The 112,000-nt window shown below is 69.0% G+C and carries 117 protein-coding genes and 1 tRNA gene (2 of these 118 cut by a window edge); 74 read left to right on the forward strand and 44 right to left on the reverse strand.

Annotation, left to right across the window (positions count from 1 at the left end):
- A protein-coding gene (locus tag ACLBW1_RS14600; protein ID WP_447812535.1) for an alpha/beta hydrolase crosses the window boundary here: on the reverse strand, positions 1-380 show its 5' portion. 241 nt of this gene lie to the left of the window's left edge; the window shows 380 of its 621 coding nt (coding positions 1-380); the start codon lies at positions 378-380; the stop codon falls past the left edge of the window.
- 170 nt (positions 381-550) lie between these two features.
- Here ACLBW1_RS14600 and pgm point away from each other — a divergent pair, with 170 nt between their 5' ends.
- The 3 genes from pgm (at position 551) to ACLBW1_RS14615 (ending at position 3,212) form a co-directional block, all read left to right on the forward strand.
- The gene (gene pgm / locus ACLBW1_RS14605; protein ID WP_447812536.1) at positions 551-2,191 is read left to right on the forward strand and encodes a phosphoglucomutase (alpha-D-glucose-1,6-bisphosphate-dependent); all 1,641 of its coding nucleotides are present in this window, start codon (positions 551-553) and stop codon (positions 2,189-2,191) included.
- Between the two features lie 92 nt (positions 2,192-2,283).
- Positions 2,284-3,030: a DsbA family protein gene (locus ACLBW1_RS14610; RefSeq protein WP_447812537.1), complete on the forward strand. Its 747-nt coding sequence runs from the start codon at positions 2,284-2,286 to the stop codon at positions 3,028-3,030.
- A gap of 109 nt (positions 3,031-3,139) precedes the next feature.
- Positions 3,140-3,212, forward strand: a tRNA-Ala gene (locus ACLBW1_RS14615).
- 295 nt (positions 3,213-3,507) lie between these two features.
- Here ACLBW1_RS14615 and ACLBW1_RS14620 read toward each other — a convergent pair.
- A complete protein-coding gene (locus ACLBW1_RS14620; RefSeq protein ID WP_447812538.1) occupies positions 3,508-3,849 on the reverse strand; it encodes a histone-like nucleoid-structuring protein Lsr2 in 342 nt (113 codons plus the stop codon).
- A gap of 385 nt (positions 3,850-4,234) precedes the next feature.
- On the opposite strand from ACLBW1_RS14620, the gene ACLBW1_RS14625 reads away from it, so the two are divergent.
- Positions 4,235-5,725: a DEAD/DEAH box helicase gene (locus ACLBW1_RS14625; protein WP_447812539.1), complete on the forward strand. Its 1,491-nt coding sequence runs from the start codon at positions 4,235-4,237 to the stop codon at positions 5,723-5,725.
- 74 nt (positions 5,726-5,799) lie between these two features.
- Here the strand turns inward: ACLBW1_RS14625 and ACLBW1_RS14630 are convergent, their stop codons facing one another.
- Positions 5,800-6,375 (reverse strand): DUF4190 domain-containing protein, encoded by a 576-nt coding sequence (locus ACLBW1_RS14630; RefSeq protein WP_447812540.1) that lies wholly within the window; start codon positions 6,373-6,375, stop codon positions 5,800-5,802.
- An 80-nt stretch (positions 6,376-6,455) separates the two neighbouring features.
- Between ACLBW1_RS14630 and ACLBW1_RS14635 the strand changes: the two genes are divergently transcribed.
- From ACLBW1_RS14635 to ACLBW1_RS14650, 4 genes are all read left to right on the forward strand, one after another.
- Positions 6,456-7,526 carry a CobW family GTP-binding protein gene (locus ACLBW1_RS14635; protein WP_447812541.1) on the forward strand — a complete coding sequence of 357 codons (1,071 nt, stop codon included), beginning with the start codon at positions 6,456-6,458 and terminating at the stop codon, positions 7,524-7,526.
- Positions 7,523-7,783: a DUF3253 domain-containing protein gene (locus ACLBW1_RS14640; protein ID WP_447812542.1), complete on the forward strand. Its 261-nt coding sequence runs from the start codon at positions 7,523-7,525 to the stop codon at positions 7,781-7,783. The genes ACLBW1_RS14635 and ACLBW1_RS14640 overlap by 4 nt, the downstream gene beginning before the upstream one ends.
- Positions 7,784-7,995: 212 nt before the next feature.
- Positions 7,996-9,129 (forward strand): N-acetylmuramoyl-L-alanine amidase, encoded by a 1,134-nt coding sequence (locus ACLBW1_RS14645; RefSeq protein WP_447812543.1) that lies wholly within the window; start codon positions 7,996-7,998, stop codon positions 9,127-9,129.
- A 28-nt stretch (positions 9,130-9,157) separates the two neighbouring features.
- Positions 9,158-10,075, forward strand: a complete 918-nt coding sequence (locus ACLBW1_RS14650) for an SDR family oxidoreductase (protein WP_447812544.1) — start codon at positions 9,158-9,160, stop codon at positions 10,073-10,075.
- On the opposite strand, the gene nadE is transcribed toward ACLBW1_RS14650, so the two are convergent.
- Complete coding sequence (gene nadE / locus ACLBW1_RS14655) at positions 10,061-10,891, reverse strand: ammonia-dependent NAD(+) synthetase (protein WP_447812545.1); 831 nt, start codon at positions 10,889-10,891, stop codon at positions 10,061-10,063. The genes ACLBW1_RS14650 and nadE overlap by 15 nt on opposite strands.
- 40 nt (positions 10,892-10,931) lie before the next feature.
- Between nadE and ACLBW1_RS14660 the strand changes: the two genes are divergently transcribed.
- On the forward strand, positions 10,932-11,705 hold the full coding sequence (locus tag ACLBW1_RS14660; RefSeq protein ID WP_447812546.1) for a fructosamine kinase family protein: 774 nt from the start codon (positions 10,932-10,934) through the stop codon (positions 11,703-11,705).
- A 6-nt stretch (positions 11,706-11,711) separates the two neighbouring features.
- On the opposite strand, the gene ACLBW1_RS14665 is transcribed toward ACLBW1_RS14660, so the two are convergent.
- From ACLBW1_RS14665 to ACLBW1_RS14690, 6 genes are all read right to left on the reverse strand, one after another.
- On the reverse strand, positions 11,712-12,788 hold the full coding sequence (locus ACLBW1_RS14665) for a DUF6542 domain-containing protein (protein WP_447812547.1): 1,077 nt from the start codon (positions 12,786-12,788) through the stop codon (positions 11,712-11,714).
- A gap of 87 nt (positions 12,789-12,875) precedes the next feature.
- Complete coding sequence (locus ACLBW1_RS14670) at positions 12,876-13,991, reverse strand: DNA recombination protein RmuC (RefSeq protein WP_447812548.1); 1,116 nt, start codon at positions 13,989-13,991, stop codon at positions 12,876-12,878.
- 41 nt (positions 13,992-14,032) lie between these two features.
- The gene (locus ACLBW1_RS14675; RefSeq protein WP_447812975.1) at positions 14,033-14,545 is read right to left on the reverse strand and encodes a methylated-DNA--[protein]-cysteine S-methyltransferase; all 513 of its coding nucleotides are present in this window, start codon (positions 14,543-14,545) and stop codon (positions 14,033-14,035) included.
- A 2-nt stretch (positions 14,546-14,547) separates the two neighbouring features.
- Positions 14,548-16,095, reverse strand: a complete 1,548-nt coding sequence (locus ACLBW1_RS14680; protein WP_447812549.1) for an AlkA N-terminal domain-containing protein — start codon at positions 16,093-16,095, stop codon at positions 14,548-14,550.
- A gap of 81 nt (positions 16,096-16,176) precedes the next feature.
- Complete coding sequence (locus ACLBW1_RS14685; RefSeq protein ID WP_447812550.1) at positions 16,177-16,419, reverse strand: YbdD/YjiX family protein; 243 nt, start codon at positions 16,417-16,419, stop codon at positions 16,177-16,179.
- The gene (locus ACLBW1_RS14690; protein ID WP_447812551.1) at positions 16,416-18,692 is read right to left on the reverse strand and encodes a carbon starvation CstA family protein; all 2,277 of its coding nucleotides are present in this window, start codon (positions 18,690-18,692) and stop codon (positions 16,416-16,418) included. The genes ACLBW1_RS14685 and ACLBW1_RS14690 overlap by 4 nt, the downstream gene beginning before the upstream one ends.
- 168 nt (positions 18,693-18,860) lie before the next feature.
- Here ACLBW1_RS14690 and ACLBW1_RS14695 point away from each other — a divergent pair, with 168 nt between their 5' ends.
- Positions 18,861-19,136 carry a hypothetical protein gene (locus ACLBW1_RS14695; protein ID WP_447812552.1) on the forward strand — a complete coding sequence of 92 codons (276 nt, stop codon included), beginning with the start codon at positions 18,861-18,863 and terminating at the stop codon, positions 19,134-19,136.
- 3 nt (positions 19,137-19,139) lie between these two features.
- Here the strand turns inward: ACLBW1_RS14695 and ACLBW1_RS14700 are convergent, their stop codons facing one another.
- Positions 19,140-20,285, reverse strand: a complete 1,146-nt coding sequence (locus tag ACLBW1_RS14700) for a PQQ-dependent sugar dehydrogenase (RefSeq protein ID WP_447812553.1) — start codon at positions 20,283-20,285, stop codon at positions 19,140-19,142.
- 239 nt (positions 20,286-20,524) lie between these two features.
- On the opposite strand from ACLBW1_RS14700, the gene ACLBW1_RS14705 reads away from it, so the two are divergent.
- From ACLBW1_RS14705 to ACLBW1_RS14740, 8 genes are all read left to right on the forward strand, one after another.
- Positions 20,525-20,803 carry a DUF7218 family protein gene (locus ACLBW1_RS14705; protein ID WP_447812554.1) on the forward strand — a complete coding sequence of 93 codons (279 nt, stop codon included), beginning with the start codon at positions 20,525-20,527 and terminating at the stop codon, positions 20,801-20,803.
- Positions 20,804-20,815: 12 nt separating this feature from the next.
- The gene (locus tag ACLBW1_RS14710) at positions 20,816-21,373 is read left to right on the forward strand and encodes a type 1 glutamine amidotransferase domain-containing protein (RefSeq protein ID WP_447812555.1); all 558 of its coding nucleotides are present in this window, start codon (positions 20,816-20,818) and stop codon (positions 21,371-21,373) included.
- Between the two features lie 5 nt (positions 21,374-21,378).
- Positions 21,379-22,347, forward strand: a complete 969-nt coding sequence (locus ACLBW1_RS14715; RefSeq protein ID WP_447812556.1) for a TIGR03557 family F420-dependent LLM class oxidoreductase — start codon at positions 21,379-21,381, stop codon at positions 22,345-22,347.
- A 21-nt stretch (positions 22,348-22,368) separates the two neighbouring features.
- Entirely contained in the window at positions 22,369-23,679 is a 1,311-nt protein-coding gene (locus tag ACLBW1_RS14720; protein WP_447812557.1) for an AI-2E family transporter, read from the forward strand.
- 11 nt (positions 23,680-23,690) lie between these two features.
- A complete protein-coding gene (ychF, locus tag ACLBW1_RS14725; protein ID WP_447812558.1) occupies positions 23,691-24,770 on the forward strand; it encodes a redox-regulated ATPase YchF in 1,080 nt (359 codons plus the stop codon).
- A 15-nt stretch (positions 24,771-24,785) separates the two neighbouring features.
- Positions 24,786-24,956: a hypothetical protein gene (locus ACLBW1_RS14730; protein ID WP_447812559.1), complete on the forward strand. Its 171-nt coding sequence runs from the start codon at positions 24,786-24,788 to the stop codon at positions 24,954-24,956.
- 65 nt (positions 24,957-25,021) lie between these two features.
- Positions 25,022-25,672: a class I SAM-dependent DNA methyltransferase gene (locus ACLBW1_RS14735; RefSeq protein ID WP_447812560.1), complete on the forward strand. Its 651-nt coding sequence runs from the start codon at positions 25,022-25,024 to the stop codon at positions 25,670-25,672.
- The gene (locus ACLBW1_RS14740; RefSeq protein WP_447812561.1) at positions 25,669-26,205 is read left to right on the forward strand and encodes an AAA family ATPase; all 537 of its coding nucleotides are present in this window, start codon (positions 25,669-25,671) and stop codon (positions 26,203-26,205) included. The genes ACLBW1_RS14735 and ACLBW1_RS14740 overlap by 4 nt, the downstream gene beginning before the upstream one ends.
- 26 nt (positions 26,206-26,231) lie before the next feature.
- Here the strand turns inward: ACLBW1_RS14740 and ACLBW1_RS14745 are convergent, their stop codons facing one another.
- Positions 26,232-26,720: a hypothetical protein gene (locus ACLBW1_RS14745; protein WP_447812562.1), complete on the reverse strand. Its 489-nt coding sequence runs from the start codon at positions 26,718-26,720 to the stop codon at positions 26,232-26,234.
- Positions 26,721-26,790: 70 nt separating this feature from the next.
- On the opposite strand from ACLBW1_RS14745, the gene ACLBW1_RS14750 reads away from it, so the two are divergent.
- Genes ACLBW1_RS14750 through ACLBW1_RS14770 form a run of 5 tightly spaced genes read left to right on the forward strand, consistent with a single transcriptional unit; the run spans position 26,791 to position 29,901 of the window.
- Positions 26,791-27,327 (forward strand): putative immunity protein, encoded by a 537-nt coding sequence (locus ACLBW1_RS14750; protein ID WP_447812563.1) that lies wholly within the window; start codon positions 26,791-26,793, stop codon positions 27,325-27,327.
- 55 nt (positions 27,328-27,382) lie between these two features.
- Positions 27,383-27,907, forward strand: coding sequence for an AAA family ATPase (locus ACLBW1_RS14755; RefSeq protein ID WP_447812564.1), 525 nt, complete (start codon positions 27,383-27,385; stop codon positions 27,905-27,907).
- Entirely contained in the window at positions 27,904-28,203 is a 300-nt protein-coding gene (locus tag ACLBW1_RS14760) for an MGMT family protein (RefSeq protein WP_447812565.1), read from the forward strand. Before ACLBW1_RS14755 ends, ACLBW1_RS14760 begins: the two co-directional genes overlap by 4 nt.
- Entirely contained in the window at positions 28,200-29,477 is a 1,278-nt protein-coding gene (locus tag ACLBW1_RS14765; RefSeq protein ID WP_447812566.1) for an MFS transporter, read from the forward strand. Before ACLBW1_RS14760 ends, ACLBW1_RS14765 begins: the two co-directional genes overlap by 4 nt.
- A gap of 7 nt (positions 29,478-29,484) precedes the next feature.
- The gene (locus tag ACLBW1_RS14770; RefSeq protein WP_447812567.1) at positions 29,485-29,901 is read left to right on the forward strand and encodes a DUF6992 family protein; all 417 of its coding nucleotides are present in this window, start codon (positions 29,485-29,487) and stop codon (positions 29,899-29,901) included.
- A gap of 24 nt (positions 29,902-29,925) precedes the next feature.
- Here the strand turns inward: ACLBW1_RS14770 and ACLBW1_RS14775 are convergent, their stop codons facing one another.
- Together ACLBW1_RS14775 and ACLBW1_RS14780 are read right to left on the reverse strand one after the other, a co-directional pair.
- The gene (locus ACLBW1_RS14775) at positions 29,926-30,048 is read right to left on the reverse strand and encodes a hypothetical protein (protein ID WP_447812568.1); all 123 of its coding nucleotides are present in this window, start codon (positions 30,046-30,048) and stop codon (positions 29,926-29,928) included.
- Between the two features lie 190 nt (positions 30,049-30,238).
- A complete protein-coding gene (locus ACLBW1_RS14780; RefSeq protein ID WP_447812569.1) occupies positions 30,239-31,195 on the reverse strand; it encodes an SDR family NAD(P)-dependent oxidoreductase in 957 nt (318 codons plus the stop codon).
- 117 nt (positions 31,196-31,312) lie between these two features.
- Here ACLBW1_RS14780 and ACLBW1_RS14785 point away from each other — a divergent pair, with 117 nt between their 5' ends.
- A complete protein-coding gene (locus ACLBW1_RS14785) occupies positions 31,313-31,987 on the forward strand; it encodes a hypothetical protein (protein WP_447812570.1) in 675 nt (224 codons plus the stop codon).
- Here the strand turns inward: ACLBW1_RS14785 and ACLBW1_RS14790 are convergent.
- The 3 genes from ACLBW1_RS14790 to ACLBW1_RS14800 all read right to left on the reverse strand — a co-directional run bounded on the left by ACLBW1_RS14790 (position 31,978) and on the right by ACLBW1_RS14800 (position 34,456).
- Positions 31,978-32,949 carry a homocysteine S-methyltransferase family protein gene (locus ACLBW1_RS14790; RefSeq protein WP_447812571.1) on the reverse strand — a complete coding sequence of 324 codons (972 nt, stop codon included), beginning with the start codon at positions 32,947-32,949 and terminating at the stop codon, positions 31,978-31,980. The two genes, ACLBW1_RS14785 and ACLBW1_RS14790, sit on opposite strands and share 10 nt — an antisense overlap.
- Positions 32,950-33,022: 73 nt before the next feature.
- A complete protein-coding gene (locus ACLBW1_RS14795; RefSeq protein ID WP_447812572.1) occupies positions 33,023-33,514 on the reverse strand; it encodes a metallophosphoesterase family protein in 492 nt (163 codons plus the stop codon).
- Positions 33,515-33,547: 33 nt separating this feature from the next.
- Positions 33,548-34,456, reverse strand: a complete 909-nt coding sequence (locus tag ACLBW1_RS14800; RefSeq protein WP_447812573.1) for a hydroxymethylglutaryl-CoA lyase — start codon at positions 34,454-34,456, stop codon at positions 33,548-33,550.
- Positions 34,457-34,584: 128 nt separating this feature from the next.
- Between ACLBW1_RS14800 and ACLBW1_RS14805 the strand changes: the two genes are divergently transcribed.
- The 6 genes from ACLBW1_RS14805 (at position 34,585) to ACLBW1_RS14830 (ending at position 42,794) form a co-directional block, all read left to right on the forward strand.
- Complete coding sequence (locus tag ACLBW1_RS14805; RefSeq protein ID WP_447812574.1) at positions 34,585-35,334, forward strand: GntR family transcriptional regulator; 750 nt, start codon at positions 34,585-34,587, stop codon at positions 35,332-35,334.
- Complete coding sequence (locus ACLBW1_RS14810) at positions 35,331-36,551, forward strand: CaiB/BaiF CoA transferase family protein (RefSeq protein WP_447812575.1); 1,221 nt, start codon at positions 35,331-35,333, stop codon at positions 36,549-36,551. The genes ACLBW1_RS14805 and ACLBW1_RS14810 overlap by 4 nt, the downstream gene beginning before the upstream one ends.
- A gap of 36 nt (positions 36,552-36,587) precedes the next feature.
- Positions 36,588-38,645 (forward strand): hydantoinase/oxoprolinase family protein, encoded by a 2,058-nt coding sequence (locus ACLBW1_RS14815; protein WP_447812576.1) that lies wholly within the window; start codon positions 36,588-36,590, stop codon positions 38,643-38,645.
- Between the two features lie 45 nt (positions 38,646-38,690).
- A complete protein-coding gene (locus ACLBW1_RS14820; RefSeq protein ID WP_447812577.1) occupies positions 38,691-40,580 on the forward strand; it encodes a hydantoinase B/oxoprolinase family protein in 1,890 nt (629 codons plus the stop codon).
- A gap of 37 nt (positions 40,581-40,617) precedes the next feature.
- On the forward strand, positions 40,618-41,265 hold the full coding sequence (locus tag ACLBW1_RS14825) for an isochorismatase family protein (protein ID WP_447812578.1): 648 nt from the start codon (positions 40,618-40,620) through the stop codon (positions 41,263-41,265).
- Between the two features lie 92 nt (positions 41,266-41,357).
- Positions 41,358-42,794 carry an alpha/beta hydrolase gene (locus ACLBW1_RS14830; protein ID WP_447812579.1) on the forward strand — a complete coding sequence of 479 codons (1,437 nt, stop codon included), beginning with the start codon at positions 41,358-41,360 and terminating at the stop codon, positions 42,792-42,794.
- Positions 42,795-42,804: 10 nt separating this feature from the next.
- Here the strand turns inward: ACLBW1_RS14830 and ACLBW1_RS14835 are convergent, their stop codons facing one another.
- Positions 42,805-43,281: an NUDIX hydrolase gene (locus ACLBW1_RS14835; RefSeq protein WP_447812580.1), complete on the reverse strand. Its 477-nt coding sequence runs from the start codon at positions 43,279-43,281 to the stop codon at positions 42,805-42,807.
- A gap of 148 nt (positions 43,282-43,429) precedes the next feature.
- Between ACLBW1_RS14835 and ACLBW1_RS14840 the strand changes: the two genes are divergently transcribed.
- The 4 genes from ACLBW1_RS14840 to ACLBW1_RS14855 all read left to right on the forward strand — a co-directional run bounded on the left by ACLBW1_RS14840 (position 43,430) and on the right by ACLBW1_RS14855 (position 46,736).
- Positions 43,430-43,984: a hypothetical protein gene (locus ACLBW1_RS14840; RefSeq protein ID WP_447812581.1), complete on the forward strand. Its 555-nt coding sequence runs from the start codon at positions 43,430-43,432 to the stop codon at positions 43,982-43,984.
- Positions 43,985-44,018: 34 nt separating this feature from the next.
- Positions 44,019-45,146, forward strand: a complete 1,128-nt coding sequence (locus ACLBW1_RS14845; protein ID WP_447812582.1) for an FAD-dependent monooxygenase — start codon at positions 44,019-44,021, stop codon at positions 45,144-45,146.
- A gap of 38 nt (positions 45,147-45,184) precedes the next feature.
- A complete protein-coding gene (locus ACLBW1_RS14850; protein ID WP_447812583.1) occupies positions 45,185-45,562 on the forward strand; it encodes a cupin domain-containing protein in 378 nt (125 codons plus the stop codon).
- Positions 45,563-45,647: 85 nt separating this feature from the next.
- Entirely contained in the window at positions 45,648-46,736 is a 1,089-nt protein-coding gene (locus ACLBW1_RS14855; protein ID WP_447812584.1) for an NADH:flavin oxidoreductase/NADH oxidase, read from the forward strand.
- 11 nt (positions 46,737-46,747) lie between these two features.
- Here ACLBW1_RS14855 and ACLBW1_RS14860 read toward each other — a convergent pair whose 3' ends face one another.
- Positions 46,748-48,850 carry a RecQ family ATP-dependent DNA helicase gene (locus ACLBW1_RS14860; RefSeq protein ID WP_447812585.1) on the reverse strand — a complete coding sequence of 701 codons (2,103 nt, stop codon included), beginning with the start codon at positions 48,848-48,850 and terminating at the stop codon, positions 46,748-46,750.
- Between the two features lie 103 nt (positions 48,851-48,953).
- Here ACLBW1_RS14860 and ACLBW1_RS14865 point away from each other — a divergent pair, with 103 nt between their 5' ends.
- Positions 48,954-49,907 carry an ROK family protein gene (locus tag ACLBW1_RS14865; RefSeq protein ID WP_447812586.1) on the forward strand — a complete coding sequence of 318 codons (954 nt, stop codon included), beginning with the start codon at positions 48,954-48,956 and terminating at the stop codon, positions 49,905-49,907.
- A gap of 101 nt (positions 49,908-50,008) precedes the next feature.
- On the opposite strand, the gene ACLBW1_RS14870 is transcribed toward ACLBW1_RS14865, so the two are convergent.
- Positions 50,009-50,212 (reverse strand): cold-shock protein, encoded by a 204-nt coding sequence (locus ACLBW1_RS14870; protein WP_045823485.1) that lies wholly within the window; start codon positions 50,210-50,212, stop codon positions 50,009-50,011.
- 228 nt (positions 50,213-50,440) lie between these two features.
- Positions 50,441-51,304, reverse strand: coding sequence for an LLM class flavin-dependent oxidoreductase (locus ACLBW1_RS14875; RefSeq protein ID WP_447812587.1), 864 nt, complete (start codon positions 51,302-51,304; stop codon positions 50,441-50,443).
- 103 nt (positions 51,305-51,407) lie between these two features.
- On the opposite strand from ACLBW1_RS14875, the gene ACLBW1_RS14880 reads away from it, so the two are divergent.
- Together ACLBW1_RS14880 and ACLBW1_RS14885 are read left to right on the forward strand one after the other, a co-directional pair.
- On the forward strand, positions 51,408-52,634 hold the full coding sequence (locus ACLBW1_RS14880; RefSeq protein ID WP_447812588.1) for an acyl-CoA dehydrogenase family protein: 1,227 nt from the start codon (positions 51,408-51,410) through the stop codon (positions 52,632-52,634).
- A gap of 27 nt (positions 52,635-52,661) precedes the next feature.
- On the forward strand, positions 52,662-54,002 hold the full coding sequence (locus ACLBW1_RS14885) for a wax ester/triacylglycerol synthase domain-containing protein (protein WP_447812589.1): 1,341 nt from the start codon (positions 52,662-52,664) through the stop codon (positions 54,000-54,002).
- A gap of 267 nt (positions 54,003-54,269) precedes the next feature.
- Here ACLBW1_RS14885 and ACLBW1_RS14890 read toward each other — a convergent pair whose 3' ends face one another.
- The 4 genes from ACLBW1_RS14890 to ACLBW1_RS14905 form a co-directional block, all read right to left on the reverse strand.
- Positions 54,270-55,211 (reverse strand): hypothetical protein, encoded by a 942-nt coding sequence (locus ACLBW1_RS14890; protein WP_447812590.1) that lies wholly within the window; start codon positions 55,209-55,211, stop codon positions 54,270-54,272.
- The gene (locus tag ACLBW1_RS14895) at positions 55,208-55,894 is read right to left on the reverse strand and encodes a transketolase (RefSeq protein WP_447812591.1); all 687 of its coding nucleotides are present in this window, start codon (positions 55,892-55,894) and stop codon (positions 55,208-55,210) included. Before ACLBW1_RS14895 ends, ACLBW1_RS14890 begins: the two co-directional genes overlap by 4 nt.
- A 98-nt stretch (positions 55,895-55,992) precedes the next feature.
- Positions 55,993-56,847, reverse strand: coding sequence for a hypothetical protein (locus tag ACLBW1_RS14900; RefSeq protein ID WP_447812592.1), 855 nt, complete (start codon positions 56,845-56,847; stop codon positions 55,993-55,995).
- 79 nt (positions 56,848-56,926) lie between these two features.
- Positions 56,927-57,496: an HhH-GPD-type base excision DNA repair protein gene (locus ACLBW1_RS14905; protein ID WP_447812593.1), complete on the reverse strand. Its 570-nt coding sequence runs from the start codon at positions 57,494-57,496 to the stop codon at positions 56,927-56,929.
- A 166-nt stretch (positions 57,497-57,662) separates the two neighbouring features.
- Here ACLBW1_RS14905 and ACLBW1_RS14910 point away from each other — a divergent pair, with 166 nt between their 5' ends.
- On the forward strand, positions 57,663-59,111 hold the full coding sequence (locus tag ACLBW1_RS14910) for a sugar porter family MFS transporter (protein ID WP_447812594.1): 1,449 nt from the start codon (positions 57,663-57,665) through the stop codon (positions 59,109-59,111).
- A gap of 70 nt (positions 59,112-59,181) precedes the next feature.
- Here the strand turns inward: ACLBW1_RS14910 and ACLBW1_RS14915 are convergent, their stop codons facing one another.
- The 3 genes from ACLBW1_RS14915 to ACLBW1_RS14925 all read right to left on the reverse strand — a co-directional run bounded on the left by ACLBW1_RS14915 (position 59,182) and on the right by ACLBW1_RS14925 (position 61,602).
- Positions 59,182-60,003 carry a hypothetical protein gene (locus ACLBW1_RS14915; RefSeq protein WP_447812595.1) on the reverse strand — a complete coding sequence of 274 codons (822 nt, stop codon included), beginning with the start codon at positions 60,001-60,003 and terminating at the stop codon, positions 59,182-59,184.
- A 221-nt stretch (positions 60,004-60,224) separates the two neighbouring features.
- A complete protein-coding gene (locus tag ACLBW1_RS14920) occupies positions 60,225-61,061 on the reverse strand; it encodes an Rv1157c family protein (protein ID WP_447812596.1) in 837 nt (278 codons plus the stop codon).
- A gap of 229 nt (positions 61,062-61,290) precedes the next feature.
- The gene (locus tag ACLBW1_RS14925; protein WP_447812597.1) at positions 61,291-61,602 is read right to left on the reverse strand and encodes a 4a-hydroxytetrahydrobiopterin dehydratase; all 312 of its coding nucleotides are present in this window, start codon (positions 61,600-61,602) and stop codon (positions 61,291-61,293) included.
- 137 nt (positions 61,603-61,739) lie between these two features.
- Between ACLBW1_RS14925 and ACLBW1_RS14930 the strand changes: the two genes are divergently transcribed.
- The 5 genes from ACLBW1_RS14930 to ACLBW1_RS14950 all read left to right on the forward strand — a co-directional run bounded on the left by ACLBW1_RS14930 (position 61,740) and on the right by ACLBW1_RS14950 (position 66,465).
- Positions 61,740-62,741: a thiamine ABC transporter substrate-binding protein gene (locus ACLBW1_RS14930; protein WP_447812598.1), complete on the forward strand. Its 1,002-nt coding sequence runs from the start codon at positions 61,740-61,742 to the stop codon at positions 62,739-62,741.
- Between the two features lie 103 nt (positions 62,742-62,844).
- Positions 62,845-64,425, forward strand: a complete 1,581-nt coding sequence (locus ACLBW1_RS14935) for an ABC transporter permease (RefSeq protein ID WP_447812976.1) — start codon at positions 62,845-62,847, stop codon at positions 64,423-64,425.
- The gene (locus ACLBW1_RS14940) at positions 64,422-65,495 is read left to right on the forward strand and encodes an ABC transporter ATP-binding protein (protein ID WP_447812599.1); all 1,074 of its coding nucleotides are present in this window, start codon (positions 64,422-64,424) and stop codon (positions 65,493-65,495) included. Before ACLBW1_RS14935 ends, ACLBW1_RS14940 begins: the two co-directional genes overlap by 4 nt.
- Positions 65,492-65,902: a (deoxy)nucleoside triphosphate pyrophosphohydrolase gene (locus ACLBW1_RS14945; RefSeq protein WP_447812600.1), complete on the forward strand. Its 411-nt coding sequence runs from the start codon at positions 65,492-65,494 to the stop codon at positions 65,900-65,902. Before ACLBW1_RS14940 ends, ACLBW1_RS14945 begins: the two co-directional genes overlap by 4 nt.
- Positions 65,903-65,943: 41 nt before the next feature.
- The gene (locus ACLBW1_RS14950; RefSeq protein ID WP_447812601.1) at positions 65,944-66,465 is read left to right on the forward strand and encodes a PASTA domain-containing protein; all 522 of its coding nucleotides are present in this window, start codon (positions 65,944-65,946) and stop codon (positions 66,463-66,465) included.
- A 49-nt stretch (positions 66,466-66,514) separates the two neighbouring features.
- On the opposite strand, the gene ACLBW1_RS14955 is transcribed toward ACLBW1_RS14950, so the two are convergent.
- The 3 genes from ACLBW1_RS14955 to ACLBW1_RS14965 form a co-directional block, all read right to left on the reverse strand.
- Entirely contained in the window at positions 66,515-67,804 is a 1,290-nt protein-coding gene (locus tag ACLBW1_RS14955) for a DUF4185 domain-containing protein (protein WP_447812602.1), read from the reverse strand.
- Positions 67,805-67,984: 180 nt separating this feature from the next.
- The gene (locus ACLBW1_RS14960) at positions 67,985-69,241 is read right to left on the reverse strand and encodes a DUF4185 domain-containing protein (RefSeq protein ID WP_447812603.1); all 1,257 of its coding nucleotides are present in this window, start codon (positions 69,239-69,241) and stop codon (positions 67,985-67,987) included.
- A gap of 76 nt (positions 69,242-69,317) precedes the next feature.
- Positions 69,318-69,497 carry a hypothetical protein gene (locus ACLBW1_RS14965; RefSeq protein ID WP_447812604.1) on the reverse strand — a complete coding sequence of 60 codons (180 nt, stop codon included), beginning with the start codon at positions 69,495-69,497 and terminating at the stop codon, positions 69,318-69,320.
- Positions 69,498-69,663: 166 nt separating this feature from the next.
- Between ACLBW1_RS14965 and typA the strand changes: the two genes are divergently transcribed.
- The 6 genes from typA to ACLBW1_RS14995 are packed head-to-tail and all read left to right on the forward strand — an operon-like array spanning position 69,664 to position 78,289.
- Entirely contained in the window at positions 69,664-71,574 is a 1,911-nt protein-coding gene (gene typA, locus ACLBW1_RS14970; protein WP_447812605.1) for a translational GTPase TypA, read from the forward strand.
- Positions 71,575-71,606: 32 nt separating this feature from the next.
- The gene (locus tag ACLBW1_RS14975; RefSeq protein WP_447812606.1) at positions 71,607-73,544 is read left to right on the forward strand and encodes an ABC transporter family substrate-binding protein; all 1,938 of its coding nucleotides are present in this window, start codon (positions 71,607-71,609) and stop codon (positions 73,542-73,544) included.
- On the forward strand, positions 73,541-74,452 hold the full coding sequence (mshB, locus tag ACLBW1_RS14980) for an N-acetyl-1-D-myo-inositol-2-amino-2-deoxy-alpha-D-glucopyranoside deacetylase (RefSeq protein ID WP_447812607.1): 912 nt from the start codon (positions 73,541-73,543) through the stop codon (positions 74,450-74,452). Before ACLBW1_RS14975 ends, mshB begins: the two co-directional genes overlap by 4 nt.
- A complete protein-coding gene (locus ACLBW1_RS14985; protein ID WP_447812608.1) occupies positions 74,449-74,817 on the forward strand; it encodes a facilitated glucose transporter in 369 nt (122 codons plus the stop codon). The genes mshB and ACLBW1_RS14985 overlap by 4 nt, the downstream gene beginning before the upstream one ends.
- A gap of 31 nt (positions 74,818-74,848) precedes the next feature.
- Positions 74,849-77,479 (forward strand): bifunctional FO biosynthesis protein CofGH, encoded by a 2,631-nt coding sequence (locus tag ACLBW1_RS14990; protein ID WP_447812609.1) that lies wholly within the window; start codon positions 74,849-74,851, stop codon positions 77,477-77,479.
- A 15-nt stretch (positions 77,480-77,494) separates the two neighbouring features.
- Positions 77,495-78,289 (forward strand): hypothetical protein, encoded by a 795-nt coding sequence (locus ACLBW1_RS14995; RefSeq protein WP_447812610.1) that lies wholly within the window; start codon positions 77,495-77,497, stop codon positions 78,287-78,289.
- Positions 78,290-78,507: 218 nt separating this feature from the next.
- Here ACLBW1_RS14995 and ACLBW1_RS15000 read toward each other — a convergent pair whose 3' ends face one another.
- From ACLBW1_RS15000 to ACLBW1_RS15010, 3 genes are read right to left on the reverse strand one after another with little or no spacing between them, the layout of a single operon-like run.
- Positions 78,508-79,167, reverse strand: a complete 660-nt coding sequence (locus tag ACLBW1_RS15000) for a hypothetical protein (protein WP_447812611.1) — start codon at positions 79,165-79,167, stop codon at positions 78,508-78,510.
- The gene (locus ACLBW1_RS15005) at positions 79,164-79,526 is read right to left on the reverse strand and encodes a rhodanese-like domain-containing protein (protein ID WP_447812612.1); all 363 of its coding nucleotides are present in this window, start codon (positions 79,524-79,526) and stop codon (positions 79,164-79,166) included. The genes ACLBW1_RS15000 and ACLBW1_RS15005 overlap by 4 nt, the downstream gene beginning before the upstream one ends.
- A gap of 42 nt (positions 79,527-79,568) precedes the next feature.
- On the reverse strand, positions 79,569-80,141 hold the full coding sequence (locus ACLBW1_RS15010; RefSeq protein WP_447812613.1) for a cysteine dioxygenase: 573 nt from the start codon (positions 80,139-80,141) through the stop codon (positions 79,569-79,571).
- A 270-nt stretch (positions 80,142-80,411) separates the two neighbouring features.
- On the opposite strand from ACLBW1_RS15010, the gene fdxA reads away from it, so the two are divergent.
- Complete coding sequence (gene fdxA, locus ACLBW1_RS15015; protein WP_045823463.1) at positions 80,412-80,738, forward strand: ferredoxin; 327 nt, start codon at positions 80,412-80,414, stop codon at positions 80,736-80,738.
- On the forward strand, positions 80,735-81,853 hold the full coding sequence (gene dapC / locus ACLBW1_RS15020; protein ID WP_447812614.1) for a succinyldiaminopimelate transaminase: 1,119 nt from the start codon (positions 80,735-80,737) through the stop codon (positions 81,851-81,853). Before fdxA ends, dapC begins: the two co-directional genes overlap by 4 nt.
- A 60-nt stretch (positions 81,854-81,913) precedes the next feature.
- Here the strand turns inward: dapC and dapD are convergent, their stop codons facing one another.
- Positions 81,914-82,870 (reverse strand): 2,3,4,5-tetrahydropyridine-2,6-dicarboxylate N-succinyltransferase, encoded by a 957-nt coding sequence (gene dapD / locus ACLBW1_RS15025; protein WP_447812615.1) that lies wholly within the window; start codon positions 82,868-82,870, stop codon positions 81,914-81,916.
- A 31-nt stretch (positions 82,871-82,901) separates the two neighbouring features.
- Between dapD and ACLBW1_RS15030 the strand changes: the two genes are divergently transcribed.
- Positions 82,902-83,663 (forward strand): helix-turn-helix domain-containing protein, encoded by a 762-nt coding sequence (locus tag ACLBW1_RS15030; RefSeq protein WP_447812616.1) that lies wholly within the window; start codon positions 82,902-82,904, stop codon positions 83,661-83,663.
- Here ACLBW1_RS15030 and ACLBW1_RS15035 read toward each other — a convergent pair.
- Positions 83,597-83,995, reverse strand: coding sequence for a VOC family protein (locus ACLBW1_RS15035; protein WP_447812617.1), 399 nt, complete (start codon positions 83,993-83,995; stop codon positions 83,597-83,599). The two genes, ACLBW1_RS15030 and ACLBW1_RS15035, sit on opposite strands and share 67 nt — an antisense overlap.
- 68 nt (positions 83,996-84,063) lie before the next feature.
- Complete coding sequence (locus ACLBW1_RS15040) at positions 84,064-84,729, reverse strand: SDR family NAD(P)-dependent oxidoreductase (RefSeq protein WP_447812618.1); 666 nt, start codon at positions 84,727-84,729, stop codon at positions 84,064-84,066.
- A gap of 93 nt (positions 84,730-84,822) precedes the next feature.
- Between ACLBW1_RS15040 and dapE the strand changes: the two genes are divergently transcribed.
- The 11 genes from dapE to ACLBW1_RS15095 all read left to right on the forward strand — a co-directional run bounded on the left by dapE (position 84,823) and on the right by ACLBW1_RS15095 (position 94,271).
- Positions 84,823-85,932, forward strand: coding sequence for a succinyl-diaminopimelate desuccinylase (dapE, locus tag ACLBW1_RS15045; protein ID WP_447812619.1), 1,110 nt, complete (start codon positions 84,823-84,825; stop codon positions 85,930-85,932).
- A 111-nt stretch (positions 85,933-86,043) separates the two neighbouring features.
- Positions 86,044-86,766, forward strand: coding sequence for an LOG family protein (locus tag ACLBW1_RS15050; protein WP_447812977.1), 723 nt, complete (start codon positions 86,044-86,046; stop codon positions 86,764-86,766).
- Positions 86,763-87,299 carry an LOG family protein gene (locus ACLBW1_RS15055; protein ID WP_447812620.1) on the forward strand — a complete coding sequence of 179 codons (537 nt, stop codon included), beginning with the start codon at positions 86,763-86,765 and terminating at the stop codon, positions 87,297-87,299. The genes ACLBW1_RS15050 and ACLBW1_RS15055 overlap by 4 nt, the downstream gene beginning before the upstream one ends.
- A gap of 83 nt (positions 87,300-87,382) precedes the next feature.
- Complete coding sequence (locus ACLBW1_RS15060) at positions 87,383-89,119, forward strand: long-chain-acyl-CoA synthetase (RefSeq protein WP_447812621.1); 1,737 nt, start codon at positions 87,383-87,385, stop codon at positions 89,117-89,119.
- Positions 89,120-89,206: 87 nt separating this feature from the next.
- The gene (gene folP, locus ACLBW1_RS15065) at positions 89,207-90,019 is read left to right on the forward strand and encodes a dihydropteroate synthase (protein ID WP_447812978.1); all 813 of its coding nucleotides are present in this window, start codon (positions 89,207-89,209) and stop codon (positions 90,017-90,019) included.
- Complete coding sequence (locus tag ACLBW1_RS15070) at positions 90,016-91,029, forward strand: glucosyl-3-phosphoglycerate synthase (protein ID WP_447812622.1); 1,014 nt, start codon at positions 90,016-90,018, stop codon at positions 91,027-91,029. The genes folP and ACLBW1_RS15070 overlap by 4 nt, the downstream gene beginning before the upstream one ends.
- Positions 91,030-91,108: 79 nt before the next feature.
- Entirely contained in the window at positions 91,109-91,972 is an 864-nt protein-coding gene (locus tag ACLBW1_RS15075) for an SDR family oxidoreductase (protein WP_447812623.1), read from the forward strand.
- Between the two features lie 54 nt (positions 91,973-92,026).
- Positions 92,027-92,761: an acetoacetate decarboxylase family protein gene (locus ACLBW1_RS15080; RefSeq protein WP_447812979.1), complete on the forward strand. Its 735-nt coding sequence runs from the start codon at positions 92,027-92,029 to the stop codon at positions 92,759-92,761.
- Between the two features lie 7 nt (positions 92,762-92,768).
- Positions 92,769-93,110 (forward strand): DivIVA domain-containing protein, encoded by a 342-nt coding sequence (locus ACLBW1_RS15085; RefSeq protein ID WP_447812624.1) that lies wholly within the window; start codon positions 92,769-92,771, stop codon positions 93,108-93,110.
- Positions 93,111-93,237: 127 nt separating this feature from the next.
- Positions 93,238-93,408, forward strand: coding sequence for a DUF3117 domain-containing protein (locus ACLBW1_RS15090; protein WP_082501978.1), 171 nt, complete (start codon positions 93,238-93,240; stop codon positions 93,406-93,408).
- 38 nt (positions 93,409-93,446) lie between these two features.
- Positions 93,447-94,271, forward strand: coding sequence for a putative RNA methyltransferase (locus ACLBW1_RS15095; protein WP_447812625.1), 825 nt, complete (start codon positions 93,447-93,449; stop codon positions 94,269-94,271).
- A 25-nt stretch (positions 94,272-94,296) separates the two neighbouring features.
- Here ACLBW1_RS15095 and glgA read toward each other — a convergent pair whose 3' ends face one another.
- Positions 94,297-95,469 (reverse strand): glycogen synthase, encoded by a 1,173-nt coding sequence (glgA, locus tag ACLBW1_RS15100; RefSeq protein ID WP_447812626.1) that lies wholly within the window; start codon positions 95,467-95,469, stop codon positions 94,297-94,299.
- 128 nt (positions 95,470-95,597) lie between these two features.
- On the opposite strand from glgA, the gene glgC reads away from it, so the two are divergent.
- Positions 95,598-96,815, forward strand: a complete 1,218-nt coding sequence (gene glgC, locus ACLBW1_RS15105) for a glucose-1-phosphate adenylyltransferase (protein WP_447812627.1) — start codon at positions 95,598-95,600, stop codon at positions 96,813-96,815.
- Here the strand turns inward: glgC and ACLBW1_RS15110 are convergent.
- The 3 genes from ACLBW1_RS15110 to cofD are packed head-to-tail and all read right to left on the reverse strand — an operon-like array spanning position 96,802 to position 99,753.
- Entirely contained in the window at positions 96,802-97,383 is a 582-nt protein-coding gene (locus ACLBW1_RS15110) for an NUDIX hydrolase (RefSeq protein ID WP_447812628.1), read from the reverse strand. The two genes, glgC and ACLBW1_RS15110, sit on opposite strands and share 14 nt — an antisense overlap.
- Positions 97,380-98,759 carry a coenzyme F420-0:L-glutamate ligase gene (locus ACLBW1_RS15115; protein ID WP_447812629.1) on the reverse strand — a complete coding sequence of 460 codons (1,380 nt, stop codon included), beginning with the start codon at positions 98,757-98,759 and terminating at the stop codon, positions 97,380-97,382. The genes ACLBW1_RS15110 and ACLBW1_RS15115 overlap by 4 nt, the downstream gene beginning before the upstream one ends.
- Positions 98,749-99,753: a 2-phospho-L-lactate transferase gene (cofD, locus tag ACLBW1_RS15120; protein ID WP_447812630.1), complete on the reverse strand. Its 1,005-nt coding sequence runs from the start codon at positions 99,751-99,753 to the stop codon at positions 98,749-98,751. Before cofD ends, ACLBW1_RS15115 begins: the two co-directional genes overlap by 11 nt.
- A gap of 492 nt (positions 99,754-100,245) precedes the next feature.
- Here cofD and ACLBW1_RS15125 point away from each other — a divergent pair, with 492 nt between their 5' ends.
- On the forward strand, positions 100,246-100,527 hold the full coding sequence (locus tag ACLBW1_RS15125) for a WhiB family transcriptional regulator (RefSeq protein WP_447812980.1): 282 nt from the start codon (positions 100,246-100,248) through the stop codon (positions 100,525-100,527).
- A 58-nt stretch (positions 100,528-100,585) separates the two neighbouring features.
- Here ACLBW1_RS15125 and ACLBW1_RS15130 read toward each other — a convergent pair whose 3' ends face one another.
- The gene (locus ACLBW1_RS15130; RefSeq protein ID WP_447812631.1) at positions 100,586-101,101 is read right to left on the reverse strand and encodes a metallopeptidase family protein; all 516 of its coding nucleotides are present in this window, start codon (positions 101,099-101,101) and stop codon (positions 100,586-100,588) included.
- A 97-nt stretch (positions 101,102-101,198) separates the two neighbouring features.
- Here ACLBW1_RS15130 and ACLBW1_RS15135 point away from each other — a divergent pair, with 97 nt between their 5' ends.
- Positions 101,199-101,654, forward strand: a complete 456-nt coding sequence (locus ACLBW1_RS15135; protein WP_447812632.1) for a DUF3499 domain-containing protein — start codon at positions 101,199-101,201, stop codon at positions 101,652-101,654.
- Here ACLBW1_RS15135 and ACLBW1_RS15140 read toward each other — a convergent pair.
- Entirely contained in the window at positions 101,621-102,694 is a 1,074-nt protein-coding gene (locus ACLBW1_RS15140) for a phosphatase PAP2 family protein (protein WP_447812633.1), read from the reverse strand. The two genes, ACLBW1_RS15135 and ACLBW1_RS15140, sit on opposite strands and share 34 nt — an antisense overlap.
- A gap of 77 nt (positions 102,695-102,771) precedes the next feature.
- Here ACLBW1_RS15140 and ACLBW1_RS15145 point away from each other — a divergent pair, with 77 nt between their 5' ends.
- Genes ACLBW1_RS15145 through manA form a run of 3 tightly spaced genes read left to right on the forward strand, consistent with a single transcriptional unit; the run spans position 102,772 to position 106,600 of the window.
- The gene (locus tag ACLBW1_RS15145; RefSeq protein WP_447812634.1) at positions 102,772-104,196 is read left to right on the forward strand and encodes a phosphomannomutase/phosphoglucomutase; all 1,425 of its coding nucleotides are present in this window, start codon (positions 102,772-102,774) and stop codon (positions 104,194-104,196) included.
- Positions 104,196-105,314, forward strand: coding sequence for a hypothetical protein (locus ACLBW1_RS15150; RefSeq protein WP_447812635.1), 1,119 nt, complete (start codon positions 104,196-104,198; stop codon positions 105,312-105,314). The genes ACLBW1_RS15145 and ACLBW1_RS15150 overlap by 1 nt, the downstream gene beginning before the upstream one ends.
- Complete coding sequence (gene manA, locus ACLBW1_RS15155) at positions 105,314-106,600, forward strand: mannose-6-phosphate isomerase, class I (RefSeq protein WP_447812981.1); 1,287 nt, start codon at positions 105,314-105,316, stop codon at positions 106,598-106,600. The genes ACLBW1_RS15150 and manA overlap by 1 nt, the downstream gene beginning before the upstream one ends.
- Here the strand turns inward: manA and ACLBW1_RS15160 are convergent.
- Positions 106,584-107,168: a TetR/AcrR family transcriptional regulator gene (locus tag ACLBW1_RS15160; protein ID WP_447812982.1), complete on the reverse strand. Its 585-nt coding sequence runs from the start codon at positions 107,166-107,168 to the stop codon at positions 106,584-106,586. The two genes, manA and ACLBW1_RS15160, sit on opposite strands and share 17 nt — an antisense overlap.
- Before the next feature lie 267 nt (positions 107,169-107,435).
- Here ACLBW1_RS15160 and ACLBW1_RS15165 point away from each other — a divergent pair, with 267 nt between their 5' ends.
- The 5 genes from ACLBW1_RS15165 to nrdF all read left to right on the forward strand — a co-directional run.
- Positions 107,436-107,993 (forward strand): NAD(P)H-dependent oxidoreductase, encoded by a 558-nt coding sequence (locus ACLBW1_RS15165; RefSeq protein WP_447812983.1) that lies wholly within the window; start codon positions 107,436-107,438, stop codon positions 107,991-107,993.
- 370 nt (positions 107,994-108,363) lie between these two features.
- Positions 108,364-108,597, forward strand: a complete 234-nt coding sequence (locus ACLBW1_RS15170) for a redoxin NrdH (protein WP_045823416.1) — start codon at positions 108,364-108,366, stop codon at positions 108,595-108,597.
- A 62-nt stretch (positions 108,598-108,659) separates the two neighbouring features.
- Positions 108,660-109,178: a class Ib ribonucleoside-diphosphate reductase assembly flavoprotein NrdI gene (gene nrdI / locus ACLBW1_RS15175; RefSeq protein ID WP_447812636.1), complete on the forward strand. Its 519-nt coding sequence runs from the start codon at positions 108,660-108,662 to the stop codon at positions 109,176-109,178.
- 118 nt (positions 109,179-109,296) lie between these two features.
- Complete coding sequence (nrdE, locus tag ACLBW1_RS15180; protein WP_447812637.1) at positions 109,297-111,498, forward strand: class 1b ribonucleoside-diphosphate reductase subunit alpha; 2,202 nt, start codon at positions 109,297-109,299, stop codon at positions 111,496-111,498.
- Positions 111,499-111,568: 70 nt separating this feature from the next.
- Positions 111,569-112,000, forward strand: partial view of a class 1b ribonucleoside-diphosphate reductase subunit beta gene (gene nrdF, locus ACLBW1_RS15185; RefSeq protein ID WP_447812638.1) — the 5' portion only. It continues 573 nt past the right edge of the window; 432 of the gene's 1,005 nt are visible here — the first part of the coding sequence; its start codon is at positions 111,569-111,571; its stop codon lies off the right edge, out of view.

The following is a 112,000-nucleotide window of genomic DNA, read 5'->3' on the forward strand; positions in this document are numbered from 1 at the left end:
CCGGCGTGGATGTGGCGCCAGTCCGCGAACTGCCACCACGGCGCCAACGCCAGCAGACCGTGGACACGCTCGTCGTCGGCGAGCTGCGCCGCCACCCGGCCACCCATCGAGTGTCCGATCAGATGGACGGGCACACCCGGATGGCGCTGCGTCATCCGCTCGAGTGCGGCACGGGCGTAGGGCATGGGGCTGTTCTGCCCGCCGTTCCACCCGTAGACCCGATAACGCACCTGGTGCACCGCAACCCGCCCCGGGAATCGCGCGGCGACGGAGCCGGTGAAGGGGTACATCCGCAGCGCCGACGGCGACCGCCACGACGACGGTGCGTAACTGATGTCGGTGCCTCCCGGCAGCACCAGGACGATCGCCTCCGTCGCCATCGCCGCCCCCCTCGTGTGCACTCCGGCCGTGAACGGTCACAACCATCCCCGGTTGCCGTTGGCCGGACAGTATCCGTGTGCCGACACTACCGAGTGGCGATCTTTGGCAGAATCCTCGCCAGCGCAGCTGTGTTCGCGCGCGGACGATCAGCGAAGGAATCAGACTCCCCATGGCGCACGAGCGGGCCGGCACACCGGCACTTCCCGAAGATCTCGTCGACGTCGGCGCGCTCGAGGATGCCTACTACTCGACGGTGCCCGACCCGGACGACCCGCTGCAGCAGGTCGTGTTCGGTACCTCCGGCCATCGTGGATCGAGCTTCGACGCCGCGTTCACCGAATCGCACATCATCGCGACCACCGCGGCGATCGTCGACTACCGGCGTGGTGCCGGCATCGACGGGCCACTGTTCATCGGTCTCGACACCCACGCCCTGTCGCGCCCGGCATGGCGCACGGCGATCGAGGTCCTCGTCGCGGCCGGTGTGACGGTGATGGTCGACGACCTCGACCGCCACACCCCGACACCGGCGCTGAGCCACGCCATCATCGTGCACAACGCGGGTACCGGTCCGCGGGCCGATGGGATCGTGGTGACGCCGTCGCACAACCCGCCCCGCGACGGTGGGTTCAAGTACAACCCGCCCGACGGCGGACCGGCGGGGTCGGACATCACCGGTCCCATCGCCGCGCGGGCCAACGAGTTGTTGCGGTCGGGTGTGGGCGCGGTGCCGCGGGTCCCGTTCGAGCGGGCCGTGGCCGGCGACCTGGTCGTGAAGTACCCGTACAGCACCACCTACGTCGACAACCTCAAGAAGGTCGTCGACATGGACGCGATCCGCTCGGCCGGCGTCCGCATCGGCGCCGACCCGCTCGGCGGCGCGTCGGTGGGGTACTGGGCCGAGATCGGTTTCATGTACAGCCTGGCCGAGCTCACCGTCGTCAACCCGACCGTCGACCCGCAGTTCGGGTTCATGACGCTCGACACCGACGGCAAGATCCGGATGGACTGCTCGTCGCCGAACGCCATGGCCTCGCTCATCGCGGTGCGTGACTCCTACGACATCGCCACCGGCAACGACGCCGACGCCGACCGACACGGCATCGTCACCCCCGACGGCGGGTTGATGAACACGAACCACTTCCTGGCCGTCGCCATCGACTACCTGTTCACCCACCGGCCCGACTGGAACTCCTCGGCCGCGGTCGGCAAGACACTCGTGAGCTCGTCGATGATCGACCGCGTCGTCGCCTCGATCGGCCGTCGCCTCGTCGAGGTGCCCGTCGGGTTCAAGTGGTTCGTTCCCGGCCTCATCTCCGGCGACATCGCCTTCGGCGGCGAGGAGAGTGCCGGCGCCTCGTTCCTGCAACGCGACGGCGGTGTGTGGTCGACCGACAAGGACGGCATCATCATGGCGCTGCTGGCGTCGGAGATCCTGGCGGTGACAGGGAAGACGCCCTCGCAGCGTTATACCGAGATGGTCGAGGAGTTCGGCAATCCCTCGTACGCGCGGATCGACGCACCGGCGAGCCGGGCGCAGAAGGCGGTGCTCGCGGGGTTGTCGGCCTCCCAGGTGTCGGCGACGTCGCTGGCCGGCGAACCGATCACCGCGATCCTCACCGAAGCGCCCGGCAACGGGGCCGCGATCGGCGGACTGAAGGTCGTCACCGAGAACGCATGGTTCGCCGCACGACCCTCGGGAACCGAGGATCTCTACAAGATCTACGCCGAATCCTTCACCGGACCCGAGCATCTCGCGACCGTGCAGTCCGAGGCGCAGGCGCTCGTCGATTCGGTGCTGCAGGCCTGAGTGTCCTCGGTGACACCCCGCCGCCGCATGCCGGTCGGCGGGGCCACGGATGACTCAGATTCTTCTCAGTCGGGGTTGTCTATCGTGTGGGCATGAGCAAGCCGAACCGGCCGCCGGTCAAGCGGGGTCCGAGCTACAAGCCCAGCGCCACCTCGAGCCGCAGCACATACCTGCTGGTCGGGGTCGCGGTGGTCGTGATCGCCGTGGTCGTCGTCGGTGGGGTGATCTGGAACAGCCAGCGCGACAAGGGCAGTGCCGATCAGAACGTCCTCGCCCAGAACGCCAGTCTCATCATCGGGCGGGCCGATGCGCCGCACACCATCGACGTGTTCGAGGACTTCCAGTGCCCGTACTGCAAGCAGTTCGAGGCGTCGTCGGGGCAGACCATGGTCGATGCCGCCAAAGCGGGAACCCTGCGGGTTCGCTATCACCTGCTCACGTTCCTCAACCGCAACTCCGGGTCGGGTGACTACTCGTCGCGGGCCGCCGGCGCGGCGTTGTGCGTCGCCCGCGCAGGCGATCAGGACACGTTCCTGAAGTACCACACCAAGCTCTACGACGAGCAGCCCGCCGAGGGCGGCGACGACCCCGACAACGCCGAACTCGCCCAGAAGGCGGCCGCGGTCGGGGCCTCGACGCAGACCCAGCAGTGCATCGCGAACGGTTCGGCTGTCGCCGAGGCGAACACCTCTGCCCAGCAGTCGCTCACGCAGCTCAGCAAGGCCCTGGGCGGCCAGGCGGGTACTCCGACGGTGCTCTCCGGCGGTCAGGCCGTCTCCGGCATCCTCGACGGTCCGCAGTGGGTGCAGCAGCTCGTCGAGGGGAAGTCGCAGAGCTGAGCTCCCGACCGGTCGTGCGCGGCAGGGATTTGGTCGCTCGTCTCGCGATGGTGTAATTTCTCCACGGACGCAACGGTGATGGAAACGGTGCGTGTACACAACTCAACACGGGGCTATGGCGCAGCTGGTAGCGCACCACACTGGCAGTGTGGGGGTCAGGGGTTCGAATCCCCTTAGCTCCACTTTTCCCGACGTTCTCGTCGTCGGATCCACTCATCCGTCTCATCGGATCACCTGTAAAGGTGACATCGAGGGTTTTCCCTCTCTTCTCCTCCGCTTCTGCTTCTTCGTGTGTGGATGGAGTACGGATGCGGGTCGCGTCGCGCGACGGTCTCTTTTCGACGCATCGTTTGATCGCACTGCTCCGCCCCGACGACACGTGCACGACAAAAAGGCCACCCGGATCGTGGAACGATGCCGGATGGCCTTGTGGGCGCGACTACGGCTTTCGCCGACACATCGCGATCACGGTGTGGTTCAGTGGGCAGCTTCGAAGGCCTCGACGACCTCGATCGGGATGCGACCCCTGTTGCTGACCTCGTAGCCATTGCTGTTGGCCCAGTCGCGAATTGCCTGTGTCTGCTCCTTGGACCGTGTGGCGCCGCCGGTGGCGGTGGGACGCTTCAGGCCACGCCGACCCGCCACCGAACGTGACACCTCGGCGTACTTCTCCAGGGAATCGCGGAACTGCTGTGCATGCTTGGGTGATGTGTCGAATTCGTACTGGCGTCCATCGAGTGACCACCGCACCGTTTCGAATTCATCCAGAACCTTGCCGTCGATGTCGTCAATGAACTGAACTATCTGCTTCTTGGCCATGCTCGGGTGGATCCCTTCGAAGATCTTCGGTCTGTCAAGCAGAAGATTAGATGACAACAATCATTTCGGCAATCAATTGCTATTTATCGCGCGTCGTCGATGATCGGGATGTCACCGGAGAAGTGTGCGAGAACGATCCACAACAATTAACTTTTCTCTCGTACAAATCGCACGAAACGGATGGTGAAACCGGACCGATGCTCAGTTGTCGCGAATAGTGAAGTGCGCCGTGGTGTGTCGCACGCGACTCCCCGGCGATCACAACATGTGACGATCGTCGGCTACTGTGGTCAGGAAAGCTTCGCCCGTCACCGGGCGACTTGCGTCGTAGAACGCTTCTTCACCGCCGATTCTCGGTGAGTCGATTCCTTCGTACGGCGAACGAATGCGCACACCTGCGTGTTCGCCACCGACTTCATGTGCGCACCAGCGCACCGTAGCGCCGCCGTGGAGTCCACTGCCCGAAAGGCTTCTTGTGAGCAACACCGAATTCAGCACGCTCGGCGTGCCCGCGCCCATCCTCGCCGCACTCGCGGCCGACGGTAAGACCACGGCGTTCCCGATCCAGGTCGACACCCTCCCGGACACCCTCGCCGGCCGCGATGTCCTCGGTCGCGGCAAGACCGGTTCCGGCAAGACCCTCGCGTTCTCGATCCCGCTCGTCGCCCGCATCGCGGCCGATGGCACCGGTGGCACCCGTCGTCGGGGCCGTCCGCGTGCGCTCGTGCTCGCCCCGACACGCGAACTCGCGACCCAGATCTCGGCCGTCGTCGAGCCGCTGGCCGCCGCGTACGGCATGCGCGCCACCACGATCTTCGGCGGGATCAACCAGAAGCGGCAGGTCGACGCCCTCAACGGCGGCGTCGACATCGTCGTCGCCTGCCCGGGGCGCCTCGAGGATCTTCTCGAGCAGCGGCACCTCACCCTCGACGAGGTCGAGTTGACTGTGATCGACGAAGCCGACCACATGGCCGATCTCGGGTTCCTTCCCGCGGTCACCCGCATCCTCTCGAAGACCCCGGCCAACGGGCAGCGACTGCTGTTCTCGGCGACCCTCGACAACGGGGTCGACAAGCTGGTCAAGCGATTCATGCACAACCCGGTGATGCATTCGGTCGACGAGGCGAACTCGCCCGTCGCCGCGATGACCCACCACGTGTTCGAGGTCGCCGACACCGGCGCCAAGAACGACCTGGTGGAGGTGCTCGCATCGGGAACCGGCCGCCGGATCCTGTTCATGCGCACCAAGCACCAGGCCAAGAAGCTCGCGAAGAAGCTCACCAGCGCGGGTATCCCGGCCGTGGATCTGCACGGAAATCTCTCGCAGCCGCAGCGCGATCGGAACCTCGCCGCGTTCGGTGAGGGCTCGGTGAAGGTGCTCGTCGCGACCGACGTCGCCGCCCGTGGCGTGCACGTCGACGATGTCGAGCTCGTCATCCACGTCGATCCGCCGGCCGAGCACAAGGCCTACCTGCACCGCTCGGGCCGTACCGCGCGGGCGGGCAACGCCGGTGACGTGGTCACCATCGCGCTGCCCGAACAGCGCACCGACCTGCGTCGCCTCCTGAAGAAGGCGGCGATCGACGTCGCCCCCAGTCGCGTCACCGCGTCATCGGCCGCGGTCACCGATCTCGTGGGTGACATCGCCGAGCGCATCGCGCCGGCCCCCGAACCCATCCGCACCCAGGTCGCCGCCGGCCGCGGCCCCCGCGGTCCCCGTCAGGGTGGCGCACCGCGCACCGGTGCCCGGGGTGGCTCGGGTCGTCGCGGAGGTGGCGCAGGCGGTTCCTCCGCCGGTGGCCGCGGCCGCCGGTCGGCGTCGTCGCACGCCGGCGGATCGGGTGCGCGACGCCCCGATCACGCCCGCACCGTCTGATACGACTTTCGCGACCCGATACGACGACGAACGCCCGGACCTGCAGGGGTCCGGGCGTTCGTCGTCTGCAGACCTCAGGCGCTCGAGGACGCCGCGATCAGCGCGATCAACACGATGACGAGCACGATGATCGTCAGAGCGATGGCGACCCACCCCAGTACGCGACCGGCCACGGCCATGCCACGGCCCTCCTGCGACCCGTTGGCCGCGTCGATCTCCGCGAGGGCGATGTTGGCCAGGATGACCGCCGGGATGCCGACGAACAGCAGGCAGGTGAGGAACGACGCGATGCCGCAGACGAGTGCGGCAATCGCCTTGCCGTTGGTCGTCGCCGCGACCGGTGTCCCGTAGGGGTTCAGGTACGCCGGTGCCCCGCCACCTGCCTGCGGGTAGGGCGCTCCCGTGTACTGGGCCTGTCCGTACTGCGGCACTCCGTACTGGGGCTGCCCGTACGGGGCCTGTCCGTAGGCGGGATCGGGCTGACCGCTCGCGGTGTTCTGGGGGTATCCGTACCCGGTGTCCGCGGCTGGGGGATACCCGTAGCCGGTTCCCTGGCCCGCGGAATCGTCACGACCGGGGTCGGTTCGCTTCTCCAGCGACGGGGGCGAGGTCCCGTCCTCGGGCCCGGGATCGGAGGGCGGATATGTCATGTCGTCCTCCTCGGACGTCGTGGATGACCTGGTCTGGTGCCTGCGAGCATACGGCTGATCCCGTTTGTATCCTCGACCCTGTGAGCGCGCAGAGGAACCGGGCCGTCCCGGTCATCGTGGTCGCGGGATTCCTGGGCGCGGGCAAGACCACACTGCTCAACCACGTCCTGCGCACCGCCGCCGGTCGTCGAATCGGTGTGGTGGTCAACGACTTCGGAGCGGTGTCCATCGATGCACTACTCGTCGCCGGCGCTGTCGACGGTGCCGTCACGTTGGGCAACGGATGCATCTGCTGCACCGTCGACGCCGACTCCCTCGAGTCGGTCCTGGCCGGACTGGTGGCGCCGTCGGCCGGCCTCGACGCCGTCGTGATCGAGGCCAGCGGACTCGCCGAACCGACCACGCTCGTGCGGATGGTCACCGCCGCCGCCGGACCCCGGATCACCTACGGCGGCCTGATCTACCTCGTCGACGCCGAACACATCGAACAGACCCGATCCCGCCACCCCGAGATCGACCGGCACATCGCGATCGCCGACCTCGTGCTGGTCAACAAATCCGACCGGGTCACCCCCGAGGTGCTCGCCGATGTCACGGCGTCGCTGCGGGATCTGAACCCGACCGGGGCGCTGCACGTCACCGATCACTCCGCCGTCGACACCGCCCTGCTCTTCGACCCGGTCGAACGCGCCGCCGACACCGGTCCGCGGCAACTCGAGCTCGCCGATCTCCTCGATGAACACGCCGGTGAACACGACGGCGGGGCCGACACCCCGCACGACCACCACCATCTCCACGACGGCTACCAGTCCGTCGCGTTGACCGTCGACGATCCGCTCGATCCCCGTCGACTCGCGGTCTTCCTCGAGCGACCCCCGGCGGGTACCTACCGCGTGAAAGGGGTGACGCACTTCGACGTCGCGGGCCACCGCGGAGCGTTCTCGGTGCACGCGGTCGGAGGGCACGTCACCGTGGCCGACATGCCCGCCGACCATCCGCGCTCGACCGACCTGATCGTCATCGGGTCCGGGCTCGACGCCGAAGCCGTGCACCGCGAACTCGCGACGCTGGTCCGTGGCGACGAATCCGTCGACCGGCAATCGATGCTGGCGGTCACGCGGTACCGCACGCAGCGCAGGCGGGCGTCGTGAGTCCCGAACCCGCCGACGCGGATCTCGAGCAGGCCATCCGCGACCTGCTCGACCGCCGCGCGGTCACCTCGTCGATCTGTCCGTCCGATGTCGCCCGCGCGGTGCGACCCGACGACTGGAGGCCCCTGATGGAGCCGGTCCGGCAGGCGGCGACGCGACTGATGGCGGCCGGCGAGGTCCAGATCACCCAGCGTGGCGAGGTCGTCGACCCGACGACCGCGCGCGGTCCGATCCGCATCCGACGGCCACGCGACTGACCTCCACCGTCGGCGCGGCCAACGATCGTGCATCGTCTCGGTCACGTCCGGGCAACGAAAAGCCGCTGCCGCCGAACGGGTGAGGGCGCAACTCTCGACTACTGGTTCACTGTTACTGATGTGGCGCGTGTGACTCACGCGTGCCGACAGCAACCGTGATCGACGAGAGGAGCGCCGCAGTCGACCGTGTCCGAGTCCCTGCGCACCCGCCCATGATCTCTTCCCCCCGCCTGTCCACCACCCGCACCCGCCGCTCCGCGATCGGTGCCGCCACGGTGATGATCACCGCCAGCATGATCTGCGTTCCGTCGATCGCCTCGGCGGCCCCCGCGGTACCCGCCCCGGCGCCGTCCGTCCCCACCCCGGCACCGGCCACCCCCGCACCCGAGAAGAAGGACGCGCTCGCCGGCAAGACCGTCTTCCTCGATCCCGGCCATCAGGGCTCGGCCGTCGGACACGACCTCCGCAAGCAGGTCGCCGACGGGCGCGGCGGCAAGAAGGACTGCCAGACAACCGGTGCGACAGGTGTGAACAAGGCCGCCGAGCACACCGTCAACTGGGATGTGGTGTCACTGGTGAAGGCGGGCCTCGAGAGCCAGGGCGCGAAGGTCGTGCTCAGTCGCCCCGACGACACCGGGTGGGGCGGCTGCGTCGACGAGCGCGCCGCCGCTGCGAACGCTTCGAAGGCCGACGTCGCGGTGAGCGTGCACGCCGATTCGACGTCGGCGGCGGCCGACCCGGCCAAGAAGGGCTTCCACATCATCGTGCCGCAGCTGCCGGTACCCGACGCCGCGGTCAGCGCCGTGCAGGCGACCACCGGTCGCACCGCGGCGAACCTCATGCGCGACGCGTTCCTGAAGGCAGGCTTCCCGGGCGCCAACTACGCCGGTGTCACCAACGGCATCCAGACCCGCGCCGACATCGCCGCGGTGAACCTCACCAAGGTCCCCGCGGTGTTCATCGAGATGGGCAACCTCTCGAACCCGCAGGAGGCCGACGCCCTGGCCGCGAAATCGGGTCAGGTCAAGTACGCGGTGGCGATCATCGACGGCATCGTCAAATACCTGCTGTCGACCCCGTCGGCCAACCGGCTGAGCCCGAGTCTCCCTCAGGGCAGCCAGAACTCACCGGCCACCGGGGAGGCGCCGGCCGCGCCGAACACGAACGGCATCGACCTGAGCGGACTGCAGGCGATCGTCCCGCTCATCGGTCAGCTCATCGACAGCAAGGACCCGACGGCGATCCTGACGCTGCTGCAGGGCCAGGGGCAGGACGCGTCGTCGCAGATCCTCAAGTCGCTGCTGTCGGTGGTCTACTCGCTCTTCGGCGGAAAGCTGCCCTTCTGACCCCCACCGAGGCCGATAGGCTGGATCCATGAGCGTCCGGGAACTGCTTGTCATGCGCACCCCCGTCCCGACCCTCGCCGGACGCGCCGTCCTGGTGACCGGTGCGGCGAGCGGGATCGGCCGGGCCACCGCCATCGCGGCGGCCGACGCCGGTGCGCGGTTGGTCCTCACCGACATCGACGGCCCCCGACTGACCGAGGCGGTCACCGAGATCACCGGGCGCGGCGGGCGCGTCCTGTTCTCGCAGGCCGGCGACGTGAGCGACCACGGGTGGGTCAGCGAGTTCGCCGCGGCCGTGGAGGCCGAGCACGGGACGATGGACGTGGTGATGAACATCGCCGGGGTGTCGGCCTGGGGCACGGTGGAGAACCTCCGGCACGAGACGTGGCGCAAGATGGTCGACATCAACCTGATGGGCCCCATCCACATCATCGAATGCTTTGTGCCGCAGATGGTCCGACGCGGATCCGGGGGCCATCTGGTGAACGTGTCGTCGGCCGCGGGGCTGATGGCGCTGCCCTGGCATGCCGCCTACAGCGCCAGCAAATTCGGCATCCGCGGCGTTTCGGAGGTGCTGCGGTTCGATCTCCGGCGCCATCGGATCGGCGTCTCTCTGGTGTGTCCCGGCGCTGTCGCCACACCGTTGGTCGGCACCGTCGACATCGCGGGTGTCGACACCAGCGATCCACGGATCGTGGCCGCCGTGCGTCGTTTCGAGAAGCGTGCCGTGACCCCTGAGCGTGCGGCGCAGGCCATCATCGCCGGCGTCACCCGCAACCGATGGATGGTGTACACCTCGACCGACATCCGCCTGGGGTACTGGGTGTCGCGCAAGTTCGCGTTGCCCTACGAGATCGCCATGCGCGTCGCCAACGACCAGTTCGATCGCTTGGCCCGCGCGACCTCAGGGTCTGCCCGCGGAGACGGCCGGTCAGTTCGGCGCTGACCACCACGTGTCGAACGGCGTGACCGGAACGGTCCGCTTGTGGCGTGTGCGGACGAACAGACCCTCGATGGTCTCGGCGACCTCGTCGGGGACGTCGTGGCCCTCGAGGTAGTCGTCGATCTGGGCGTAGGTCACGCCTAGCGCCTCCTCGTCGGGCAGGGCCGGACGATCGTCCTCGAGGTCGGCGGTCGGGACCTTCGCGGTCACCGAGTCCGGCGCACCGAGGTGGCGCAGGATCTGCGCGCCCTGTCGTTTCGTGAGACCCGTCAACGGGGTGAGGTCGACGCCACCGTCGCCGTACTTGGTGAAGAACCCGCTGACGGCCTCGGCCGCGTGATCGGTTCCCACCACCAGCAGCGAGTGCTGCCCGGCCAGGGCGTACTGCGTCACCATCCGCACGCGCGCTTTGATGTTGCCGCGCACGAAGTCTCGCAACGGTTCACCCAGGGCGTCGCCCGCGACCGAACCGATCGCATCGGAGCCGGGTTTGACGTTGGTGACGACCGTGCGGTCGGGACCGATGAACTGCAACGCGATCTGTGCGTCGGATTCGTCGGCCTGCTCGCCGTAGGGGAGGCGCACCGCGACGAAGGTGGCATCGCCACCGCCGGCACGTATCTCTTCGACGGCCTGCTGGCAGAGCTTCCCGGTCAGCGAACTGTCCTGTCCGCCACTGATCCCCAGCACGAAGCCGGCCGCACCACTCGCCGCGAGGTATCCGGTGAGGAAGTCGACGCGACGTCTGATCTCGGCGTCGGGATCGATCTCGGGGAGCACCTCGAGTTCGGCGATGATGGACTTCTGGAGCGGCCGCATCACTTCATGGTAGCCAGTGTCGGCGTGGCACGCTGAGGTCGTGAACGCAGATCACGCGGCTCCCGCGCACATCAAGACCCGCGCCTGCGCCCACCCCGACTTCTTCGCCGCCGAGGCCGCGGGGTTGCGCTGGCTCGCCGCGGCCGGCGCGCCGGTGGTCGAGGTGATCGAGGTGGGGCGGGAGCGGATCGTGCTGTCCCGCCTGACGCAGGCGCGACCCGATCGCGCGGCGGCGGAGAGGTTCGGCCGCACACTGGCCGCCGTGCACGCGGCGGGTGCGGAATCGTTCGGTGCGAAGCCTGCCGACTTCGACGGGCAGGTGTTCATCGGCAACCGCCCGATGGCGTGTCGGCCCGAGGCGTCGTGGGGCCGGTTCTACGCGAGCCAGCGGGTGGGTGATTTCCTCGGCGTCGCGGTCGAGGCGGGAAATCTCACCGCGGCCGACGAACGGGACACGCGTGCGGCGTGCGACCGCATCGCCTCCGGCGAGTTCGATGACGACGAACCGCCGGCGCGGCTGCACGGCGACCTGTGGAACGGCAACGTCATGTGGACGCCCGACGGTGTGGTGCTCATCGATCCCGCGGCACACGGGGGTCATCGCGAAACCGATCTCGCGATGTTGGCGCTTTTCGGGTGTCCACAACTCGAGGCGGTCGTCGAGGGTTACCAGGCGGTGCATCCGCTGCGGACCGGTTGGCGCGAGCGGGTGGCTCTGCACCAGCTGCACCCGTTGGCGGTGCATGCGGCCGGCCACGGCCCGGGCTATGGGCGCGCGTTGGGGGAGGCGGCGCGTGCCGTGCTCACGTCGTGAGCACGATCAGGGGTTGACCCCGCGGTAACGAGCACGGGGGATCGGTGGCAGATCGCCGGGGCGCGGGGCGTCGTCGCGACTCGGCGGCGGTCGACGGCGACCGGTGCCGTCACCGCGCGGCGGGACCTCGCGTTCGTTGCGGGGGACGAGCAGATCGCGTTCGCCCCGCGGCGGCGGCCGGCGGCGGGCCGCCTCGTCGTCACGGCGGCGGGCCGCATCCTCGTCACGTCGGCGGGCTGCTTCGTCGTCACGTCGGCGGGTGGCGTCGTCGGCTGCGGATCGGCGCGGCGCGGGTGCGTCCCATCGCGACGCCGGTGTCGGGGCGATGTCTGGGCGCCGGCCGACCGGTACGGGTGCAGGTGTCGAACGACCCCGGCCCGAGGGGGAGCGTTCGGATGCGGACGGGCGATCGGCGGCCGGTGTGCGGTTGGTGACCCGGGTGGGTTCGTCGGCGACGCGACGTGAGCGCGTGCGTTCCGGCTCGGCGGTGCCGGGGACGCCGCTGCGGGCGGTGGAGCGACGGGTCGTGCGGGTTGCGGGATCGGTCTCCGACCGCCGGCCCTTCGCGGTGGCCGCGGCTCGTGTACCGGTGCGGGTGGCCGACTTCGCCGCGTGGTGACGGGCCGATCGCTTGGGGGTGGAGTCCGGGCGGCGTCGGGTGAGCACCGCGCGGCCCACCCCGAGGACGGCGACCGCGATGAAGGTCCAGGCCATCAGTGGGAAGGTCTTCGCGATGGGCAGCATCACGTTGAGGATGAGTTGCCGCATGCCCGAGCCAGAGTCGGCCTTGAGCAGGTAGAGGGTGACCAGCGCGACGCCGAAGGCGATGAGCGGGGGTTGGGAGATCGCGGTGAACAGCGATCGCCGGCGCACGGCGAGGACGGCGGCCACGCAGCCGATGAAGTACAGGATGCGGTAGGTGGTGGAGAGTCCCTCGGTGTTCGACGCGTCGATGACCGCGCCCGCGACGGTCGGCACCAGTGCGATGAGGACCGCACCCCACCAGGGCACGCCGCGGACCGTCGGCAGTACCGATTGCTGTTCGGTGGGGATCCCCGAACGCGTCTGTTGGGCAGAGAACACAGGTAGACGGTACCGGGTGGATCGTCGATCACGGCTCCGGCGACCCCGCGCGCCTCGCCGCAACGGATCACCGGGTGCGGTGCGCGGTCAGCCTGCGTCGCTGTTGCGCACCGCCCGGATGGTCGCGTCGACGGCCGGGGTGGTGTGCGGTGCGTCGTCGGCCGCGCCGTAGAACGCGTCGAGTTCGCCCAGTTTGCGCGCGGTGACCAGCACCCGCGACTCCATCGCCCCGACGGTCGCGTTGAACGATTCCACCGCTTTCCCGATCGAACCGCCCAGGCGGTCGAGGTGGCCGGTCAGGGTCCCCAACCGGTGGTACAGCTCGCGGCCGAGCGCGTGGATCTGCTCGGCGTCGCGGGCCATGGCGTCGTCGCGCCAGGTGAGCGCGACGGTCTTGAGGAGCGCGATGAGGCTCGACGGTGTCGCGATCACCACGTTGCGGCCGAAGGCGTATTCGACGAGATCCGGATCCATCCGACAGGCGGCCTCCAGGATGGGATCACCCGGTACGAACAGCACCACCATCTCCGGCGTGCGGGCCACCGCCCGCCAGTACTGTTTGCCCGCCAGGGCGGTGACGTGGGCGCGCAGTGCGCCCGCGTGATCGGTGAGCAGCCGCCGCTCGCGACTCACGTCGTCGGTGGCGACCGCGTCGAGATAGGCCTGTAGGGGGACTTTCGCATCGACGACGATGTCGCGGTCCGACGGCAGGTGCACCACGAGGTCGGGGCGCAGTCCCGACTCGGTGGTGAACTGAGGTGAGAAGTCGCAGTACCGCGTCATGCCGGACGCCTCCACCACCTTCTGCAGGTGCATCTCGCCCCAGCGTCCGCGCAGCTGCGGGGTGTGCAGCGCATTGGCCAGCCGCTGTGTGTACGACCCCAGCTGGGCCGACGCGGATCGCATGCCGCTGACCTGTTCACTCAGTCCGGCGAACGAGCTGATGCGAGAGCGTTCGGTACGGGCGAGCTCGTCGGCGAGTCGGCCGAGGGTGTCGTGCAGTGGTTCGACTATCGACGCGACCTGCGTGCCGATCGCCCCGGATTGCCGACGGGCGGCGTCCTCGCTCGCGGCGGCCAGTGCCTGTGTCAGGAGTGCGTGGCTCTCGCGGATCGCCGCCGACCGCGCGGCGTACACCCACCACCCGGCGGCGAACCCGATGGCGATGCCGATGACCGCGGCGACGACTGTGCTGACACTCATGTGTCACATGGTGCACAAGGGGTCCGACAGGGCCGACCGACTCAGGCCGCGTCGGCCTTCGCGTACCTCGCCTCGTGGGCGATGAGCGCCGCCTTGCGCTCGAGCCCGTAGCGGAAACCGCCGAGGGTGCCGTCGCGGCGTTGGACGCGATGACACGGCACGAACAGGGCCGCGGCGTTGCGCGCACACGTGGCGGCGGCCGCGCGGTGGGCCTCACCCTTGCCCGCCCGCTCGGCGAGCTCGGCGTAGGTGACCTGGCGGCCGGGGGTGACCTTGCGCAGCACGTCCCAGGCGTGGGTCACGAACGGTCCCGACTGCTGTCGGACCGGGATCTCGTCGATCGCTGCGAGATCGCCCTCGTCGTATCGGAGCAGTGCGGTGGTCACCTCGCCGAGATCGTCGACGCGGACGAGTTCGTGGGGACGGAGCTCGGCGTTGATCAGTGCGCGCAGGTACTCCGGATCCTCGGTCCAGCCCGAGGCGAGGACGGTGCCCGCGCGGACGATGGTGGTGAACGCGCCGGTGTCCAGGGTGGTGGTGGACCAGTGGGCGATGGTCATGATGTCTCCTCGTGTGTCGTGGATGTCGTACTCGGACGTTCGCCGTGCAGCAACGGTTCCGTCTCCCGTAGAGCGTCGTGCCACAGGTGCATCGACACGTACGACCGCCACGGCGACCATCGCCGCGTGTCGGTGAGATCGAGACCGAGGTGGTCGGCCCGGCGGCGCAGGATGAGGTCGGTGTCGAGCAGGACGTCGGGATCGCCGAGGACGCGCATCGCCACATAGTCGGCGGTCCACCGCCCGATACCGGGCAGGGCCATCAGGTGTTCGCGCATCTCGTCGGCCGCGACGCCGGTGTGCAGAACGATCCCGCCCTCGGCCACGGTGCGGGCCGCGGCGAGGATCGACGCGACGCGCCGCTTCGGTCCGGTCAGCACCGTGTGGCCGTTCTCGGCGATGGCGGCAGGGGTGGGGAACAGGTGCGTCACCGGGGCATTCCCCACGTCCGGGCCCAGAGGCTCGCCGAGGGCGGCGACGAGTCGTCGACCGTGGGTGCGTGCGGCGGCCAGACTGATCTGTTGGCCGAGCATGGTGCGGATCAGCGTCTCGAACCCGTCGACCGCGCCGGGTACCCGGATGCCGGGCCGGCGCGCCACCAGAGGGGCGAGTTCGGGGTCGCCGCCAAGCGCATCGTCGACCGCGACGATGTCGGCGTCGAGGTCGAGCAGTCGCCGCAACCGGTGGACGGCCGTACCGAGGTCGCGAACGCCGACGCCGCTGATGTCAGCGCTCACGTGGTCGGGGTGCATGGTCAACGAGGCGGTCGCGGCCCCGGCGGGCAGCGCCAATGACCGGTGGTAGGTGGTGCCGTCGAAATGTTCGAGGCCCTCGATCACGTGGCCCGCGAGGAACCAGGTCAGCCATTCCGGGGAGAACGGTGCCCGGACCGGCAGTCTCAGCCGCACGCGTAGTGCCGGGCGGTCGGTGTCGGGAACGCTGTCGCGGGCGGCGGTGCCCGAGCGGCGACGTCGCATCTCGCCGGGTGTGCTCGCGAAGACCTCGCGCACGGTGTCGTTGAACTGCCGCACGCTCGCGAATCCCGACGCGAAGGCGATGTCGGCCATGGGCATCGAGGTGCACTCGATGAGGATCCGCGCGTTCGTCGCCCGGTGTGCGCGGGCCAGGGCGAGCGGTCCGGCCCCGAGTTCCTCGGTGAGCACCCGGTTGAGGTGTCGCGGCGAATACCCGAGAGCTGCCGACAACCCGTCGACGCCGTCACGATCGACGAGTCCGTCGCCGATGAGGCGCATGGCCCGTGAGGCGAGGTCGCCGGAGAGGTTCCAGCGGGGCGAGCCCGGTACCGCGTCGGGCAGACATCGCCGGCAGGCGCGGAAACCGCCCTGCTGGGCCGCGGCCGCGGTCACCACGAAGTCGACGTTCTCGGCGCGCGGGGTGACGGCCGGACACGACGGACGACAGTAGATGCCGGTGGTCCGGACGGCGACGAAGAACTGACCGTCGAACCGGCTGTCGCGCGCGGACACCGCGCGATAGCAGCGGTCGAAGTCAAGGTCGGGCGACGTGGCCACCGCGGGTGTCATGACTCCACTGTGTCAGCCCGCGCAGGCGCTCACTGGCGGGTTTCGGACACGGCCATCACGACCGGGTCCAGTGGGTGCGGTTCAGCAGCACCGCCCCTGTGGATTCGCCTCCTGCTCGTCATGCCGCATGCGCCAGTAGGCGCGTTCGGAGAGCGCGGGCGTTCCTGGATGCCGGGCCGCGTGATGGGCGACGTAGCGGCGGTAGTCGTGATCGCCCATCACCGCACCGACATACGACCACACCCTGCGCACCGCCGCCGCGAAGGCCGCCTGCCCGTTACCCGATTGCCCGTCTCGCGCCTGCCTCTCCGGGTCCGCCGTCACCGCAGGGACTCCGTGGAGTGGTCGACGGCCGACGCACGGTGTTCGGCCCACTCTTTCTCGATCGCCTTCTCGGTGGGTGTCGCGATCATCCCGCTGGGCGCGAACAGCTTCGAGGGGACCGGCTCGTCCTCGGTGGTCGGCAGGCCGCCGGCGCGGAACGCCTTGATGCACACCCACAGTCCGGCGAGCGCGACGATGATGACCAGCAGCGCGAACACGATCGACAGGGTGCCCTGGATGAAGGTGTTGCGGATGACGGCATCGATCTGCTCCGGTGTCGTCGCGGTCTTGAACGTCGTCGCGCCGGAGTCTTTCGCGTTCTGGAAGGCGTCGTGGTTCGCCCAGTACCCGATGGCGGGGTTGGACGAGAAGATCTTCTGGTACGAGGCGGTCATGGTGACCGCGAGGTCCCAGACCAGGGGGAGGCCGGGGATCCAGGCCCACTTGAACAGGCCTTTCTTGACGACGACCACGAGCACCACGGTCAGGGCGACGGCGGCGAGCAGCTGGTTGGCGATGCCGAACAGCGGGAACAGGGTGTTGATGCCGCCGAGTGGATCGGTGACACCCATCAACAGGATCGAGCCCCAGCCTGCGACGACGATGAACGTACACACCCACGCACCGACCCGCCAGGACGGGTCGGCGAACCGCTTGCCGCCCTTCACGTTCGACAGCCCGTCGGAGAGCATGAACCGGGCGACGCGCGTGCCGGCGTCGACAGTGGTGAGGATGAACAGGGCCTCGAACATGATCGCGAAGTGGTACCAGAAGGCCTTGAGCGACGCCCCGCCGAACGCCTGCTGCAGCGTCTCCGACATGCCCATCGCCAGCGTCGGTGCGCCACCGGTGCGGGAGATCAGCGACGGCTCCTCCACGCCGTCGGCGAACGCCTGCAACTGTTCGGCCGAGGTCGGCGGCCCGGACAGTCCGAGCTTGGTGTTCGTGTATTGCGCTGCGGTCTCGGCGGTTCCACCGGTCACGCCCTTGGGCGCGTTCATCGCGAAGTAGAGATGCTGGTCGAGGATGCACGCGGTGATCAGCGCCATGATGGCCACGAACGACTCGACGAGCATGCCGCCGTACCCGATGATGCGGGCCTGGCTCTCCTTCTCCAACAGCTTCGGGGTGGTGCCCGAGGCGATGAGCGCATGGAAACCCGACAGTGCACCGCACGCGATGGTGATGAACAGGAACGGGAACAGGGATCCGGCGAACGCGGGACCCTGCCCGCTGGAGGCGAACTCGCTGACCGCGGGTGCGTTCATCACCGGTCGCGCGATGAGGATGCCCACCGCGAGCAGGGCGATGGTCCCGACCTTCATGAACGTGGAGAGGTAGTCGCGGGGTGCCAACACGAGCCACACCGGCAGCACGGCGGCGGCAAAGCCGTAGATGATGATGGCCCAGCTCAGGAACACCGGCGACAGCGTGAACCAGTCCTCGCCCCAACTGGTCTCGGCGACCCAGCCGCCGGAGACGATGGCCAGCATCAGCAGCACGAACCCGATGGCGGAGACCTCGGAGATCCGGCCCGGTCGCAGGTACCGCAGGTACACACCCATGAACACCGCGATCGGCAGCGTCATCGCGAGCGAGAAGACGCCCCAGGGACTCTCGGCCAACGCGTTGACGACGACGAGCCCGAGGACGGCGATCAGGATGATCATGATGACGAAGACCGCGACGATCGCGGCGATGCCGCCGACGTTGCCCAACTCGTCGCGGGCCATCTGACCGAGGCTGCGGCCGCGACGTCGCGTCGAGATCGACAACACCAGGTAGTCCTGCACGGCGCCCGCGAACACCACGCCGACGACGATCCAGATCGTGCCCGGCAGGTACCCCATCTGTGCGGCGAGCACGGGCCCCACCAGTGGGCCGGCCCCCGCGATGGCCGCGAAGTGATGACCGAACAGGACCCGCCGATCGGTCGGCATGTAGTCCTTGGCGTTGTCGAGGATCTCCGCCGGTGTCGCGTGATCGTCGCGCGGCTTGATGACCTTGGTCTCGATCAGCCGGGCGTAGAAGCGGTACGCGATGACGTAGGTGCACACCGCGGCGAGCACGAACCAGACGGCGTTGACGCTCTCGCCGCGCACGATGGCGATCACCGCCCACGACACCGCGCCGATGAGGCCGATGATCGCGAAGAGGATCCGTTTACCGACCGTCATCGGGGAGCGGTCGACGATGGCGACCGGTGGGAGCGCCGGGTCGTTGGAGACGAGTTCGATGTCGGGGTGGTGCGGGCGTTCTCGGGTGGTTGTCACCGTGGGTCCTCTCCGATGTCGCGACCGGTGCCAACGGCATCGACGCGGGCCATTGTGTGGCGCGCGTCACTATACCGACGGCCCGATGAGCACCGACGGGGGCGGGCATTCGGATCATCGGCGACGAAATCGCAGACGCCTGCCGGTCGTGCATGCCATCCTCGTAACATGCGCGTAACACGGAAGAAGAGGGACGAGCGGCCTCTCGCGGAGTTTCCCGGATGGGGCCTGGAGATCATGATGGGTCTCTACGGCGAGCAGCAGGTGCGCGACGCCCTCGCCGCAGAACACGTCGAGGACTTGTCGCGGCAGACGGCCTCCGAGACGTCGTCAGCAACGGATTCCGCGATCAGCGGCTCGGCACCGATCGGATCGACCGAGGCGACCGAGTTCGAGGCCGTCACCTCGATGCTGGCGCGGGTGCGCCGACTGCGTCGTCGCTGAGCCTCAGCTGAGGCTGACGCGCAACACCTTGTCCTGGTCGTCACCGTTGTCGGTGGTGATCAGGAGTGAGCCGTCGGGCGCGGTGGTGATCGACCGCAGCCGCCCCTGCGAACCCTGCAGGAGATCGACACGTTCGGTGGTCGAGGTCCCGGCGGCATCGAGACGGAGCAGCACCAGTCGCTGTGCCTTCAGTGCGGCGACCGCGATCATGCCGTTGTACTGCCGCCACGACGGCCCGAGGAACTCGAGATCGGCGACCGCCAGCGTGGGGTCCCCCGAAGACCACACCGCCGGAACCGATCCCGGGTGGCGGGTCTCGTCGGTCATGGGGACGTTCTCGTCGTAGGAGCCGCTGCCGGTGTTCGGATCCCACCCGTAGTTCGCCTGCGGCCGTTCGAGATTCAGCTCGTCATCGATGGTCGGGCCGTGTTCGGTGGTGTAGAGCCGATCGGTGCCCGGCGCGAACGCCAGGCCCTGCGGGTTGCGGTGTCCGAGGCTGTGCACGGGCGAGCCGGGGAAGGTGCCCGACGCCGGCCGGCCGTCGGCGGTGATGTGCAGCACCTTGCCGCCGAGATTCCGGAGATCCTGCGGGGCCGTGGGATTCGCGGTGTCGCCGGTGGAGACGTACAGGGTGCCGTCGGGTGCGGGCAGGATCCGGCAACCACTGTGTCGTCCGGACGCACCGAGCGGGATCCCGGTGAGGACGGTGCCGGTCTGCCGCATCGACGACCAGTCGGCCGCGGCGTTCCAGCGGACCACGCGGACGTCGCCAGCGTTGCTCGCGGCGCAGGTGTAGACGGTGCGGGTGGTGTCGAAGTCGGTGGCGAGTGTCAACGCCATCAACCCGCCCTCGCCGCGCGCCCGGACGTCGGAGGTGTCGGCGGTGACCTCGGCGACACGACCGTCGTTGTGCCGCACGATGATACGGCCGCCGCGTTCACCGGTGACGACGTTTCCGGCACGATCGATCGCGACATCCCAGGGATGATCGAGCCCGGTCATCAACTCGGTGACACGCACCTGGCCGTCGACCACGGGTGTCGACGACCCGGCTGCGGGCGTGCCGCCCGACGCCTGCGACGACGGCGAGGTATCGGCGTCGGAGCACGAGGCGAGGAGCAGGGCGGCGGAGAGGGCCGCGACGGCCACGGGCAGGCCTCGGCGGGAAGGGGCGGTCGGCTGTGTCCTGTGCGCGATCACCTCCTCGAAGGTACACGCGCAGGTCCGCCCCTCCGGCGGCCGAGAACCCGCCCCGGGCGTGGGGGCCGGTCGTGTAGCGTCGGCCGTGCAGCCGAGAACCCGCGCTGAGAACTGTCCGCGGACCGGCTCGCCCCGGGCGCGCAGCGATGTCTGAAGTCGATCCGCACCCGTCGTGGAGGTGGCCTGTGATGGCCGACAAGAAGTCCGAGAAGGACAACCCGTCGTTGAAAGATCCTGACCTGTACGAGGAATTGCGCGACGAGGGCAATTCGAAGGAGAAAGCCGCGCGGATCTCTAATGCCGCAGCGAAGCGGGGACGTTCGGCCGTCGGGCATTCCGGCGGCACATCACCGGCCTACGACGAGTGGACCGTGGCGCAACTGCGTGACCGAGCCAAAGAGCTGGGCCTGCACAACTATTCGGACAAGAACAAGAGCGATCTCATCGATCTGCTCCGTTCGCATTAGAGGAGACGACACATGTCGAATGACCTGACCGGTAAGACGATCGCGTTCCTGGTGGCCCCCGAGGGCATCGAGCAGGTGGAGCTGACCCAGCCCTGGGAGGCGGTGAAGCAGGCCGGCGGAACCCCGAAGTTGGTGTCGACCGACCCCGGAACCGTGCAGGGGTTCAACCACCTCGACAAGGCCGACACCTTCGACGTCGACGCAACCGTCGGCGACGTCAGCGCCGACGATTTCGATGCCCTGGTGCTGCCGGGTGGTGTCGCCAACCCCGACTACCTGCGCACCGTGGAGTCGGCGGTCGGCTTCACCTCGAAGTTCTTCGATCTCGGCAAGCCCGTCGCCGCGATCTGCCACGCACCGTGGACGTTGATCGACGCCGGCGTACTGGCCGGTCGCACGCTGACCTCGTGGCCCAGCCTGCAGACCGACATCCGCAACTCCGGCGCGACGTGGGTCGATCAGGAGGTCGTCGAGTGCACCGCAGGCCCCAACACGCTGATCACCAGCCGTAACCCCGATGACCTCCCGGCGTTCTGTGATCGCCTCACCGCGGTCGTCGCGGCGGGCTGACACCGATGCCCACCCGGATCGGGTTCAAACTCATGGCCGAGACGTTCGATCCGAAGGAGATCGTCCGTCAGGCCGTGGCCGCCGAACGCGCGGGGTTCGACTTCGTCGAGATCAGCGACCACTTCCACCCGTGGTTGTACAGCCACAAGCATTCCGGGTTCGCCTGGTCGATGCTCGCGGCGATCGCCGTACAGACCGACACGTTACGTCTCGCGACGGGCGTGACGTGCCCGATGATCCGATACCACCCGGCGATCGTCGCCCAGGCCGCGGCGACCACGGCGATCCTGTCCGACGGGCGGTTCACCCTGGGCCTCGGATCGGGCGAGCGCCTGAACGAGCACATCACCGGGGCGCCGTGGCCCTCGGCGCACATCCGGCACGAGATGCTGCGCGAGGCCATCGACGTGATCCGACTGCTGTGGTCGGGTGGCTACCAGTCCCACCAGGGCAAGCACTACACACTCGACGACGCGCGGGTGTTCGACCTCCCCGACACCCTGCCCGACATCGTCGTCGCGGCCGGCGGTGCGAAGGCAGCCGAGATCGCGGGGCGTTCCGGCGACGGGTTGTTCACGACCGAACCCGACGCCGAGCTCGTCTCCGCCTACCGCGATGCCGGTGGTTCAGGAGCTCGCTTCACCGAGGTCCCGATGGCGTATGCCGACGACGTCGACACCGCGGTCGCCTCGGCGCACGAGAAGTTCCGTTTCGGTCTCACCGGGTGGAAAGTGCAGGCGGAGTTGCCCAACCCGATCAATTTCGAGGCGGCCACCTCGCTGGTGCGTCACTCCGACATCGCCGACGCGATGTCGTGTGGACCCGACCTCGATGCGCACGTCGAATCGGCGAAACAGTTCGCTGACGCCGGTTTCGACCACCTGACGTTGCTCAACGCCGGTCCCGATGTCGATGCGTTCCTCGCCGTCTGCGAGTCCGACCTCATCGGCAAGATCCGATCGGTGGCGGGCTGAGCGGTATGTGACGATTGACCCATGCCGAATGGCGCAGAGGTAGGGGCTCGTCCGACTCGGGGATCGGTCTACGCGCGGCATCTCCGCTTCGCCGCGGTCGTCGGCGTGCAGGTCGTCGCCGTCGCCGCGGCGCTGTGGCTGGTCGGGTGGTCGATCGGCGAGCTGTGGGTGATCCTGCTGCCGGTGGTGCTCGCGGTCATCGCCTGCACCGTCCTGTGGCCGCCGGTGCGGTGGTTGCGCTCCAAGGGCATCCCGCCCGCGGGGGCGGTGCTGCTCGTGTTGCTCGTGGCCGCGCTCGTCATCGCCGGTGTGGTCGCCGCGATCGCCCCCTCCATCGTCGAGCAGACGACCGAGCTGGGTGACCGCGCCTCCGCGGGTGTGGTGCAGGTCCAGGACTGGTTGCAGGGCCCGCCGCTGAGAATCAGCGACGATCAGCTGAACACCGCGGTCAGTGCACTCACCGACCGTCTGCAGTCGAGCAGCGAGCAGATCGCGTCGGGGCTGTTCACCGGGGTGGGGGCGGTCACCTCGGCGCTGGTCACCGCGTTCACGATGCTCGTCGTCATCTTCTTCCTGCTCAAGGACGGCCCGCGGTTCCTGCCGTGGCTGCGTCGGTCGGTCGGCAACCCGGCCGCGCCGCACCTCGCGGAGATGCTCGCCCGAGTGTGGAAGACCCTGGGCGGCTTCATCCGCACGCAGGCGCTCGTGAGCCTGGTCGACGCGTTCTTCATCGGGCTCGGTCTGGTGATCCTCGGGGTGCCGCTGGCCTACGCGCTGGCGGTCATCACCTTCATCGCCGGTTTCGTGCCCATCGTGGGTGCGTTCGTCGCCGGCGGGTTGGCGGTGCTCATCGCGCTGGTCTCCAACGGCGTAGTGACCGCGCTCATCGTCCTGGCCATCATCCTCGCCGTGCAGCAACTCGAGGGCAATGTGCTGTCCCCGTGGCTGCAGTCGAAGTCGATGAACCTCCACGCCGTCATCGTGCTGCTGTCGGTGACGTTGGGCAGCACGCTGTTCGGCGTCATCGGTGCGTTCCTCGCGGTGCCGGTGGCCGCGTCGGGTGCGGTGATCATCCGGTACTACGGAGAGCAGGTGTCGTTGCGGACGGGTGAGACCGACCCCGACGAGGTGAAGGTCGTCGCCGACGACACCGCCATCGTCGACGGCGTGGCCCCCACCCCCGTCGATCGGGCAGATACCGGCGTCGATCGGGCAGATACCGGCGTCGATCGGGCAGATACCGGCATCGATCGGGCAGATACCGACATCGATCGGGCAGAAAAGCCTGCCGACGGTCCCACGGGTGTGAGCCGGGAGACCGACGAAACCTAGACTGGACCCTCGTGAGCCTCACCCTTGGAATCGTCGGACTGCCCAACGTCGGCAAGTCAACCCTGTTCAATGCCCTGACCCGCAACGATGTGCTGGCCGCGAACTACCCGTTCGCCACCATCGAACCGAACGTCGGGATGGTCGAACTGCCCGATTCCCGCCTGGGTCGCCTGGCCGAGATCCATTCGAGCGAGAAGATCCTGCCCGCGACGGTGTCGTTCGTCGACATCGCCGGCATCGTGAAGGGCGCATCGGAGGGCGAGGGCATGGGCAACCAGTTCCTCGCGAACATCCGCGAGGCCGAGGCCATCTGTCAGGTGGTCCGCGTGTTCGCCGACGATGACGTCGTGCACGTCGACGGCCGCGTCGATCCGCTCGCCGACATCGAGGTGATCGAGACCGAGCTGATCCTCGCCGACATGCAAACCCTCGAGAAGGCGATCCCGCGCCTGGAGAAGGATGCGCGCAAGGACAAGAGCCTGGCCGACTCGTTGTCCGCCGCGCAGAAGGCGCAGGAGTTGCTGAACAGCGGCAAGACACTGTTCTCACAGCAGGATTCGATCGATCTCGCCTCGCTGCGTGACCTGCACCTGATGACGACCAAGCCGTTCCTCTATGTCTTCAACGCCGACGAGTCGGTACTGACCGACGACGCCAAGAAGGAAGAACTGCGCGCAGCGGTCGCACCCGCCGACGCCGTGTTCCTCGACGCGAAGGTCGAGAGCGAACTGCTCGAACTCGACGCCGACGACGCCCAGGAGCTGCTCGATTCGATCGGTCAGACCGAGCCCGGCCTGCATTCGCTGGCTCGCGCCGGCTTCCACACCCTGGGGTTGCAGACCTACCTGACCGCCGGCCCGAAAGAGTCGCGTGCGTGGACGATCCACAAGGGCGACACCGCGCCGAAGGCCGCCGGCGTCATCCACACCGACTTCGAGAAGGGCTTCATCAAGGCCGAGATCGTGTCGTTCGACGACCTCGACGCCGCCGGCACCATGGCCGCCGCGAAGGCAGCGGGCAAGGTCCGCATGGAGGGCAAGGACTACGTCATGCACGACGGCGACGTCGTCGAGTTCCGTTTCAACGTCTGACCTCAGGAGGACCGGATGGCAGCGTTCAGGATCGGCGACACGGTACAGATCACGGGCAGTGTGATGACCGGGAATGTCGGCACCGTCATCCACATCGACGACGAACGTGGTCGCTACCTGGTCCGCGTCGGCGCCGTCACGCAGAACTACTTCTCCGAGAACGACCTCACTCTGTTCGCGTCCTGAGCGTCAGAGGTGATCGATCCCGTAGCACTTCGTGTCGGCCACCGACACGGGGTGCTACCGGTGCCATGACTGACATCGGGGAGGCGTACGACGCGGTCGCGGACTCCTACGTCGAGTTGCTCGTCGACACCTCGTTCGAGGCGCCGGGTGATCTGCGGCTGGTCGACTCTTTCGTCGAGATGCTCCCGGGCCGTAACGTTCTCGACGCCGGATGCGGCGGTGGTCGCATGATCACCTATCTGGAGTCGGTGGACGACCGGCTCGAGATCGACGGCGTGGACCTGTCGTCGCGCATGGTCGACCATGCGCGAGGCGCGCATCCGTCCCGACGATTCCGTCACGCTGATCTGGCCGATCTACCGCATCCCGATGGCAGCAGGGACGGGATTCTCGCCTGGTACTCGGTGATCCACACGCCGACTGATGAGCTCGATCGGGTTCTCTGCGAGTTCGCACGAGTCCTGCGGCCCGGAGGCGTGGTGCTCCTCGGATTTCAGGCCGGTGACGGATCACGAGTCATCGCCGGCGCCTACGGACACGACGTCACGATGGCTGCACACCTGCATCGCACCGACGATGTCGCCGAACGACTGCGTCGGGTCGGGGTGAACCCGGTCATTGTTGTCGAGCGAGAGGCGCGCGTGGCCGAGGCACACCCCCAGGGCTTCGTGATGGCGCGATCGGCTGGGTCGTCAGTGGACGTGAGCCCCCGGTGACAGCGCGTCGAGGGCTGCTGATCGTCATCTCCGGGCTACCCGGTGTCGGCAAGACCGCGGTGGCGAGTGCCGTTGCGACGCGGCTCGATGCCACGCATCTGTCGATCGACCCGCTCGAGGATGCCCTCCTCTCGGCCGGATTACCGTCGGGATGGACGACGGGCGTCGCCGCGTACGACGCGGTCGCGGCGATGGCCGGGATCAACCTCGCCGCCGGGCGTCGGGTCGTGGTCGACGCCGTCAACGACAGCGACGCAGCGAGGGGAACCTGGCGTCGAGTTGTCGACGCACACGGCGCCGCAGGTGTTTTCGTAGTTTTGACCTGCTCGGATCGCGACGTCCATCGTCGTCGCCTGGAGGGTCGGCAGCGCGGTCTCGCCGTGGTCGCGGAGCCGACATGGCAGCAGGTCCTCGATCGCGAGGCGGAGTACCAGCCGTGGAGTGACCCTGATCTCGTGATCGACACCGCGCACCACACCATCGCCGACGTCGGTGAGCTCGTGTGTGCCCACGTCGGCGAGATGACCCGGTGAGCTGAGGCTTGTCGACGACGACGCCCTCAGCCAGTCGCACGCACCGGCCGAGCCGCAGCTGTCGCGCCTTCATGTATTGCGACTGCCGCCAGGATGATGAGCACGGCCAGTGACAAGCGGAACGTGATCCCGCCGATACCGTTCACGGCGGCGGCCACCGTCACGATCGCGGCCGGCGAGGCGACCACCGTCAGCGCGGCCACCAGCGGTCGTCGGCGCGCCGCGACGGCCTGCACGATCGCTGCGACGACGACAAGTGCTGCCGCGCAGGCGGTCACGACGCCCGTCCACTCGACACCTCCGCGCAACGCGTAGTCGATCTCGAGCGACGTCGAGTACGCCTTCGACATCTCGACCCCCTCGAGCGGGACGTACGAGCCGTTGTAGGTGACCGTTCGTTCGTTGCCGAGGCTCAGCCACGACACGCGGCCTGCGGCCAGGGCGACGACCACGAAGACCCACCACGACGCCCGCCGCACGCGACGTGCACCAATCAGGATTCGTTCGGCGTCCATGTGGCTCACCCTGACACAGATCCGTAGCAGTTCTTCCCGCTGAGCGGGACGAACTGCTACGCATGACGACGTGACCTCGACGCAGACCCTCGACGACGCCGACCGGCGGGCGATCGCGCGGTGGGCGGCAGCGTGCGCGGAACGTGTGCTCCCATTCTTCGATGCCGAGCCCGGCGCGGTGTACGCGATCCACGACGCTCTCACCCGAACCCGTGCCTACAGCGCAGGGGAGAGCAGTGCGGCCATCGAGATCGGGAAGCGGATGATCGCGGTGCGGGTGGCAGGGTCCGCGACGACCCCGGCCGGGTCCGCAGCCGCACGATCGGTGGCCCAGGCGTCGGCGGTCGCCCACATGGGTGCGCACGCCCTCGGCGCCGCCGCGTACGCGGTGAAAGCGGTGTCGCTGGCGCACGCCGGCGACGCGGTCGCCGACGAGATCGACTGGCAGGTGGCGCAGTGCACCGAGAGTGAGCGCGCGATCCTGCGACTGCTACCGCCGGTCGGTATCGAGTCCGCCGGCCCGCTGGGGCCCGGGCTCCTGACGCGCGGAATCCTCGGCGACGCGATCCGCGAGATCCAGGAGCGCGTCGGTTCGGCATCGACGTGATCGATCACTCACTGCGACCGTGCTCAGCGGCCGGATCGGAGGCTAGTCTCGGGCCGTGATCGTATGGATCAACGGCACCCACGGGGTGGGCAAGACCACCACAGCTGCGCTGGTGCAGCAGAAGTTGCCGGGGTCGCGCGTGCTCGACGCCGAGAAGGTCGGTGCCACACTGATGAGCATCACCCCGGGATTGCCCGAGACAGACAACTTCCAACACTGGGCGCCGTGGCGGCCGCTTGTGGTCGAGACCGCTCGGCGCGTGGTCGACTACACCGGCGGTGTCCTGGTCATGCCGATGACGGTCCTCGTCGAGGAGTACTGGCGCGAGATCAGCAACGGACTGGCCACATACTCGATTCCGTTGCGGCACTGCGTGCTCCACGCCGATCGTGAAACCCTGCGCAGTAGGATCATGAACGACACCACCCTGGGGCCGTCGGCTTTCCGTCTCGGGTACCTGACGGACTACGAGGACGCTGCGCGGACGTGGTTGCACCATGAAGCGGAGGTGGTCGACACCACTGCGCTCGCCCCCGACGCCGTCGCCGACCTCATCGCCCGAGCGGTCATCGCGCCGTGAGCGCCGACCTCGACGACTTCACCATGGCGGTGCTCGATGTCGTCGACCGGATCCCACCCGGGCGGGTGATGACCTACGGCGCCATCGCTGAACACCTGCAGCGCGGCGGTCCGCGCGGCGTGGGCGGCGTGATGGCCCGCGACGGCGAGGCCGTCACATGGTGGCGGGTGGTCCGTGCGAACGGGACGCTGCCGGCGCACCTCGTGGTCGATGCCCAGGAGCACTGGCTCATCGAGGGGACACCGTTGCGGCGCGGGACCGTCGACGTCGAGGCCGCCCGGTGGTGGCCGGAGTGACCGTCATCCCCGCCGGGCCGCGATCGCTCACCGCCGGCGCCCTGGTGCTCCTGACCTCCCTGTACTTCGCGCAGGGCCTGCCGTTCGGGTTCTTCACCCAGGCGCTGCCGGTGGTGCTCCGCAGGTCCGGTTACTCGCTCACGGCCATCAGCGCGACCGGGATCCTCTTCGCGCCGTGGGCCCTGAAGTTCCTCTGGGCGCCCTACGTCGACCGCTACGGCTCCCGTCGGCGTTGGCTCCTCATTCTCCAATCCGCCTCGGCCGCAGTCGCTCTCATCCTCGCCTGCCTCGATCTGTCCACCACGCTGACGTGGCTGTTCATCGGCATCGCGGTTGTCAACGTCATCTCCGCCACGCAGGACATCGTCACCGACGGTCTCGCGGTGCGGTTGCTCGGGGCGCGAGAACGCGGCCTCGGCAACGCCATCCAGGTCGGCGCCTACCGCATCGGCATGATCGTCGGGGGAGGAGCGCTGCTGTGGCTGTACTCCCTCGGCGGGTGGCGCGTGCTGTTCGTCGCGATGGCCGCACTGCTGATGCTCTCGACGATCCCGGTGTGGTTCCTGCGCGCACAGACCGAGACCGCCGACGACATCGGAACAGGCGCACCCAGGCCGTCGGCGGCGGCGATGTCGGTGGCGTGGATCGCGCGCCTGCGCCGTCCCGGGATGATCGCGTTCATCGCGATCGTCGCCGCCTACAAATTCGGCAACTCCATGGGATCGGCTCTGGTGGGCCCGTTCCTGTCCGACGCCGGCCTCACGCTGTCGCAGATCGCCCTCATCGAGGGTGCGTTGTCGTCGGTGTCGGCGCTGCTCGGCGCGGCACTCGGCGGGTGGTACGCCTTCCGGCACGACCGCAGGCATGCCCTCGCCGTCGCAGGAATCGCGCAGACCATCGCGCTGGTGCTCTACGTCGTCGCGTCGTTCGACGTCGGTGGACTGCCCCTGCTGGTGTCGGCGAGCGTCGCCGAGCACGTCCTCGGCGGCGGTGCCACGGTCGTCGTGTTCGCGCTCATGATGGATGCCTGTCAGCGTGAATACGCGGGTAGCGACTACACACTCCTGGCGTGCGCGGTTGTGTTCTCGCAGGGCGCAGCCGGGTTCGCGGCCGGGATCGTGGGTGATCTGTTCGGCTACACCGCGCTGTTCGGTTCGGCGTTCGTGCTGTCCGGTGTCGGATGCGCGGTGCTGCTCATCGCGCTCGCGCGGGGGGTCGGGCCCGTCGAACTGCGAGCGTCGATCGGGGTCAGCTCGCTCGGCCGAGAGGCATGATGGAGTGATGGACATCGATCGCGCTCCCGAGGTCTCGCGCCGCCTCGCCCGCAGACTCGCCGTGTGGGGTGGCGTCTCGACGGTGGCGGGCGGCGCGCTCGCTGTGGCCGGCCCGTCGGCGCGCGCTCGGGCGTTCGGTCTGCAGAACGCGATGTGGGGGGCGATCGATGTGGCCATCGCTGCGATCTCGACGCGGCAGTCGACGCCGCCGAATTCGCCGAAGCTACGCAGGTTGCTGTTCGTCAACACCGGACTCGACGTCGGCTACGTCGCCGGGGGTGCGCATCTCCTCGCACGGACCCCGAGCTTCGGTGGCCGGATCACCCCCGAGCAGGCGCGGGGTCACGGTGCCGCCGTCATCGTGCAGGGGGCGGCGTTGTTCGTCCTCGACCTCACCCATGCCGTGGCACTAACTCGCGAATGAAATCGCTGAAGCCATAACGCTGCCCTAGCCGAACGAGCGGTCCCACTCCTGGTTCATCAGGGCTGCGAACTTCTCCCAAGTTATGTCCACGCCCTTCTGCTTGCCGGTGGGCCACCAGCTTGCTGTGCCGCGGGATAGGCCTAACATGCCCAAGATCGCACCGTCGGACTTGATTTCAAGAGTCAGATCTCGTCCTCCAAGTTCGAGTCCGTGCGGAAAGCGAAGTTCTATTCGATGATTAGCCATGGTTCGATGCAATCACTCACCCGCAGATCCCTCTGGCGATTCGCCAAAATAGTTGCGACTCGCTGTCCGAGCGACTACCTGAACTAACCGCTCAGAGTGAGATCGCCGTCGAGTCGACCACGAACCGCCACAACGCCTCTCGCGTTGCCTCCGAATCGGTCCGCCACGGCGGGTAGTGCGTGGGGCGCGGTGCGCGGTCCTGCCAGAACCGTCCGGTGGTGTCGGCGGCCTCCTCGGCCGCGGCCAGCCACACGATGGTGTCGGCGCCGTCGGCGGCGGTGCGCAGGATCGGCTTCATCACCCGCCCGAAGGCGGGGATCGAATCGGTGACGCCGGGGGTGGCGGCCCATCCGGGATGCATGCTGTGCACCACCGGGCCGTCGGCTGCGAACTTCTCGCCGAGCTGTTCCGCGATCACCACCTGCATCCGCTTTGTCCGCGCGTAGGCCGTGAGCCCCGAGTACTCACCTTCGGTGTACTCGAAGTCGTTCGAGCGCAACGGAACCGCATACATCCCGCCGCTGGAGACGAACACGACCCGCGAGCGGGCTCCCATGAGCCGACGCACCCCGACAGTCAGGGCGACGGGTCCGAAAACGTGTGTCGCCAGCGCGGCCTCGTGACCCTGGGCCGATGCGGTGCGCTGCGGCGGCATCACCCCGGCACAGTGCACGATCGCGTGCAGGTTCGTGAGGTCGGTGCTCAGGTCATCGGCGAGACGGCGCGCGGCGTCGAGGTCGCTGATGTCGCACTCGCGGACCACGACGTCGGCGCCGGGGACGTCTGCGCGGATGGTCCGGGCGGACGCCTCGAGGCGTTCGGTGCTGCGCCCCACGAGGTGGACTCGCGCGCCGAGCCGGGCCAGGCCGCACGCGGTGGCCGCGCCGAGCCCGGACGATCCGCCGGTCACCACGATGTCTGCCGGTGTGGTGAACGGCACCGGATCCGGCGCCCAGAACCGCCGCCGCACAGCCGAACCGATGCGGGAGTATCCCGGAACGACGGTGAGGTCGAGCACGGTGTCGACTGCGCGGGTCACGGCGTTCATGTCCTCCGAGGGTAGCCGCAGGCCCGGTTCCGCAGAATCCACCGCCGACAGCCGGTGGGATCGCTACCGTCGGTCGCAGTGCCGGCGCAACGGGGCGCCGCGAACGAGGGGACAGACATGACCAAGACACGAGGGTTCGTCGCGGCGGGAGCGACCGCTGCCGCGGCAACGTTGATGACGGTGGCGGCGGGCTCCGCTGCAGCCTACGACCTGCCCGACGTCCCGTCGGCGCCCTACACCTTCGACGGTGCGGCAACGCTGACCGTGGGCCCGGGCCACCAGCCGGTCAACTTCCCGACCTCGACTGTGGCGGCCACCACGAACGTGGCGCAATTCGACGGCACTTTCACGCCGCCTGCCGCCACCGCGACGGTCGGCGGTATGCAGTACACGTTCTCCCTGGTCAACCCCTCGAAAATCACGGGGACATCGACCGCGGTGTCGGAGGGCTCAGCGGACTACAGGCTTTCCGCGACCCAGTCGTTCGCGATCCGCGTCAGCGGCATGACCATGCCCGGGGTGGGCAGCGGCTCCGCCGGCTTCGGCATGGTGCCCACCTCCGCCACATGCACCACGGCACCGGTCACGGTGTCGCTCACCGGCACGATCGACGCCTCGAAGCTGCTGACCGATTCACCCACCTCCGACGCCACGTTGTCGGGGCCGGTCACCATCCCCACCTTCGCCGACTGCGGTGCACTCACACCGATCGTGAACGCGGCGCTGGCGGGTTCGGGCAACACGTATTCGGTGCGCCTGACCAACCCCAAGCGCGTGGCGATTCAGGAGTGAGGTCCCGGGCCGCCCACCTCGCGCGCCGGTCCGACCCTGGTGGCGATCTCGGCGAGGTGGGCGTCCCAGGTGCCGCAACATCCGCCCCAGATGTCGATGTGCGGATGCTGTTGCGCCAGTTCGCCCATCAGCCTGCCGAGCTCGGCTGGGTCGCCCCGTTCGAGGTGCCCCAGCGAACTCAGTTCGATCTTGTCCAGCAGGGCCGCGTTGGGTCGGAGGCTCCGCACGCGGCCGAACCACTCGCCGGGTTCGATCGCGGGGATGAACTCGAGCGGGTGTGAGCAGTTCACGCCGTAGAACACCGGCCGGTCGGGCCCGGTCTCGGCGTCGACGGTCTCCACGGCCTCGCGCAGCGACGGTCCCGACGACAACCGGTGCGTGGTGTTGTCGAGGGTGAACGACACCGAGACGGGCAGTCCCGCACGCGCCGCCGCGCGACACACCCCGACGGCTTCCGGGATCGAGCTCAGCGTCAGCGTCTGCACCAGGTCCACCTCGGCGCGGCCCAGCGTCGCGATCTGTACGGCGTGATATGTCTCCGACTCGTCGGCGGTGATCTGTCGTTCGGGGTCGTAGGCGTCGAGCCGCGGGCCGACCACCCCTGCGTAGTACAGCGCCGGCACCTCGGACCTGCGGGGTTCGGCGACATCGCGGAGGAACTCGATCGCTCGCAACTGCAGATCGGCGAGCCGTTGTGGCGAGAAGCCCAGCAACGCAGCCCAGTCCGGGCTCGCGCGGTAATCGACCCCGGCCATCAACACCCCGAATCCGTGGCGTACCGCGACGTCGAGGTAACGCTCGTACATCCCGCGGAGTGCTGCCGTCGCCCGGTCGTCGTCGAGCAGTCCGAACATCACGAAGTGCGGTATATCGAACCCGTGCTCGTAGGAGATCTCGGTTTCCGGACCGCCCTCGGTGAGATAGGTGATCCCGGGCGTGGATTCGGGGAACGATGCGGCCATGGTGCCTCTTCGCTGATCGGGTGTGGTCGACTCTCGCACATCGAGGGTGGTGGTGGGTCGTTCCGCGCCGTTTTCAGAGTTCGTGCAGATGCAGATCGCGGAGTGATCCGTCGGCCACGCTCGCGGTCATGAACGTGCGGTGGGGCTGCCGTCGTCGGTCGGTGGGCGACCCGGGGTTCAGCAGGCGGAGGCCGTTGTCGGCGACGGTGTCCCACGGGATGTGGCTGTGTCCGAACACGAGGACATCGGTGTCGGGGTAGGCCGCGGCCATGCGTTTCTCGCGCCCGGTCGCGGCGCCGGTCTCGTGCACGGTGGTGAACCGGAGACCGCCGAGTGTCACGTCGGCCCGCTCGGGTATCCGGGCGCGCAACGCTTGACCGTCGTTGTTGCCCCAGCATGCGACGAGCCGCCTCGACCGGGACTCGAACAGGTCGAGAGTGGCCTCGTCGATCCAGTCGCCGGCGTGGAACACCACGTCTGCGGCGTCGATCGCCTCGAGGAGTTCGGGCGGGAGCGCTCTGGCGCGGGCGGGGATGTGGGTGTCGGCGACCAGCACCAGTGACAAGGGCCCGTCCGGCGCCGGTGATGCCGTCACCGGTCAGCCGGGGAACGGGCCGGCGCGACCGAGCAGGGCCGTCACCGGTGAGTCGAGTTCGGCGCTGATCCAGGTGGCGGCGTCGACGACCGCGGTTCCGTCGATTCCCGTTGCGACGCCCGATCGTTCGAGCTGGTATCGCAGGTCCTCGGTGGCGATGTTGCCCGTCGCGGCGGGGGCGAATGGACATCCACCGAATCCGCCGATGCTGGAGTCGAGAGCGCAGTCCCCGAGGTCGAGTGCGGTGAGGGCGTTCGCGTATCCGGTGTTGCGGGTGTTGTGGAAGTGCCAGCGGTGGGCGACCCCGGGCGCGACACGCGTCAATCCCGCACCGAGCTCACGCACCTGCGCGGGCACCCCCACGCCGATGGTGTCGGCGATCGCGATCTCGTCCGGGCCCGATTGAGCGACCCGGTCCATGATCTCGATGACGCGTGCGGCGGGTACCTCGCCGCTGAACGGGCAGCCGAACGACACGGCGAGGGTCGCGGTGGTGAACACACCTGCGGCGCGGGACCTCTCGGCGATCCGCTCCCACCGGGCGAGCCCCTCGGCGACGTCGCAGCCCTGGTTGCGGAGGCTGAACTCGTCCGAGCACACGACCACGACGTTGACCTCGTCGACGCCTGCGGCCAGCGCGCGATCGAGCCCTCGTTCGTTGAGCACCAGTCCGATGTAGTTCACGTCGTCGAGCCGGGGGAGCGCGGCCATCACCTCTTCGGCCCCCGCCATCTGCGGGACGCGCGCGGGGTTGACGAAGCTGACCGTCTCGATCCGCTTCAACCCTGCGGAGACGGCGCGACGGATGAACTCGACGCGTGTGTCCACCGACAGCGCCTTGCGTTCGTTCTGGAGTCCGTCACGCGGACCCACCTCCACCACATGCGCGACGGTGCCCGTTGCAATTGCCATACGCACATCATCGCCCCTCGGACTTTTGCATACAAGGTCACGGTCGCACTGTGTTAAATCTGCGAAAAGTGGGGGCGCGAGGAGGGAGGGTGGCCTACTTTGCATACAACTGAGGAGAAGAGGGTTCGGTGGAGCGAGCAGTAGACCGGGTGTACAGCCACATCCGCGCCGCCATCCTCGACGGGCGTCATCGGCCCGGCGAGCGTCTCGGCGAGGCGGAACTCGCCGAGGTGACGGGCGCCAGCCGCACCCCGGTGCGCGAGGCGCTGCGGCAACTCGAGGTCGAGGGGCTCGTGGAGGTGCTGCCGCATCGCGGCGCCCGTGTCTACCAGTTCACCTCCGACGACCTCGAGGAGATCTACGACCTGCGGATGACGCTGGAGGCGTTGGCCGCAGGCCGCGCGGCGTCGCGGATCACCCTTGCGCAACTCGATGACATGACCGACCTGTGTGTTCGGATGGAGGCGGCCGCGCGCACCGACGACCTCGAGGTGATCGCCGCGGCGAACACGGAATTCCACGCCATCGTCCGAACCGCCTCGGCCAGCACCCGTCTGACCTCCATGCTCAGCGCGGTGATCCAACTCCCGCTGATGATGCGGACCTTCCACCGGTACGCACCCGAGGACCTGCAGCGCAGTGCGGGACATCATCGCGAGCTGATCGCCGCCCTTCGCGCCCGCGACGACGTGTGGGCCGACGCCGTGATGCGGTCACATGTCCGCGCGGCGAAGACCGTCCTCCTCGCCTCGGTCCGAGCCGACGAGGACGCGGCCACGACGGCCCAACCGACAGGAACACGGGCCCAACCCGGGCACACGACGGCCCAACTGACGGAAACGACGGCCCAACCGGCGCAGAGCGGAGTCCTCACATGACCACAGCCTCCGAGACGCCCCCGGCCGCCGGTCCGCTCGCCGATCTGCGGGTGGTCGAGATGGGTCAGTTGCTCGCCGGTCCGTTCTGCGGTCAGCTCCTCGCCGACTTCGGCGCCGAGGTGATCAAGCTCGAGGCCCCGGGAACCGGCGATCCCATGCGTCAGTGGGGACGGGAGAAGCCCTACGGCAAGTCGCTGTGGTGGCCGGTGGTGGCCCGCAACAAGAAGTCGGTCACCTGCAACATGCGCACCCCCGAGGGGCAGGAACTCGCCCGCGACATCATCGGCCGCTCCGACATCGTCGTCGAGAACTTCCGCCCGGGCACCCTCGAGCGATGGAACCTCGGCTTCGACGAACTCCGCGCCGACAACCCCGGACTCATCATGGCGCGCGTCAGCGGCTACGGACAGACCGGTCCCTACTCCACTCGCGCCGGGTACGGCTCGATCGGCGAGGCGATGGGCGGGATCCGTTACGTCACCGGTGATCCCGACAACGCTCCGTCCCGAGCGGGGATCTCGCTCGGGGACTCCCTCGCCGCGGTGTTCGCGACCATCGGTGTCCTCACCGCGTTGCACAGCCGATCGGTCACCGGACGCGGACAGCTCGTTGACGCCGCGATCTACGAGTCGGTGCTGGCGATGATGGAGTCGATGCTGCCCGAGTGGGCAGTCGCGGGGTACCAGCGCGAACGCACCGGTTCGGTCCTACCGAACGTCTCGCCCAGCAACGTCTATCCCACCCGGGGTGGCGAGATGATCCTCATCGCCGCGAACCAGGACACCGTCTTCGCGCGCCTCGCCGCGGTGATGGGGCGCGACGACCTCGTCGCGACACCGCGGTTCGCCGATCACGCCGCGCGCGGGGAGAACATGGCCGAGCTCGACGACATCATCGCGGCCTGGACATCCGACCTCGACACCGAGGAGCTCCTTCAGACGCTGCACGCCGGTGGCGTCCCCGCCGGCCGGATCTACACCGCCCGTGACATGTTCGACGACCCGCACTTCGCCGCTCGCGACGCCATCGTGCGACTGGCCCATCGCGATTTCGGTGAGTTCCCCACTCACAACGTGTTCCCGAAGCTCGGCGACACCCCCGGCGCGGTTCGTCATCTCGGCCCCGAGCTCGGCGAGCACAACGACGAGATCTACCGCGGTCTGCTCGGTCTGTCCGACGACCGCACCGCCGATCTCCTCGCTCGATCCATCATCTGACCACCGCACCTCGACCGACGACACCTAGGAGACCCCATGCGATACCGACTCGGAGTGGACGTCGGCGGGACGTTCACCGATGTCCTGCTGCTCGAGGAGATCTCGGGCAGCACCTACCGTGCCAAGACCCCGTCGACGCCGGCCGACCAGTCCATCGGTGTGCTCAACGGCGTCACCAAGGTGTGCACCGACGCCGGTATCGACCCGGGGCAGATCGATCAGGTGCTGCACGGGACCACGGTGGCGACCAACGCGATCCTGCAGGGACGCGGTGCCCGTGTGGGTCTGGTGACCACCGACGGCTTCCGCCAGGTGCTGCAGATCGCACGGTCGTTCGTGCCGGGCGGTCTCGCGGGCTGGATCATCTGGCCGAAACCCGAACCTCTGGCCAAGCTCGAACACACGGTTCAGGTGGTCGGCCGGATCGGCGCCGACGGCAACGAGATCACTCCGCTCGACGAGGAACAGACCCGCACCGAGCTCCGCAAGCTCGCCGGCGCGGACGTCGAGGCGATCACGGTGTCGCTCATCAACTCCTACGCCAACAGTGCCCACGAGGAGCAGGTCGGCAAGTGGGTCGCCGACGAGCTGCCCGGCATCCCGATCTCGTTGTCGTCGCACGTGTTGCCGGAGATGCGCGAATACGAACGCACACTGACCACCGTGGCCAACAGCTATGTGCAGCCGGAGGTCTCGCGGTACGTCAAGAACCTCGACTCGTCGCTGGGAGAGAAGGGGATCAGCGCGCCGCTGTCGATACTGCGCAGCGACGGTGGCCTGGTACAGGCGGGCAAGGCCGCCGAGGATCCGGTGTCGTTGCTGCTGTCGGGTCCGGCCGGTGGCGTGACCGGCGCGGTGTGGTTCGCCCAGCAGGCCGGTTACTCCGACTTCCTCACCTTCGACATGGGCGGGACCTCCACCGACGTCGCGCTCGTCCTCGACGGTCGACCCCGGATCGGACGTGAGACGAAGGTGGGTGATCTCGCGGTCCGTGCGACCAGCGTCGACGTCCGCACCGTGGGCGCGGGCGGCGGTTCGATCGCCCACGTGCCCGAACTGACCAAGGCCCTGCGCGTCGGACCGCAGTCGGCGGGAGCCGATCCCGGCCCGGCGGCCTACGGCAACGGCGGCACCGAACCGACGGTCACCGACGCCAACGTGGTGCTGGGATACCTGCCCAGCGACCTCGCCGGCGGCGAGGTGACACTCGATGTCGACGCCGCCCGCACCGCGGTCGCGTCGATCTCCGACGCGATGGGTCTCGATTCCCCCGAGGCGGCGGCCTCGGGCGTGATCGACATCGTCAACGAGAACATGTTCGGAGCGCTTCGCCTGGTGAGCGTCCAACAGGGTTACGACCCGCGCGATTTCGCCCTGGTGTCCTTCGGCGGCGCGGGGCCCCTGCACGCCAACGCGCTCGGGCGGCTGACCGGCGCATGGCCCGTCATCATCCCGCCGTCTCCCGGGGTGCTGTGCGCCTACGGTGACGCCACCACCTGTCTGCGCGCCGAGAGCGCCCGCACACTGATCCGGGCCTTCAACGAGCTCGACAGCGACGAACTCCGTTCGGTGATCTCCGATCTCGCCGACGTGGCCACCAAGCGCCTCGAGACCGAAGGGGTGCCGCGCGCGGAGCAGTCGGCGACCTATCAGGTCGACCTGCGTTACCACGGGCAGGGATTCGAGATCCCCGTCGACCTCGAACCCGACGTGCTGACCGCCGGGGGAGACCTGCTGGCGGAGTTGGGCACCGCTTTCGACACCGAGCACAAACGGCTGTTCTCGTTCCTGTTGAAGAACGAGCGTGAGGTGATCAACCTGCGCGTCACCGTGAGCGGACCCCGTCCCGAGGTGGCCTGGACCGAACTGGAGAAGGGGTCCGAGGATCCCTCGGCCGCACTGCTCCACGAATCGCAGGTGTGGATGGACGGCGCACACACGACCGCCGGCATCTACGACCGGGCGAAGCTGTTGGCGGGGAACGTGATCACCGGACCGGCCATCGTGACCGAGATGGATTCCACCACCCTGGTGCTCTCCGGGCACGCCGCCACCGTCGACCCCAGCGGCAGTCTCGTCATCCGCCCGGTCTGATCGAACCGTCCCGACACACCCTCCCTCCCACCAAGGAGAACCACGATGGCCACCATCATCGAAACCGCCACCGACCGGGTCGAGAAGACATCGGTCGACCCGGTCACCCTCGACATCATCGAGAACGCCCTGCGCAACGCCCGCTACGAGATGGACGAGGTGCTGTTCCGCACCGCGCTGTCGCCGGGTATCCGCGAACAGCACGACGAGTTCCCGCTCATCGCCGATCCGAGCGGCAAGATGGTCGTCGGTCAGTTCGGTTTGTCCGTCCCCGACTTCCTCGACAACTTCGACGGCACCGTCGGCGACGGCGACATCCTGCTCACCTCGGACCCCTACGCCTGCGGCGCCGCGATCAGCCACGCCAACGACTGGCTCATCGTGTTGCCGATCTTCCACAGCGGGAGGGTCGTCGGGTGGTCGTCGATGTTCGGCCACATGTCCGACGTGGGTGGCAAGACGCCGTCGTCGATGCCGGCCGACGCGCGCACGATCTTCGAAGAGGGCGTGGTGATCCCGCCGTTCAAGCTCTACGACCAGGGCACGCTCAACGAGACCGCCCTTGACATCATCCTCAATCAGGTGCGCATGCCCGACTGGAACCGCGCCGATCTCAACGGTCTGGTCGCGGCCTGCACCACGGCGTCGCGGCGCATCGTCGAATTGTGCGACCGGTTCGGGGTCGAGGTGTACCTCTCGGCTCTCGACGCCCTGCTCGACCGCAACTACCAGGCCATGAAGGTACTGCTCGCGACGTTGTTCGTCGACGGCGAGACCATCGAGTTCAGCGACTACATCTGCGACGACGGATGTGGTTACGGGCCTTACGAACTCACCATCAAGCTGACCCGGCACGGCGAGAAGATCCACCTGGACTTCTCCGAACACGCGCCGCAGGCCGTGGGGCCGATCAACTACTTCATCAACGAGAACCTCGTCCGGATGTTCTTCGGGATCTACGTGATCACCATCGCCGACCCGCAGATCCTGTGGAACGACGGCTTCTATCCGCTGATCGACGTGACCATCCCGGACAACTCGTTCTGGAAGCCGGCCTATCCGGCGGCACTCAACGGTCGCAACCACGGCATCGGCCGCGTATTCGACCTCTTCGGTGGGCTTCTGGGCCAGAACAACCCCGAGATCCTCAACGCCGCCGGGTTCTCCTCGTCGCCGCACTTCATGTACTCCGGGCACTACGACGGGGGACCGCGTGACGGCGAGTGGTTCCAGCTGTACTCGATCGGGTTCGGTGGTATCCCCGGGCGTCCCATCGGCGACGGCCCCGACGGTCACTCGCTGTGGCCGTCGTTCGTGAACATCCCGTGCGAGTACCTCGAGTCGTACTATCCGCTGCGGGTGGAGCGGTGGGAGACGTTGCCCGACACCGGCGGTGCGGGTGTGCACCGCGGAGGCAACGGCGTCGACGTCGCCTACCACTTCGAGCAGCCGGGCACGATCGCCATCCACGACGATCGCTGGCTCACCTATCCCTGGGGTGTGAACGGTGGCAAACCCGGTGCGCGGGGACGGAAATGGATCGTGCGGGCGAACGGCGACGTCGACATCCTGCCCAGCAAGATCCACGACGCCCCGGTCCACCCGGGCGACGTCCTGCATTTCGTCACCTGGGGCGGCGGGGGATGGGGTGACCCGCTGACCCGCGACCCCGAACTGGTCGCACTCGAGGTGCGACGCGGACTGGTCACCGTCGACGGGGCGGCCGGTGGCTACGGGGTGGTCTGCGACGAGAACGGAGTCGTCGACACCGCGGCCACCGAGTCCCGACGCGAGGAGATCCGTTCCGGCCGTGGGGAGCTGCAGACCTTCGACATGGGGCCGTCGATCCCGGAGATCCTGGAACGGTGTGAGGCGGAGACGGGCCTGCCCGCGCCACGTCCGCCGGTGAGCGTAGCGAGATCGGCGGCGCGATGATGGAGTCGCCGGTGAGCGTGGCGAGATCGGCGGCGCGATGAGCGACCCGCTCGACGACTACCGCCGGTCGGGCTTCGCGGGGTCGGTGGGATTCGGACCGCGGCCGGCGGTGCTGGCCATCGACCTCGCCCGCGCCTACCTCGACGACGACTCGCCGTTGCGGGCGCCGGTGGAGCGGGCGGTCGCCGCGGCGGCGCGGCTCGTGGCGGCGGCACGGGATCTCGCGGTGCCCGTGATGTTCACCCGGGTCAGCTATCAGGTGGATCCCGAGACCGGCGAGATCGTCGACGGCGGACTGTTCGTCGAGAAGATCCCGTCGCTGAGGGTGTTCGCCGAGGGTTCCCCTCTGGCCGACTTCGTCGACGACCCGAGGCCGGTGGGGGCCGAGGTGGTGGTCACCAAGCAGTACGCGAGTGCGTTCAGCGGGACGTCGCTCGCGGCGACGCTGACGGCGCGGGGGATCGACACCCTCGTCATCTGTGGGCTGTCGACGAGTGGATGTGTCCGCGCCACCGCGACCGACGCGTTGCAGCTCGGGTTCCGCCCGATCGTCGTCGCCGACGCGTGCGGTGATCGCACCCCCGAGATCCAGGCCGCCAACCTGATGGATCTCCAGGCGAAATACGCCGACGTCGTCGACCTCGACCGGGCGATGGCGTTGATGTCGGAGACCGCCCCGGGCTGACCCGCCGAGAGATTTTCGCTCTGATCGGTAACGTTCTCCGGGTTCGTGACGAGATAGGCGTGACGCGCTCTCTATCTCGAAGGACACCACGCATGGCTTGGATCCCCACCGACCACTTCCCGGCACCCGACTCCTCGGGCGCCGCGACGCGACCGGCATGGCTGCGACCGGCGGTGCTGCGCCCTGTGGCCATCGTGCTGGCCGTGTGTGTCGTCCTCTTCGCGCTCGCGACACTGCTGGTCAGCAACAACAAGGCCGGCGCGCTCATCGGACATCCGGAGAAGCTGCGTTCGGGCTGCACCTGGGACTCGTCGGGCAACTACGTGCAGAACTGCAAGGTGTGGTCGCCGTCGAACAACCGGTGGGTCATCGTGCAGATCCGCGCCTCGAACACCAGCACCCAGGGCGTCTACCTGCTCGACGGCATGCGGGCCCGCGACGACCGTTCGGCGTGGACCACCGACGTGCAGGCCGCGAAGGTCTACGACGGCAAGTCCGACACCACCCTGGTGATGCCGGTCGGCGGAGCCTCGTCGTTCTACACCGACTGGAACGGTGGCGCGGGCTCCAAGAACACCCCGATCAAGCAGGAGACCTTCCTGACCTCGGAGCTGCCCGATTACCTCAATCGTGAGTTCGGTGTCGCCAAGAGCGGTAACGCGATCGTCGGACTGTCGATGTCGGCGGGTCCCGCGGTGACGCTGGCCGAGAAGCACCCTGAGCAGTTCAAGGTCGTGCAGGCAATGTCGGGGTACTACCAGACCAACAACCCGCTGGGCGCGCTCGGCGTCTTCGCGACGCAGTCGCTGGTCTCGAACTACACGAACGGCATCCTGAACATGTGGGGTGCGCCCGGCAGCGCGCAGTGGCAGCAGAACGACGCCTCGCAGAACCTCGCCAAGCTCAAGGAGAACGGCCAGGTCCTCATCGTGTCCTCGGGCAACGCGTTCCTGTCGCCGTCGGAGATGCGCAAGCTCAAGCCGGCCGACCAGATCAGCGCGATCCTGCTCGAGGCGCTCTCGGCGGTGTCGACGATCCTGTTCCAGCTGCAGGCGGCGCAGGCCGGCGTCTCGGTGATCACCCTGCCGAACTACGGCGGACACGATTGGGAGAACTGGAACCGCGCCCTGCAGGCCGGCAAGACCAACGTCATCGATGCGATGAAGGCCGCACCGCCGGTCACGAACAAGACGCTGGTGGTCAATGCCGCGCGGATCGTCGCCGCCCCGTCGTCGTCGCAGTCCTCGGCGTCGTCTTCGGCCTCGTCGAGCAGTTCGTCCTCCGCCCCGTCGGCGAGTTCCTCGTCTTCGTCGGCGTCGCCGTCGAGTTCGGCATCGTCGTCCGCGTCGGCTCCGTCCTCGGACGCCTCGGTCAGCACCACGCCGTCTGCCAGTGCGGCACCGTCGGCGTCGTCGACCCCGGGTTCGTCGGCCGCGGCGAGCGTGCCCGTGTGCGCATCGGTCGACCCGTCGGCCACCCCGGCAGGGGCGAATCCGGCAGCGGTGCCGACGTGTACGCCGGTGTCCTGACGGGTCGAGGTCAGACCGGCCCGGTGCGGAACTGCGCGTCGGGGCGGTCGGCGACGGCGGTGTCGAGCCGGTAGGTCATGCTCGCCGACATGGTCGGAAGGTCGTGGAGCGGGAACCACCCGCAGTCGGTGTTCTCGTCGTCGCTGACGGTGGGTTCACCGGACAACCACCGCATCCGGAACGTCAGATCGAGGTACTGCGACACGTCGCCGTTGGGGTAGGTGACCGGGTTCGTGACGTGCACCGACGCCAACCGCTCGGGTTCCACCACACACCCGGCCTCCTCGAGCACCTCGCGCACCGCCGCGACGGCCGGCTCCTCGCCGGGGTCGATGATGCCGGTGACGGGGGTCCACGCGCCGTTGTCGGCCCGCTTGACCAGCAGGACGTGCTCGTCGCGCAGGACGACCGCGGTCACCCCCGACAGCCACAGCGGCGCAGTGCCGATCTTCGAGCGCAGGTCGACGATGAAGTCCGGTGTCGGCATGCCGATGACTGTATTCGCCCGCACCCGAGGTGACCGTGGTGTGCGAGTCCCGGCGTCACCCTTCCCGCCGGGGTCCGCTGTGGGCGAAAGAGCGGGTGTCGTACTTTGTAAGCGTGTAATCATGTAATCACTCAACGAAGGAGTGAACATGACGAAGGACAGCAATCGTGGCGGAGGACGTCGCGGCGGATGGCAGCAGGCAGAGCTCCCTGACGCGGGAGACGCATCCGCGTGGTTCATCGGCCGCCTGCCCGACGAGTGGTTCGACGGCGCCCCCGAGGTCGTCGTCGATCGCGACGAGATCACCGTGGTGGGAACGCTGACGGCCCCCGAGGCCGACGGCGACGGCACCGCGGCCGCCCAGGGTCGGGCATCACGATTCCGGGAGGACACCCGCGCCCAGCGGATGACCATCGCCGACGAGGCCCAGGCCCGTTACGGGCGCACGGTGTCGTGGGGTGTTCGCATCGGTGAGGAACGAATCATGTTCACCCATTTGGCCGTTCCGGTGATGACGCGCCTGCGTCAGTCCGAGCGCCAGGTCCTCGACACCCTCGTCGATGCCGGTGTGGCGCGGTCGCGCGCCGACGCGGTGGTCTGGTCGGTGAAGCTCGTCGGCGAGCACACCGAGGCCTGGCTCGCCGAGCTACGCGAGGCGATGGACTCCGTGGACACCCTGCGGGCCAAGGGACCCCAGATCTGACGCCCTGAATCTGGTTCGGGGCTAGCGTCGAGGCATGGCGACGTCGACGCGATCCCCGATCCTGGTGGTGGGCGCGGGCCCGACCGGCCTGACCGCGGCAACAGCCCTGGCGGCACGTGGCGTCACCGTGCGGATCGTTGACGCCGCGAGCGAGGGGGCCAACACCTCCCGCGCCGCGGTGGTGCATCCGCGGACTCTCGAGGTGCTCGAAGACCTGGACGTGACGCGACGGATCCTGGGCCGCGCCATCCGAGTACCCCGCTTTGACATCCGCGACGGAGCCAGATCGATCGCGCAGCTCGACTTCTCGACCCTCGACACCGACTACCCGTTCACCGCGATGATCTCCCAGGCCAACACCGAGGCGATCCTGCGCGACCGGCTCGCCGAGACCGGTGTCGCCGTCGAGTGGGACACCCGACTCGAGGACCTCGATGCCGACGGTCATGTCCGCCTGCGGGGTCCCGCGGGTGTGTCGCACACCGCGCGATTCGACGCGGTGATCGGCGCCGACGGCATGCGCAGTGCGGTGCGCGAGGCGATCGGTGTCGGCTTCCCCGGCTCGGGGTACGAGCAGTCGTTCGTCCTCGCCGACGTGTCGATGGCGTGGCCGGTCGCTCGCGACACGGTGTCGCTGACGTTCGCTCCGGCGGGTCTCGTGGTCGTCGCACCGCTGCCCGACAACCGTTTTCGCGTGGTCGCGACCGCCGACGATCCGCCCGAGCATCCCACCGGCGCCGACATCGAGGCGCTGCTGCGAGAACGCGCGGGCACCGCGCACGTCCGCGACGTCGCCTGGAGCGGCCGCTTCCGTGTCCACCACCGTCTCGCCGAGACCTACCGACGAGGCGAGGTGTTCCTGGCCGGCGACGCCGCACACGTCCACTCGCCGGCGGGCGGACAGGGGATGAACACCGGGATCCAGGATGCGCTCGTGCTCGCCGAGATCCTCACCACAGGGGCCGATCCGGATTCCTATGAGCGCCGTCGCCGCCCGGTAGCCCGCCGCGTACTACGACTCACCGACCGGATGACCCGGGCGGCGACCGTCGACGTGACCGGCGCCCGCGCGGTCCGCAACGCCATGATCCGTGCCGGTCTGAGCGTCCCGGCGATCCGACACCGCATCGCGATGGAGATCTCCGAGCTCGCCTATCGTTGACTCCCGTCGCATCCGAGTGGTGGTGGAGGGGGAGAGCCGTGATCGAGACCTGGCGTCTGTGGACCGGCGAGGACGGTGACTCGCACACCGAACGTGGCGTCATCGACCTGCATCCGGAGCACCTCACCAGCACCGCGGCATCGGCGACGAGCGTGCACTTCGCGGAGACCGCACCCGGGGCCGATCTCGGCTGGCACCCGGCGCCGCGGCGTCAACTCGTCATCACGCTGAGCGGGGTGTTGCACTTCCGCACCCGCGACGGGGAGGGCTTCACCCTCCGCCCGGGAGTGGTCCTCCTCGCCGAGGACACCACCGGCTCGGGTCACGTATGGCATCTCGAGCCCGACACCGCCTGGCGCCGCGCCTACGTCGTCCTCGACGACGACACCGACGTGGGTTTCCGCGCCGACACCTGAGACCCACGCACGCGCGGCGAGGACGACCGAAGAGGATCCTTCACCGAGGGAATGATCCCCGCGCCCGACGTCGTTGACATCTCGCGTGACCACTCCCGCGCTGTTCGAGTCCCTGACCCTGCGTTCGCTCACCGTCCCCAATCGCGTCTGGCTGTCGCCGATGTGCCAGTACAGCTGCTTCGAGCGGGACGGCATCCCGACCGACTGGCATCTGGTGCACCTCGGGTCGCACGCGGTCGGGGGCTTCGGGTTGATCCTGACCGAGGCGGCCGCCGTGGTGCCCGAGGGACGGATCAGCCCCGAGGACGCCGGGATCTGGAACGAGGAGCAGGCCCGGGCGTGGCGGCGGATCACCGATTTCGTGCACGCCCAGGAGTCGCTCATCGGTGTGCAACTCGCGCACGCGGGCCGCAAGGCCTCGACGTACTCGCCGTTCGCCGGCTCGGAGGGGTCGGTCCCCGAGTCCGACGGAGGCTGGGAGGCGGTGGCACCGTCGGCCGTCGCCTTCGACGGCTACGCCACCCCCAGGGCGCTAGGCGTCGACGAGATCGGTCACGTGGTCACCGCTTTTGCCGACGCGGCCCGGCGGGCCCTGTCGGCGGGCTTCGACACCGTGGAGATCCACGCTGCCCACGGCTACCTGCTGCACGAGTTCCTCTCGCCGCTGTCGAATCAGCGTGACGACGCCTACGGCGGCGACTTCGCCGGCCGCACCCGCCTCGCGATCGAGGTCGCCGACGCCGTGCGCGACGCGGTCGGAGACAGCGTGCCGGTGCTGTTCCGCATCTCGGCGACCGACTGGACCGAGGGCGGCTGGACCGCCGAGGAGTCGGTCGAGCTGGCCCGGGTGCTCGGCGAGCACGGAGTCGACCTTGTCGATGCCTCCACCGGAGGCAACGTGCTCGCCGACATCCCCGTCGGTCCTGGCTATCAGGTCGAGTTCGCCGCCCGTATCCGCAGCGGCGCCGACATCGCGACCGCTGCGGTCGGGATGATCACCGATCCCGAGCAGGCCGAGACGATCCTTGCGACCGGACAGGCCGACGCGGTGTTCCTCGCCCGCGCCGCGCTGCGTGATCCGGCCTGGCCACTGCGCGCCGCCCACGAACTCGGCATCGGCCACCACGATGCGCCGTACCGCCCGCAGTACCAGCGGGGCGCCTGGCGCGACTGACCACTGCCGGGTCAGGCCGGCCGATGGATCAGCAGGGGGAGGACCGCGGCGGCGCCGGCGTCACGGAGGTGCGCACCGGCCACGGTGATCGGCCACCCCGAACGTGATGAATCGACCACGAGGAGAACGGTTCTCCCCGCGACGTCGGGTGCAGGCGTCATGGCGGCCCGCCAGTGTGCAGCCTCGTCGGCGCCGGAGGCGTCGCGTGCGAGTTCACTCGAGGAGTCGAGGGGTTGCGTCGCACGATCCAACGACCCGACCGACGCAAGATGATCGGCCACGTGGTCGGCGATCCCGCGCTCGGTCCCGAGGGTGGTCATCGACACCGCGATCTCGGGGCGCGCAACCCAGGTGGCCCGCCATGCCGACAGCGCGGCCACCGCGGCGGAGGAGATCTCACCGAGGGCCTCGTCATCACCGCGCCGCGCCGCCGCCAGGGTGTCGGTCCATTCCGGCGCATCGGCGTGTACGAGCACCTTCCCCGGCTCGGTGGCGAGATGGCTCGGGATGCGCCCCTTCGCTCCGAAAGCGCCGCCCGGCCACATCTTCCGCGGATCGAGGTCGTGGGCGCCCGAGCGCAGGGTGGCCGACACCGCGCGCACGGTCTCGGGGTCGGCGCCGGCCATGAGGCCGTCGGACAGGGCTCCGCGGCACACCGAACACCGCCCGCACGCGGCGACCTCTGGGTCGTCGAGGGATTCGACCAGCAGCGTCATGAGGCAACGCTCGCCGCGGGTGTAGGCGCGCATGATGTCGGCCTCACGACGTCGGGTGTCGATGATGCCCTCATAGTGTTTCGCGTCGTAGGACCACGGGGTGCCCGTCGAACGCCACCCACCGTCGACACGGTCCACGGCGCCGTCGACGGCGAGTTGTTTGAGCATCAGCTCCACCCGCGTCCGCCGGATCCCGGTCGAGGACTCGATCGCGATCGCCGACGGCGCCTCGTCAGACCGTTCGAGTTCGTCGAGCACCGTCGCCATCTGTTTCGGGTCGGGGATCGTCGCGGTCGCGAAGTGGTCCCAGATCCCGGCGTCGGCCGATGACGGCAACAACGCCACCACCGCATCGTCGATGGCGCGCCCGGCACGACCGACCTGCTGGTAGTACGACACCGGCGACGGCGGCGAACCGACGTGGACGACGAAACCGAGATCCGGCTTGTCATAACCCATCCCGAGCGCCGACGTCGCGACGAGTGCCTTGAGTTCGTTGTCGCGCAGACCGTCCTCGAGGAGGTGGCGACGATCGGCATCGAGCTGCCCCGTGTAGGCGGCCACACCGATCCCCTCACCGTGCACCGCGACGATCGCGTCGACGAGTCGCTGCGCATCGGCGACGGTGAGCACGTAGACGATGCCGGATCCGGGCAGGCGATCGATGTGGTCGACCACCCAGCCGTAGCGCTCGATCGGCGTCATCGCATCCAGGACGTTGAGCTGCAACGACCGCCGCGCCAGCGGGCCGCGCAACACGAGCGTGGCCGAACCGAGCTGACCGGCGACGTCGTCGGTGACGCGGGCGTTGGCGGTGGCCGTCGTCGCCAACACCGGCATCGAGGGGTTCACCGTCTTGAGGACATCGGCGACGCGCCGGTAGTCGGGCCGGAAATCGTGGCCCCAGTCGGAGATGGCGTGTGCCTCGTCGATGACCAGGAGGCCGAGGGTGTCGGCGACGGCGTCGAGGACACGACGTCCGAACCCGGGATTGGCCAGCCGCTCGGGAGACACCAACAGCACGTCGAGTGCGCCGCTGCGGAGATCGTCCTCGATGGCCGACCAGTCACCGATGTTGGCGGAGTTGACCGTTGCCGCGCGCAGACCCGCGCGGTGGGCCGCGGCGACCTGATCGCGCATGAGCGACAGCAGCGGCGAGACGATGAGGGTGGGACCGGCGCCCTCGGACCGCAGGATCGCCGTGGCCGCCCAGTAGACCGCCGACTTGCCCCACCCGGTGGCCTGCACCACCAGCACCCGCGACCCCGGCGTGGTGAGCGCCGACACCGCCGTCAGCTGATCGTCGCGCAGGGTGGCGCCCGGGCCGGACAGGGCCTCGATGACGGTGGTGGCGGTGGCGGCGCGTGCCGGGGTCCAGGTGTTCGGTTCGGTGTCCATCGCTGACTGACGCTACCGGCGTCGCACGACACCGACCGTGGCAGCGCCGGGGTCGAGACAACGGTTGTCCACAGGTGCCCGACAGCGGTGCGAGACTGGGCGCATGACGGATCGGTGGGCGCTGGCGATCGACATCGGTGGGACCAAGGTCGAGGGCGCGCTGGTCGACGACGGTGGCGCGGTGCTCGGCGCGACACGGTGCCGGGCGGCCACCGGGGGACGTCGGTCGGCCGAGGAACTCGACGCGGCGGTGCTCGAGGTTGTCGACGGTGCCCTCGATCGTGCGGCCGCCGCGGGCGTCGCCGACGCCTCGATCGTCGGTGTCGGGGTCGGTGTCGCGGGCCCGATCGACGAGCGGGCGGGGACGGTGAGCCCTATCAATCTCCCTGCGTGGAAACAGCATCCGCTGCGCGCGGTGATCGCCGAACGCGTGCGGAGACGTTTACCCGATGTTCGGCTGGAGTTCCATCGCGACGGTGTGGCGATCGCTCTCGCCGCGCACTGGGTCGGCGCGGCGCGTGGCGTGACCGACATGATCGGGATGGTCATCTCCACCGGGATCGGCGGCGGCATCATCCTCGACGGGAGGGTCGTCACGGGCAACGCCGGTCACATCGGTCAGATCGAGGTGTCCGGTGCGACAGGGGAGTTGAGTCTGGGCAGCCGGACGACGCTGGAATCGGTCGCGTCGGGTCCACACACCGTGGCGTGGGCTCGTGCGCAGGGATGGTCGGGCACGACCGGTGAGGACCTGGCGGCGTCGTTCGCGACCGGCGATCCTGTCGCGGTGCGGGCCGTGGACCGCCTGGCCTCCCTGGTGGGCCAGGGTGTCTGCAGCGCCGCCGCGCTGCTCGACACCGAGGTCGTCGCTATCGGGGGCGGGTTCTCGCGGGTCGCGCCGGATCTCATCGACCGGATCGGGGCGCATGTCGCGCGGCACCCGTTGGACTACGTGTCACGGGTGCGGGTGATCGACGCAGGTCTGGGCGACGAGGCGCCACTCGCCGGAGCCGCGGCCTTCATCCACCTGGCCGATCGGTTGCCCGCGGTGCGATGAGCCGCAATGGCGATGCGGTGAACACCCCGAACAGCAATCAGCCCCGTCCACCGATCGAAATCGGTGAGTGACGGGGCTGATGCGAAGAGATCAGGTGGAGATCAGAGCGCGGTGACGCCGACGGCCTGCGGGCCCTTGTTGCCCTGCTCGGTCTCGAAGCTCACGCGATCGTTCTCGTTCAGGCTGCGGAATCCGCCGCCCTGGATCTCGCTGTAGTGGACGAAGACATCCTTGCCGCCGTCGTCGGGGGTGATGAAGCCGAAGCCCTTGTCAGCGTTGAACCACTTGACAGTTCCCTGAGTCATGGGAGATTTCCTTTGTTTCCAGTGTGCGAGAAGGCGCAGCTCACGCCATCTCGGGTTACAACTACGGGTGCGGAAGGAAATCTTACGAATGTCCTACGCCTCGCGTGTAAATTCTTGCGAGCGACTAACGAACACAAAAACTTGAACCGAGGACAAGTCAACAGGTAACGCGGGGTCGTGTCAACCCGATGCTTCCGCGCGTCGCGGAATCATCGACATCGCGCAGTGTCACCTCCCGATGACCCGTTCGGCGATGTCGAGGAGCACGTCGTGGGAACCGTCGTACGGCGCGGAGTCCCGGGGCCGATGACAGATTACATCGGTGAATCCCAATTCCTCTGCCCGCCCGACCATCTCGATGTAGAGCTCGGAACTCGACAGTGACACGACGGGCGAGGTGTCGATGCTCAGGTAGGTCGGGAATGCCGTGCGGTCGCGGCCGGCCCGCTCCAGGGAGGCCTCGAGATGGCCGACCGAGGTGGCGACGCCGGCGAACCACGCCTCCACGTCGTCGGCCTTCGGTCCAGTGGTGATCCAGCCGTCGCCTGTCCGCGCCGCATAGTCGATCGAGCGGGGTCCGTTGCCCGCCAACAGGAAAGGATTGCGTGGACGGATCGGATCCTCGCGCAGTCGCATGTCGCGCGCGGAGAACCATCGCCCCTCGGCGGTGACGTGATCGGTTTGCAGCACCCGATCGAGCAGATCGGTGAACTCCTGCAGACGGTCGACGCGATCGCGGGGACTCAGGGCGGGGCCGCCCAGGATGGTGGAGTCGGGGTCGCCGCCGGCGCCCAGTCCGAGGAGGAGTCGATCGTCGGAGATGTCGGCCAGCGCCTGCAGGTCGCGCGCGAACGGCACCGGGTGGCGGTAGTTGGGCGACGCGACGAACACGCCGAGCCCGATGCGTGAGGTCGCCGTCGCGGCTGCGGTGAGGGTGGGGATCGCCCCGAACCACCGCGACTCGGGGAGCCCGCCCCACACCACGTGGTCGTAGGTCCACGCGTGGTCGAACCCCAGCTCTTCGGCCTCGGCCCACAACGGACGGGCCTCCCGCCAGGGGTGTTCGGGCAAAATGGCGATTCCATGGCGCATGGGTCCCGACGCTACCGCCCGCGCCGTGCGGTCCGTGGTGACCTTTGGACTCACCGTGAGTCCAGACCTTCTCGCGGCCACGCGCCTGCAGTTGAGTCGTCGCGTGACCAGTTCCCTCGCTTCCGCAGCCACTACGTCCGACGCCGATCTCGACGCACGTTTCGGGCCGATCTTCGCCCGCATCGCCGAGGGGGCACTCGAGCGCGAGGTGGATCGTCGCCTCGCGTTCGACGAGGCCGGATGGCTCAAGGAGGCAGGGTTCGGTGCCCTCCGGGTGCCGGTCGAGTTCGGCGGTTCGGGGGCGACGGTCCGCCAGCTGTTCCGGCTGCTCATCGACCTCGCCGCCGCGGAATCGAACCTCCCGCAGGCACTTCGGGTGCACTGGAGTTTCGTGGAGGACCAACTGCTCTCCACCGACGCGCAGGCACGCGAACGGTGGCTGCGGGCCGTGGCCGACGGGCGACTGGTCGGCAACGCCATCACCGAACCCGGCGTCGGGGCCGTCGACCGATACCGCACCACCGTCACCCGCGACGCCGACGGACTGGTCGTCAACGGGACGAAGTACTACAGCACCGGGAGTCTCTACGCCGACCACATCCTCGTCGCCGCCGATCTCGACGGCGAGCGGGTGTCGGTGCTCGTCGACGGCGACTCGCCGGGTGTGAGCCAGCACGACGACTGGGACGGTTTCGGCCAACGCCTCACCGCCAGTGGCACAACCGAGTTCACCGACGTCCGTGTCGGCGAGGACCGCCTCCTGGGCGCCGGCTACGGGCAGGCGGGTCGCACCTACGGCACGTCATACCTCCAGTTGGTGCAGCTCGCGGTGCTCGCAGGCATCGCGCGCCGCGCCACCGACGACGCGATCGACTGGGTGCGTTCACGCACTCGCAGCTACACCCACGCCGCCGCCGACCTCCCGCGCGAGGATCCGCTGGTGCAGCAGGTGATCGGCCGGTTGTCGAGTGCCGCGTTCGCCGCACGCGCGACGGTGCTCGCCGTCGCCGACACCCTCGATGCCGCCCTCGACGACGCGTTGGCTCGGGGGCGGTTCGACGATGCCCTCCTCGACGCCGCCGAGCTCGCGTCGTCGCAGGCGCAGGCCACCGTCATCCCGCAGGTCCTCGAGGCCACCACGCAGCTGTTCGAGGTGGGTGGAGCGTCGATCGTCTCCGAGCGACTCCGCCTCGATCGTCACTGGCGCAACGCGCGGACCATCGCCACGCACAACCCGCTCATCTACAAGCTGCAGGCGGTCGGGGCGTTCGAGCTCAACGGCGACGACCTGCCGTACGCATGGAGTGCCGGGAAGCGTCCCACGACCTGATCGGTCCGCGCTGCTAGCGTGCGGCGCGTGGAGCAGATGACCGCGACCGACGCCCAGGCCTACTGGATGTCGACCACGATTCCCAGCGACCAGTTCCTGCTGTACTGCTTCGCCGTCGACACGAGTGTCGTCGTGAACGGGAACGGGGACGGGGACGGGGACCGGTTGCTCGACGAGATCGAGCGCGACGTCGCCGATCGTGCCTCGGGTATCGGTGATCTGACGATCCGCGTCGCCGAGGTCCCGAACCATCTGGACTTCCCCTACTGGGTGCCCGCCGCGGTGTCGACGCGACAGTTCCGACGCCACCACGGCGACGGATGGGACGACTGCCTACGGATTCTCGCCGCGCAGATGGCCGATCAGGTCGAGCTCACCGACCACGGCTGGCGGCTCCATCTGTTCGCCCCGATCGCCGATGCACCCGGGGTCGACGGACCCGCGATCGTGGCGGTGCTGCAGATCGCGCATGCCCTGGCCGACGGCACCCTCGCCTCCGACATCGCACGCGAACTGTTCGGCTCGGACCCCGTCGCCACCTCCCGCGTCACCGGCACCTTCTCGCCCGTCAGGGCGGTCGGTCGCGCCGCGATCGCGATGCCCGTGCGCGCCGGGCGCCTGGCCGCCGCCGCCGTGGGCGCCCACCGAGCGCATCGACGCCGCGAGCGTGACATCGCGGCGGGTGTGGTGTCGGCCGCGCCCGCCGGCGGTCCGCTGTCGGCCGTCAACACCCGACCCGACCACCGCCGCGAGCTGCGGACGGTACACACCGATCGCGACACTCTGCGGGCGATCGGAGGGTCGGTCACCCTCGGTGCGCTGGTGGTGATCTCCGAAGCTCTCGCCGACCACCTCGACGTCGACCCGTCGGCCGGGCTGCGTGCGGAGATCACCGTCGCCAAACCCGGTGCCCGGTCGGCGCGCAATCATTTTCGCAACGCCGGCATCGACCTCTGGATCACCGAGCCCGATCGCTCCGTCCGGGCGCGACGCATCGGCGACGAGGTCTCCGCAGCGGTCGCCCGCGCCGCGCACCCGGCCACCGCGGCGGAGTCGAGGGCCATGGCCCTCGTCCCCGCGGCGTTGATCCACTGGGGTGTGGCGGGTTTCGACGCCGACGCCGTCCCCGACACCATGACGGGCAACGTCGTGGTGTCGAGTGTGAACCGCGGTGCCGCCGATCTCGTTCTCGGCGGCGGACGGGTGGTGTTCACCGCCGGCTTCCCGGCACTGTCGCCGATGCAGACACTCACCCACGGTGTCCACGGCATCGGTGACCGCGTGGTCATCTCGATCTGCTCGTCACCGACCGGTCTCGCCGACGCCGACGCCTACGCGAACAGGCTCGCCGAGCGGCTGAGCACCTAGAACCGCTCGCCTGTCAGATGACCGTCGGGCGGGCCGGATCGGGCGCCGGTGGTGTCGGCCCCGGGACAGGTGGGGTCGGTTGCGGTGCAGGCGGATTCGGGGCGGGAGGGGTCGGCGCCGGGGGAGTGGGTGCCGGGGGATCGGGTATCGGGGGACCGGGTTCGGGCACCGGTGTCGGTATCGGCGGGCCGGGGTCGTTCGGCTCCGGTGGCGGAGGCGCAGGTATCGGTTGTCCCATGTGGATCTCCCGTCGCAGGCGTGTGGGGTTCACGCTACGCCGCGTGCGCGCGGAGCAGGGTCCTGATGGATTGTGCGAGACCGGCGGCGTCGAGGCCGGAGGCATGCAGGTGCTGCTCGGGCGACCCGTAGTGGCGACGCTCGGCGCGCCCGTGACCCAGCGACAGCAGCCGGTGCGGCCGGTCGACCAGAGCAGTCGTCACATGATGCGCCGATGTCCCGGCCAGGTACGGCTCGACCACCACCACGTCGGGGGATCGGGCGGAGGTGTTGTGCGCCAGAGCCACACGCAATCCGTCGGTGTCGAGCGGTCGGACGGTCGCGGTGTAGCAGACCGTCGCCTCCACACCTTCCGTGCGGGCGATCTCGGTCGCCGCGTAGTGCGGCGTCGAGAGTGGGACCGACGGCGAGCACCACGAGATGCGACGACCCGTGACGCGCGATGTGCATGCGCCCCTCGGCGACGTCGAAGGTCGTCGAGTTCTGCTGTGCCGTCACCCGCACGTAGTGGCGGCCCCGACGCCGGTGGGCCGCACGCATCAGTGTCTCGACCTCGTCCGCGGTGCCCGGCACGTGGATCTCGAACCCGGGTACGGCGTCGATCAGGGCGACGTCGGCATCGGTCTGGTGGGTGCGTCCGGTGGTCGACATGTCGACCGACCCGCCCGTGGAGACGAGGAGTCCGTCGACGTCCTGGTGACCGAATCCGAGCTTGATCTGCTCGTAGGCGCGTTCGACGAGGAACGGCGCGAAGGTGTGCACGATGGGGAACATGTCGGCCAGCGACATCCCGGCGCCCACGTTCACCAGCAACTGTTCCCGGATCCCGACGTTGACGACGCGCTCGGGATGTCGTGCGGTGGCGGCGCCGAAGAACTGTCCGCCTATCTCGGCGTAGACGAGGGCGGTGTCGGCGTGGCGATCGACGAGATCGACCGCGGTGGAGGCGAATCGGGTTCGCGGGTCGCTCACGGCTGCGCCTCCACCCGGGCGATGACGGCACGCGGGCCCGGTCCGGACGGCCCCAGCGCACCGAGGATCGCGGACCGGTCGTGTCCGTCGATCTCGGCGGTCGACCACGATTCGAGGGCGAACCGCGCCGCGAGGCGATGAGGTCGGCGATGGGTGGCCGAGGCGTTGTCGATGACGATGACGGTCAGGCCGTCGAGCCCGACGGCGCCGGCGAACGCGATCGCCTCGTCGTTGGAGCCCTCGTCGAGTTCGGCGTCGCCGACGAGGACGAACACACGCGCGGCGCTGCCGCGGGCCCGCAACGCCTGCGTGGTGCCGACGGCCAGCGGTAGCCCGTGGCCGAGTGATCCCGAGGAGATCTCGCAACCGGGTATCAGCGTCCGGTCGGGGTGCGCGCCGAGCGGGGAGTCGAGAGAGGTCCAACGATCGAGCCAGTCGACCGGGAAGAAGCCGTACGCGGCGAGTGTCGCGTAGAAGGCCATGGGGCCATGGCCTTTCGACAGGTAGAACCGATCGCGTTCGGGGTCGTCGATGTGGTCCGGCGAGACGTCGAGGACGTGGCGGTACAGCGTCCACACGACGTCGAGGGTGGACAGTGCGGCCGCGTCGTGTTTCTCGTCGCCGGTCATGCGCGCCATCAACGAGACGACGTCGTGGTGATCCGGGGCTGCGGTGGTGGTCATGTCCCCACGATGCAACCTCGACCTTTGTTCAGGTCAACCCCGGATCAGGTCAACTCCAGCTCAGGTCGATCCCGGTTCAGGTCGACCGAGTCGTAGGTTCAGTGCTGGTGACCGTTGAGCTCGGCCTGTCGACCGTTGCCACGCACCAGTCGCTTGGGGAGGCGGCCGGCGAGGTCCGACAGGGGGGTCACGGCGTTGTTGAGCATGTCGACGGCATCGCGCAGTTCGTGCACGGTCTCCTGGATCGCGACGATGCTGGGGGCGAGTCGGCTGATGACCTCGGTCAACTCGGTGATGCGGTCGATGGTGCCGCCCGGGGCGATCGCGCGCTCGACGGCGCCGCCTTCACCCACCAGCTGGTCGAGGAGGCCACCGTCGTCGACGAGACGGTCGATGATGCCGCCCGCCTCGGTCATCTTGTTCAGCAGACCGTTCTCGGCGGTGAGCTTGTCGACGATCCCGCCCTCGCTGGTGATGCGCTCGAGGATGCCCTCGTTCTCGGTGAACTGGTCGATCACGCCGCCCTTACGGGACAGGCGGTCGAGGGGGCCACCCTTGGACGCCAGGCGGATGAGGATGCCGTCCTCCTCCGCCATCTGGTCGAGCAGGCCGTCGCGGGCGGTGAGGCGTTCGAGAGAGCCGTCGGCCTCGGTGAGGCGGTCGACGACCCCGCCGGGCGCCAGCAGCCGGTCGAGGGCGCCGTCGGATGCCAGCATCTTGCCGATGGGCCGATCGGGTCCGAGCATCTCGGCGATCTGTCCGATGAGGGCGAGCGGGGTGCGCGCCGAGAAGTTCGTGGTGTCCTCGACGCCGAAGACGTTGTTGACCTCGTGGGCGACGTTCTCGAAGGTCAGACGGGCGATGGTCACGCTCGATTCGACCGCGGCCAGGGCAACACCCGTGATGGCGAAGCCGACCTTGACCGGCAGGGCGTAGCTGACTTTCACATCCATGGATGACAGGTTATGCCATCGCGGTGTGACGGAGAACTCATCCGGGGGATACCCGGGCGGGACATGCGGATTCGGACCCTCATGCCCCCGACTTCGCCTTGGCCTTCTGCTCTTTCTTGAACGCCCGCACCTTGGTGAGGGACTCCTCGTCGACCACGTCGGCGACCGAGCGGAACCCCTTCTTGCCGTAGTCGCCGACCGCGGTCGTCCAGCCCCGGGGCTTGACGTCGAGCTGCTTGGCCAGAAGTGCGGTGAAGATCTTCGCCTTCTGCTCGCCGAACCCCGGCAGCGCGTTGATGCGGGCGACCAGATCGGCTCCGCTGGTGGCCTCGGTCCAGATGCGCGTGGTGTCGCCGTCGTACTCGGCGACGATCACGCTCGCCAGCTCCTGCAGACGCTTGGCCATCGAGCGCCCGTAGCGGTGGATCGCCGGGGGAGTGGCGCACAGGTCGGCGAATGCTTCGGGGTCGGCCGTCGCGATCTTCTCCGGGTCGAGGGTGCCGAAGCGGTCGAGTACCTTCGCCGGACCGGCGAAGGCCCGTTCCATCGGGAACTGCTGATCGAGCAGCATCCCCGAGAGCAGCGCGAACGGATCGTTGGACAGCAGCTCGTCGGCGGCCGGGTCCTGGGCGATCTGCAGTGTGACCATGCCTCGGAGTCTAACTTTCGCCCCGCGCCGGTCTGCCGCTCGACACCTGCGCCGATCGCCGACTCGGTGGGGTGTGCGGGGAGTAGCGTCGTCCACGGCGCAGGGCACTCCCTCCGGGGACCCTCGCGCCGATTCCACTCTCCACGTAGCAGATCGGGGTGGTCAGGTGAGCACATCGGCTCCGGACACCAAGCAGGACCAACACGTCGCCAAGGTCATCGGCGTCACCGTCGCCGCGGCGGTCGGCGGCTTCCTCTTCGGGTTCGACAGTTCCGTGGTCAACGGGGCCGTCGACTCCATCGGGTCGCACTTCGAGCTCAGCGAGTTCTTCAAGGGCTTCGCGGTCGCCGTGGCGCTCCTCGGGTGTGCACTCGGCGCCTGGTTCGCGGGTCGCCTCGCCGACAAATGGGGCCGCAAGCCGGTCATGCTGGTGGGCTCGTTCCTGTTCGTCATCTCCTCGATCGGTACCGGATTCGCCTGGAGCGTCCCGGATCTCATCGTCTGGCGCGTCCTCGGCGGCCTCGGCATCGGTATCGCATCGGTGATCGCGCCCGCCTACATCGCCGAGATCGCGCCCGCGAAGTTCCGCGGCGCACTGGGCTCGATGCAGCAGCTCGCCATCACCATCGGCATCTTCATCGCACTGCTGTCGGATTCGTTGCTGCAGGACAGTGCCGGTGGGGCGTCGAACGACCTCTGGTTCGGCATCGAGGCGTGGCGCTGGATGTTCTTCGTCGGCGTCATCCCGGCACTCGTCTACGGCATCCTCGCGTTGATGATCCCGGAGTCGCCGCGCTATCTGGTGGGCAACAACCTCGACGAGGAGGCCGCGCGCATCCTGCGCGAGGTCACCGGCGAGAAGGATCCGCTCAATCGCGTCAAGGAGATCCGGCTGACGCTCAAGCGGGAGTCCAACGTGTCGCTGAAGGACATCCGTGGGCCGTCCTTCGGCCTGCATCCCTTGGTGTGGGTGGGCATCTGGATCGCCGTGCTGCAGCAGTTCGTGGGCATCAACGCGATCTTCTACTACTCGACCACCCTGTGGCAGTCGGTCGGGTTCTCCGAAAGCGAATCGTTCAAGACCTCGGTGATCACCGCCGTCATCAACGTGGTGATGACCTTCGGCGCCATCCTGTTCGTCGACCGCATCGGTCGTCGCCGATTGCTCAAGATCGGTTCGGTGGGCATGTTCATCGGCCTGGTGCTCGCGGCGATCGCGTTCACCCAGCAGCAGGGTTCGGGTGACTCGGTCACGCTGCCCGACGCCTACGGCACGCTCGCCCTCATCGGTGCGAACCTGTTCGTCGTCGCGTTCGCGGCGACGTGGGGACCCGTGATGTGGGTGATGCTCGGGGAGATGTTCCCCAACCGCATCCGCGGTGTCGCGCTCGGCGTGTGCACCGCGATGAACTGGATCGCGAACTTTGCCATCTCGCTGCTGTTCCCGCAGCTGAGCGAGAGCCTGGGCCTGGCGTACGTGTACGGGTTCTTCGCCCTGTGTGCCGCGATCTCGTACTTCTACGTGCAGTTCAAGGTGCCCGAGACCAACGGTATGGAGCTCGAGGACATGGGCGATCTGCGCAGCGGGAAGACGGTACCGACCGAGGTCCCCTGACCCACGCCACCGACGCCGACGGCCGGTCGAGGGAGTCCCTCGACCGGCCGTCGTCGTTCGTGTGCCCGGGTCAGGCGTTGGTGATGCCGACCATCGGGAGGAAGAAGCAGCTGCGGCCGCCGCTGTTCACCGTCCCGAACACCGCCGAGAGGACGGTGCCCTTGCCGGTGGCGACGGGGGCGAGCCGGGTGCCGGCGGGCGCGATGGTGGTGAGCACGGTCTTGACGGTCGCGACGGCGGCGTCGCGGATCGGTCCGGCCGGGACACCGGCGAGGTAGCGGTCGATGATCGTCTGGGCCGCGTCACCCATCTGCGCGAAACCACCCTTGCCGGAGTTGATGTTGAACCAGGCGACCTGCATGCCCGCGGAGTTCTGGTCGGGGGTGATGCCGGCGGGGACGAAGCCGTAGAGCGTCTCACCGCTCTTGACGATGTTCGGGTCGAGCCCGTTGATCATCGGTAGCGCAGGGAGTCCGGGTGCCGAGTACGGTCCGGCGACCGCGCCGCCGACGGCGGGGGCGAGACCGAACGGATTGGTCGACGTCGGGGCGACGCAGTTGAAGGCCACCGACGGGTTGAGGAACGGTTGGATGCCGAGTTTGCGCAGGGTGTCGTTGGCCTGCGCGAGCAGGGCGCCGATGTCCTGACCCGACGCGGTCGGGGTCTGCTGCTGGGTCACGGCGGAATTGCCGGTCAGTGCGGACAGGGCGGCCGCGGCGACCGAGTCGGCGGGCGTGGTCTGGCCGGCCGGGACAGTGGCGGGGGCGGCGCCGGCCGGGGCGGCGGCCACGGCGATGGCTGCGGCGCTGATGGCGGCGGCGACACCGGTACGCAGAGATGCGCGGCGCGCGCGGGTGCGGATCGACATGGGATCGGGCTCCTCGAAGCTCATGGCCGTTCCCGGCGAGGTCGTCGGTCGACGCGCCGGGGTGTGTGACAGAAGTGGCCAGGGGGGTACAAATGAACAGTTGCACGGCCGGTCGTGACCCCACAAGGCGTGTGATCGTTATGAGACGCGAACGGGACCCAACCGCGTTTGATGCTGTCCCTCACAAGAATTCACCCGCCGACGGCGCTTGCCGTGGCGGGTGAAGTCCGGGGGGTCGACGCGTGTCAGATGTAGGAGAGGCCGACCGTCGGCACGATGGTGCAGCTGTTCACGCGGTTGTTGTTCTTCGTCGACACCGCGCCGTAGATCGCCGACAGCACGCGGCCGCGGCCGGTGTTCGCGATCGCGGTGAAGGTGCCCGGGCCGTTGACGGCGTTGATCTTGGCGTTGCGCTTGAGGTTGATCTGTCCGGTCCTGCCGGTGTCGATGTTGATCCAGATCGCGATCAGCGGGTTACGGGCGTTGTCGACGGCGGGGCCGGTGCCGAGGCTGGTGTAGACGTAGCCGGCTTGACCGCGTGCGGGGCCCGGAGCGGGTGCGGCCTGCGGGCCTGCGGTCACCAGCGCGGTGCCGACCGAGTTGCCACTCGGGGTGCAGCCGAAACCGATGGTCGGGTAGAGGAACTGCTGGATCTTGGGTGCGTTGGGCCCGGTCGGGATGATGGGGTCGTTGTTCGCTGCGCGGTTGTTCGCGGCGGCGACCTTGGCGACCTGCGACGGCTTGGTGGTGTTGTCGAGGAAGCCGACGACCTGGTCCCAGATCGCTCCGACCTGCGGGGGCACGCCCTTGGCGTTCGCGAGTGCGGTGGCCTGGGAGATCAACGCGGGGTTGGCCTTGCCGTCGGGACCGGGCGTGGCGACCGACCCGATGATCGCGGGGAAGAACGCACCCACCGAGTCGAGCGTCTGCTGGTCGACCTTGGGCTGACCGACGGCCGGAGGTGCGGCGACCGGCGCGGCGGTGGCGACCGACGGGATGGCCAGGGCGGTCATCACGGCGACCGCCGTGGTGTAGACGGCCCGGCGGGTCAGCGACCCGGGACGCGCGCCTGCGTTTCGCACTAGAACACCCTTCACAGCGTGGTACTTCCCATCTGTGGCGACACCGTCATCCGGTGTGGTCGCCGTCGAATCTTCCGGCCCCGTCGGCGACCTCGAGAGGCGCCGCGGGTGAGTCTAGGCGGTCACCGCGTGTCGACAACCGTCGAGGGACCTTAGCGTGATACTGAAGTGACTGGTGTGACTGGTGATGCGATCGTTACGCGCTGCACACAGGATCGACACCGTCAGTTCAGATACTCACATCCGCCGCGAGGGAGTCGTATTCTCGCGCCGATTCGAGGTCGAGGACGGTCAGCCCACCTGCGGAGTGCGTGCTCAGGGACAGCGTCACCGTCCGCCACCGGATGTCGATGTCGGGATGATGGTCGCGTCGCTCGGCGACCTCGGCCACCCGACGCACGAATTCGACCGCCTCGGGGAACGACGATGCCTCGACCGATCGTCGGATCACCCCGTCGCCCCACTCCCACTTCGGCAGGGTGGGTCGCGCCGCGTCGATCTCTGCGGCGTCGAGCGGTCGAGGTCGCGCTGCGGATGCCATGCACCCATGGTGCACCCCGCCCCGCCTGCGGAGGGCTGGTTAGATCGCGGAGAGAAGAAACTTCGCGTTCGGACGCCGTGTCCGTGCCGGGGCGATGAGAGAGGTGGGCCGGGGTGCAGCGGTGGGGTCGTAGGGCAATGCTCGTGATGCTGGGTGCGGTGGTGACCGCGTCGATGGCGACGGCCTGTGGGAACTCCGACTCGACGGCGTCGGTCACCCTGTTGACCCACGATTCGTTCGTGCTGCCCGACTCGGTGATCGCGGACTTCCGCAAGCAGACCGGCCTCGAGCTGAAGGTGTCGCAGTCGGGCGACGCGGGACAGCTGACCTCGGAGGTGTCGCTGACCCCCGGACGCCCCAAGGCCGACGCGGTCTATGGCATCGACAACACCTTCGCCTCGCGTGCCATCGACGCCGGCGCGCTGGAGCCCTACCGGTCACCGGCACTCGTCGGAGGCGCCGCGCAGTACGCGCTGTCCGGCGGCAAGGACGAGTTGACGCCGGTCGATCGCGGCGACGTGTGCGTCAACGTCGACACGGCCTGGTTCGCGCAGCGCAACATCCCCGCCCCCACCTCGATCGATCAGCTCACCGACGCCCGCTACCGCGGTGACACCGTGGTGATGGACCCCGCGACCTCGTCGCCGGGCATGGGATTCCTCCTCGCCACGATCGCGGCCGACCCGTCGAACTGGCAGGACTACTGGCGCGCCATGCGCGCCAACGACGTCACCGTGGTGTCGGGTTGGGAGACCGGCTACAACCAGCAGTTCTCCGGCGGTGAGGGCAAGGGCCCCAAGCCCATCGTCGTGTCGTACGCCTCGTCGCCCGCGGCGAATCCGGCGACGAAGGCACTGCTCGACGGCTGCTTCCGACAGGTCGAGTACGTGGGAGTCCTGAAGGGTGCGGCCAACACCGACGGGGCGAAGAAGCTGGTCGACTTCATGTTGAGTCAGCAGGTGCAGCAGGCCCTGCCGGACTCGATGTACGTCTACCCGGTGCGCGACGGCGTGACGCTGCCGCAGACGTGGCAGAAGTACGCCCCGTTGCCCACCTCGACGGTGGATCTGTCGGCGGCCTCGATAGCGCGCAACCGCGAGGACTGGCAGAAGCAGTGGCGCACGATCCTGGGGCGCTGACGTCACGGCCACCGCGAGTGCGGTGACCGCCGCCGAACGGCTGCGGCCGGTCCGACGCTGCGGTGGCGGCACGCTCGACACCGGCCACCGCCGTGTCGTCGCGATCCTCACCGTCATCCCGCTGGCCTTCATCGGTGTCTTCTTCGTGTGGCCGGTCGGCGCGTTGATCGTCCGCGCGGTCGGGGTGTCCGACGGCGAGGGGTTGCTCGCCCTGGCCCGACGCACCGACGCGTGGGGTCTGCTCGGCTTCACCCTCGCCCAGGCCGCGGGGTCGACGCTGGTGACCCTGGTGGTCGCGGCGCCGATCATCTGGCTCGTCGCCACCTGCAGTGCCCGCGTCTCGACCCTGCTCATGGTCGGCGTGACCATCCCGTTCGTGCTCCCGACGGTGGTGGTGGGCATGGCATTTCGCGCCATCGTCTCCCCCGGCGGACCTTTGGCCGGATTCGGCCTCGACGGCAGCGTCGCCTCCATCCTCGCCGCCCACGCCTTCCTCAACATCGCCGTGGTGGTGCGCGTGGTCGGGTCGGCATGGCGGACGCAGGACCCCCGGGCCGAGCAGGCCGCCCGCACCCTCGGAGCCACACCGTGGCGCGCGTTCCGGACCGTGGTGCTGCCGCGCCTGATCGTCCCGATCCTGTCCGCATCGGCGTTGGTGTTCCTGTTCTGCTCCACCAGCTTCGGCGTGGTCCTCATCCTCGGCAACGGCCGGTGGCAGACCATCGAGACCGCCGTCTACACCCAGGCCATCGGCTATTTCGACCTCCCCGCCGCGGTGACGCTGTCGCTGTTGCAGATCGTGGTGGTGGTCATCGTCGTCGCGATCGCCGGATTCGTGACCCCGCGAACCGTGGCGGTCGCCGCGCGGGAGGCCTCGGCGCGGATCCGCGGCCGCGTGTCGCAGGCCATGGCCGTCCTCGTCGGCGTGTGGGCGGTGGTCGTCCTGGTCGGACCGCTGTCGGTGGTCGTGATCCGATCGCTGCGACCCACCGCGGGCGGGGAGTGGACGCTGTCGGGCTACCGGTCGCTGAGCCGTGCGGTCAACGGACAGACCCCGTTGCAGACATTGCAGTACAGCCTGGTCAGTGCGCTGTGGGCGATGCTGTTGTCGGTCGTCGTCGGCCTGCTCGCCGCCATCGCACTGCAGCGCGCCCGCGGTGCCGCCGCCACGGTGGGGTCGGTGCTCGCGCTGGTGCCGCTCGGCGTGAGCGCGGTGACCGTCGGCTTCGGTTATCTCATCGTGCTCGCGTCGCTTCCCGCCGACGTCGCCGCGTGGCCGGGGCTCATTCCCGCCGTGCAGGCGCTCATCGCGGTGCCGGTGGTGATCCGTGTGATCGCCCCTGCACTGGCGGCGATCCCGCCGCGACTACGCCACGCCGCGGCGACCCTCGGGGCCGGTCCGTGGCGGGTGTGGCGAACGGTCGACCTGCCGCTCATCTGGCGGCCGCTCGTGGCATCGGGGGCGTTCGCCTTCATCATCGCCGTCGGCGAGTTCGGGGCCACGGGGTTCCTCGCCCGACCGGGCACCACCACGCTGCCGGTTCTGATCGGCTCGGCGCTCAACCGACCAGGCGCCGACAACCTCGCCACCGCGATGGCGTGCTCGGTGCTCATGATCGCCGCCACCGCGATCGCCGTGGTGGTGATGGAGTCGTTCCGGACGGCGTCCGGCGGTGACCTGTGACGCTGGAGGTGCGTTCCCTGCGTGTCACCTACGACGGTGAGGCGGTGATCGACGGCATCGACCTCGACGTCGGCACCCCCGTTGCGCCGGTGACCGCACTGCTCGGTCCGTCGGGGTGCGGGAAGTCCACGCTCATCCGCGCGATCGCGGGGATCGAACCGATCGCGGACGGAAGTGTGCGATTCGACGGTGTCGATCTCGCTGCGGTACCGACCCACCGGCGCGACTTCGGGGTCGTCTTCCAGGACGGCCAGTTGCTGCCGGGACGCACGGTGGGACAGAACATCGCCTACGGACTGCGGGCCCGACGGTGGTCCCGCGCGGCGACCGCCGAGCGGGTCGCCGAACTGCTCGATCTCGTCGGGCTCGATGGTCTCGCCGACCGCGCGGTGACCGAGTTGTCCGGCGGGCAGGCCCAACGCGTCGCGCTCGCACGCGCGCTGGCACCGCGGCCGCGGCTGCTGCTGCTCGACGAACCGCTGTCGTCACTCGACCGCCGACTGCGCGAGCGACTCGCCGTCGAGATCGCCGAGATCCTGCGCACCGCCCGGACGCCGGCGATCCTCGTGACCCACGATCACCAGGAGGCAGCCGTCGTCGCCGACCGGATCTCGGTCATGGCGGAGGGGCGGATCGTGCAATCCGGTGCGCCGGAGACGATCTGGCGTCGGCCCGTCGACGAATGGGTGGCACGCTTCGTGGGGTGCACCACCGTGGTCGACGGACGACTCCTGCGCGACGCCGACACCGGTTCGGCGCGCGTGGAGACCGTGGTGGGAACCGCCATCATCGCCGACCGACTGCTCGACGACGGAGATACAGACGACGGACCCGACGGTGGGGTCGGGGAGGTCGTGGTGGGGCTGCGGCCCCGATCGGTGGTGGTGTGCGGACCCGACAGCGGGGTGCCCGCGACCGTCCGCGGTGTGGCGGCGCTGCCCGAGGAACACCTGCTGTCGGTCGCCCTCGACGACGGGTCCACCGTGTCGGCGGTATCGACGCTCGCGGTGACGGTGGGCGAGAGGATCCGTGTCGCCATCGATCCCGACCGGATCGCGGTGATCGGATGAACCGCACCGTGGTGGCCGGTGCCGTGATCGACGGACCGCGGCTGCTCGTCGCGCAACGTTCCCGTCCACCGGAGCTCGCCGGGCTGTGGGAACTGCCCGGCGGCAAGGTGGAACCGGGGGAGTCGCCGCAGGAGGCGCTGGCCCGTGAGCTGGTCGAGGAACTCGGCATCGAGGTCGTCGTCGGTGAGTCGGTGGGCGTTCACGTCGAGGTGGCTCCCGGTGTCGAACTGGTGGCGCGGCGCTGTGCGCTGCGAGCCGGGACGCCCACGGTCACCGAACATCTCGCCGTCCGGTGGGTCGACGCCGACGAACTATGCACCCTCGCCGCGGCCGGGGCGGTGGTCCCCGCCGACACCGCGTGGCTGCCTGACCTTCTCGCGCTGCTCGCGAACCCGGACTCCCCGTGAACACCCAGTGCCCCCAGAACATTCAGTGAGGAACACCGACCATGTCCCTGCCCCCGACGCGTGGGTTCGATCCCGGCGACGCCACCGATCCGTTCGCGACACCGCCGCGCAGGTCACCGAACACCGGTGCCTGGATCATCCTGGGCGCAGCGGTGATCCTGCTCGTCATCGTGATCGCCGTGGTGGTGGGGACGGGCGGTTCCGACGACCCGGTCGCCGCGCCTCCGGTGACGGTCACCGTCGCCCCGAGCACCACCTCGACCGCCCCGTCGAGTTCGACCGCCCCGTCGACGTCGGCCGCCACGCCGCGGTCGACGACCGCGGCGTCCGGTGAGGGCATCATGCCGCAGGTGGTGTGCATGAACCTGCAGGCGGCGCAGGATCTGATCCAGCGCAGCGGCGTGTTCTATTCGCGCAGCCGCGACGCGACCGGCGCGGGGCGGGCGCAGATCTTCGACCGCAACTGGATCGTCGTCGCGCAGTCGCCGGCGGCGGGCTCACGCATCGGCGAGGGCGACGCGGTGCTCTCGGTGGTCAAGAACGACGAACCCAACCCCTGCTAGCACTTCCACCCGGCGACGAGAGTGATTGTCGCCGAACGGCTGCCGGCGCTCAGGTGACGGGGATCTGCGTCAGATCGGTCCGCATCATCATGACGTTGTAGTCGAGCCACCGCGAGGCGGTGAAGTACAGGTACCGGTCGTCGCCGCCGTTCGAGGGATAGATGTACGGCGCGTACACCCCGCCGAGCTGCCCGCTGGTGAGCAGGGTCGTCGGGGCGCTGAACGGTCCCTGCGGTGTGGTCGCGGTACGCATCACGAGGTTGCCCGTGATCTCGTTGCCGTACAGCATCACGTAGCGCTTGAGGCGGATGTTCCACGCCACCGACAGCTCGCTGACCGGTTCGGTGACAACGGCTTTCGACTTCGTCGTGTCGGCCGACCATGTCTTCGCGGGGTCGGTGTCGCCAGTGTAGTACTGGTACTTGGCCAGATCGAGGATGTCGCCGGGCAGGAACCGGCAGAGGAACGCGGCGCCGAAGCGCCCGTTGGGTGTCCCGTACTGATAGATGTACGGGTCGTCGTGTCCACGCAGGTACGCGTTCTGCTGGTATTTGCCGTTGCTGTCGTCGACCTGCTCGACCCCCGGCACGGTGACCGGGAGGTTCAGGCGCACCGTCTGCGGCTGCGTGGCCCACGTCTGGCCGTTGTCACTCGAGACCGCGATGGCCGATGAGTTGGTGACCCACCGACCCGGCCCGCCCCACTGTCGCACCGACATGTAGTTCATGTACTGCTTGTTGTCGATGGCGATCGCGGCGGTGGGGATCGTGGTCACCTCGACCCCGGCGATCTCGAGGGCGGGGATCGATTCGGACGCGAAAGTCGGTGTCGCCGAGGAGACGACGGCACCGGACCGCACGTCGCCCGGGACGCCGTTGCCGATGGTCACGCCGTCGGCCGGATTGGTGTCGGTGGTGCGCAGGATCATGTTGTGACGCCACTGCTGACCCGGGGCATTGCAGTTGCCGAAGGTGTCGCCGAAGGCCATCAGGGTCTGTCCCGTGCCGTTGTCCCACGCGATGCCGAGGTCGGTACCGGAGATGCCGAAGCGGGCCTCGGTGTTGTTGGGGGACTTGGCGCCGGTCACCCACGCCACCGGTCGGGTGTTGCCGCCGTTCACCGTGGGCAGCGGTCCCTGCGAGCTGCTCTTGCCGAGCAGGGGGCCGCCGCTGCTGCCGAACGCGCTGCCGATGGCGTTGCCCAGCGGGCTCGAGCCGAGCAGTCCGTTGTTGCCGCAGGGTGCCGCGGCTGCGGTCCCGGCCAGTCCGACGCCGGCCAGTGTGGCCGCGGCGGTACAGACGGTGGCCAACAGGACGGTACTGCGACGCAGCAGTGGCATGACGCTCCTCGTGGGCGGGTCCCGGCCGCGCGACGACACCGGCGGTGGTGCGCGTGTGACTGGTGAGACCAGTGGGATTACCCGCCGACTATCCCTGACCGGCGTACGAGTGGCGGTGTCGAGGATCGGTTTGCGGCCGAACGGTCACCGGATCGTTATGGGCGGCACCGCAGATCGCGGTCAGGGCACGGGGATGAGCGAGAGGTCGGTCCGCATCATCATCACGTTGTAGTCCTGCCACCGTGACGCCGTGAAGTAGAGATACGGGCTGTCCGGCGAGGTGCCCGCGTAGATGTAGGGGGCGTAGACCCCGCTGAGCTGCCGCGAGGTGAGCAGTGTCGTCGGACCGCTCCACGGACCCTGCGGTGTGCGCGAGGTGCGCAGCGTGATCGATCCGCGGGCGTCGTTGCCGGTGAGCATCACGAAACGCCCGATCCGCGCGTTCCACGCGACCGACAGTTCACCGACCGGTTCGCGCACGACCGCCTTCGACTTCGTCTTGTCCGGCGACCACGGGGTCGCGCGATCGCCGGTGAAGTACTCGTATCTACCGAGGTCGAGGATGTCCGCGGGCCGGAACCGTGCGAGGAAGGCCGCGCCGAAGCGGCCGTTGGGCGTCCCGTACTGATAGATGAACCCGTCGCGGCCGTCGAGGTAGGCGCTCTGCTGGAACTTGCCGTTGCTGTCGTCGACGGCGCGCACCCCCGGTGACGGTGCGGGGAGGTTGGGTCGCACGGTGTTCGGTGCCGTGGTCCAGGTCTGCCCTTTGTCCCGCGACACCGCGATCGCCGAGTAGTTGGTGACCCAGCGCCCGGCCGCACCCCACGATCGCACCGACATGTAGTTCATGAACTGGATGCCGTTGATGGCGATGCCCGCGGTGGGGATGGAGGTGATCGCCACCCCGGGAACTCCGGGGGAGCCGACCGCCTCCGACGCCGTGCGCGGCGCGGCCGTCGACACCGATGCGCCCGAACGGACGTCGCCCGGGACGCCGACGCCGACGGTGAGTCCGTCGTCGGGGTCGGTGTCGGCGGTTCGCAGGATCGTGTTGTGGCGCCACTGCTGACCCGGGGTGTTGCAGTCGCCGTAGGTGTCGCCGAAGGCCATCAGGGTCTGACCCGATCCGTTGTCCCACGAGATGCCGAGATCGGTCCCGGAGATCCCGAAGCGGGTGTCGGTGCGATCGTTCGACAACGCGCCGGTGACCCACCCGACGGTCCGGCTGGTGCCGGTGCTGATGCGTGGCAACGGCTTCTGGTCGCTGCGGCTGCCCAGGAGACCGCCGAAACTGCTCCCGAACGCCAGGCTGGAGCCGAAGATGCCCTTGTTGCCACACGGGGCGGCCGAGGCCGGCGCAGCGACACCGACGACCGCCGCGACCGAGGCGGTCAGGCAGGCGGTGCTGACGACAGCGAGAAATGAACGTGAACGCACGATGAAGCCCTCCCGGAAACGTCCGGCCGATGTTACCCATGCGAACGGGTCGTCCGGGGGACTTCGCCGGGGCGCGTCAGGCGGCGCGGGCCTTCTTCAACGCCTTGGCGAACTGCTTGTTCGAGAACTCGTCGGCGTCGATTTTGCGCAGACGGTGCAGCACGACGGGGCAGCTCGAACACCGAATCGACTTGCGGCAGCACTTCTTCTTGGACTTCGCCGTGTGCAGCGTCGTCGGCGTGATCTTCTTCGACACGTGCGCAAGATTAGCAGAGCCTTACCTTGCCACCACGGGCGTGAGCGTCATCTCATCCGCGATACCGATACCCTGTTACTCGGTCGCGCGTCTGTCCGGCCTTCTTTGCCGTGTCGTGACCCCTACATGCCGTGACCCTCGAGTCCATCACCCGAAAGAAACCTCAGTGACTGCTGTTCCGAATTTCCGCAACGTCGCGATCGTGGCCCACGTCGACCACGGCAAGACCACCCTGGTCGACGCGATGCTTCGCCAATCCGGCGTGTTCACCGAGCGCGAGGAGATGGTCGACCGTGTGATGGACTCCGGCGACCTCGAGCGTGAGAAGGGCATCACGATCCTCGCGAAGAACACCGCGGTGCATCGTCGCCAGCCCGACGGCACCGAGGTCGTCATCAACGTCATCGACACCCCCGGCCACGCCGACTTCGGCGGTGAGGTCGAGCGCGGCCTGTCGATGGTCGACGGTGTCGTGCTCCTCGTCGACGCCTCCGAGGGCCCCCTGCCGCAGACCCGCTTCGTGCTGCGCAAGGCGCTCGCCGCGTCGCTCCCGGTGATCCTGCTGGTCAACAAGACCGACCGCCCCGACGCCCGCATCGCCGAGGTCGTCTCCGAGAGCCACGACCTGCTGCTCGATCTCGCCTCCGACGTCGACGACGAGGCCGCCGCGGCCGCCGAGCTCGCACTCGACCTGCCGGTGCTCTACGCCTCGGGGCGCGCGGGTATCGCGAGCACGGTGGAGCCGGAGAACGGCCAGGTGCCCGAGGGCGAGAACCTCGACCCCCTCTTCGACATCCTGCTGTCGTATGTGCCCGCCCCCAAGGGTGATCTCGACGCGCCGCTGCAAGCCCACGTGACCAACCTCGACGCGTCGCCGTTCCTCGGGCGCCTCGCGCTGGTCCGCCTCTACGCGGGCAGCATCAGGAAGGGCCAGACCGTGGCGTGGCTCCGCGAGGTCGACGGGCAGCCCGTCACCGAACGCGCCAAGATCACCGAGCTCCTCGTGACCGTGGGTGTCGCGCGCACCCCGGCCGAGGTCGCCGTGGCCGGCGACATCGTCGCCGTCGCGGGTATGCCGGAGATCATGATCGGCGACACCCTCGCCGACGTCGACCACCCGGTCGCGCTGCCCCGCATCACCGTCGACGAGCCGGCCATCTCGGTCACCATCGGCACCAACACCTCGCCGCTCGTGGGCCGCGTCAAGGGCCACAAGCTCACCTCGCGCATGGTCAAGGACCGCCTCGATCAGGAGCTCATCGGCAACGTCTCGCTCCGCGTCCTCGACATCGGTCGCCCCGATGCGTGGGAGGTCCAGGGTCGTGGCGAGCTCGCACTGGCCATCCTCGTCGAGCAGATGCGCCGCGAGGGCTTCGAGCTCACCGTCGGCAAGCCCCAGGTGGTCACGCGTCAGATCGACGGCAAGCTGCACGAGCCGTTCGAGCACCTGACCATCGACGTCCCCGAGGAGTACCTCGGGGCCGTCACCCAGCTGCTCGCGGCCCGTAAGGGACGTATGGGCGACATGACCAACCACGGCAGCGGCTGGGTCCGTATGGAGTTCGTGGTGCCCTCGCGCGGACTCATCGGCTTCCGCACCGACTTCCTCACCGAGACCCGCGGCACCGGTATCGCCAACGCGGTCTTCGACAGCTACGCGCCGTGGGCCGGCGAGATCCGCGCCCGCCACACCGGGTCGCTGGTATCCGACCGCGCCGGTTCGGTCACCCCGTTCGCGATGATCCAGCTCGCCGACCGCGGCACGTTCTTCGTCGAGCCGGGTGCCGACACCTACGAGGGCATGGTCGTGGGCATCAACCCGCGCCAGGAGGACCTCGACATCAACGTCACCAAGGAGAAGAAGCTGACCAACATGCGTCAGTCCTCGGCCGACGTGATGGAGACCCTCGCCAAGCCGATCAAGCTCGAGCTCGAGGCCGCGATGGAGTTCTGCACCGACGACGAGTGCGTCGAGGTGACCCCCGAGGTCGTCCGCGTGCGCAAGGTCGACCTCGACGCCACCACCCGTGGGCGTGAGCGCTCGCGGGCGAAGGCACGCAACCAGAGCGTCAGCTGATCTCGAGGCCGGTGGGGGTGGACGTCGCAGCGATGCGCAGACGCGCCCGGAGCGCTGCGATGGTGCTCGGCACCGTCGCGGTGCTCATGACCGCGGCGTGCACCGCCGACCCGCCACCGCCGGTCCAGCAGTCCGAGACCCCGCCTCCGGCCACCGACGTGCCGCAAGGGCAGACGATCTCGGTCGCGACCGACAGCATCGGGGTGGGTCTCAACCCGCACCTGTCGGCCGATCAGAGCCCGGTCACCTCCGCGGTGGCGGCGATGACCCTGCCCAGTGCCTTCACCCCCACCGCCGGACCCGGCGGGGTGTCGTGGGCGCTCGACACCGCCGTACTCAACGGGGCCGAGGTGACCTCGCAGTCGCCGTTCACCGTCACCTACCGCATCGCGCAGGACGCGCAGTGGTCCGACGGCCTCCCCGTCACCGCCGACGACTTCTCCTACCTCTGGCAGCAGATGTCGCGCCAGCCGGGCACCATCGCCCCCGCCGGGTACCGACTCATCGAGGACGTCGCCTCCCGCGCCGGCGGTAAGGAGGCGGTGGTGCGTTTCCGCACGCCGTACCCGGCCTGGCGCGAACTGTTCTCGGCGATGCTGCCGTCGCACGTGCTGCGCGGGGTGCCCAACGGTTTCCAGTCGGGGATGGACGTGGGCCTGCCGGTCTCGGCCGGGAGGTACTCCATCACCGTGATCGACACCAGTCGCGACGAGGTCCGTCTGCAACGCAACGACCGCTTCTGGCGGACACCGGCCGTGGTCGACCAGATCGTGTTGCACCGCGTGGGGACCGCGAGTCAGCTCGCCGAGTCGATCCGGTCCACCGACACCCGCGTCGTCGCCCTCGCCGGTGGGTCCGCGGTCGCGGGCACCCTGGCCGCCATCCCCGGGGTCACCACCGGACGCACCCCGGTCGGCCGCTCACTGGGCGTCACGGTGAACACGCGCACCCAGGCGATGTCGGTGCCGGCGGTACGTCAGGCCGTGCTCGGGATCATCGATCCGCAGGTGCTCACCGACGCCAGCGCGGGGGAGTCCACCGTGACCCCGTTCGCCGGTGGGGTGTTGGTCCCCACCGATCCCGGCTACGTTCCGGTCGACGCCGCGCGCCCGTCTCCCGAGGCGATCTCCTCGCTGCTGTCGTCGGCGGGGTACGTCCCGGTGCCGTCGGCGGTGTCGTCGACCCCCACCGACGGCGGGTCCTCGACGGGTGCCACTCCCGACTCCTCGGCGGGTTCGGCCACCTCCACGCCCCCGACCACCATCACGACCCCCTCGACCGACGCCGGCTCCGGACCGACCCTGCCGTCCGGTGTGGTGCCGCTGCAGCGCGGCGGTTCGACACTGGCCGTCCGCGTCGGTGTCGTCGCCGGTGACGTGCGCACCCGTGCGGCGGCCGACAGCGTCGCCGACCAGCTCCGGGCGGCGGGCGTCGCCACCGAGGTACGGGCGCTGACGTCCACCGAGCTCTACGGCCCCGCCCTCACCGGCGGTGAGGTGGACCTCGTCGTCGGCTGGCGCTCCGCGTCGGTGGCGCCCGCGACGCGATTGGCGTCGCAGGTGGAATGCGATCAGACCGACACCGCACCCGCGTCGGGTACGGCATCGACCGGGTCCTCGACCTCGTCCGCCGCGACGCCGTCGTCGGTGCCGACCACCACCGGGACCACGACGCCGGATCAGGGGAACGGATCCGACGACAATGACCAGGTGCGTTTCCCCAGCAACGTGTCGGGGCTGTGTGACCCGACGTTGGTCGGTCTCGCCGCCCGCGCCATCGGATCGGTCGATCCGACCGCCGATCTGCGCACCGCCGCGCAGGTGATCGCCGAACAGCACATCTACCTGCCCGTCTACCAGGACTCGATGCTCACCGCGATCGGCCCGGGCGTGCGCGACGTCCCCCTGCAGGGTCCGGTCGGGACCGGCATCTTCGGTGCCACCGGTGGCTGGCGGCTCGCCGACCGATGAGCACCTCGAACCGCACCGGACCGCGCGCCGGGCAGCGACTGCTGGTGGTGCACGCCCACCCCGACGACGAGTCGATCATGACCGGGGGCATCATCGCCCGACACCTCGACGAGGGAGCCGAGGTCACCGTGGTGACCTGCACGCTCGGCGAGGAGGGCGAGGTGATCGGCGAACAGTGGGCGATGCTCGCCGCCGACGGCGGTGCCGACCAACTCGGTGGGTACCGCATCGCCGAACTCACCCGGGCGCTGGCTGCACTGAGTCCGCGCGGTGCCGAGCCGCTCCCACCGCTGTTCCTCGGCGGCGCCGGTCGGTGGCGCGACTCCGGCATGGCCGGCGCGCCGTCGGCGTCGCACCCCCGGGCGTTCGTGGGTGCCCCGATCGCCGAACCGGTCTCGGCGCTCGCCGACGTCATCCTGGCGCGGCGGCCCCAGGTCGTCGTCGGCTACGACCCCGCCGGGACCTACGGCCACCCCGACCACCTCACGGTGCACCGGATCTGCGGCGCGGCCATCGACCAGGCCCGCGACCGCGGATGGTCGGTCGCCAAGCACTACTGGTCGGTCACCGAGGCCTCGGCCCTGTCGGAGGGTCTGGCCGCTGCCGCCGCCCGCGTCCCCGACGGCTGGCGGATGCCGTTGCACGGCGAGCTGCCCCGCTACCGCGACGACGAGATCACCACCGCGATCGACGTGAGCACCGTCCTCGACCGCAAGGTCGAGGCGCTGGCCGCACACGCCACCCAGGTCACGGTGTCGCCGTCGCGCACCGAATACGCCCTGTCGAACAACATCCTGCAGCCGATCTTCTCCGAGGAGCACCTCATCCTGGTGGACGGCCGGCTCGAACCGACCGAGCCCGGCGGACGTGAGGACGAGCTGTTCGGGCCGTCGACGCGGGAGTCGTGAGCATCGTGGACACCCGGGATCGACTGCTGCTCGGCGTACTCGCGGTCGACGGGTTCGTCGTCGGTCTGCTGTCGCTCGCGTTCGTCAACTCCTACGTCGGTTCGGTCCCGATGCCGGTCACCGCGGTGGTCGGCGGCGCGATCAACGGGCTGCTGATCTGGCTCGCCGCCGGTCTCGGGGGTGGATCGCTGCGATTCTTACCGCTGGCGGGGTGGCTGCTGGCCGTGGCGATCGGCCTGCTCGGTGGCCCCGGCGGAGACGCGTTGCTGTTCGGTGACTGGCGCACGTTGTTGCTGGTGGGGGTGGGTGTCGGGGTTCCCGTGGTGTTGTCGTGGAGTGGTCGACTGCCCGCGGGGCGAGGGTGATGATGGCCTCGATCGCCTCCATCGACGGCGAATGGCGCATGATCGTCAGGTGACTTCCGAACATCATGAGTCCACCGCTCTGCCCGCCCCGACCTTTCCCGGCCCGGGCGCCCCGACCGCGACCGCGGTGACGCCCGACGAACCGTCCCCGACCGCCTCGGCCATGCGCCGTGCCCTGCGTCGGGTGCGCGACGGCGCGACGGTGAACGCCGACGAGGCCGCGGTGCTCCTCGCCGCGCGCGGCGACGATCTCGCCGACCTGTGTGCCTCGGCGGCCCGTGTACGTGACGCCGGCCTGGTGGCCGCCGGACGAGAACGGCAGGTCACCTACTCGCGCAAGGTGTTCATCCCGCTGACGCGCCTGTGTCGCGACCGCTGCCACTACTGCACCTTCGTCACGGTGCCGGGCAAGCTCGCACGCGACGGACACGGCCCCTTCCTGGAGATGGACGAGGTCCTCGACATCGCCCGCCGTGGCGCCGAACTCGGTTGCAAGGAGGCGTTGTTCACCCTCGGTGATCGTCCCGAGGACCGGTGGCCGGAAGCCGCGCAGTGGCTCGACGAACGTGGCTACGACTCGACACTGGACTACGTTCGCGCCGCCTCGATCCGCGTCCTCGAGGAGACCGGTCTGCTGCCCCACCTCAACCCCGGGGTGATGAGTTGGCAGGAGATCTCGCGACTCAAGCCGGTCGCGCCGTCGATGGGCATGATGCTCGAGACCACCTCGCGTCGCCTGTTCACCGACAAGGGCGAATGCCACCACGGCAGCCCCGACAAGGACCCCGAGATCCGCAAGCGGGTGCTCGTCGACGCCGGGCGCCTGTCGGTGCCGTTCACCACCGGCATCCTCGTCGGTATCGGCGAGACGCGCCTCGAACGAGCCGAGTCGATCCTCGAGATCCGGTCGACGCACAAGGCCTTCGGTCACATCCAGGAGGTGATCGTCCAGAACTTCCGGGCCAAGTCCGACACCGCCATGCGGTCGGTACCCGACGCCGACATCGACGAGTTCGTCGCCGCGGTCGCCGTCGCCCGGGTGCTGCTCGGCCCGTCGATGCGCATCCAGGCCCCGCCGAACCTCGTCTCCGCCGCCGAGTGCGCCGCCTTGATCGGTGCGGGGGTCGACGACTGGGGCGGCGTGTCACCGCTGACCCCCGACCACGTCAACCCCGAACGGCCCTGGCCGAATCTCGACACCCTCGCCGAGATCACCGCGGCCGCCGGGTACACGCTCACCGAACGTGTTGCGGCGCAACCGCAGTACGTGCTCGCCGGGCAGCCGTGGATCGATCCGCGGATCACCGGACACGTGCACGCCCTGGCCGACCCGGTGACCGGTCTCGCCGCCGACGTGATGCCGGTGGGCCGGCCGTGGCAGGAACCCGACGAGGACTGGCAGTCGAGCGGACGGGTCGACCTGCACACCGCGATCGACACCGACGGCCGCAACACCGAGACCCGCAGCGATCTGGGCAGCGCCTTCGGCGACTGGGACACCGTGCGCGAGCAGGTGTTGGCCCTGTCGGCCGATGCCGCGTCCGCGCCCGCCCGCCTCGACGCCGACGTGCTGAGTGCGCTGCGCAACGCCGAACGCGACCCGGCCGCATGCAGCGACGCCGACTATCTCGCGCTCGCGACCGCCGACGGTGATGGTCTCGAAGCGCTTGTGGCGCTCGCAGATTCGCTGCGGAAGGAGGTCAACGGGGACGACGTCACCTACGTCGTGAACCGCAACATCAACTTCACCAACATCTGCTACACCGGATGCCGGTTCTGTGCCTTCGCCCAGCGCAAGGGCGACGCCGATGCCTACACCCTCGCCGCAGAGGAGGTCGCCGACCGTGCGTGGGAAGCCCACGTCGCGGGCGCCACCGAGGTCTGCATGCAGGGTGGCATCGACCCCGAACTACCCGTCACCGGCTACGCCGACCTGGTCCGCGCGGTGAAGGCCCGCGTCCCCTCCATGCACGTCCACGCCTTCTCGCCGATGGAGATCGTCAACGGTGCCTCGCGGGGCGGCCAGAGCATCCGGGAGTGGTTGACCGCGCTGCGCGAGGCCGGTCTCGACACCATCCCCGGCACCGCCGCGGAGATCCTCGACGACGAGGTCCGCTGGGTGCTCACCAAGGGCAAGCTGCCCACCGCGGAGTGGATCGAGGTGGTGACCACCGCGCACGAGGTGGGCCTGCGTTCGAGTTCGACGATGATGTACGGCCACGTCGACGCCCCGAGGCACTGGGTGGGACACCTCAACATCCTGCGCGGGATCCAGGACCGTACAGGCGGATTCACCGAGTTCGTGCCGTTGCCGTTCGTGCACCAGAGTTCGCCGCTGTACCTGGCGGGCGCATCGCGTCCCGGACCCACACACCGCGACAACCGGGCGGTGCACGCGCTCGCGCGGGTGATGCTGCACGGTCGGATCCACAACATCCAGACCAGCTGGGTGAAGCTCGGCACCGCGGGCACCCAGGTGATGCTGCAGGGCGGCGCGAACGACCTCGGCGGCACGCTGATGGAGGAGACGATCTCGCGGATGGCCGGTTCGCAGCACGGATCGGAGAAGACCGTCGCCGAACTCCGGACGATCGCCACCGGCATCGGGCGCCCCGCCCGCGAACGGACGACCACGCACGCACGCCGCGAGTCCGCGGCCTGAGACGAGGAGACCCCCTTGGCCCCCACATCGCAGCCGTCGATCTCCGACCACGACATCGCGCGGGTGCTCTACACCGCCACCGGCGTGATCAACCCGGTGCTCGACGCGGTGGAGCATTTCGATGCCTTCGGCATCAAGCAGATGACGTTCGATCCGCGACCGGGCGACGACTCCCTGCTCGGGACGGCGACGCGAGCACTCCAGTGGTTCACCGACACCTCGGGTGCCCCGGGGACGCGCACGTGGGAGAAGTGGGGCGTCGAACAGCGCACCGAGTGGTGGGTGGGCCGTGTCGGACGACTGAGCACCGCGCTGGTCGCCTATCCCGGGGTGTTCGGGGTCTTGGCGGACCGGCTGCCCGTCCAGGATCTGCTCGGCTTCGCCCATCAGGCGTTCATCATCTGCGCGGTCCAGCGGGTCCACGGTGTGCACGACCGCTTCGACCAGACCGATCAACTCATCGCGGTGCTCTGCGACCGGATCATCGACTCGCGGGTCGTGTTGTCGGAGAAGCCGACCGGTACCGATGCGCGCGGGGTGGCGCGTGTCGAGAAGGCGGTGCGTGTCGCGAGGGATCCGCATCGGGACCTGAGCCCGATCGGTCTGGTGAAGTCAGTCGGATCGGTGGTCGGGTTGCTGCGATCGATCACCGACGTCCTGTCGCACCGCCCGTCACCGAGACAGCCGTGGCGACTGCTGAGCGCGCTGCCCGTCGTCGGCGCGGTTGCCGATTACGTGGGTGAACAGTCGGCGTTGCGCCGCGCCACCGAGGCCGCGGTCGCCAGCCTGCGCGCCCCCGTGCGCGTCTGAGCGGTCTGGCTCCGTCGGGAGCAGATGTGGTCCGTAGAGACGCTGCCCGATCCCACGGACTGCGTGACATCTCGCGTGTCTGACGCCCGTTCGTCACCCTGGCATCCTCATCGGCGCCGGCGCAGGGGCACTGATCGGCCTCATCAACGCAGGCGGTCCGCGTCTGCAGAACGCGGCCATCGCGTTCTTCAGCGGCCGTCGCTGACGGTACGAAGGATTCAGACGAGTCGCCGCGCCACCCGTGCCACCCACGGGCGGGTGCGTGGCGGCGAGGTGAGTGCTGCCAACGCGATATGGGCGACCGGCCGGTGCCCGGTCTCCGCGGACGGGTCGTCGACGCCACGCCAGGGTTCGCCGGCCGCTCCGAGGAGGGACACCGCGGGGCCGCTGCGGTGGCCGCGCTGCGCACCGGTGAAACCGCGGAGCGCGATCCGCGTGTGATAGACCCCGACGAACAGCGAACCCGGAACGAGGGTGCGCACCTCGTCGACGAGATCGAGTGCGCCCGAGACGGATCCGAATGCGCGGTAGCGCATCACCAGGGCGTCGCGGCCGTCGATCGCCGATGGTTCGATCTGCCACGCGAAGCGCTCGGAGCGCACCACGGCGCCGCCGCGCCGCCACAGGTTGTATCCCTCGCCGATGCCGTCGACGGTGTCGTGGCACGGGGCGCTGTAGGCCTTGCCGAGCCAGTGTCCACGATCTCGCCGCGCGAAGAAGTCCCGCGCGGCGGCGTCGGTGTCGTGGGGGAACGCGCTCGGGTGCTCGCCCGCGATCTCGTCGGTCGTGGGTGCCGCCAGATCGCGGTAGAGCGCGAGGAGTTCGTCCGAGGACAGCGTCGCGGCCTGCGTGAGCGATTGCGGCGCGGTGGCCGTCATCGCAGGGCGGCGAGTGCTTCGTGACCGCCGATGACGTCGGTGGCGCGGTGCAGACCGAGCTCCTGCAGAGCGGCCGCGGCAAGGCTCGAGGTGTAGCCCTGCTGGCACAGGATGATCCAGCGCACGTCGTGGTCGACCGCTGCATCGATCCGGGCGTCGCTCGCCGGGTCGCAGCGCCACTCGAGCACGTTGCGCTCGATGAGGATCGCGTCGGGCGACTCGCCCTCGGCCGCGCGTTGGGCGGCGGGTCGGATGTCGACGAGGATCGCGCCGGCGGCGAGTTCGTCGGCCACCTTCTCGGCCGGGAGACGGTCGAGGCGGGCGCGGGCCGCGGCGAGCACGTCGTCGATCGTCGTCACCTGGTGAAGCCTGTCCTGTGTCGTGTCATCGGGCCCGGTCCGTCATTTCTCGGGCACGTCGGTCAGTTCGGTGCGCACGCGGCGCAGCGACTGCTCCGAGGTGACCTCGTAGTAGCTCATCGCGGTGAGCGGCGGCGAGTAGGCGTGCACGCTCAAGGTCGGGTCCGCCGACGGCGCGGTGCCGGGTGTGCGCATCACATCATGCACCCAGCCCAGCGGGAACGAGGCCTGATCGCCGGCGTCGAGCACCCGGTCGCGCAGACCGCGCCCGGTCCAGCGGGACTCGGTCAACGACCCCGAGAGCACGGTCAGCGCGCCGAGCGACCCCGCGTGATCGTGCAGTTCGGTGGAGGCGCCCTCGGTCCAGCTGATCAGCCAGATGTCGACGTCGTCGTCGGAGTGCAGTCGCGTCGACCAGCGCGCGACGTCGTCCCAGTGGTCCGGGAGTGCGGTGTCGTGTTTGCCGTCGAGGATGTCGGCAGCGGTCTGGTCGGTCAGCCGCAGCAGGTCGGCCGGGCACAACCGGGTCGGCAGCGCCCGCGTGTGGATCGGCCTACGCGAACGCGCAGGCACGGCCAGAGGGGAGGCGGTGAAGGGGGAGATGGTCGTGGTCATCGGGGGTTCTCCGTGGGTCGCAGGTCGGGGGCCGAGGGGTTCTCAGCCGCGACAGCGTCGGGAGGTGGGGTGATGAAGCACCCGTGCACCATCCCTCCGAATTGCCGACCGGGCGAGGGTTACAGGCCCGCTGATTCGAAGGCCCGCCGTGTCGCGTCGCCCCGGATGTGACCGTGGGCCGCTCAGACGGGATACTGGGGTCCGGGTGTCGTGCGGCGGGTGCCGCGACGCGAGCGCGTAGAGCACCACGTGAGTGAAGGAGTGACCGAGTTGACGTACATCATCGCCGAGCCGTGTGTGGACCTGCTGGATCGGGCCTGCGTCGAGGAGTGCCCGGTGGATTGCATCTACGAGGGTGACCGGATGCTCTACATCCAGCCCGACGAGTGCGTCGACTGCGGTGCCTGCGAACCGGTCTGCCCGGTGGAGGCCATCTTCTACGAGGACGACGTGCCCGACGAGTGGGAGCCCTACGTCAAGGCCAACGTCGATTTCTTCGACGATCTGGGGTCGCCGGGCGGCGCCAGCAAGGTCGGCAAGACCTCGAACGATCCGTCGTTCATCAAGGGTCTGCCACCCATGAACACCGAAGAGTGATCGACAAGACCGCGCGGCGGTCGGTGGCGTCGACGCTGCCCGACTTCCCGTGGGACACCCTCGCCGAGGCCAAGGCCACGGCGGCGTCGCACGCAGACGGCATCGTCGATCTGTCGGTGGGGACACCGGTCGACGAGATCGCGGGCGTCATCCGCCGCGGCCTCGACGACGGCGCCGGGTTCCCCGGGTATCCGACCACCTCCGGCACCACTGCCCTGCGCGAGGCCGCCGCGGCGGCCCTGATCCGTCGGTACGGCATCGCCGGGGTCGACGCGGCGTCGATCCTGCCCGTCATCGGGACCAAGGAGGCCATCGCCTCGGTCGTGTCGCTGCTCGGGTTCGGCCCCGGCGACGACATCGTGATACCCGAGGTCGCCTACCCGACCTATGAGGTCGGTGTCCTGCTCGCCGGAGCCCGACCGGTACGGACGGACTCGCTGTTCGCGCTCGGCCCCGCTAACCCCGGTGCGGTGTTCATCAACTCGCCGTCGAATCCCACGGGCGCGGTCCTCGGCGTCGATCACCTGCGCAAGGTCGTCGCGTGGGCGCGCGAGCGGGGTGCGGTCGTCATCTCCGACGAGTGCTATCTGGGCCTGGCGTGGGACGCCGAGCCGGTGTCGATCCTCGACCCGCGGGTCTCCGAGGGGGACACCACCGGCCTGCTCGCGGTGCATTCGCTGTCGAAGATCTCCAACCTGGCCGGTTACCGGGCCGGGTTCTTCGCCGGTGACCCCGCGCTGATCGCCGAGCTGCTCGCGGTGCGTAAGCACGCCGGACTGATCGTGCCGTACCCGGTGCAGACCGCGATGCTGGCCGCTCTCACCGACGACGACCACGTCGCCGTACAACGCGAGCGCTACCTCGACCGCCGTGTGGTGTTGTCGACCGCCGTGCGCCACGCCGGTTTCCGCATCGATCACTCCGAGGCCGGGCTGTACCTGTGGGCCACCCGCGACGAACCCTGCCGCGACACCGTCGCCTGGTTGGCCCGGCGAGGCATCCTCGCCGCACCGGGCGAGTTCTACGGCCCCTCGGGGACGGAGCACGTCCGCCTCGCGCTCACCGCCACCGACGAGCGTATCGCCGCGGCCGCCGCGCGCCTCACGGTCGACTGACTCCGCCGTCTCGCAGCTGTCGCCGTCGACCGAGGCGAGCAGGTGCCCGGCGGAGCAGGGTCAGTCGTTGGCGTGCAGTGCCGCGTTGAGCGCGATGCCGTCGCCCTTCCAGGGCACAACCTCGACGGCACCGCTGACGCTGTTGCGGCGGAACAGCAGGTTGTTCGTGCCCGACAGGTCGCGTGCCTTCACCGCGGTGCCGTCGGGACCGGTCACCTTGGTTCCCGCGGTGACGTAGAGCCCCGCCTCGATCACGCAGTCGTCGCCGAGAGAGATCCCGCAGCCCGAGTTGGCGCCGAGCAGGCAGCGCTCACCGAGCGAGATGACCTGTGTGCCACCGCCGGACAACGTTCCCATGATCGACGCGCCGCCGCCGACGTCCGAGCCGTCGCCCACCACGACACCGGCCGAGACGCGGCCCTCGACCATCGAGTTGCCGAGCGTGCCTGCGTTGAAGTTCACGAAACCCTCGTGCATCACCGTGGTGCCGCTCGCGAGATGCGCGCCGAGTCGGACGCGGTCGGCGTCGCCGATACGCACCCCCGACGGCACCACGTAGTCGACCATGCGGGGGAACTTGTCGATGCTGTTCACCGCGACCGGCCCGCGGGCACGCAGTCGTGCGCGGGTCAGCTCGAAACCCTCGACGGCACAGGGGCCGTGGTTGGTCCACACGACGTTGGCCAGCAGTCCGAACTGGCCGTCGAGGTTGAGGCCGTGGGGCGCAACGAGGCGATGCGACAGCAGGTGCAGACGCAGGTACACGTCGTGGGCGTCGGTCGGTGGCTGCGACAGATCGGCGATGGTGGTCGTGACCGCGACGGTCCGCACGCCGCGGGCCTCGTCGGTTCCGACCAGGGCCCGCAGATCGGCGGGGATGTCGTCACCGTTGTGTTCCACGGTCCCTGACTCGCCCTTCGCGCCGAGTTCCGGAGCGGGGAACCAGGTGTCGAGGACCTGACCGCCGTCGGTGATGGTGGCGATCCCGGTACCGGCTGCTGACGTCGCTTCACTCACGGGAGCACACCCTACCGGCGATACTCGGGTGATGGATCACGCCACCGGCTACCGCGAGCGACGCTCGACGGCGCTGCCCGCGATCTCGTGGAGCCGCTGGTGCGAGCCGGGTGCGTCGATCGTGCGACCCGACGGTTGCATCGACCTGATCTGGGACGGTCGGCGCGTGCTGGTCGCCGGCCCCGACACCGTCGCACGTCGGCACGAGACCACGGCGCCGGTGACGCTGACGGCCATCCGCCTCGCGCCCGGTGTCGCACCGATCGTCACGGGACTGCCCGCGGCGCAGTTGAGGGACAGGCAGCTGCGACTCGACGACGTCCTCGGCGAGGACGCTCCGCGTTGGGAAGAACTCATCGCGGGATCGGCGACGCCCGGCGCAACCCTGGAGGCGCTGGCCGTCGAGGCGCTGCGCCATCGCGGTGGCGTCCCCGGATGGATCGCCCCGACGGTCGCCGCGATCCGGATGGGCACCCGCATCGACGACGTCGCCGACCACCTCGGACTCGGCACCCGACAGCTACGCCGCCGATGCGACGACGCGTTCGGGTACGGACCCAAAACGCTGCACCGCATCCTGCGGGTCGAGGACGCGAGTCGTTCACTGCGTGAAGGGGTCTCACTGACCGACACCGCGCACCGGCACGGCTACTCCGACTACTCCCACATGTTCCGGGAGTTCCGCGCGGTGACCGGGTCGTCGCCCTCGGACGTCGCCGCGCCGCCTCACGACGACGTCGCGCAGAGATCCACCGGGTTGCCGTCGGGGTCGAGCACCACCGCGTACCGCTGACCCCACACCGCATCGAACGGGGCGAGGTGTCCGCGGTACCCCGCGGCGACCAGCGATGCATAGAGCTCGTCGACCGACGCCGGGTCGGAGCAGTCGACGGCGATCGCCGCCCGGTGCCCGCCCACGGGTGGTGTCCAGCCCGGGTCGAACGAACCGATCACGTCGATCGTGTCGAACATCAGCCGGAATCCGCCGGCGAGGACGACCTCGGCGTGCGGGGCATCGTCCTGACCGTCGGGGATGTCGATGCCGACCGCCCGGTAGAAGGCGAGGGTGCGGGCCATGTCGGACACGACGACGGACAGGCCGAGAACGTGCGTGGTGGTGGTCATGTCGCCCACGGTAGGACCGCAGGCGACCGCCGGTCATGAACGTTTCGGACATCGCTGCGCGAGGGCGCTCAGTCCTCGCTGACCTGCATACGGAATCGATCGCGCCCGGTGTGCAGATCCCACAGGTGACCGGCGAGGGTCTCGGGGCTCTTGCGCGGGTCGTCGGGGGTGATCGCGCCACCGATGATGAGCTGGGACACGTGGATACCCTCCGGCTTCAGTTCCTCGTGGAGCAGTTGGGCGTAGGCGGCCTGACCGGCGAAGGCGATCGACGTCCCGGTGACCGTGCGTCCCGGCTTCACCGCAGAGCCGCCGTTGACGAAGAGGATCGTCCCCGTGTTCTCGCCGAGGAACCGCATCCCGGGCAGCACCTGGTGCACAGCCGCGATCGGACCGTAGATGGAGAACTCGACCGGGCCCACCATGTCGGCCGGGGTCGTCTCGAGCACGGGACGCATGAAGTCCTTCTGCGGCAGGGGGCTGTACTGCAGCACCTCGATCGGCCCGAGCGTCTCGGTCACCTGCTCCAGCGCGGACGCGATGGATGCCGGGTCGCGCACGTCGGCGGTGAAACCCCGTGCCGACACACCGTCTTTCGCGAGGCTGTCGGCGAGGGCGTCGACCCGCGACCGGTTGCGTGAGATCAGCCCCACCGAGAAACCCTCGGCACCGAACCTGCGTGCCACCGCCGCCCCGAGTCCAGCCCCTGCACCGATGATCGCGAGTGTCGTCATGATCGATCTAACCGCCGGGTCGACGGCGCCTATTCCTTCGCCCGGTCCCTCGCCGATCCGCTGCGGTGACCGGTCGCCGTATCCTCGACGGTCATGGGCACCGCCGCGCTGGATCTGACCGCCGACCCGATCGAGTTGACCGCGGCGCTCGTCGACATCGCGAGCGAATCTCATCACGAGGCCGCGCTCGCCGACGCCGTCGAACACGCGTTGCGCACGCAGACCACCGGCTTCGAGATCCTCCGTCACGGCGACCGCGTGCTGGCACGAACCGACCGCGGACTGCCGTCGCGTGTCATCCTCGCCGGTCACCTCGACACGGTCCCGATCGCCGACAACGTGCCGAGTCGCCGCACGGTCGACGACGTCGAGGGCGATGTCCTGCACGGGTGCGGCACGGTCGACATGAAGTCCGGCGACGCGGTGTTCCTGCATCTCGCCGCGACGATGACCGATGTCGCCCACGACCTCACGCTGATCTTCTACGACTGCGAGGAGATCGCCGCGGTCCACAACGGGCTCGGGTTCATCGAACGCGAACTCCCCGACTGGTTGCAGGGTGACGTCGCGATCCTCGGCGAACCGACCGCGGGCCAGATCGAGGCGGGCTGTCAGGGAACGCTGCGGGTGCGATTGACCGCCACCGGGACCCGCGCCCATTCGGCGCGATCGTGGATGGGCGACAACGCGATCCACGCGCTGTCGGGTGTGCTGGCGACCCTGTCGAGCTACGAACCCCGGCGGGTCGACATCGACGGATGCGAATACCGGGAAGGCCTGTCGGCGGTGCGCATCGACGGGGGAGTGGCGGGCAACGTGGTGCCCGACGCGGCGTCGGTCGACGTCAACTTCCGCTTCGCCCCCGACCGCACGGTCGCCGCCGCCCTCGACCATGTGCGCGAGGTCTTCGCGGACGAGTTGTCCTCGGGCCAAGTCGGTCTCGAGCTCACCGATTCCTCACCCGGTGCCCTGCCCGGCCTGGCCCATCCCGCGGCGCAGGCCCTGGTGGCGGCCGCGGGTGGTCGTGTCCGCGCCAAGTACGGGTGGACCGATGTGGCCCGGTTCGCGGCGCTGGGCATCCCGGCGGTCAACCTGGGCCCGGGCGACCCGAACCTCGCACACCGACGAGACGAGCGCGTGCCTACCGCCCAGATCACCGAGGTGACCGACGTCCTCCGGCGTCACCTGCGCACGCCCGCCTGATCAGATCGCCGGTCACCGGTGTCGGCTACCGTCGTCGGCGTGCCAGCCGACGATCACGACCAGCCGCTCTGCTATTCCGGGGCGACCCGCAAACGCCTCGATCGAGAGTCGATGGAGTCGACGACCGACCGCCGGTTGCTCGACACCGACGACTCCGACGCCACCGATCCCGACGGGGCTCGTCGTGCGGATCGCCTCGAGCACGACCCGTGGCGCGTGCTGCGCATCCAGTCCGAGTTCGTCGCCGGTTTCGACGCGCTGTCCGACGTCGCCGCCGCGGTGACGGTGTTCGGCTCGGCACGCACCACCCCGGACTCGGCGGACTACGCGCTCGGGGTGGAGCTCGGCGGGGCGCTGGCCCGCGCGGGCTATGCGGTGATCACCGGCGGTGGTCCCGGCGCGATGGAGGCGGCCAATCGCGGTGCGGCACAGGCCGGTGGCCGGTCGATCGGTCTCGGCATCGAGCTGCCCTTCGAGCAGTCGCTCAACGAGTGGGTGGACCTCGGGGTGAACTTCCGGTACTTCTTCGCCCGCAAGACGATGTTCGTCAAGTACGCGCAGGCGTTCGTGTGTCTCCCCGGCGGTTTCGGGACCATGGACGAGCTGTTCGAGGCCCTCACGCTCGTGCAGACGAAGAAGGTCACGCGCTTCCCGATCGTGTTGCTCGGCGCCGACTACTGGCAGGGTCTGCTCGACTGGATCACCGGCACACTCGTCCCCGCGGGCACGGTGTCGCGCAACGACGTGGCGCTGCTCCACGTCACCGACAGCGTCGCCGAGACCGTCGACATCATCACCCGTGCGGGCACGCAGATCGAGGCGTCGAACCGGTGACCGCCATCTGCGTGTACTGCGCGTCGGGACCGGTCGACGAGCGTTACCTGACGCTGGCCGCGGAGGTGGGTGCCGCGATCGGTGCGGGTGGGCACACCCTCGTCTCCGGCGGCGGCAACGTGTCGATGATGGGTGCGGTCGCGCGCTGCACGCGCGAGGCGGGCGGACGCACCGTCGGCATCATCCCGCGCGCCCTCGTCGATCGCGAGGTCGCCGACACCGACGCCGACGAACTCGTGGTCACCGACACGATGCGTCAGCGCAAGCAGTTGATGGACGAACGTGCCGACGCGTTCGTCACCCTGCCCGGCGGGATCGGCACCCTGGAGGAGCTGTTCGAGACCTGGACCGGTGGCTACCTCGGGATGCACGACAAGCCCGTGGTGCTGCTCGACCCGTTCGGTTTCTACGCCCCGCTGATGTCGTGGCTGACCGGACTGCAGGGCGACGGCTTCGTCTCCGCACATGCCCTCGAACGGCTGCGGGTGACGGATTCTGTGACCCGCGCCATCGAATGGTGTACCAGCCGGTAACCTCACTTCGACACCAATCGCCTTGGCCCTGGGGAGCTGCACTAGTGAGCACTGAGACTCGTTCGCGCGTCGGATTGAAGGACATGGCCAAGGGGGTTGTCGGGTTGGCCTCCGACGCGACGGTCATGTTGCGGAACGCGCCGGGGCTCGCGCTGCGCAAGCCGACCAGCACGATGACCATCGGCAGTCTGTTCCAGAAGAAGGCCGGGGCCCATCCCGATCGCCCGTTCCTGCGCTTCGAGGGCAAGTCGTTCACCTACGGCGAGTGCAACCGCCGGGTCAACCGCTACTCGGCGCTTCTCGCCGACTCCGGCGTCGTGGCCGGCGACGTGGTGGGGGTGCTCGCGAAGAACAAGCCCGACACCGTGCTCGCCATGCTGGCGATCGTGAAGCTCGGCGCGGTCGCCGGGATGCTCAACTACAACCAGCGCGGGGCCGTGCTCGAACACAGCCTCGGCGTGCTCGAGGCCGACGTGATCGTCGTCGACCCCGACGCCCGTGAGGCGCTCGACTCGGTGCCCGAGAAGGCCGTCCCGAAGAACGTCCTGTCGTTCGACGACCTCGATGCGTCCTCGGCCGACCTGTCGCAGGAGAACCCCTCGATCACCGCGACGCTGCCCGCGTCGACCAAGGCGTTCTACATCTTCACCTCCGGCACCACGGGCATGCCCAAGGCCAGCGTGATGTCGCACTTCCGTTGGCTCACCGGCTTGTCCGGCATCGGCGGCATGGGTGTCCGTCTGCGTCACGACGACACCATGTACGCCTGTCTGCCGCTGTATCACAACAATGCGTTGACGGTCTCGCTGTCGTCGGTGCTCGGCGCGGGTGCCTGCCTCGCCATCGGCAAGCAGTTCTCGGCGTCGAAGTTCTGGGACGACATCATCCTCAACCGCGCCACCGCCTTCTGCTACATCGGTGAGCTGTGCCGCTACCTGCTGGCGCAGCCCGAGAAGGACACCGACCGTGCGCACTCGGTGCGCGTCGCGGTCGGCAACGGCATGCGTGCGGAGATCTGGGACACCTTCTCCGAGCGGTTCGGCATCGACCGGATCGTCGAGTTCTACGCGGCGAGCGAGTCGAACCTCGCGTTCATCAACATCTTCAACGTCAAGCGCACCGTCGGCTTCTGCCCGCTGCCGTACAAGATCGTGCAGTACGACGGCGAGACCGGCGAGCCGTTGCGCAACGACGCCGGCCGCGCGATGGAGGCCGCCAAGGGCGAGCCGGGTCTGCTGATCTCCGAGATCAACGACCGCATCCCCTTCGACGGCTACACCGATCCGAAGGCGACGGAGAAGAAGATCGTCTCCGACGCCTTCGCCGAGGGCGACAAGTGGTTCAACACCGGCGACCTGGTGCGCGATCAGGGCTTCTCCCATGTCGCGTTCGTCGACCGTCTCGGCGACACCTTCCGGTGGAAGGGCGAGAACGTCGCGACCACCGAGGTCGAGGGTGCGCTCGACGCCGACGGACAGATCGCCCAGTCGGTGGTGTTCGGTGTCGAGATCCCCGACACCGACGGCAAGGCGGGCATGGCGGCGGTGACGCTCAAGTCGGGCGACAAGCTCGACGGCGCACAGCTGGCCAAGCACCTCTACGACGCTCTGCCGTCGTACGCGCTGCCGCTGTTCATCCGGGTCGTGGAATCGCTCGAGCAGACCTCCACCTTCAAGACCATGAAGGTGGAGCTGCGCGATCAGGGCTACTCCGAGGTCGGTGAGGACCCGTTGTACGTGCTCGCGGGCAAGTCCGACGGCTACGTCGAGTACTACGACGGCTACGTCCAGGACGTCTCGGGCGCCAAGGCCCCGCGCTAGGCGGTGGACAGCCCGCACGAGGCGGTCCCCGACTCCTGGTACCCCACGCTCTGCGGCCGACCGGTCGACACCGGTCGGGCGCTGGTGATGGCGATCGTCAACCGGACCCCCGACTCGTTCTATGACCGGGGTGCGGACTTCGGTGACGACGCCGCGATGGACCGCGTGCACCGGGTGGTCGCCGAGGGCGCCGATCTCGTCGACATCGGCGGGGTGAAGGCGGGCCCCGGGGTGGAGGTCGACGCCGCCGAGGAGGCCGACCGCGTGGTGCCGTTCATCGAATGGGTGCGGTCGGCACATCCCGACATCATCATCAGCGTCGACACCTGGCGGGCGGAGGTCGCGGTGGCCGCATGTGCGGCCGGCGCCGACCTCATCAACGACACCTGGGCGGGCACCGACCCCGATCTGGTGCACGCCGCGGCCGACGCCGGTGCCGGCATCGTGTGTTCGCACACCGGGGGAGCGGTGCCACGCACCCGACCGCACCGGGTGCGGTACCCGGACGTGGTCGAGGCGGTCCTCACCGATGTGGTCGCCGGTGCCCGTCGCGCGGAACGGGCCGGGGTGGCGCGCGCCGACATCCTCATCGATCCGACGCACGATTTCGGCAAGAACACCCACCACGGGCTCGCCCTGTTACGGCATGTGAACAATCTCGTTAATACGGGCTGGCCGGTGCTGATGGCGCTGAGCAACAAGGATTTCGTGGGGGAGACTCTGGGTGTGGGTCTGGAGGACCGGCTGGAGGGAACCCTGGCCGCGACCGCACTCGCCGCCGCTTCGGGCGCGCGGGTGTTCCGGGTCCACGAGGTTGCCGCCACCCGGCGTGTGGTGGACATGGTTGCCGCGATTGCGGGAACCCGTCCACCCCAACGAACAGTCAGGGGACTCGCATGATCGCCAAGCACTCAGGGGCGTCACCACGCCGCGCGACGCAGATGTGGCCGGCACCGGCCGACGCCGACCCGTCCACGCTCGCCTGGTCGGAGACGCACACCTTCGAGCACCCCGTGTTCGACCTCGACGAACTCGTCGCGCACAAGCGGGGCCGCACCGTCTCGGTCGTGCTGCCCGCCCTGAACGAGGAGGAGACGGTCGCCGACGTGATCGCGTCGATCACGCCACTGCTCGGCACCCTCGTCGACGAGCTGATCGTGCTCGACTCCGGTTCCACCGACGCCACCGCCGAGCGGGCGGTCGCCGCCGGTGCCCGGGTCGTCTCCCGTGAGCAGGCGGTCCCCGAGCTGGCCCCGGTCGCCGGCAAGGGCGAGGTGCTGTGGCGATCGATCGCGGCGACCACCGGCGACCTCATCGCGTTCGTCGACTCCGATCTCATCGACCCCGACCCGATGTTCGTGCCGAAGCTGCTGGGTCCGCTGCTGATGAACCCCGAGATCCAGTTGGTCAAGGGCTACTACCGTCGTCCGCTGCGCACCGGGGGGGAGCAGGACCCCAACGGCGGCGGCCGCGTCACCGAACTCGTCGCCCGCCCTCTGCTGGCGTCGCTCAAGCCCGATCTGACGGCCGTGCTGCAGCCTCTGGGCGGTGAGTACGCCGGCACCCGCGAGCTGCTGTCGGCGGTGCCGTTCGCACCGGGCTACGGCGTCGAGATCGGTCTGCTGGTCGACACCTACGACCGCTACGGCATGGCGGGCATCGGCCAGGTGAACCTGGGCGTACGCACCCACCGCAACCGACCGCTCATCGAGCTCGGGGTGATGAGCAGGCAGATCGTGGGAACCCTGATGAACCGGTGCGGGATCCCCGACTCCGGTGTGGGCCTCACACAGTTCACCGCCGAGACCGACGGCACCTTCACCCCCCACACAACCGAGGTCTACCTCGACGACCGTCCGCCCATGGACACCCTGCGCCCCGGTGCGGTGGACAAGGTGCGCGCGTCGTAGATCAACCAGTGCCGTCGGGCCGGCGGATGTGCTTCCATGAGTAGAACGTGTTCTAGTTCTGCGACGGATGGAGGCCGGCATGACCGGTGGTTCGGGCTATGGGGTGCGGGGCAGATCGGTCCTCGTGACCGGCGGGGGCAGCGGGATCGGTCGTGGGATCGCCGAGGGCCTCGTCGCCGACGGCGCCGTGGTCACCATCGTGGGACGCACCCGGAGTCGCCTCGAGTCGGCCGCCGAGGAGATCACATCGGAGATCACCGGTGAGGGTCGCGTCCACGTGGCCGTCGCCGACATCACCGACGAGGACCAGGTCGCCGCGGCCGTGGCCACCGCCGCCGGTCACACCGGGCGACTCGACGGCGTCGTCGCGTGCGCCGGGGGCAGCGAGACCATCGGCCCGATCACCCAGATCGACAGCAACGCCTGGCGCAACACCGTCGACCTCAACGTCAACGGCACGATGTACACCTTCAAACACGCCGCGCGCGAACTGGTCTCGGGCGGGGGTGGCTCGATGGTGGCCATCTCGTCGATCGCGGCGTCGAACACCCATCGCTGGTTCGGCGCGTACGGGGTCACCAAGTCCGCCGTCGACCACCTCGTGGCGCTGGCCGCCGACGAACTCGGCGCCAGCAGCGTCCGCGTCAACGGCATCCGGCCGGGCCTGACCCGCACCGAACTCGTGGCGCTGGTGCTCGATTCGCCGGAACTGAGTGCCGACTACCGCGAGGCGACACCGTTGCCGCGGGTCGGCGAGGTCGCCGACATCGCCGCCTTGGCCGCGTTCCTCCTCGGCGACGCCTCCACCTGGATCACCGGCCAGGTCATCAACGTCGACGGTGGTCAGATGCTGCGCCGTGGTCCCGACTATTCCTCGATGCTCGAGCCGGTGTTCGGCGCGGACGGGCTGCGGGGTGTCGTGGCGACGGCGACGGACGGCTGACGCGTGGGACCCACGGGCCCGACCGTCCATCATGTGGCGGGTCGACCGGTCACGATGCCGGTGGAGATCCGCTCGGCGACCGCGTTCGCCGCGATGGTGTCGGTGTCGGCCTCCGCGGCGCAGGCCACGATCGACCACACGGGGCTGTCGGTGCTCCGGTGGCGACCCGGACGGGCGGTGTGCGTCCTCGTCTTCGTCGACTACGTCGACGGCGATCTGGGGCCCTACAACGAATTCGGGGTCTGCTTCCTCGTCCGTCCGCACGATGCCGGCCGCGGCGGGGTGCTGGGGGACCTGCGGTCGGTGGTGCGCAACGAGGCGTGCGCTCTCATCCACCGACTCCCGGTCGACGGCGACTTCACCCTGGCGGCCGGCCGCGGCATCTGGGGCTTCCCGAAGACGCTCGCCGAGTTCGAGGTCGACCATCGCGGCCCGGTGCGCACCGGGACGCTGCGCGCCGACTCCTCGACCGTCCTGTCGCTACGGGTGCGTCCGGGTGTCGCCGTTCCCGACACCGACGCGTCGACGACGCTGACCGCGTACGCCTACCTCGACGGTGTCACGCGTGCGACGCCGTGGACCATGCGGGCCGCCGGTGTGCGGACCCGTCCCGGCGGCGGTCGCCTCGAGCTCGGCGACCACCCGATCGCCGACGAACTCCGGGCGCTTCGCCCCGGTCGCACGCTGCTCGGTTCATCGATCGGCGCGCTGTCGATGACCTTCGGCGACGCCGTCGAGATCTCCGGGTCGGCTGCGTCGGGACCGGTCACGGCATCCGGTCTGGGATGATCGCAGGGTGCAGACCCTCTTGCTCTACCTGGTCGTCATGGTGCTCGTCATCGCCGCGGTCTTCGCCGTGGTGTGGTTCGTCTTCGGACGCGGCGAGGACCTCCCGCCGCTCGAACGCGACGCGACACTCACCCGGTTGCCGCGTGCCGGGGTCTCCGGCGACGACGTCCGCGCCCTGCGGTTCGCGCTCGTGACGCGGGGATACAAGCAGTCCGAAGTCGACTGGGCGCTCGAGAAACTGGCACGCGAGATCGACGAACTCCGCATGGTCATCGTCGACCTCCAGGGGCGCGATGCGAACGATCTCTCGCGGGCCGACATCGACGTGTCACGGGCCGAGGACGCCTGAGCCGTATCATCGTTGTGGAGTTGACCTGCATCTGCGTCCGACGGCCGAATTCGTCGGGTGTGGCGCAGCGCATAGAATCGTGAACCGGCGCCGATTGTCGGCGACGTTTTCGGAGGGAGCTTGTGACATGGCGGCGATGAAGCCACGGACCGGAGACGGTCCCCTTGAAGCAGCCAAGGAAGGGCGAGGAATCGTCGTACGTATCCCCATCGAGGGCGGCGGGCGTCTGGTCGTCGAGCTGACCGCAGACGAGGCAGCAGCCCTCGGCGAAGAACTGCGTGGCGTCGTCGCCGGCTGACGCCGCCGCGACCCACCGCCGGTAGACGCTCGCGTTCGATGCTGTCGGCGATCATCGACCTGCTCGCGTGCCCGGTGTGCACCGGCGAGCTCGACATCGATGCGGGCACGGTGATCTGCGATCGTGGGCACACCTTCGACATCGCCCGACAGGGCTATGTCTCGCTGCTCGCAGGTTCCACCGGGGGCCTGCGGTCGGACACGACGGCGATGGTCGCCGCCCGCGAACGCGTCCTGGGCGCCGGTCTGTACGCCCCGATCACCGATGCGGTCGCCGACGCCGCGTCGGGACCGGTCTGCCTCGACGTCGGGGCCGGGACCGGTCACCATCTCGCCCACGCCCTCGACGACGGCGATCCCGCAGCACGCGGGATCGGCCTGGATCTGTCGAAGGCGTGCGCCCGCGTCACCGCCCGCGTCGACGAGCGGATCGGATCGGTCGTCGCCGACGCCTGGCAGCGACTACCCGTCGCCGACGGTGTGGTCGACTGCGTCCTGTCGGTGTTCGCGCCGCGCAACGTCGCTGAGTTCGCCCGGGTGCTCACCGACGACGGCGTCCTCGTGGTGGTCGCGCCCACGCCCCGCCACCTCGCCGAGATCGTCACGCCGATGGGCATGATCGGTGTCGACCCCACCAAACCCGAACGCATCGGCAACTCCCTGAGCGGGGTGTTCGACCGCGAGGAGCGCGTCGTGGTGGAGCACACGATGACCCTCGGCCGATCCGAGGTCGCCGACCTGGTGATGATGGGGCCGTCGGCCCATCACGCTTCTGAGCACGAGATCACCTTACGCGCAGGGGCTTTGCCCGAGACTCTCGATGTCACTTGCTCGGTGACCGTCTCACGTCACCGCCGCGTCTGAACGCCTCGACCCGCGAGCCGTCCGGTCACCGCCCCGCGAGTGCGGCCTGATAGACGGCGATGGTCTGTTCGGCGATCGACTCCCACGAGAACTCCTCGATGGCCCGTGTCCGCCCCGCCGCACCCATCTCCGACGCCCGCGTCGGGTCGGCGACCACCGCGTTCACCGCGGCGGCGAGACGCGCCTCGAATCCGGGCTCATCGGACTCGTCGTAGGCCACGAGGCGACCGGTCACCTCGTCGCGCACCACCTCGGGGATGCCCCCGACGTCGGACGCCACGACCGCGGTACCGCACGCCATCGCCTCGAGGTTCACGATGCCCAGCGGCTCGTAGATCGAGGGGCAGATGAAAACCGTTGCTGCTGAGAGTATCTCCCGTACACGCTCCGTGGGGAGCATCTCCTGCACCCAGTACACACCGTCGCGGGTCGCCGACAGGTCTGCCACCGCTGCGGCGGTCTGTGCACCGATCTCGGGAGTGTCGGGCGCACCTGCGCACAGCACGAGCTGCAGATCGGGGTCGAAGGAGTGCGCTGCGGCGATGAGATGGCGTACCCCCTTCTGTCGGGTGATACGGCCCACGAACACCGCGATCGGGCGGTCCGGATCGACGCCGAGCGACCGCAGGGCCGACTGCTCGCCGAACGGTTCGTCGGCGGGGAACCACGTCGCGGTGTCGATGCCGTTGCGCACCACATGTACTCGCGCGGGGTCGAGTCGCGGGTAGGCGTCGCAGACATCGACACGCATGCCCGCGCTCACAGCGATCACCGCGTCGGCGTACTCGACGGCGTTGCGCTCGGCCCAGCTCGACAACCGGTACCCGCCACCGAGTTGCTCGGCCTTCCACGGGCGCCGCGGCTCGAGGGAGTGTGCGGTGAGGACGTGGGGCACCCCGTAGAGCGCGGCGGCCACGTGTCCCGCGAGACCGGTGTACCAGGTGTGTGAATGCATGATGTCGGCCTCGGCCGCACCGGCGACCATCCGCAGATCGGCCGACATCGTCGTCAACGCCGCGTTGGCGCCGGTCAATCCGGGATCGGCGGTGTAGACGTGGGCGGTGTCGCGGGGCGCGCCCATACAGTGCACGTCGACCTCGGCCAGGGGCCGCAGATGCCGCACCAGTTCGGTCACGTGGACCCCGGCGCCGCCGTAGACCTCCGGTGGGTACTCGCGGGTCATCATCGCCACTCGCATACCGACGACGCTAGACCCGCGCGCCGTCACCCGCACCCCTGCCCGCCGTCTCGGTGTCGGGCGCGCGCCTCGGATCGCCGGGCGCCGAACCGGTGGCCGTTGGCACAGATCGCGGATAGGTTGTGAGGGTGAGATCACAGCCGCACGTGCTCGGAATTGTTCTCGCCGGCGGTGAGGGAAAGCGTTTGTTCCCTTTGACCATGGACCGGGCGAAACCCGCGGTCCCGTTCGGCGGGGCGTACCGGCTCATCGATTTCGTGTTGAGCAACCTCGTGAACGCCGGGTATCAGCGGCTGTGCGTGCTCACCCAGTACAAATCGCACTCGCTCGACCGCCACATCTCGCAGACGTGGCGGATGTCGGGCTTCAACGGTGAATACATCACGCCGGTCCCGGCGCAGCAGCGGCTCGGTCCGCGCTGGTACACCGGCAGCGCCGACGCGATCTTCCAGTCGCTCAACCTCGTCTACGACGAGGAGCCCGACTACATCGTGGTCTTCGGTGCAGACCACGTGTACCGGATGGATCCCGAGCAGATGGTGGAGGCGCACATCGCCTCCGGTGCCGCGGCGACCGTCGCCGGCATCCGCGTCCCGCGCAGCGAGGCGTTCGCGTTCGGCTGCATCGACGCCGACGAGTCCGGACGGATCACCCAGTTCCTGGAGAAGCCCAAGGACCCGCCGGGGACCCCCGACGACCCCGAGGCCACCTTCGCCTCCATGGGCAACTACGTCTTCACCACCTCGGCACTGGTCGAGGCGATCCGCGCCGACTCCGAGGACAGTGACTCCGACCACGACATGGGCGGCGACATCATCCCCGGGTTCGTCAACCGCGGCGAGGCGTTCGTCTACGACTTCAAGGACAACGAGGTCCCCGGCGCCACCGAGCGCGACAAGGGCTATTGGCGCGACGTGGGAACCCTCGACGCGTTCTACGACGCCCACATGGACCTGGTGTCGGTGCACCCGGTGTTCAACCTCTACAACCGTCGCTGGCCGATCCGGGGTGCGGCCGAGAACCTCGCGCCCGCCAAGTTCGTGCACGGCGGTCTCGCGCAGGAGTCCGTCGTCGGCGCCGGATCGATCATCTCCGCTGCGACCGTGCGCAATTCGGTGCTGAGCTCCAACGTCATCATCGAGGACGGCGCCACGGTCGAGGGCAGTGTGCTCATGCCCGGTGTCCGCATCGGTCGTGGCGCGGTGGTGCGCAAGGCGATCCTGGACAAGAACGTGGTGGTCGGACCCGGCGAGATCCTCGGTGTCGAACTCGAGCGTGACCGCGAGAAGTACACCATCAGCACCGGCGGCGTCGTGGCCGTCGGCAAGGGCGTCAGACTGGGCTGACGCCCATGGCCCGCCGCGCCGCGGCGACCAGCGCGGCCATCTCGTCGTGGTGGGTGCCCTCGGGCAGGGCATCGACCGGCCACCATCGCAGGTCGACCGATTCGTCGCTGCGCACGATCTCGGACGGACCGCCGTCGGGCCCGGGAGGTGCCACCCCGAGGAATCGCACGTCGAGGTGACGGGTGGGCACTCCCAACGAGCACGTGATCGGGTGCGTGTGCAACGCGATCGGCTGAGCCGACAACGTCAGTCCGGCGATCCCGGATTCCTCGGTCGCCTCGCGCATCGCGGCGTCGGCGATGCCGTCGTCCTCCGGCTCGCAGTGTCCACCGACCTGGATCCACGCCCCGACCCGGGGATGCAGCGTGAGCAGTGCTTGTGTGCCGGTGTGATCGAGGATCATCGTCGAGGCGGTGAGATGGCCGGGCGCGCAGGCACGTAGGCAGGCGTCGGCACGTGCGGCGAGGAACGCGAGCACGGTGTGGCGCATGGAGTCCTGATGGGGGTCGGTGGTCGGCCACGCGGTCAGCATCTCCACAGCCGAGGTGTGCAGGCTCGACGCGGTCATCGGACCGTTACGGCGGTGGTCGGGTCGGCCGGTGGCCGAGGACCGGTTTCGGTGTCGCGCGGATGGCCGATCGCGATGGCGCCCAGGGGCTCCCAGTCGGCGGGCACCTCCAGGACGTCGGTGACGATGTCGGCGGCGAAGATCGTCGAGCCCACCCAGCAGCTGCCCACCCCGCGCACCGACAGTGCGACGAGAAGGCCCTGCACCGCGGCCCCGACGGCCACGGTGAACATGGTGTGTTCGGCACGGGTGCGCGCGGCGTCGGGGTAGTCGTGTGCACCGTCGAGGGCGAGCATGGGGATCACCAGCTCGGGGGCGTCGTAGAGCAGCTGTCCGCGGGCGACGCGGCGCGCGATGGACTCCTCGCTGCGCCCGTCGGCCGCGAGGTCACGGCGCCAGCGGTCGGCCATTGCGTCGAGCAGACGTGTGCGACGTTCTCCGTCGCGGACCCACACCAGTCGCACGGGGTGGGTGTGGTGTGGCGCGGGTGCGGTCAGCGCCTCGGCGAACGCCGCGTTCATGATCTCGGGTTCGACGGGATCGGCGGTGAAGGCACGAACCGATCTACGGGTCAGCAGCGCCTGCCGACGACCGAGGTCGATCGCCTCGGCGGTCCCCAGCCAGAACAGGTCCTCGTCACCCGGGCGGACGAGATCGCGTGCGCCGGAACCGTCGTCGTGTGGTCGGAGGCCGCGGACGATGGCGACCGGCATCTCGTTCAGCTTGCCCTTCACCAGATCGGCCGCAGCGGCGATCTCGTCGGCCACGGCGATGTCGGTGACGATCAACGGGTTGCCGTGCGGGTCGACGGTGCCGTCGTAGGGGTGGGTCACCGCGATGCCGGCCGAGCCGATCGCGGCGTCGATCTGGCCGTTGCGCCAGGCGCGGCCCATGGTGTCGGTGACGATCACCGCGACGCGCACGCCGGGGTCGGCGGCCAGTCGGTCGCGCAGCCGGCGGGCGCTGGCGTCGGGATCGACCGGCAGCAGCGCCAACTGGTCGGTGTCGATGTTCGACCCGTCGACCCCGGCTGCCGCCTGCACGATGCCCAATGCGTTCTCGGTGATGAGCGTTCGGTTCTTGCGCGCGAGGATCCGCACCGACTCGGCCTCGATCAGACGGCGGCGCAACGTGTCCCGCTCGTCGGGGTCGGTGGGTGCGGTGACCATCCGGCCCTCGATCTTCGAGAACACCTTGCTGGTCACCACCACGACGTCGTCGTCGCGCAGATCCGGTGCTGCGGCCGCGATCGCGGCGGCGAGGTCGTCGCCCTCGGCGAAGCGGGGGAGACCGCGGACCCCGATGATCTCGAGCGTGCCGGTCGCGGCGTGGTCGGCGGCGCGGACCGCGACGGGGTTCTGCGGATCAGCCGTCATGTGCGACACCGACGAGATCGCAGGCGTCACGCACCATCTGGGCCGTCGTCGCCGGATCGCTCATCACCAGCGGCACCTCGCGCGTGGCGATGCCGGGGATGTCGGCGCCGTCGCCGGGAGCGACCAGCCAGCCGTCGAGGATGCCCGTGCCCGAGCGTGCGCCGTAGTGGGCGCCGATGGCCTCCGACGTGGTCTCGACCCCGATCACCGACAGACATTCGTCGGCCATGCCGCGCAGGGGGGCACCCCCGATCACCGGCGAGATGCCCACCACCGGAGCCGAGGTCGCGCGCAACGCTGCGCGGATGCCCGGGACGCTGATGACGGCGCCGATGCTGACGACGGGGTTGCTGGGTGCGAGCAACACGATGTCGGCGTCGGCGATGGCGTCGAGGACACCGGCGGCGGGGGTCGCCTTCTCCGAACCGACCTGGGCGAAGCCATGGGTGGGGATCTGCGCCCGGTACCGGACCCACCACTCCTGGAAATGAATGGCCACCTTCGCGTCGTCGGGGTCGCCGCTGCGGTTGACGACCACGTGGGTCTCGTGGCGGTCGTCGGTCACCGGGAGCAGTCGCACACCGGGCTGCCACCGCTTGCACAGGGCCTCGGTGATGTCGGCGAGGGTGTAGCCGGCGTCGAGCATCTGTGTGCGGATGAGGTGGGTGGCCAGATCGCGGTCACCGAGACCGAACCAGTCCGGGTCGGCGCCGTAGGCGGCCAACTCCTCCTTGGCGTTCCAGGTCTCGTCGGTGCGGCCCCACCCGCGCTCGAGGTCGATCCCGCCGCCGAGGGTGTACATGCAGGTGTCGAGATCGGGACAGATGCGCACACCGTGCATCCACGCGTCGTCGCCGACGTTGACGATGGCGGTGACCCCGGAGTCCGAGGTGGTCTCGGTTCCGGCGGGAAAGGGGGTGCGGCCGAACAGATGGCGCGCACCCTGCAGGAATCGGGCGCCACCGACGCCACCGACGAGAACCGTTGCCTTCACGACCGCTCACTCTAGTGGGCGCCGTGGCGACCGGCCTGTGGCCACCGACGCCGGACTCCCGACATCCGACACGCCGTGAGTGCGACACACCGGTGGTGTCGCGCCGGGGAATACCGGACCGGCAGTGGTATTAGCAATTTCGCCGTTTCGCTTGACCGCGGTACCGGCGTGCGTGTCTAATCACACCAGTGTCATTAGCGTTTTGTGATCGAGAATCGTTGAGCGACTTCGTGTTCGATCACACGTTCGAACGAGTCTCACGACTCGCCCGGATGCCGTGACACCGGATGTGTCCATGCACCACGATTCTCGCACCGGCTGCGCCCCTGCGGCGACGGTCATCACCCACCTCGGTCGCCCTGCGGCCGCAACGAATCAACGAGGAGCCCGGCGATGACTTTCGAGCACCGGATGGGTGACGGATTCCCGTCGAACCACGCCTACCCGTCGGCCACGAGCGCCGCGCAGTCAGCGCACGCGTTCGCGCCCGCCATGCCGTCCACCCCGCACCTGAGCCTCGTCCCCGACGACTTCGACGCCCTCTTCGACGACATCGAGGACCAGTGGCAGGACCGCGCCCTGTGCGCGCAGACCGACCCCGAGGCGTTCTTCCCCGAGAAGGGCGGCTCCACTCGCGAGGCCAAGCGCATCTGCTCCGGCTGCGAGGTGAAGGCCGAGTGCCTCGAGTACGCCTTGCACAAGGACGAGCGGTTCGGCATCTGGGGCGGCCTGTCCGAGCGGGAGCGTCGGCGCCTCAAGCGCGGCATCGTCTGACCCCGTCGCGCCACGCGCGCACGTCGCGCGCCTGATCCCTCGTGGAAACCGTTCGGGGTCAGTGTGGTTCGGGGTCGATGGTGTCCTCGTCGAGCCCCAGGTGGGTGGCGACCTGATGCACCAGGACCTCATGGACGAGGTCGAGCAGATCGGCTCCCTTGTCCGCACGACTCTCCAACGGGCGACGGAAGATCACTATCCGTGCCCGCGACGGGCGTCCGTTCGCGTCGATGCCCGCCGGCAGCAGTCGGGCCAGTGGGATCGCGCCGTCGGCGGTCACCTCGTCGGGCCACTGCACCGTCTCGGGATCGCGGGGGAGGACCCGTGGGATCTCGTCGACCGCCAGATCCAGATCGCCGAGCTGCTCGTGCCAGCGCGCGTCGATCTCGGCGAACGCCTCCAGCACCACCAGATCGAACGACTCCGAGCGGGTGTTCGCCGCGGGGACCTGCGGCGGCAGCAGACTCGATCGCAGTCCACGTCCGCGACGGTCACGGCGCCGGCGCCGCGTGGGTCCCGGACCCGATGCGGTGCCGCGGTGCCGGGAGACGACCGGTGGAACCCTGCGTGCCATGGCGAGAGTGTAAGCACGCCGTGATCGTGACCGGTCGACACGGCGTGCGGCGGTGTGTCTGCTGCCCCGGCGGGGCCGCTCGGGATAATCTCGCGTGGTGAGGCTCCCCCGTCAGTGCAGCAGGCCCGGCTGTGCCCTACCCGCGGTCGCGACGTTGACCTTCGTCTACGCCGAGTCCGTCGCCGTCGTCGGGCCGCTCGCCTCGACCGACGAGCCGCACTCGTGGGATCTCTGTGACGACCACGCCAGCCGGATCACCGTGCCGCGCGGCTGGGAGATGATGCGCAGCACCGGAGGGTGGGCGACCCCCGCCGGCGACGAGGACGATCTCACCGCGTTGGCAGAGGCGGTCCGTGAGGCCGGTGGCCTGCGGGCGGCCGGCTCGGCGTCGGAGTCGATCCGCTCGTGGTCGCCGTTCGTCGGGTCGTCGACCACCGGCGCAGGGGCGCAGGGCTCGACGCGCACCGGAACGGCCGCACCCGGATCCGCGCGCTCGCGGCCGCGTCCCGGTCGCCGCGGTCACCTCCGGGTGCTCCCCGATCCGATCGACTGACGGCGTCGGGCCCACCCGCGCTCGACGGCGCCGCACCCCACCATCACCAGCGCGGCCAGCGACCACCCCAGGATCAGGTCGAACACGTAGTGCTCGGCGGAGTACACCAGCGTGAAGGCCATCGCCGCGGCGTAACCCACCCACAGGATCCGGCCGCGCGGACCGACTCGTCGCCACATGAACATCGCCAGCAGACCGGTCAACCCGGCGTGCAGCGACGGGATGGCGGCGACCTGGTTCGACCGCTCCTGGCCGACCTCGATGACGTCGCGCACCGGACCGATGTGCAACACATCCCAGCCGCGACTGGAAATGCGCTCGATGAAGGGCTTCGCGGCCGGGTCGTCGGGGGTCATCGGACCCAACACGCCACCGCCGGGCACGTTCTCGGGTGTGCCGGTGATGCACGGCGGGAACGCCGGACCGCCGACGACCTGTTCGGCGGTGCACTGCGCGGCGGCCCACGGCGGGGCCGCCGGCACCAGGATGTAGCCGATGAGGCCGAGGAAGAACAGCACCACGAAGCGCGTGACGAACTTCTTCCACGCCGTCCGGTCGCGCAGCCACAGCCACCCCGCCAACGCGTAGGGGACGATGAAGTACGACATGTAGACGACGCTGGTGATGATCTCCCACCACTGCGGGTCGGCATGCTTGAGATGCTCCTGCAGCCACACCGTGGGGACCACGCCGAACATCCACCGGTCGGCATCGACCGCGAGATGCCACCGGGTGGGCATCCCGAGGAAGGCCGCGGTGCCCCGCGTGCTCTCGTAGGCGAACAGCACGAGGCCGAAGGGCAACCAGTCGCGCAGCACCAGGAGCGGATTGCGTCGACCGATGCTCGCCGCCGCCAGCCCGGTGACCACCACGGCCATGATCGGGACGAACCCGAACGACATCACCCTCGTGCCGGCGAGGGTCGCAACGACCAACGCCCACACGACGATCGCGACCCGCCGCAACCGCACCGTTGCGGGCGACGACGTCGCCGCACCGGTGTCGGGCCCGCTCTGCGGCGGTGATCGCAGGTCGGTCATCGGCAGGCTCCTGCGACTAGGCTGACCCCTGCGCGGAGCGAGTCCGCTTCATCGACGTCACACCGAGGAGAGTCACCGTGCCAGACCCGACCGGGGATGACCGCGTCACCACCGAACGGACCACCGAATCCGTGGCCGCGGTGGTGAAGGCCTACGACGTCCGTGGCCTGGTGGGAGAGCAGATCGACGCGCCCTTCGTCGCCGACGTGGGCCGTGCGTTCGCCCGCCTGGTGCGCGCCGACGGTGCGACCTCGATCGTCGTCGGACACGACATGCGCGACTCCTCGCCGGAGCTCTCCCGGGCGTTCGCCGAGGGCGTGTGCGAGCAGGGTGTGGACGTCGTCCTCATCGGTCTCGCGTCGACCGATCAGCTGTATTTCGCCTCCGGTCGCCTCGATCGACCGGGCGCCATGTTCACCGCGAGCCACAACCCCGCCGCCTACAACGGCATCAAGCTCTGCCGGGCCGGGGCCAAGCCTGTCGGACAGGACACGGGACTGGCGACGATCGCGGCCGAGCTCGTCACCGGGACGGCTCCGTACGAGGGTGCGCGCGGCACCGTCAGCGAGCAGGACGTCCTCACGGACTATGCGGCGTATCTGCACGAACTCGTCGATCTCTCCGGTAGTAGACCGCTGACGGTCGCGGTTGACGCGGGGAACGGCATGGGCGGACACACCGTCCCGGCGGTCCTGGGTGATTCCCCGGTGTTCACTGTGCGTTCACTCTACTTCGAACTCGACGGCACCTTCCCCAACCACGAGGCGAACCCGCTCGACCCGGCGAACCTCGTCGACCTGCAGCAGTTCGTCCGCGACACCGGCGCCGACATCGGGTTGGCGTTCGACGGGGACGCCGACCGCTGTTTCGTCGTCGACGAGAAGGGCGACCCCGTGTCCCCGTCGGCGGTGACCGGCCTCGTCGCCGCCCGTGAGCTCGGCAAGAACCCCGGCGCGACGATCATCCACAACCTCATCACCTCCCGCGCCGTCCCCGAGCTGGTCACCGAACTCGGTGGGACCCCCGTGCGGACCCGGGTCGGCCACTCCTTCATCAAGGCGCAGATGGCGCAGACAGGCGCGGTGTTCGGTGGCGAACACTCCGCGCACTACTACTTCCGTGACTTCTGGGGCGCCGACTCGGGCATGCTCGCCGCGATGCACGTGCTCGCCGCGCTCGGCGAGACCGACGTCCCGGCCTCGGAGCTGTTCGCCTCCTACGAGCGCTACCACGCCTCCGGGGAGATCAACTCGACCGTCGCCGACGCCGCCGCGAGCACCGCGGCGGTGGTCGCCGACTTCGCCGCCGAGACCACCGACGTCGACTCGCTCGACGGCGTCACGGTGAGCCTCGACGACGGATCGTGGTTCAACCTGCGAGCCTCCAACACCGAACCCCTGCTGCGCCTGAACGCCGAGGCGCCCGACGCCGCACGTGTCGATGACCTGGTCGATCGAATTCTCGCCATCGTTCGCCCTGTGAGTGCCGATACGCTGATCTGATGCTCACCGGCGCACCCGACCTCGACGACGTCACACGGCTGCAGTCCGCCGACGTCCACGGGTTGCTGCGCGCCGCCGCGCTCGCCGGGGCGCAGGTGCGGGCCGTCGCCGCGGCCGTCGACGAGCAGGTGTTGGCGCCCTTGGCCGATCTGCGACCCCGCGCGCTGGTGATCGTCACCGGACACGGGACGGCGCGGCGCGCCGCCGACCTCGTCGTCGCGACCCTCGCCGCCCGGACCGATGTGCCGGTCGTCGTGGCCGACACCCTCCCCGGATGGATCGGTCCCCTCGACGTCGTGGTGGTGTCCGGCGACGACGCCGGCGACATGGCTCTGGCCGACGCCGCGGCGCGTTCGGTGCGTCGGCGCGCCGAGGTCGTCGTCGACGCGCCGATGGAGGGACCGATCCGCGATGCCGCGGCCGGCTCGGCCCTCGACCTGTCGCCCCGGGTACCGGTGCGGCCGGAGTTCCGGTTCATCGGCCATGTCGTCGCGCTCAGTGCGGTGATCCGTGCGCTGCGCGCGGTGCGCACGGCAGGTCCCGACCTCGATCTGTCGACGCTGGCCGAGGCACTCGACGACGAGGCCGGTGCCGCCCACCCCGACAACGAGGTCTTCCACAACGCGGCCAAGGGACTCGCGTCGCGGATCGCCGGGCGGCCCGTCGTGTGGGCGGGGGACACCCCGGCGGCGACGGTGCTGGCCGTGCACGCCTCGCGGACGGTGCACGCCGTCGCCGGTGTGGGCGGCGTCGGATGCGACCTCGTCGAGGCCGTGGCCGCTCAGGCCGCGCGGCCGGAACCCTCGGCCGCGGCCGCCGACTCGATCTTCCACGACCCCGAATTCGATGGTCCCGCAGGCGGTCCGGCCGTTCGTGTGCAGGTCATCACCACCCCCGGCCGCGAGTGGTCGCTGCACCAGCGGATGTCGGTGCTCACCGACGCCGACGTGGTGGAGGTCGGCCCCGCGGGCGGTGCCGGACCCGCCGCGCCCCTCACGCCCGGTTCGCCGGTCGGACTCGAGGGGATCGACACCCCCGCCGACATCGCGCCACTTCTGGTGGCGGCATTGCGGATCGAGATGGCGGCGGTCTACCTGCGGCTGATCGGGGCGGTGTGATGCACCTGCTCGAGGGCGTCGTGCGGCCCTACGCCTGGGGATCGCGGACCGCGCTGGCGGCGCTGCGTGGTCTGCCGACACCCTCGGCACATCCCGAGGCCGAGCTGTGGTTCGGTGCCCATCCCGCCGCCCCCGCCCGCGCGGTGGACCACGACGTCGACCTGCTGTCGGTGATCGAGACCGACCCCGCCGCGCAACTGGGGTCGGCATGCGCGGACGCCTTCGGCAACCGGCTGCCGTTCCTGCTCAAGGTCCTCGCGGCCGACGAGCCCCTGTCGTTGCAGGCCCATCCCACCCTGGCGCAGGCGCGCGCCGGCTTCGCCCGGGAGAACGCGGCCGGCATCCCCCTCGACGCACCGGACCGCAACTACCGCGACGACAACCACAAGCCCGAGCTGGTGGTGGCGCTCACCGAGTTCGACGCCCTCGCCGGGTTCCGCGACCCCGCCACCACCGTCGACCTGCTGCGTGACCTGCAGGTCGCCCAGCTCGACCCCTACCTGGGTCTGCTTGCGGGACAGCCCGATTCGCACGGACTGCGCGCCCTGTTCACCACCTGGATCACGCTGCCCGATGCGATCCTGCACGCCCTCATCCCGGCCGTACTCGACGGCGCGATCGCCTACCTCAACCGCGGTGACCGCCGTTTCGCCGCCGAACTGCAGACGGTCCTCGAGCTCGGTGAGGCCTATCCGCTGGACCCCGGGGTGCTCACAGTGCTCCTGCTGAATCGGTTGCGGCTGAGTCCGGGCGACGGGCTGTACCTCGGTGCGGGCAACCTGCACGCCTACCTGCGGGGAACGGCGGTGGAGGTGATGGCCAACTCCGACAACGTGTTACGTGGTGGGTTGACCCCCAAGCACATGGACGTGCCCGAGCTGCTCGCGGTCCTCGACTTCGCGCCGTCGGCCCCGTCCGACCTGCACCCGCACATCCACGTGCTCGGCGCCGAGAAGATCTACAGCACCCCCGCGCCGGAGTTCCGACTGTCGCGGATCGCTCTCGACGGGACCGGACTGCAGCGGTCGTCGTCGATCTCGCTCGACGCCGCCGGACCGCAGATCCTCACCGTCATCGACGGGGCCATCGATGTGCGCTCGCACTCCGGTGAGGTGGTGTCGGTCTCGGCCGGTCGCTCGCTGTGGCTGGGCGACGCCGACCCCGATGTGGTCGTGCGCGCCGCGTCGAGTTCCTCGGTCTTCTTCCGTGCCCTGGTACCCGCCCCGCGTCACGCTGCCGACGACGTGCGGGTCACCGACGGAGCCGGGCTCAGTTCGCGGGCGTGAGCGAGCTGACGAGCCGCTCCCACTGGTGACCGATCTCGTCGATGCTCAGTCCCTCGTGCTCGGTGAGGTGATGGATCGCCGCAGCCTCCAACGGCGCGAGCACCGCGAGGCTCAGCGCCTCGTCGACCGGCGCGAAACCCATGTCGCGCAACAGCGCCCGGACGTGCATTACCGACACCTGACGCGCGGGGTGTGACAGTCGGTCGGGGCCGGCCGCATCGTCGGCCTCCACCAGGACGTCGAGATGAGCACACACCATGGCCAGTCGGGCGAGGCCGTAGGCGACGAGTCGCTCGCGCGGAGTGGCGCCCGGACCGAGGGGAGGGGGGCCGGTCATGAAGGCCCGCTGCATCTCCGATTCGGAGTGGTCGAGGAGTGCCAGCATCAGGCCGGCGCGGCTGCCGAAACGACGGAACACCGTTCCCTTGCCGACCCCCGCGGCACGGGCCACCTCGTCCATCGTCACCGCGGCGGCACCGTGGTTGTCGATCAGGCGTTTGGCGGCGTCGAGGAGCAGCAGCCGGTTGCGGCCGGCGTCGGCACGTTCGCCCGCACCGGGCCCGGCCATCGGCAGCGCGGTGGTGCCCAGGGGCAGGTCGGGCAGCGGCGCCGCGGAGCGTGCACGTCGCCTGTCGGCCGGGGCGCCGACGGCGTCGGGCGTCCTGGACGAGCGTTCACCTGACATTGCCCCAGCGTATCGGTCCGGTCCGACCGGAATGTATTCGGACCTCGGTCCGTTTACATGACGGTGCGGTGCAGTGCGGCACGCGCGCCTCGAGATACAGCAGAGATCGACAGGCCGGAGAAGACGGCCGGAGAGCGAGGAGTGGTGATGGTGTCAGAGGACACGACGCGGATCGCGGTGTTGGTGGGAAGCCTGCGGGCGGGTTCGATCAACCGGGAACTGGCGGAGGTCGCCGTGTCGACCGCACCGGAGTCGGTCCACGTCGAGATCGTCGAGGGACTCGCGGCGGTGCCGTTCTACAACGAGGACCTCGACGTCGAACCCCTCGATCCGGCTGTCTCCGATCTGCGCGCGGCCATCGACGCCGCCGACGCGGTGCTGATCGTGACCCCGGAGTACAACGGCACGATGCCGGCGGTGGTCAAGAACGCAATCGACTGGGCGTCGCGGCCCTACGGTGCGGGTGCGTTGAAAGACAAGCCGGTGGCGGCCATCGGCGCCTCGCTGGGTCGCTACGCCGGGAAGTGGTCACTGGACGACGCGCGCAAGTCGCTCGGGGTCGCGGGCGGCAGGGTCGTCGAGAGTGTCGAGGTGGGCATCGCGACCTCGGAGTTGGGCGAGCGGACCGTCTCGCAGGTCCCGGAGATCGTCGAACAGGTGCGTGATGCGGTCGCCGACCTCACCAGTGCGGTGGGTGTCGCGGCCTGATCCGAGACCCCTCTCGAACCCCCTGATCTCGACGCGACGGGGGTGGCCTGCGCCGACGCTGTGGCGGCATCACGACATGTGGTGCCGCCACTGTCGTATGTGCGGCCTACTGTGACCTGCGACACGCCGACGCCATGCCGGACGAAAGGGCTGCGACCTGCGACTTCCATGATTGTCATTCGCAACCTGTTGTGTTGCTGACAGATGTCACCCACTAGGTGTAGTGTTTTGCAGACCGAGAGAGCACGTCAGCCGCGCGTCACGACGACCCCCTCTCGCCCGAATCACATAACTGTCATCACCGCTACATCCCGGGCCGTTGTCATCACCGTCGCGACCACCGCAGCGTCACCATCTCGAGGAGAAATCCATGGGCATCACCGTCTACACGAAGCCGGCTTGCGTGCAGTGCAACGCCACCTACAAGGCACTCGACAAGCAGGGGCTGGAGTACGAGATCGTCGACATCAGCGTCGACGACGAGGCCCGCGACTACGTGATGGCGCTGGGCTACCTGCAGGCGCCCGTCGTGGTGGTCGGTGACGATCACTGGTCGGGCTTCCGTCCCGACCGCATCAAGGCGCTCGCCACCGTCGCCGCCTGATCGTCCCGACGTTCCCCAACGCTTCTCACGTCCGTCGTCCCACCCGCTCGAGGAGGTCCATCGTGCCCGTCACGACACCCGACCTCCCGACGGTGATCTCGCCTCTCCCGATCTCGCCCGACCCGTTGATCGTGTACTTCTCGAGCGTCTCGGAGAACACGCACCGGTTCGTGGAGAAGCTGGGCATGCGGTCGGTGCGGATCCCGGTCTCCGCCGGCACCATCACCGTCGACGAGCCGTACGTGTTGATCTGTCCGACCTACGGCGGCGGCAAGCCGTCGCAGGCGGGTGACGGCCCGATCCGTGCGACCGGGGGCTTCGTGCCCAAGCAGGTCATCCGCTTCCTGAACGACGAGCACAACCGTTCGTTGATCCGCGGCGTGATCGCTGCGGGGAACACGAACTTCGGCGAGGAGTTCTGCCACGCCGGAGATGTCATCGCGGCCAAGTGCCGGGTCCCGTATCTCTACCGTTTCGAACTGATGGGCACCGTCGAGGATGTCGAACGGGTGCGCGCCGGTCTGGCCGGCTTCGCCGCCGATCGGCAACCACAGGCCGCCCGCGTGCCCACCGCCTGCTGATCCCCGACCTCGCGACCGGGCTGTCGACGATCAGATCGATTCGTACCCACAACTTCTCGTCACGTCCCCCCGCGTGATGTCGCCAATTCGTACGCAACCCGAATACAGGAGCACTCCAGTGTCGCCAACCGTTACCCCCGTCAAAGACGCGACCGACGCCTCGGCGAGCAGCTCGGGTGTGCACCCGGGTCCCGCCGGGCACGAGCCGGGCGAGATGGACTACCACTCGCTCAACGCGATGCTCAACCTGTACGACGCGGACGGGAAGATCCAGTTCGAGAAGGATCGCGAGGCGGCGAACCAGTACTTCCTGCAGCACGTCAACCAGAACACCGTCTTCTTCCACGATCTCGACGAGAAGCTCGACTACCTCGTGGAGGAGAACTACTACGAGCCCGAGGTCCTCGAGCGCTACGACCGTGAGTTCGTCAAGGACCTCTTCGGCTACGCCTACAAGAAGAAGTTCCGGTTCCCCACCTTCCTGGGGGCGTTCAAGTACTACACCTCGTACACGCTCAAGACGTTCGACGGGAAGCGCTACCTCGAGCGCTTCGAGGACCGCGTCTGCATGGTCGCGATGACGCTCGCCGACGGCGATCCCGACCTCGCGCGCAACCTCGTCGACGAGATCATCTCCGGTCGGTTCCAGCCGGCCACCCCGACGTTCCTCAACTCGGGCAAGAAGCAGCGCGGCGAGCCTGTCTCGTGCTTCCTGCTCCGCATCGAGGACAACATGGAGTCGATCGGTCGCTCCATCAACTCCGCGCTGCAGCTGTCCAAGCGCGGCGGCGGAGTCGCGTTGCTGCTCAGCAACATCCGCGAGCACGGTGCGCCGATCAAGAAGATCGAGAACCAGTCCTCGGGCGTCATCCCGATCATGAAGCTGCTCGAGGACTCGTTCAGCTACGCCAACCAGCTCGGTGCCCGTCAGGGTGCCGGCGCGGTGTACCTGCACGCGCACCACCCCGACATCTACCGCTTCCTCGACACCAAGCGCGAGAACGCCGACGAGAAGATCCGCATCAAGACGCTGTCGCTGGGCGTCGTGATCCCCGACATCACCTTCGAACTCGCCAAGCGCAACGACGACATGTACCTGTTCAGCCCGTACGACGTGGAGCGCGTCTACGGGGTGCCGTTCGCCGACATCAACGTGACCGACAAGTACCACGAGATGGTCGAGGACCGTCGGATCCGCAAGACCAAGATCAAGGCGCGCGAGTTCTTCCAGACCCTCGCCGAGCTGCAGTTCGAGTCGGGCTACCCGTACATCATGTTCGAGGACACGGTGAACCGCGCCAACCCGATCGACGGCAAGATCACGCACTCGAACCTGTGCTCGGAGATCCTCCAGGTCTCGACCGCGTCGACGTTCAACGACGATCTGTCCTACTCCACGGTGGGCAAGGACATCTCGTGCAACCTCGGGTCGCTGAACATCGCGAAGACGATGGACTCGCCCGACTTCGGGCAGACCATCGAGACCTCCATCCGTGGCCTCACCGCGGTGAGCGATCAGACCGCGATCACCTCGGTCCCGTCGATCCAGGAGGGCAACAACAGCTCTCACGCGATCGGCCTCGGCCAGATGAACCTGCACGGTTACCTCGCCCGCGAGCGCGTCTACTACGGCAGCGAGGAGGGCATCGACTTCACGAACATCTACTTCTACACGGTGCTGTTCCACGCGATCCGTGCGTCGAACCTCATCGCCAAGGAGCGGGGACGTTCGTTCGGTGGGTTCGAGAAGTCGAAGTACGCCAGCGGCGAGTTCTTCGACAAGTACACCGATCGCGCGTGGGAGCCGGCCACCGCACGTGTCGCGGAGCTGTTCTCCGAGGCCGGCGTGCACATCCCGACCCAGGACGACTGGCGTCAGCTGCGGGCGTCGGTGCGGGAGCACGGCATCTACAACCAGAACCTGCAGGCCGTGCCGCCGACCGGGTCGATCAGCTACATCAACCACTCCACCAGCTCGATCCACCCGGTGGCCGCAAAGGTCGAGATCCGCAAGGAAGGCAAGATCGGCCGCGTGTACTACCCGGCGCCGTACATGACGAACGACAACCTGGACTACTACCAGGACGCGTACGAGATCGGCTACGAGAAGATCATCGACACCTACGCCGCGGCGACGCAGCACGTCGACCAGGGTCTGAGCCTCACCCTGTTCTTCAAGGACACCGCCACCACCCGCGACGTCAACAAGGCGCAGATCTACGCATGGCGCAAGGGCATCAAGACGCTGTACTACATCCGCCTACGACAGCTCGCGCTGGAGGGCACCGAGGTCGAGGGCTGCGTCTCATGCATGTTGTGACGCCCCGCATGTCGGAGAACCCACGCCTCGCAACCACTTTCACGTCCGAATTGATCAGCAGGAGCGCACGATGACCACCGCACAGAGCCATTCGCCCGCCGACGGCGCGCCCATCAAGCTGGTCAGCCGGGTCTCGGCGATCAACTGGAACCGCGTCCCCGACGAGAAGGACGCCGAGGTCTGGGAGCGCCTGACCGGCAACTTCTGGCTGCCCGAGAAGGTGCCGGTGTCCAACGACATCCCGTCGTGGGGCACGCTCACCGAGCTCGAGAAGCAGCTCACCATGCGGGTGTTCACCGGCCTTACGCTGCTCGACACCATCCAGGGCACCGTCGGTGCGGTCTCGCTGATCCCCGATGCGGCCACCCCGCACGAGGAGGCGGTGCTCACCAACATCGCGTTCATGGAGTCGGTGCACGCCAAGAGCTACAGCTCGATCTTCTCGACGCTGTGCTCCACCAAGGACATCGACGAGGCGTTCCGCTGGTCGGAGGAGAACGTC

The organism is Williamsia sp. M5A3_1d (assembly GCF_053345315.1).

Coding starts and splice junctions, on each gene's coding strand:
- pgm (WP_447812536.1), top strand. CDS start 551: ATGGCGCACGAGCGGGCCGGCACACCGGCACTTCCCGAAGATCTCGTC.
- ACLBW1_RS14610 (WP_447812537.1), top strand. CDS start 2,284: ATGAGCAAGCCGAACCGGCCGCCGGTCAAGCGGGGTCCGAGCTACAAG.
- ACLBW1_RS14620 (WP_447812538.1), bottom strand. CDS start 3,849: ATGGCCAAGAAGCAGATAGTTCAGTTCATTGACGACATCGACGGCAAG.
- ACLBW1_RS14625 (WP_447812539.1), top strand. CDS start 4,235: ATGCGCACACCTGCGTGTTCGCCACCGACTTCATGTGCGCACCAGCGC.
- ACLBW1_RS14630 (WP_447812540.1), bottom strand. CDS start 6,375: ATGACATATCCGCCCTCCGATCCCGGGCCCGAGGACGGGACCTCGCCC.
- ACLBW1_RS14645 (WP_447812543.1), top strand. CDS start 7,996: ATGATCTCTTCCCCCCGCCTGTCCACCACCCGCACCCGCCGCTCCGCG.
- ACLBW1_RS14650 (WP_447812544.1), top strand. CDS start 9,158: ATGAGCGTCCGGGAACTGCTTGTCATGCGCACCCCCGTCCCGACCCTC.
- nadE (WP_447812545.1), bottom strand. CDS start 10,891: ATGCGGCCGCTCCAGAAGTCCATCATCGCCGAACTCGAGGTGCTCCCC.
- ACLBW1_RS14670 (WP_447812548.1), bottom strand. CDS start 13,991: ATGAGTGTCAGCACAGTCGTCGCCGCGGTCATCGGCATCGCCATCGGG.
- ACLBW1_RS14680 (WP_447812549.1), bottom strand. CDS start 16,095: ATGACACCCGCGGTGGCCACGTCGCCCGACCTTGACTTCGACCGCTGC.
- ACLBW1_RS14695 (WP_447812552.1), top strand. CDS start 18,861: ATGCGCGTAACACGGAAGAAGAGGGACGAGCGGCCTCTCGCGGAGTTT.
- ACLBW1_RS14705 (WP_447812554.1), top strand. CDS start 20,525: ATGGCCGACAAGAAGTCCGAGAAGGACAACCCGTCGTTGAAAGATCCT.
- ACLBW1_RS14710 (WP_447812555.1), top strand. CDS start 20,816: ATGTCGAATGACCTGACCGGTAAGACGATCGCGTTCCTGGTGGCCCCC.
- ACLBW1_RS14715 (WP_447812556.1), top strand. CDS start 21,379: ATGCCCACCCGGATCGGGTTCAAACTCATGGCCGAGACGTTCGATCCG.
- ACLBW1_RS14720 (WP_447812557.1), top strand. CDS start 22,369: ATGCCGAATGGCGCAGAGGTAGGGGCTCGTCCGACTCGGGGATCGGTC.
- ACLBW1_RS14730 (WP_447812559.1), top strand. CDS start 24,786: ATGGCAGCGTTCAGGATCGGCGACACGGTACAGATCACGGGCAGTGTG.
- ACLBW1_RS14735 (WP_447812560.1), top strand. CDS start 25,022: ATGACTGACATCGGGGAGGCGTACGACGCGGTCGCGGACTCCTACGTC.
- ACLBW1_RS14745 (WP_447812562.1), bottom strand. CDS start 26,720: ATGGACGCCGAACGAATCCTGATTGGTGCACGTCGCGTGCGGCGGGCG.
- ACLBW1_RS14770 (WP_447812567.1), top strand. CDS start 29,485: ATGGACATCGATCGCGCTCCCGAGGTCTCGCGCCGCCTCGCCCGCAGA.
- ACLBW1_RS14775 (WP_447812568.1), bottom strand. CDS start 30,048: ATGTTAGGCCTATCCCGCGGCACAGCAAGCTGGTGGCCCACCGGCAAG.
- ACLBW1_RS14780 (WP_447812569.1), bottom strand. CDS start 31,195: ATGAACGCCGTGACCCGCGCAGTCGACACCGTGCTCGACCTCACCGTC.
- ACLBW1_RS14785 (WP_447812570.1), top strand. CDS start 31,313: ATGACCAAGACACGAGGGTTCGTCGCGGCGGGAGCGACCGCTGCCGCG.
- ACLBW1_RS14790 (WP_447812571.1), bottom strand. CDS start 32,949: ATGGCCGCATCGTTCCCCGAATCCACGCCCGGGATCACCTATCTCACC.
- ACLBW1_RS14800 (WP_447812573.1), bottom strand. CDS start 34,456: ATGGCAATTGCAACGGGCACCGTCGCGCATGTGGTGGAGGTGGGTCCG.
- ACLBW1_RS14810 (WP_447812575.1), top strand. CDS start 35,331: ATGACCACAGCCTCCGAGACGCCCCCGGCCGCCGGTCCGCTCGCCGAT.
- ACLBW1_RS14815 (WP_447812576.1), top strand. CDS start 36,588: ATGCGATACCGACTCGGAGTGGACGTCGGCGGGACGTTCACCGATGTC.
- ACLBW1_RS14820 (WP_447812577.1), top strand. CDS start 38,691: ATGGCCACCATCATCGAAACCGCCACCGACCGGGTCGAGAAGACATCG.
- ACLBW1_RS14825 (WP_447812578.1), top strand. CDS start 40,618: ATGAGCGACCCGCTCGACGACTACCGCCGGTCGGGCTTCGCGGGGTCG.
- ACLBW1_RS14830 (WP_447812579.1), top strand. CDS start 41,358: ATGGCTTGGATCCCCACCGACCACTTCCCGGCACCCGACTCCTCGGGC.
- ACLBW1_RS14835 (WP_447812580.1), bottom strand. CDS start 43,281: ATGCCGACACCGGACTTCATCGTCGACCTGCGCTCGAAGATCGGCACT.
- ACLBW1_RS14840 (WP_447812581.1), top strand. CDS start 43,430: ATGACGAAGGACAGCAATCGTGGCGGAGGACGTCGCGGCGGATGGCAG.
- ACLBW1_RS14845 (WP_447812582.1), top strand. CDS start 44,019: ATGGCGACGTCGACGCGATCCCCGATCCTGGTGGTGGGCGCGGGCCCG.
- ACLBW1_RS14860 (WP_447812585.1), bottom strand. CDS start 48,850: ATGGACACCGAACCGAACACCTGGACCCCGGCACGCGCCGCCACCGCC.
- ACLBW1_RS14865 (WP_447812586.1), top strand. CDS start 48,954: ATGACGGATCGGTGGGCGCTGGCGATCGACATCGGTGGGACCAAGGTC.
- ACLBW1_RS14870 (WP_045823485.1), bottom strand. CDS start 50,212: ATGACTCAGGGAACTGTCAAGTGGTTCAACGCTGACAAGGGCTTCGGC.
- ACLBW1_RS14875 (WP_447812587.1), bottom strand. CDS start 51,304: ATGCGCCATGGAATCGCCATTTTGCCCGAACACCCCTGGCGGGAGGCC.
- ACLBW1_RS14895 (WP_447812591.1), bottom strand. CDS start 55,894: ATGACCACCACCGCAGCCCCGGATCACCACGACGTCGTCTCGTTGATG.
- ACLBW1_RS14900 (WP_447812592.1), bottom strand. CDS start 56,847: ATGGATGTGAAAGTCAGCTACGCCCTGCCGGTCAAGGTCGGCTTCGCC.
- ACLBW1_RS14905 (WP_447812593.1), bottom strand. CDS start 57,496: ATGGTCACACTGCAGATCGCCCAGGACCCGGCCGCCGACGAGCTGCTG.
- ACLBW1_RS14915 (WP_447812595.1), bottom strand. CDS start 60,003: ATGAGCTTCGAGGAGCCCGATCCCATGTCGATCCGCACCCGCGCGCGC.
- ACLBW1_RS14925 (WP_447812597.1), bottom strand. CDS start 61,602: ATGGCATCCGCAGCGCGACCTCGACCGCTCGACGCCGCAGAGATCGAC.
- ACLBW1_RS14930 (WP_447812598.1), top strand. CDS start 61,740: ATGCTCGTGATGCTGGGTGCGGTGGTGACCGCGTCGATGGCGACGGCC.
- ACLBW1_RS14945 (WP_447812600.1), top strand. CDS start 65,492: ATGAACCGCACCGTGGTGGCCGGTGCCGTGATCGACGGACCGCGGCTG.
- ACLBW1_RS14950 (WP_447812601.1), top strand. CDS start 65,944: ATGTCCCTGCCCCCGACGCGTGGGTTCGATCCCGGCGACGCCACCGAT.
- ACLBW1_RS14955 (WP_447812602.1), bottom strand. CDS start 67,804: ATGCCACTGCTGCGTCGCAGTACCGTCCTGTTGGCCACCGTCTGTACC.
- ACLBW1_RS14975 (WP_447812606.1), top strand. CDS start 71,607: ATGCGCAGACGCGCCCGGAGCGCTGCGATGGTGCTCGGCACCGTCGCG.
- mshB (WP_447812607.1), top strand. CDS start 73,541: ATGAGCACCTCGAACCGCACCGGACCGCGCGCCGGGCAGCGACTGCTG.
- ACLBW1_RS14990 (WP_447812609.1), top strand. CDS start 74,849: ATGGCGCATGATCGTCAGGTGACTTCCGAACATCATGAGTCCACCGCT.
- ACLBW1_RS15000 (WP_447812611.1), bottom strand. CDS start 79,167: ATGACGGCCACCGCGCCGCAATCGCTCACGCAGGCCGCGACGCTGTCC.
- ACLBW1_RS15010 (WP_447812613.1), bottom strand. CDS start 80,141: ATGACCACGACCATCTCCCCCTTCACCGCCTCCCCTCTGGCCGTGCCT.
- ACLBW1_RS15030 (WP_447812616.1), top strand. CDS start 82,902: ATGGATCACGCCACCGGCTACCGCGAGCGACGCTCGACGGCGCTGCCC.
- ACLBW1_RS15035 (WP_447812617.1), bottom strand. CDS start 83,995: ATGACCACCACCACGCACGTTCTCGGCCTGTCCGTCGTCGTGTCCGAC.
- ACLBW1_RS15040 (WP_447812618.1), bottom strand. CDS start 84,729: ATGACGACACTCGCGATCATCGGTGCAGGGGCTGGACTCGGGGCGGCG.
- dapE (WP_447812619.1), top strand. CDS start 84,823: ATGGGCACCGCCGCGCTGGATCTGACCGCCGACCCGATCGAGTTGACC.
- ACLBW1_RS15050 (WP_447812977.1), top strand. CDS start 86,044: ATGGAGTCGACGACCGACCGCCGGTTGCTCGACACCGACGACTCCGAC.
- ACLBW1_RS15060 (WP_447812621.1), top strand. CDS start 87,383: ATGGCCAAGGGGGTTGTCGGGTTGGCCTCCGACGCGACGGTCATGTTG.
- folP (WP_447812978.1), top strand. CDS start 89,207: ATGGCGATCGTCAACCGGACCCCCGACTCGTTCTATGACCGGGGTGCG.
- ACLBW1_RS15070 (WP_447812622.1), top strand. CDS start 90,016: ATGATCGCCAAGCACTCAGGGGCGTCACCACGCCGCGCGACGCAGATG.
- ACLBW1_RS15075 (WP_447812623.1), top strand. CDS start 91,109: ATGACCGGTGGTTCGGGCTATGGGGTGCGGGGCAGATCGGTCCTCGTG.
- ACLBW1_RS15080 (WP_447812979.1), top strand. CDS start 92,027: ATGCCGGTGGAGATCCGCTCGGCGACCGCGTTCGCCGCGATGGTGTCG.
- ACLBW1_RS15090 (WP_082501978.1), top strand. CDS start 93,238: ATGGCGGCGATGAAGCCACGGACCGGAGACGGTCCCCTTGAAGCAGCC.
- ACLBW1_RS15095 (WP_447812625.1), top strand. CDS start 93,447: ATGCTGTCGGCGATCATCGACCTGCTCGCGTGCCCGGTGTGCACCGGC.
- glgA (WP_447812626.1), bottom strand. CDS start 95,469: ATGCGAGTGGCGATGATGACCCGCGAGTACCCACCGGAGGTCTACGGC.
- ACLBW1_RS15110 (WP_447812628.1), bottom strand. CDS start 97,383: ATGACCGCGTCGAGCCTGCACACCTCGGCTGTGGAGATGCTGACCGCG.
- ACLBW1_RS15115 (WP_447812629.1), bottom strand. CDS start 98,759: ATGACGGCTGATCCGCAGAACCCCGTCGCGGTCCGCGCCGCCGACCAC.
- ACLBW1_RS15125 (WP_447812980.1), top strand. CDS start 100,246: ATGCCGTCCACCCCGCACCTGAGCCTCGTCCCCGACGACTTCGACGCC.
- ACLBW1_RS15130 (WP_447812631.1), bottom strand. CDS start 101,101: ATGGCACGCAGGGTTCCACCGGTCGTCTCCCGGCACCGCGGCACCGCA.
- ACLBW1_RS15140 (WP_447812633.1), bottom strand. CDS start 102,694: ATGACCGACCTGCGATCACCGCCGCAGAGCGGGCCCGACACCGGTGCG.
- ACLBW1_RS15150 (WP_447812635.1), top strand. CDS start 104,196: ATGCTCACCGGCGCACCCGACCTCGACGACGTCACACGGCTGCAGTCC.
- manA (WP_447812981.1), top strand. CDS start 105,314: ATGCACCTGCTCGAGGGCGTCGTGCGGCCCTACGCCTGGGGATCGCGG.
- ACLBW1_RS15160 (WP_447812982.1), bottom strand. CDS start 107,168: ATGGCCGGGCCCGGTGCGGGCGAACGTGCCGACGCCGGCCGCAACCGG.
- ACLBW1_RS15170 (WP_045823416.1), top strand. CDS start 108,364: ATGGGCATCACCGTCTACACGAAGCCGGCTTGCGTGCAGTGCAACGCC.